Consider the following 115,343-nt stretch of genomic DNA (forward strand, 5'->3'; position numbering starts at 1 on the left):
GCCGTGGCGGCTGAGGAAGGGGTGAGTCTCGCCAGTTGGTTGAAGGAACTGGCGAGGGAGGCTTTACGACGAAAAGGCCTGGAGCCAAAGGGATAATTCACTACGGGTTCATCGCACTTCGACAATGAGTCGCGGTTGCTAAGCAAGGGCAAGTCTGCGCACCGTCATCAGGAAGTCGTAAGAGGTCGTCTCCCACAGCTCAGGCGAAAAATCAAATCCATATCGGCTTTTGAACTCATCATCCAACTTGTCTCCGTAACACTCAATGAAAGTATCAATCTCTCCGGCTAACTCTTTTAACAACCAACCAGGTGCCGTCTTTTTAAATAGCCCAATTATTCCCTCAATTGTATCCTCATCATCATTAATGAGGTCATAATCCTGATTGAAGTAACCATGAATCAACTGATCAAGATGATAGAAATTTTGCATAATTCACCTACGGGGTCGGGAATTCAGTAAGGATATAGTAAGGCTTACCATTATATTCTTTCAGCTCAATAACAATCCTCACACTTCGCATGCTGATACGCTGTGTACTACCTCGTGAAAACCCATATCCAATCTCCTGACCTGCCGGGTAAACGATAGTGAGGCGCCCCCCTCTGTTTCCCCCGCCAAGTAATGATTTTATATTTGCTCGATTATAATATATTGCTCTTGATATAACGCTTTCTGCAACGTTTAAATTTTTAAATGTTGAAGACATTATGAGTCGCTTATTCTGCTCGAATCGGGCAAGTAACTCATTATCCGTTTCTACTGCTCCAAGTAAAACGCCAAGCCCCCCCAGTAATCGGTTACTTAGCGTTTCCGCTTCTGTCACGCTCTTATCTGAAAGCACCGCCGCCAGTTGTACCGGTGACATAACGACGGTCATTCCACTTTCTTCCATAATATAATTCCATCACCATATCCTTACCCGATAATAACCATAAATATCTTCGTTTGGTAAGAATAAATTCCTAATCTGTCTTTCTTGTTAAATTACGAAATAATAGTAGATGTAAAAGGATCGACTATTATTTAATATAGAGTCAAAGATAGCGTGTCGGACTGCCACGGCTCAGTGAATAACAATGCGAATGAAAATAGAGGTTTTTTAGACTTTCTTGGATAGTTGCGGACGAACTTTTGGCGGAAGATCACAGGAGTCGAACCTGCCCGGGAACGCTGGCGCCCCCAACTGGATTTGAAGTCCAGCCACCTCACCGGAGATGACGATCTTCCGCGCCTGCATTGCTACATGGAGGCGGGGCGCATTATAGCTACTTTCAGACATTTACCACATACCCCGACACACTTTTTTCACCTCTCTTTTGACCTGAACACCCCCATTTCAGTTAATTCTTAAGAAAATCCTCAGGTTAGCATTTCGTGCTCCGCGACATTTACCCCGATCACAAAAAACAAGAAACGTAATTTGCTAACCAGAAAACGCAATACTCGCTCCTGAAACAATGGTTTAAAACCTCTGTAACCGGTCTCAGTGCCTGTATCGCCACACTATAGGCACCTGACGGCCAGCAAAGGATTACAGAACCAGGAGGACGAAAGTATGAAAATCAGTGATGGAAACTGGCTTATTCAACCTAGCCTGACCGTGACGTATCCGGTCCAGGTGTTCGATGTGGAGCAGCAGGGCAATGACCTGGTGGTGTATGTGGCACCGCGCGACGTCCGCGAACGCGCGTGGCAGCTCGATACGTTGATGTTCACCGTCCGGCTCTTCGCACCGCAGGAAGGGATTGTCGGGGTGCGCATCGAGCACTTCCAGGGGGCGCAGGACAAAGGCCCGCACTATCCGCTCAACGTGCTGAAGGACGTAAGGGTCGAGACGGTAAATAACGCCGAATACGCCGAGCTGAAAAGCGGAAATCTCAGCGTGCGCGTCACCAAAGGCGAATTCTGGGCGCTCGATTTTCTGCGTAACGGCCAGCGGATCACCGGCAGTGAACTGAAAAACAACGGCTACGTGCAGGACAGCAACACGAATCGCAACTATCTGTTCGAACGTCTGGATCTGGGCGTCGGGGAAACAGTTTATGGCCTCGGTGAGCGCTTTACCGCCCTGGTGCGCAACGGTCAGCAGGTCGATACCTGGAACCGCGACGGCGGCACCAGCACCGAGCAGTCCTACAAAAATATTCCGTTCTATCTCACCAACCGCGGCTACGGCGTGCTGGTCAACCATCCGGAAAATGTGTCGTTTGAAATCGGCTCGGAGAAGGTCTCCAAAGTACAGTTCAGCGTCGAGGGCGAATATCTGGAGTATTTTGTGATCGACGGCCCGACGCCAAAAGCGGTCCTGGACCGCTACACGCAGTTCACCGGTCGTCCGGCGCTGCCGCCAGCGTGGTCCTTCGGCCTGTGGCTCACCACCTCGTTTACCACTAACTACGACGAAGCAACGGTGAACAGCTTCATCGACGGCATGGCCGAACGCGACCTGCCGCTGCACGTCTTCCATTTTGACTGCTTCTGGATGAAGGCCTTCCAGTGGTGTGATTTTGAGTGGGACCCGGTGACTTTCCCGGATCCAGAAGGGATGATCCGCCGCCTGAAAGATAAGGGGCTGAAGGTCTGCGTGTGGATCAACCCGTACATCGGCCAGAAATCGCCGGTGTTTAACGAGCTGAAAGAGAAGGGCTATCTGCTGAAGCGCCCGGATGGCAGCGTGTGGCAGTGGGATAAATGGCAGCCCGGGCTGGCGATTTACGACTTCACTAATCCGGACGCGTGCCGGTGGTACGCCGACAAGCTGAAGGGCCTGGTGGAGATTGGCGTGGACTGCTTCAAAACCGATTTCGGCGAGCGTATCCCGACGGATGTGCAGTGGTTTGACGGTTCCGATCCGCAGAAGATGCACAACCATTACGCCTTCATCTATAACGCGCTGGTGTGGAACGTGCTGAAAGAGACGGTAGGCGAGGAGGAGGCGGTACTGTTTGCCCGCTCGGCGTCCGTCGGCGCGCAGCAGTTCCCGGTACACTGGGGTGGCGACTGCTATGCCACCTATGAATCCATGGCGGAAAGCCTGCGCGGCGGGCTGTCGATTGGTCTGTCCGGCTTCGGGTTCTGGAGCCACGATATCGGCGGGTTCGAAAACACCGCCCCGGCGCACGTCTACAAACGCTGGTGCGCGTTCGGGCTGTTCTCCAGCCACAGCCGCCTGCATGGCAGCAAATCCTACCGGGTGCCGTGGGCGTACGATGATGAGTCCTGCGACGTGGTGCGCCACTTTACGCAGCTGAAATGCCAGCTGATGCCGTACCTCTATCGTCAGGCGGCGCTGGCACGGGAGTGCGGCACGCCGATGCTGCGGGCGATGATGCTGGAATTCCCGGACGATCCGGCGTGTGACTATCTCGACCGTCAGTACATGCTGGGGGATGCCTTGATGGTGGCGCCGGTGTTCTCCGAGGCGGGTGAGGTGCAGTTTTACCTGCCGGAAGGTCGCTGGACGCACTTGTGGCACAACGATGAGGTTCAGGGCTGCCGCTGGCATAAGCAGCAGCACGATTTCATGAGCCTGCCGGTTTATGTGCGCGACAACACCTTGCTGGCGCTGGGTAACAACAAGCACAAACCGGACTACGCCTGGAATGAGGGCACGGCCTTTCAGCTGTTTAACCTGGATGAGGGCGCAACAGCGGTGAGTAAAGTGCCTGCGACTGACGGTTCGGTGGTATTTACGCTGAAGGCGTCACGCAAGGGCGACACCGTGACCCTTACCGGCGCGGGTGACGCGCGGAACTGGTCGGTATGCTTGCGCAACGTGCAGAAGGTGACTGGTGTGAAAGGTGGCTCATACGCGGGCAGCGAGTGGGGCGTGGTGGTGAACGCGGAGGGGGATGAGGTGGTGGTTCACCTTTAATTCCCCTCACCCTAACCCTCTCCCCAAAGGGGCGAGGGAATGGTTTACTCCCTCTCCCTTTCAGGGAGAGGGCTGGGGTGAGGGTGGTGTTGAAACTACACCACCCGTCATGGTCTGCTGAACCTGCTGTTTATCCATATTTACCGCGCTCAGCTTGCCATTTACCGTTGGCTTCAGCGGGGCATTCGCCTGCACACTCCCGCTGGCAGTCAGCTGAATATTGCCGTCGCCGCTCACCGGCAGCGCGGGCCAGCCCCACTGCTGCAGGATGTTGAGCGGCACGCCGCGCCCGTTCAGGCTCACCGTGGTCTGTCGTTGCGCAAGCTGAGAAACCGTCGCGGTGGCTTCCAGAATGCCTTTCTCGGTAAAGGCGCTCAGATCGGTGATATTGACCGTGGCGGCGTTAGCGTTCAGCGCCAGCGACGGACGTCGCACGTCCACGCGGTTAAAGGTGGCTGCTGCGCCGTTTAGCGTGGCGCTGCCGCCCCATACGCCCCATTTGTGGTCCTGCGCCAGCTGCAGGTTAGCCCCATAGCCATCAAGAGAGGTGATCTGCCACGGGAACGCGGGATCAATGTCGATCACCAGGTTGCGGCTCAGGCCGAATTTCTTCAGCGTCACGCTGTTCAGCCATTCCGGCAGCGGATCCATCCACAGCGTTTTCCAGTTCTGCGGCAGGGTGTACTCCAGCCCGGCGACGGCGACATCGTCCAGTACCAGCGCTTTACCGTCGCGCAGCCAGTTGCCGGAGGTGCGCACCATGCCCCCTTCCCAGCGGGAGGTGAACTGGCGCAGCGCCACGCCCTGCGGAGAGAATTCCGCATTCAGGATCGGGTCGAACAGATGCAGCGAGCCGTAAATAAATTCGCTGGCATTCATGGATAAACGCCCGTCCTGGCTCTGCCAGTCTCCTTTGCTCAGCGTCAGGTTGCGCAGGCTGAGATCCAGATCGGTTACGGCCCAGTCTGGCCCCTGCAGGCGCGCATCGGTGACTTCCAGGCGGCCAATCTGCAAGGAGGGGATGGTATTGAGCGGCGCGAAGAAATCCAGCAGCGATTTATCGCTCTGCAGGCGGATCTCGTTCAGGCGCATGGTGTCGATGACCCAGCTTCCGTCGGCGTTGCGCAGGGCGGAGCCGGTAAGCGAGCCGCGCGCCATATCGGCGCCGATGGTGTTCAGCACCACCTCCTTGCCGTTCAGCTGGCCCTGGATTAGCACGTTAGTGGCCGGTACCCCGTTCAGGGTGAGCGAACCCGCGCTCATCTGGATCTGCGCATTTTTGCCCAGCACGTTACCCGCTTCTGGCTGCCACGGACTGACGCCGCCCGTCACTTTTTGCGCGCTTAAATCCCACTCCGTGTTGGGGCTGTTGAAGGCCATGTTGTTTAGCTGCAGACGGTCTGCCTGGAAGGGCATCGGCGCGGTCTGCGGAGAGAGGTTCAGCGTGCCATCGACCAGGGTGATGGTGTCCATATGCAGTGGATCGGTGAGCTGTCGGCTGCCAAGACCAATATCGACTTTTTTAGCCACCAGCGTGGCGGGCTGACCGTCGCGGCCAAAGGTGACGTTTTCCAGAAGGATGTGGGAAGGCGACGAAAAGCGGTGGTCCATCAGGTCGAAACTGAGTTCGTAATCGGTGTTCACCGTTACCCAACTGCTGACCTGTGACGCACCCCAGCGGGTCTGAAGCAGAAAATAGAGTGCCAGCAGCACAAGGAGCAGGGCTACCAGAAGATAGACGAGCAGCTTTCCAATAAATTTCATGGTCTTCCTTCCCGCGAAACGTACATAAAGGAGTTATGCACGATTTATGCGCAATGCTCAAGGCGGGAATGGTGTAAAGAGATGTCACGGCAGGCATTGACAGCCTGCCGTGAGGACAATCAGTTTTTCTCTGGCGGGAAAACGAGGTTCAGCACGATAGCGGTGATACCGCCAGCGGCGATGCCGGAAGAGAGCAGGTTTTTCACCCAGTCCGGGGCAAACTGCAGGATCAGCGGCTGCTGAGAAACGCCCAGACCCACGGCCAGCGACAGGGCAATAATCATGATCGCGCGGCGGTTCAGTGGCTCGCGGGAGACGATTCGCACGCCCGAGGCCGCGATAGTACCGAACATCACCAGCGTTGCTCCGCCGAGAACCGGCTCAGGGATGTGCTGTACAAAACCACTCACGGCCGGGAACAGGCCAAGGACAATCAGCATCAGCGCCACCACAAACCCGACATAACGGCTGGCCACGCCGGTCAGCTGGATCACGCCGTTGTTCTGCCCGAAGCAGGAGTTCGGGAATGTATTAAACACGGCAGAGACAAAGGAGTTCAGACCGTTTGCCAGCACGCCGCCTTTCAGACGCTTCATGTACAGCGGGCCGGACACCGGCTGCTCCGAGACATCGGAGGTGGCGGTGATATCGCCGATGGTCTCCAGGGAGGTGATCATAAAGACCAGCATCAGCGGCAGCAGCAGACCCCAGTCAATGCCCAGGCCGTAGTACAGTGGAGTAGGAACGGTGATCAGCGCGCTGTTGGTCGGCGCGGTGTTTTCCGGCAACATGCCCAGCGCCCACGCCAGCAGGTAACCGGCCGCCATGGCGATCACCAGCGAGGCCACGCGCAGATACGGGTTACGCTGACGGTTGAGCAGAATAATGATGGCCAGCACCACGCCAGCCAGCAGCAGGTTTTTTGGTGCGCCAAAGGTGTGGTCGCTCATTGCGGCATAACCCCCACCGATGGAGGTCAGCCCCACCTGAATCAGCGACAGACCGATAATCATCACCACCACGCCCGAGACCAGCGGGGTGATTACGCGGCGAGCCAGATGCAGAACACGGGAGATCACCATCTCCGTGCAGCTGGCCAGCATCAGCGTGCCGAACAGCGCCGCCATCATGGTCGGTACATCCGCCCCGCCGGTTTTTAACGCCGTACCGCCCATTATCAGCGGTGCCACAAAGTTAAAACTGGTACCCTGAATCGACAGCAAGCCAGAGCCCACCGGACCCCAGGCTTTAATTTGAATAATTGAGGCTACGCCGGAGGCAAAGAGGGACATGCTGATGATGTGCTGCGTATCCTGAGCCGGTAAACCCAGCGCCTGGCAGATCAACAGCGCCGGGGTGATTACCGCAACAAACATGGCCAGAAGATGCTGGCAGGCAGCGAAGAGCGTCTGCGGAAGCGGTGGGCGGTCATCAAGACGGTAAATCAGTTCGCTATTTTGCTTCTGCGCAATCGGTTGCGCATCAGGAGACTCTATGCTGTTAACGGACATCGACGGTAATCCCACGGTGGAAAAGCGGGCATTTTATCTGACCACCTGGTAAAAGCAAACGATTGCCAGCAAAAAAAACAGAGAAAATCTGCCGGTATGAGCAGGTTTTCTACAACGTGGAGGAAAAAAAAATTACACTTTTCGCGCCGGTAGCTCATGACGAGCATAAGCCGGCCCAGGATAACGCCGCGTGTGTATGGAACACGCGCATAACAGGAGCCTCTTATGATTCATCTCGATACGTTGTCGACCCTTGTTGCCGCAACGCTGGTTCTTCTGCTTGGTCGCAAGCTGGTACACAGTGTTTCCTTTCTGAAAAAGTACACCATTCCTGAACCTGTCGCCGGGGGGTTGCTGGTGGCGCTGGCCCTGCTGGTGTTGAAAAAAAGCATGGGCTGGGAAATCGATTTCGATATGTCCCTCAAAGATCCGCTGATGCTGGCCTTCTTTGCCACTATCGGCCTGAACGCTAACCTGGCGAGTCTGCGCTCGGGCGGTAAGGTGCTGGGCGTGTTTCTGATTGTCGTGGTTGGTCTGCTGCTGATGCAAAACGCCATCGGCATCGGTATGGCGTCTCTGCTGGGGCTGGATCCGCTGATGGGTCTGCTGGCCGGATCCATCACCCTGTCCGGCGGGCACGGTACCGGGGCGGCGTGGAGTAAGCTGTTTATTGAGCGCTATGGCTTTGAAAACGCAACGGAAGTGGCGATGGCCTGCGCGACCTTTGGTCTGGTGCTTGGCGGTCTGATTGGCGGCCCGGTAGCGCGCTACCTGGTGAAGCACTCCACCACGCCAGACGGCAGACCGGACGATGAACTGGTCCCCACCGCGTTCGAAAAGCCGGACGTTGGCCGCACCATCACCTCGCTGGTGATGATTGAAACCATCGCCATGATCGCCATCTGTCTGACGCTGGGTAAAGTGGTTGCGCAATGGCTGGCGGGCACGGCCTTTGAACTGCCGACCTTTGTTTGTGTGCTGTTTATCGGGGTGATCCTGAGCAATGGTCTGGCCCTGATGGGCTTCTATCGCGTGTTTGAACGTGCGGTCTCGGTGCTGGGTAACGTCTGCCTGTCGCTGTTCCTGGCGATGGCCCTGATGAGCCTTAAGCTGTGGGAACTGGCGTCGCTGGCGCTGCCGATGGTAGCCATTCTGGCGGTGCAGGCGCTGTTTATGGCGCTCTATGCCATGTTCGTTACCTGGCGCATGATGGGCAAAAACTACGATGCCGCGGTGCTGGCGGCGGGGCACTGTGGGTTTGGTCTGGGTGCCACGCCAACGGCAATCGCCAATATGCAGGCAATCACCGAACGTTTCGGGCCTTCGCACATGGCGTTTCTGGTGGTACCGATGGTTGGGGCATTCTTTATTGATATCGTCAACGCGCTGGTGATCAAGCTGTACCTGATGCTGCCGATGTTCGCCTGAGATCAGGCGTTGGAGTAGCGCTCAGTTTCCGGCATCCAGCGCTCAATTAACGCTGCCGCCTGTTCGGGGTAGCGTTCATGAATATGGCGGGCAAGGCGCTGAACTTCAGGGATCATGGCCTGATCGCGCAGCAAATCTGCCACTTTGAATTCAGCGTTCCCGGTCTGACGTGTGCCCAGGAGCTCGCCCGGGCCACGGATCTCCAGGTCTTTTTGCGCAATGACGAATCCGTCGTTGCTGTCACGCAGTACCTGCAAACGCATCTGCGCGGTTTTTGAGAGCGGGGCTTTGTAGAGCAGAACGCAATGTGAGGCCACCGCACCACGGCCCACGCGGCCACGCAACTGGTGTAACTGCGCAAGCCCCAGACGCTCCGGGTTTTCGATGATCATCAGGCTGGAGTTTGGCACATCCACGCCCACTTCGATCACCGTTGTGGCGACCAGCAAATGCAGCTCGCCCTGTTTGAAGGATTGCATGACGGCCTGTTTTTCTGCGGGCTTCATGCGACCGTGCACCAGGCCCACCTTCAGTTCCGGTAGCGCCAGCTTCAGCTCTTCCCACGTTGCTTCTGCGGCCTGCGCTTCAAGCAGGTCAGACTCCTCAATCAGCGTGCAGACCCAGTACGCCTGACGCCCTTCATGGGTGCAGGCGTTGCGCACGCGATCGATGATGTCGCTGCGGCGGGTATCCGGGATGGCCACCGTCGTGACCGGCGTACGGCCCGGCGGTAGCTCGTCAATGGTGGAGGTGTCCAGATCGGCGTAGGCGGTCATCGCCAGGGTTCGCGGAATAGGCGTGGCGGTCATGATCAGCTGGTGCGGATGGAAGCCCTGCTGCAGCCCTTTTTCCCACAGCGCCAGGCGCTGATGCACGCCAAAGCGGTGCTGTTCATCGATGATCACCAGCGCGAGGCCGTTAAACTGCACCTGCTCCTGGAAGATGGCATGGGTGCCGACAATCATCTGCACCTCACCGCGAGCGATGGCGTCCTGTTGCGCAAGACGCGCTTTGCCCTTTTGTTTTCCGGCAAGCCAGCCCACCTCAATGCCCAGCGGGGCGAACCAGGCGCGGAAGTTATTCGCGTGCTGCTCCGCCAGCAGTTCCGTCGGCGCCATCAGCGCCACCTGCTTGCCGTGGGCAATGGCGCGCAGGGCTGCCAGGGCGGCAACCAGCGTTTTACCAGAGCCTACATCGCCCTGCACCAGGCGCATCATGGGCACATCAAGCGCCATATCGCGTTCGATCTCGGCGGTGACGCGCGCCTGGGCACCGGTAGGTTTAAACGGCAGGGAGGCCAGCAGCTTATCCTTGAGCTCATCACGCGGGCTTAAGGGCTGGGCATGAAAACGCTGCGCACCGGCGCGCAGCGCCAGCATGCTCAGGTTATGCGCCAGTAATTCCTCAAGGATAAGACGCCGTTGGGCAGGGTGTTTGCCGCTTTCTAAATCGCTGAGCTGCAGCGTGGGCGGCGGGCGATGCAGCGTACGCAGCGCTTCCGGCAGGCTCATCATTCCCTGCGCCAGCTCAGGCGGTAGCAGTTCGGCGATGGCGCAGGTATCGAGTAACTCCAGGGCCTGGTCGGTGAGCTTACGCAGCGTCGCCTGCTTGATACCTTCCGTTGTCGGGTAGACCGGAGTGAGCGTCTCCTGCAGCTCCGGCGTGCTGAGATCGCCCTGCACGCGGTACTCCGGGTGGATCATCTCTGCGCCATATTTCCCGCGTTTGGCTTCGCCATACGCCAGCACCCGGCGGCCCGTCGCAAGGCTGTTTTTCATCGCCGCGTTGAAGTTGAAAAAGCGCATGGTGAGAATGCCGGTGCCGTCGCTGATTTGACAGGTCATCATCCGGCGGCCGCCAAAGGTGATGTTGCAGTTCAGCACCTCGCCCTCAACGGTGGCGTAAATCGCGGGCAGCAGATCGCCAATCTTATAAAGTTGCGTGCGGTCTTCATAACGCAGGGGGAGGTGGAGCAGGAGATCCTGCACGGTGTGCAGGCCAATTTTGCCCAGTTTACTGCTTTGTGCCGCGCCCACGCCCGTCAGGCTATTGAGCGGGATGGCATCCAGCAGGCGGCCTTTCATCGGTTACCCTGCGTACTGCATGGTGGCCCACCACCCGGCATCGGCTTCAATTTCGCCCTGCGCGTTGACGTGGGGGTAAGGCAATTTTTTCTGCTTTGCAACACGAGCCAGCACCGGATAGCCGCCTTCAAACAGCAGGCGCTGCTGTTCGTCTTCCGGCAGCATGCTGTTGCTGCGCTCGTACATCCCGGCGTTCTGACGCTGGCGTTGGGCTTCATACAGAATGAGGGCGGAGGCCACAGAGACATTCAGGGACTGCACCATGCCGATCATGGGGATGATGATGTCCTGATCCGCCAGATCCAGCGCTTCCTGAGTGATCCCGGTTTTCTCCTGACCCATCAAAATGCAGGTCGGGCGGGTGTAGTCGATCTCGCGGAAATCGACCGCTTTGGCAGACAAGTTGGTGGCAAGAATTTGCATACCGCGACCTTTCAGGTGCGATACGGCTTCTCCGATGGTCTGATGGGTTTTGACGGACACCCAGCTGTTACTGCCTGCGGCTGTCGACGCCATGGTGCGCATGCGGGCACCGGGCCAGACGGCGTGCACTTCATGCACGCCGACGGCGTCTGCGGTACGGACAATGGCAGAGACGTTATGAGGTTTATGGACCTGCTCCATGCAGACCGTCAGATCAGGCTGACGCCTGGCGAGCATTTCGCAGATACGTGCATAACGTTGTGCATTCATAAAACTAGTTTCGGTTTCGGGTGACTTTAATGACGTCCGGCATGACGCGGATCTTGCGCATAATATTTGCCAGATGCACGCGGTCGCGGGCGGTCAGACGAATAAAGGCGCTGTATACGCGGCCATCTTTTTCTTCCGTATTCAGGCTCTGAATGTTGGAAGAGGCCGTGTTGATCGCTGCCGTCAGGTTCGCCAGGGCACCCTGGTGGTTGAACATATCCACCTTAATTTCGGTGATAAATTCCTGCGCCGTCTCTTTATCCCACTCGACCGCCATAAACTTCTCCGCCTCTTTTTGATAGCCGCGGATGTTACGACAAGATTCATGGTGGATAACCAGCCCTTTGCCCGGGCTGACGTGCGCAATAATCGGATCGCCAGGAATTGGACGGCAACACTTCGCAAAGGTGATAAGCACCCCGTCCGCGCCTTTGATCGGCAGATGCGCGTGGCCGGATGCGCCAGGTGCGGAAGGTATTGCTTCGCCCTGCTGCAGGTTTTTGGCCACCACGACGCTCATGGCGTTACCCAGCCCAATTTCCGCCAGCAGATCGTCCAGAGAGGTGAGCTTCATCCGGTCGAGTTCACGCTGGATATGTTCTGGTGGGATCTCTGCCAGCTTACGGCTGCCACCCAACGCATGGTTGAGCAGACGACGCCCAAGGCTGACGGAGTCATCACGCTTGAGGTTTTTCAGCAGCTGACGGATTTTGGCGCGCGCTTTGGAGCTCACAACAAAGTTCAGCCAGGCCGCGTTTGGACGTGCGCCCGGTGCGGTGATGATTTCGACTGTCTGGCCGCTGGCGAGCGGTTGAGACAGCGGATAAGGCTGTCTGTCTACGCGTGCGCCTACGCAGGCGTGGCCGATATCGGTATGCACGGCATACGCGAAGTCGACCGGAGTCGCGCCCGCAGGCAGTTCGACAATACGCCCTTCAGGCGTGAAAACGTAAATCTCATCCGGGAAGAGATCGGATTTTACGCTCTCGATAAATTCAAACGAGCTACCCGCACTCTGCTGCAGCTCGAGCAGGCTCTGCATCCAGCGCTGGGCGCGGATTTGTGCCGTAGTGCTGCTTTCACCACCGTGCTCTTTGTAGGCCCAGTGTGCGGCGACACCCATCTCCGCCATCTGGTCCATGTCTTCGGTGCGGATCTGCACTTCAACAGGGACGCCGTGCGGGCCGATCATCGAGGTATGCAAAGATTGATAGCCGTTCGCTTTTGGAATGGCGATGTAATCTTTCATGCGCCCTGGACGCGGCTTGTAGAGGCTGTGCATCTGCCCCAGAACGCGATAGCAGGTATCGGCATCGTGGACGATCACGCGGAACGCGTAAATATCCATGATCGAGTGAAAACGCTGCTCTTTGAGCACCATTTTGCAGTAAATAGAGTACAGGTGTTTTTCGCGACCGCTCACGCGACAGGGAATGCCCGCTTCCTGTAAACGTCCTTCAATTTCCGAGAGGATCTTTTGAATCATCTCTTTACGGTTACCGCGGGCGGCTTTCACCACCTCTTTAATGACGCGATAGCGGTTCGGGTACAACGCTTCAAAACCCAGCTCTTCCAGCTCGGTTTTAATGTGATGGATACCTAAACGGTGCGCCAGCGGACTGTAGATTTCGAGGGTTTCACGGGCAATGCGGCGACGTTTGTCCGGGCGGAGTGAGCCCAGCGTGCGCATGTTGTGGGTACGGTCAGCGAGTTTGATGAGAATGACGCGGATATCCTGCACCATCGCCATAATCATCTTGCGAAAGTTTTCGGCTTGCGCCTCTTTCTTGTCGCGGAAGTTCAGCTTATCAAGCTTGGACACCCCTTCCACCAGTTCGGCAACGCTTTTGCCAAACAGCTGTTCCATATCCTGGTAAGTGGCAGGGGTATCTTCGATCACGTCGTGCAGCAGAGCGGCCATCAGCGTTTCATAGTCGAGTTTCATCTCGGCCAGAATGCAGGCCACCGCTACCGGGTGCGTGATATAGGGTTCACCGCTTGAACGTGTCTGGCCCTCGTGAGCGTCACGTGCAACGAGATAAGCCTGCTGAAGACGCTTAATCTGGTCTTCAGGCAGGTAGGTTTGAATCAGTTGATTCAGGCTTTCAAACAGATACAAGGGCGACCCGCAGGTTTAATTAACGACGACCTTCAGCAATTGCGGTTACGGCCTGCAGTTCTGCGGCTTCCTGCTCTTGCTGCTCCTGGCGCTCACGTACGTCGAGGATCTGGTTGTTGATCAGACCTTCTTCGATTTCGCGAAGTGCAATTACGGTGGTTTTATCGTTTTCTTCCGGTACCAGCGGATCTTTTCCGCCTACCTGCATCTGACGAGCGCGACGCGCGGCGACCAGCACCAGGTCAAAACGGTTACCAATTTTCTCTACAGCGTCCTGAACAGTTACGCGTGCCATACTTAAAATGCTCCACAGGTGAAGAAATGACTGGGCATAATACTGAAAGTGGGTTCAGTCTGCCAACAGTTTGGTGATTAATGCGTCATGTCGCTGCTTCTGGCGGCTCATACGCAGACGTTCTGCGCGAAGGATGGTTTTGAGATCGCTCAGTGCGGCATCAAAATCATCATTCACAATAAGGTAATCATATTCGGCGTAATGGCTCATTTCTGCAACTGCCTGTTCCATTCGCTTTGCAATGACCTCTTCGCTGTCCTGACCGCGGCCACGCAGGCGGCGATCCAGCTCATCTTTCGACGGCGGTAAAATAAAGATACTGCGCGAATCAGGCATTTTCTTGCGAATTTGCTGTGCGCCCTGCCAGTCGATATCCAGGAACACATTCACGCCGGTTGCCAGAACCTGCTCAATGGTTTCACGCGAAGTACCGTAGTAGTTCCCGAAAACTTCTGCGTGTTCAAGAAACGCATCTCGGCCAATCATCGCTTTAAATTCGTCGTGATCGACAAAGAAATAGTGTTCACCGTGCACTTCACCCGGACGCGGTTTACGCGTGGTGTGTGAAACAGAAACCTGAGTGTCATACAACGGTTGGGTTTTTAACAGTGCCTGAATAAGGCTGGATTTACCCGCGCCACTAGGGGCAGAAACAATATAAAGCGTGCCTTGAGCCATGAGAGTCTTTTGTATGTGTTAACGAAGAAGTCCTACATACGGGCTTATTATACACGTCGCCGCTGTGTGACGTAGCCTTTGTCACACTTTTTCCCCTGGATTATTGCATTTTGCGTGTCGTTTTCAGGTTTTACCTGTGTTTTGCAGCAACATAAATTCACTCTGGATAGCGCCTCGCAAAGCGCAATGTTGCCATTAGCGTGGTTTTCGTCGCCGGGTTATACCTCCAGCAACGTAAAGGAGGGGTAGCAATGTGGCGATGGATAAGCGGCTTCATGCTGTTGTGGTGTGGTTCTGCGGCGGCGGTGTGCCCGGTGTGGTCTCAGGCGAGGGCGGAGAAAGAGATTGCGACGTTAAGTGCGCAAATCAAACGCTGGGATGACGCCTACTGGCAGCAGGGTATCAGCGAAGTGAACGATGAAGTGTATGACCAGCTCAACGAGCAGTTAAAACAGTGGCAGCACTGTTTTGGGCATGCATCACCTGACGCAGCACTTCCCGCCCTGACGGGACGTATCAAACACCCTGTCGCCCATACAGGGGTTCATAAGGTGAGCAGTAAAGAAGAGCTTGGCCAGTGGATGCATGCCCGGCGCAATCTCTGGATGCAACCCAAAGTTGACGGTGTAGCGGTAACGCTGGTGTATCGGGGTGGAACATTGGCTCAGGCCATTAGCCGTGGCGATGGGTTAAAAGGTGAAGACTGGACATCGCAGGTGCGTTTAATACCGTCGGTGCCACAACATCTTTCCGGTGCGCTGGCGAACAGCGTGTTACAGGGAGAGCTTTTTTGGCAGCGTGAAAACCACATTCAGCAGCAGATGGGCGGAATGAATGCACGCGCAAAAGTCGCAGGTGCGATGATGCGCCAGCAGGATAACGCGTTTTTGAGAGAGGTTGGGGTATTCATCTGGGCCTGGCCAGACGGGCCAAAAGAGATGAAAACCGCACTGGCGGAACTGTCTGACGCGGGGTTTACCCTGACGGCGCGCTATACCTTGCCCGTAGAGCATATTGAGGCCGTAGAAAAGCAGCGCTCAGCGTGGCACACCGCAGCATTACCCTTTGCCACGGACGGCATTGTGGTTCGCTCGGCGGATGAACTGCCGGGTGAAAACTGGCTGCCTGGAGAGGGCAGTTGGGTTGTTGCATGGAAATATCCCCCTGTCGCGCAGGTTGCTGAAGTATGGGATATTCACTTCACTGTGGGCCGTACGGGTAAAATTGCCGTTGTGGCGGCGCTGGAGCCGGTACGGCTGGATGATAAACAGGTGCAGCGGGTTAGCCTCGGGTCCGTTGGCCGCTGGCAAAGGCTGGATATCGCGCCGGGCGACCAGATCCAGGTAAGCCTGGCCGGGCAGGGGATCCCCCGATTCGACAAAGTCGTCTGGCGAGGGACCGACCGGCAAAAACCAGAACCTCCAGTCCCGCAGTACCATTCTCTCAGCTGTTTTTACGCTTCACCGGAATGTATGGAGCAGTTCTTTGCCCGGCTGACGTGGCTCAGTTCTAAGCAGGGGCTGGATATTGCCGGTCTAGGCGAGTCAGGCTGGCGGTCGCTCTGGCAGGCACATCGCTTTGAACATATTTTCTCATGGCTGTTGTTAACCCAGGCGCAGCTGCAAACCACGCCGGGGTTTTCGGCTGCACGCGGACTGGCGCTCTGGCATCAGTTTAATCTGGTGCGCGAGCGTCCTTTTATTCGTTGGATCATGGCGATGGGGGTTCCGCTGGCTCAGGCGACTCTGAAAGCCGCCGGAGAGCTATCATGGCAGACCATGCACCAGCGTAGCGCTATGGACTGGCAGACCTTGCCGGGGACCGGAGAGGAGAAAGCGCGGCAAATCGTTAACTGGCTCCACGCGCCGGAGGTGGATGTGCTGGCAAAGTGGCTGGCTGAACAGCACATCAAGGGATTCTGAAATTAGTGAGCGTTGTGTTTGTAGTGAAACACCGGCAGGCCGAGCTTCAGTCGCAACGCCAGCATGCGGGCCGTAAAGCCGAACAGCAGCGTGGAGATGACCACCACATCATGGTTCGAAACATAATGCTGCAGGGCAATATAGAGCACCGCTGCGGCGAAGGAGATGCCGGCATACAGCTCTTTTTGAAAGACCAGAGGAATACGTTTGCAGAACATATCGCGCAGCACGCCTCCAAACACCCCGGTCACCACGGCGGCAATGGTGGCGATAACTGGCCCTTCACCCATATCGAGCGCGATTTGTGCGCCAATGATAGAAAAGACAATCAGCCCGAGCGCATCAAGCACCAGAAACAGGCGACGCAGATGGGTCATAACGGGCGCGACAATGGTGGTTACTACGGCGGCGGTCGCCACAATAATCACGTACTCGGGGTTTTTCACCCAGCCCAGCGGGTAATGGCCCAGCAGAATATCGCGCACGGAACCTCCGCCCAGCGCGGTCGCTGTGGCAATAATGATTACGCCGAAGGTATCCATTCGGCGACGACCGGCTGCAAGCGCGCCAGTCATGGCTTCTGCAGTGATGCCAATGAGATAAAGAGTGTGAAGCAGCATATAACCTCCGGTGTGAAGCCGGGAAGGTTAACGTTTTGTGCGCACGATCACGATTGAGATTTTCTAAAGTGAGCGGGTTTGCCCTATAAAATTTTATCAACCCATAGTGGAGAAGGTTGATTGGTGGCGGAAGCGCGAGAAAAGACGGGTTAAAATGGATTAGAAATAGTAATGGGTGACGTCGGTCGACGCCACCCGAATAGTATTACTCAATATTCTGGATCTGCTCGCGCATCTGCTCAATCAGTACCTTGAGCTCAATGGCGGAATTCGTCACGTCGGCATTGATTGATTTAGACGCCAGGGTATTCGACTCGCGGTTGAACTCCTGCATCATAAAGTCGAGACGACGACCAACGGCTTCTTTCTTCTTCAGAATGTTGTAGGTCTCTTTAACGTGTGCTTCCAGACGGTCCAGCTCTTCGGCCACGTCAACGCGCTGCGCCATCAGCACCAGCTCTTGTTCCAGGCGGTTATTTTCCAGCTGAACTTCCGCTTCTTCCAGTTTGGCAACCAGACGCTCGCGCTGCCACTGCAGCACTTCCGGCATATGGGTACGTACTTTTGCCACTTCGGCGCTGACGCCTTCAAGGCGCTGTTCAATCATCGCTTTCAGCGCCTGGCCTTCGGTTTCGCGAGCAACGATAAAGTCATCCAGCGTGCTGTCGAGGGCGGCAAGGATTTCAGCGGCAATTGCATCCAGATCCTGCTCTCCGGCAGCCATGACGCCAGGCCAGCGCAGAATATCAACCGGATTAATTTCGCCTTCGTCGCTTTGCATTTTGACCCAGTTCGCCGCATTGACGAGCTGTTTTGCCAGTTTTTCGTTGAGGATCAGTTCGCCCTGCGCGCTGGCATCCGGCTCAAAACGCAGGTTACATTCCACTTTGCCGCGCGTCAGACGCGTACGGATACGCTCACGCACCACAGGCTCAAGGCTGCGGAACTGCTCCGGCATACGGAAATAGGTTTCCAGATAGCGCTGGTTTACCGAACGCATTTCCCAGGTAGCGCTACCCCAGCTACCCTTGATTTCACGCCGGGCGTAGGCGGTCATACTGCGGATCATAGATATTCCCGTTTTTAAAGGAGAGATGGGGGGATTATAGCTTTCAGGGGCTTCTCAGGATAGGAATAAGCGTCCTTTATCCGTATAATGCGCAGCCACATTCGTTTCAAGCCGGAGAATTCATCATGCGTCCAGCAGGTCGTAGCGCCAATCAGGTGCGTCCCGTCACCCTGACCCGTAACTATACAAAACACGCTGAAGGCTCCGTTCTGGTTGAGTTTGGTGACACCAAAGTGTTGTGCACGGCTTCCATTGAAGAAGGCGTTCCGCGTTTCCTGAAAGGTCAGGGCCAGGGCTGGATCACGGCTGAATATGGCATGCTGCCGCGTGCAACGCATACCCGTAATGCCCGTGAAGCGGCAAAGGGTAAGCAGGGCGGCCGTACCATGGAAATTCAGCGCCTCATCGCGCGTGCGCTGCGCGCCGCTGTTGATCTGAAAACGCTGGGCGAATTCACCATTACTCTGGACTGCGACGTCATTCAGGCTGACGGTGGCACGCGTACCGCATCGATTACCGGTGCCTGTGTGGCGCTGGCGGATGCCCTGAATAAACTGGTTGCGGCCGGTAAGCTGAAAACAAACCCAATGAAAGGGATGGTTGCCGCGGTGTCCGTCGGTATCGTTAACGGTGAAGCGCTTTGCGATCTGGAATACGTAGAAGACTCCGCTGCCGAAACTGACATGAACGTGGTGATGACCGAAGACGGACGTATCATTGAGGTGCAGGGCACCGCAGAAGGCGAACCGTTTACCCACGAAGAACTTCTCACCTTGCTGGCTCTGGCCCGAGGGGGAATTGAATCTATTGTAACGACGCAGAAAGCGGCGTTAGAAAATTGATTTTAAAGGCGACCAATGAGTCGCCTTTTTTTTGCCTGTAAGACAGAAAAGACAAAGGAGCGAATCCATGAAACCGTATCAGCGCCAGTTTATTGAGTTTGCGCTTAACAAGCAGGTCCTCAAGTTTGGCGAGTTTACGCTGAAATCCGGGCGCAAGAGCCCCTATTTCTTCAATGCCGGGCTGTTCAATACCGGGCGCGATCTGGCGCTGTTAGGCCGTTTCTATGCCGAAGCGCTGGTGGATTCAGGGATTGATTTCGACCTGCTGTTTGGCCCGGCCTATAAAGGCATTCCGATTGCGACCACCACCGCGGTTGCGCTGGCAGAACACCATGACCGCGACGTGCCGTACTGCTTTAACCGTAAAGAGGCCAAAACCCACGGTGAAGGCGGCAACCTGGTCGGCAGCCCACTGCAGGGGCGCGTGATGCTGGTGGACGACGTCATCACCGCGGGTACCGCCATTCGCGAATCCATGGAGATTATCCAGGCCAACGGCGCGACGCTGGCTGGCGTGTTGATTTCTCTGGACCGCCAGGAACGGGGTCGTGGTGAAATCTCGGCCATTCAGGAAGTTGAACGTGATTACAGCTGCAAAGTGACGTCAATCATCAACCTGAAAGACCTGATTGCGTATCTGGAAGAGAAGCCAGAGATGGCGGATCATCTGGCTGCGGTGCGGGCATATCGCGAAGAGTTTGGCGTGTAACGGAATTGCCCGGTGACGCGTTGCTTGCCGGGCCTGCGCAATTCGTAGGCCGGATAAGGCGAAGCCGCCATCCGGCAACGACTTTACTGCAACTGCGCCGCCACTAACGGCCAACGGGCGTCGAAATCGTCCGTTGGGCTGTATTTGAACTCACTGCGTACAAAACGGGAGAGCATCCCTTCGCAAAACGCCAGGATCTGGCTTGCCAGCAGCGTTTCATCCGTGCTGTAACCTTCGCCTTCACGCATTTTCTTCTCACGCAGTACCTGGCGCAGCTGCGCTTCAATACGTTCGAAAAGCTGGTTGATGCGACCCTGCAGTCTGTCCTGCTCAAACATCAGCGCATGGCCAGTCAGAATACGGGTCAGGCCCGGGTTACGTTCTCCAAATCCCAGAATCAACTGCACAATCAGACGCAGACGCGCGGTGGTGTCTTTTTCGTCTTTCAGAATCAGGTTGATGCGCGTGATCAGACTGTCTTCGATAAACTCGATCAGGCTGTCGAACATCCGGGTTTTGCTCGGGAAATGACGGTACAGCGCCGCTTCAGACACGCCTACAGAGGCGGCCAGTTTTGCGGTGGTGATGCGTTGACTGCCATCGCTGGATTCAAGCATCAGAGCCAGAGATTGAAGTATTTCTTCGCGACGGTTCCTTTTCGCGGTTTGTTTTTCTGCCATGTTGCAAAATACCCCTGAAAATAAGCACTTGTCAGGCTGGCATCCACACAGCGACCGCAAACTGGCGTTTGCGGTTTGTTATGACATTATGGCGCTGTGAGATGCGTGTCTGTCGGGCGGTTATTTGCGCCCGGAATGGCCGAAGCCGCCTTCGCCACGGTCGGTGGCATCAAAGTCTGCCACCAGGTTAAATTCTGCCTGCACCACAGGTACAAAGACCATCTGCGCGATACGCTCGCCCGGTTCAATGGTGAAGCTGTCCTGACCCCGGTTCCAGACGGAGACCATCAGCTGGCCCTGGTAGTCAGAGTCGATCAGGCCGACCAGGTTACCCAGCACGACACCATGCTTATGACCCAGGCCTGAACGTGGCAGGATCACCGCCGCCAGTGAAGGGTCAGCAATGTGAATCGCCAGGCCCGTTGGGATCAGGGTGGTCGCACCCGGAGCCAGTTCTACGGCGTCATCGAGACAGGCGCGCAGGTCAAGACCGGCAGAGCCGGAGGTGGCATAGGTTGGCAGCGGGAATTGCTCGCCAACACGCGGGTCCAGAATCTTAACGTCGATTTTTTTCATCATAACGGGTAACGATCTCGTCCAGTAATTGTTGGCCCAGGAGTTCCTTGCGCTCAAGCGGTAAGATTTTATCTCCATCCTGCCAGAAAAGGTGCAGTGCGTTGCTGTCGCTGTTAAATCCTTGCGTGGCCAGCGATACGTCATTCGCGCAAATCAAATCGAGGTTTTTGCGGGTACGTTTTTGCCGGGCATATTCTTCCACATTATTTGTTTCTGCGGCAAACCCAACAACGTAAGGACGATGGGTTTTCAGCGCGGCGACGCCAGCAACGATATCCGGGTTTTTCACCATTTTTAGTGTTAATTCATCGCCTTGCTTTTTGATTTTGGCATCAGAAATGGTCTCTGCGCGGTAGTCCGCGACGGCAGCACAACCGATAAAAATCTGCTGGTTTTGCGCATGGGCCTGTACCGCGGCCTCCATTTCCAGCGCGGTGGTGACATCAATACGCTGCACAAAAGGCGGCGTAGGTAAGGAGACCGGGCCACTGACCAGCGTGACGTTCGCGCCGCGTTTCGCCGCTGCGGCCGCAATCGCAAAGCCCATTTTACCGGAGCTGTGGTTGGTAATGTAACGTACCGGATCCAGCGGCTCGCGCGTTGGGCCGGCTGTAATCATGATGTTGAGATGTTGCAGGTCGTTGACAGGCGAAAAATGGGCCGCGGCCATATCGACAATAGTCAATGGATCAAGCATACGGCCTGGGCCGACATCGCCACAGGCCTGGCTCCCGCTGTCCGGCCCCCAGATCAGCAGGCCGCGCGAGGCCAGCGTCTGTAGATTATGCTGGGTCGCGGCATTGCGATACATCTGCTGATTCATGGCCGGCACGACGGCAACAGGAGCGGGCGTGGCCAGACAAATGGTCGAAACCAGATCGTTCGCCATCCCGGCGGCAACGCGGGCAATTAAATCGGCCGTGGCGGGGGCAAGGATAACCAGGTCTGCCCATTTCCCAAGCTCAATATGGCCCATCGCGGCTTCTGCGGCAGGGTCAAGCAGGCTGTCAGATACCGGGTATCCTGAAACGGCCTGCAGGCTCAGAGGAGTGATAAAGGCTTTTCCGCCTTCGGTTATCGCGACCCGTACGTCGGCCCCGCGCTCGCGCAGACGGCGCACCAGTTCCGGCGTTTTATAGGCTGCAATGCCGCCGCTAACGCCAAGAACGATTTTTTTACCGGCCAGGCTCATCATGATTCTTTCCTGTTGGGTTTCACCAGAGAGCGGGCATTTTATCACAATCCCAAAAACGGGGTGATCTTGTCCTTCGGTCACTTTGCGAGGCGTTACGCAAGAACGAGACGCGAGAGTCAGGTACCTGAGTAGCCTATGGCAAGATGGGCAAAAAACAGGGAGAAAAAGCATGGAAGACGAGGATGAACTGCTCTTACCGCGCGAAAAATTGCTGCGCTATGGCGTCACTTTGCTAAAAGATGAGGAACTGCTGGCGCTTTTTTTGCGCACCGGTACGCCGGGCAAAACGGTCTTTACGCTGGCAAAAGATCTGATAGGCCATTTTGGCTCACTCTACGGTTTGATGACGGCGGAACTGGCGGAGTTTGCGCATGTGGAGGGTATCGGTGTGGCGAAATATGCCCAGCTCAAGGGGATTGCCGAACTGGCCCGCCGTTTTCAGTGTGTTCGTATGCAGGAGGAGGACCCGATACTGACTCCTGCGATGACGCGCGAGTTTCTGCAAAGTCAGTTAACCGATATTGAACGCGAGATCTTTATGGTGATCTTTCTCGACAACCGGAACCGGGTTCTCAAGCATAGCCACCTTTTCTCGGGCACGCTAAGCCATGTAGAGGTTCATCCGCGTGAAATTGTGCGCGAAGCAATAAAATTGAATGCAGCCGGCGTAATACTCGCGCATAATCACCCTTCTGGCTGTGCAGAACCAAGCAGAGCTGACAAAGAGATCACCGACCGCATTGTCAAATGCTGTCAATTCATGGACATTCGTGTGCTGGACCATCTGATAATTGGCCGCGGAGAGTACCTTTCTTTTGCAGAACATGGCTGGATTTAGGCTATTTCTCGCGATCCATCGGGATCTTTGTCTGTTCGGGACTTGAGCACACCGCCGAGTCAGCGTATACTACGCCACCTTTGAGAATCTCGGGTTTGGCATTTGGGCCTGGCAATCGAGAGTTCAATAGAACTATGCGATGACCGGGCTGTAAAGCCTGACGAGGCGCCGATACCCCATACGAAGCTCGAGCTAATTTGATTTTTGGAGAATAGACATGTCCCGAGTCTGCCAAGTTACTGGCAAGCGTCCGGTGACCGGTAACAACCGTTCCCACGCACTGAACGCGACTAAACGCCGTTTCCTGCCGAACCTGCACTCTCACCGTTTCTGGGTTGAGAGCGAGAAGCGTTTTGTCACCCTGCGCGTATCTGCTAAAGGTATGCGTGTAATTGATAAGAAAGGCATCGATACAGTTCTGTCCGAACTGCGTGCCCGTGGCGAAAAGTACTAAGTACTTAAAGAGGAAATAAATCATGGCTAAAGGTATTCGCGAGAAAATCAAGCTGGTTTCTTCTGCTGGTACAGGTCACTTCTACACCACCACGAAGAACAAACGTACTAAGCCGGAAAAACTGGAACTGAAAAAATTCGATCCAGTTGTACGCCAGCACGTAATGTACAAAGAAGCTAAAATCAAATAATTTTAGCCTCCTTGTATTGAAAAACCCCGCAACTGCGGGGTTTTTTGCATTCTGCATCTTACTACGGAGGAATCATGCCTGAATTACCTGAGGTGGAGACCAGCCGCCGCGGTATTGAGCCGCATCTGGTCGGCGCGACTATTCTTCATGCTACCGTGCGTAACGGTCGCCTCCGTTGGCCGGTTTCTGATGAGATCCATGCGTTAAGCGATAAACCGATCCTCAGCGTCCAGCGCCGCGCGAAATATCTGCTCCTGGAGCTGCCCGATGGCTGGATCATCATTCATCTTGGCATGTCCGGCAGCCTGCGGATCCTCACTGAAGAGCTGCCTGCGGAAAAGCATGACCATGTCGATCTGGTGATGAGTAACGGCAAAGTGTTGCGTTATACCGATCCCCGCCGCTTTGGCGCATGGTTGTGGACCAAAGAACTGGAAGGACATAGCGTACTGGCACATCTGGGGCCAGAGCCGCTTTCAGAAGCGTTTAACGCGGAATACCTGAAAGCGAAGTGTGCGAAAAAGAAAACCCCGATTAAACCCTGGCTGATGGATAACAAGCTGGTGGTCGGCGTGGGGAATATCTATGCCAGCGAATCGCTGTTTGCGGCCGGGATCCATCCCGATCGGCTAGCCTCTTCGCTGTCGGCGCAGGAGTGTGAGCTGCTGGTGCGGGTGATTAAAGCGGTGCTGCTTCGCTCAATTGAGCAGGGGGGAACGACGCTGAAGGACTTCCTGCAAAGCGATGGTAAGCCAGGCTATTTTGCTCAGGAGCTGCAGGTGTATGGCCGCAAAGGCGAGCCGTGCAGGGTGTGTGGAACGCCGATCATCGCAACAAAGCATGCCCAGCGCGCCACATTCTATTGCCGTCAGTGCCAGAAATAGCGCTACTTTAGCTTGTCCATCAACGCCTGGTGGACGTTAACCGGCAGGAAATGGGTAACGTCCCCGTGATGACGCGCCACCTCTTTCACCAGCGTGGAAGAGATGAACGACCACTCCTTGGATGGCATCAGAAATACGCTTTCCAGCTCCGGCATCAAATGACGATTCATATGCGCCAGCTGCATCTCATACTCGAAGTCTGCCACCGCGCGTAAGCCACGGATCAGAATCGTCGCCTGCTGAGCGCGGGCAAAATTGGCCATCAGATCGCTGAAGCCCACCACCTCCACGTTTGGCAGGTGCGCAATGGCCTCGGTGGCAAGCGCGACGCGCTCGTTCAGGTCAAACATCGGTTTTTTACTGGGGCTGGCAGCAATCGCCAGAATCACCTTGTCGAACATGCACGCCGCACGGGTGATGATATCAAGATGACCATTGGTGATCGGATCAAAGGTACCTGGATAAATCGCTTTTGTGCTCATGGCTCACGTTTTCTCTGAGTAGCCGCGGCTGAGCGCCCACAGCTCGGTGTATTTGTTGAAAGTATACTGGGCATTTACCACGGCCAGTAACCAGCCCTGTTTACCGTCCAGCACGCCACCACGCAGCAGCAGCGTTTTCAGAAACGCCCCCAGCGTATGGGTGAAGATACCTGTCAGCGTGGCCTTCTTGCCGCGCTGATGGCGCTCCTGTGCCCAGGCGGTGGCATAGTTGAGCTGTTTACGCTGGAAGCTGGCGAAATCCCGGCAGGTCAGGTGCAAAAGATCGCCCGTCAGAGGGACGACTGGCGCACTGTCGCAGGCCAGGGATTCATGGACCAGATTATGATTGTACTGATACCGCTCGCGCTCGTAGAGGCGCGTGACCCGGTCGGGGTACCAGCCGCTGTGACGCATAAAACGGCCAAGGAAATAGTTACGACGCGCAATGCTGTAGACCGTGCCCGGCGTTGGTGCGGCGAGCACCGCCTGAATAGCCTGACGCAGCTCCGGCGTGATGCGCTCGTCTGTGTCGAGCATCAGTACATAATCACCGGTGGCATATCCCTGCGCGCGCTGGCGCTGGATGCCATAACCTTGCCAGTCGGTGTTGGTATAGACTTTTGCACCTGCTGCGCGGGCAACGTCCGCCGTGTTGTCTTCACTGCCGGAGTCAAGCAGGATAATTTCGTCAGCCCAGGCAACGGAGGCCAGGCAATCCGGAAGCAGGTCGGCAGCGTTTTTGGCGATCAGAACGACCGACAGGCGCGTTGACATTAGTGGCTCCGCTGCGGCAGATAAGGTTGCAGAAGCTGCAGCAGACGGGTGAGGGCGCCCTGGTTCTGATGCAGCACTTCGACGGCATGACGACCGTACCACAGGCGGTAATCTTCGTCGGTCAGCAGAGTCGAGACCTCTTTGACCACCGAATCTGCATCGGTCACGGTAATTAACCCTTCCGCTTGCTGCAATTTCGCACAGATGTCTTTGAAGTTGAAGGTATGTGGACCCATCAGCACGGGAATGGCATGGGCCGCTGGCTCCAGCGGGTTATGGCCACCACGCTCCACCAGGCTGCCGCCAACAAAGGCCAGATCAGCGATGCCATACAGCAGCATCAGCTCGCCCATGGTATCGCCAATAACCACCTGCGTGCTGGTGGAGGGGATCTCACCGCTGCTGCGCAGGGTGAAGCTGAAGCCGCCTTTTTGCACCATTTCACGGGCGTCTTTAAAACGCTCGGGATGGCGAGGCACCAGAATCAGCAGCAAATCGGGGAATTTCTCCAGCAGCTTACGATGCGCCTGCAGGATAATCGCCTCTTCGCCATCATGGGTGCTGGTCGCAATCCAGACCTGGCGACGCGGTGCCCACTGGCGGCGCAGCGTGATAGCACGCGCGGCAAGTTCAGGCGTGACGGAGATATCGAATTTCAGACTGCCTGTCACCGCCAGCTGGTTGCGTTTCAGGCCAAGCGAGATAAAGCGCGCTGCGTCTTCTTCGTTTTGCGCAGCAATCAGCGTGATTTTGCTGAGCAGGCGGCGCATAAATTTCCCCAGCTTGCCGTAGCCTTTCGCCGACCGCTCAGACAGACGCGCGTTAGCGATCACCAGTGGAATCTTACGGGCATGCAGAGCGGAAATCATATTCGGCCACAGCTCGGTTTCCATCACGATCACCAGTTTAGGGCGAACGGTTTCCAGAAAACGGTTCATGGCGCAGGGAAGGTCGTAAGGCAGATAGACGTGATGCACGTCTTTACCGAAGGCGGACATCACGCGCTCAGAGCCGGTCGGCGTCATTGTCGTGACGGTGATCGGCAGCGACGGATAACGGTGACGCAGGGCGCGAACCAGCGGGATCGCTGCCAGCGTTTCGCCAACAGAAACGGAATGCAGCAAAATACCGTCCGGGGCAACTTTATTGCGACAGAAGCCATAGCGTTCAGCCCAGCGTTTTCGGTACGCAGGCGCTTTACGGCTACGAAGCAGCAGTCTCAGCCACACCAGTGGCTGAATGATATAGAGCAGGGCGGTATACAACAATTCCAAGCGATTATCCGTCTTTTTAGTTTCGGCGGGCAAATTCTAAGCATTTGGGCCAGGTAAAGCTATCTCTTATGCCACATAGCGCTTCAAACGGAAGTAACGACGGCCCAGTCGCCAGCGCAGTCGGGGACTTTTTGCATTTTTCCAGATGAGTTTCCAGATCCCTTTATCGAAAAACTCTTTGATAATAAATGCCTTTTTCTGCTCATCTTTCATGTTGTCGAAAGTATGAATGATGCCCAGCCCTTCTTTGGCAATTTGCCAGTGGCAAGCAGGGATCCCTTTCACTTTATCGGGGTAGCGCTGATTAATGGCATCGAGCATCTGCAGGATTTTCATGTAGTGACGCGCCGAGCGAATGAGCGTGTCGTCATTGTCCGGCATATGAGACACCGACGCAGAGTGAATGTAGTAGTCGTAGTAACGTTCACTGGTGTACTGCACCCGCTCCGCCGCCAGCAGTACTTCTGTGGTCCACGGAATATCCTGATGGCGCAACCCCGGTTCAAAGTGAAAACCGTGCTCGCGAATAAAGTCATGACGATAGATGTTCAGCCAGGTCACGTGCAGGAACTTACGGGAGTCGAGCGCCATTTTGAGCCATGCAGGGCCGGACATGACGCCCGTTGATGCCAGTTTGTCTTCAGGGAAAATAGGGCGTGAAGGCTTCTTATTATTTTCCCAGACGTAGTTGCCGTTACAGGTAGCGACATCAAGACGTTGCGTAACAGCCATATCAAGCAGGTGCTGATACATGCCGGGTTTAAAGACATCATCAATATCAGGGAAAGAAAGATATTGGCCCGTCGCGACGGCCAGACCGGTATTACGCGCGATGGATACGCCCTGATTTTACTGCTCAATAACCTGCATCTGCGGCAGCTTTTCGCGCCAGTTTTCGACGATCTGCATCGAACGGTCCGTGGAGCCGTCATTGACGATGATGAGTTCCATGCTGTCGATGCGTTGATCCACAAGGCAGGTAAAGAACTGATCCAGGAACGCTTCACCGTTATAAACGGCTACCACCACGCTTAATAATGGCGCTGAATTTTGCATAAGAAACCTGATTATTTTTGATTGTCGACCAAAGCAATATATTGCTGGCAAATGGCCTTGATACCGAACGATGCAATGGTTGCGCGATCAACGACCGGTGGAGAGGTATAAATATCCGCCAGCGTTTTTGCCAGAGACTCGTCATTCATCTCTGCCAGACCGCGGGATAAGTCTCCCTTGAGGATTTCGGCGGGGCCACCTGGACAATGTGTACTGACGGGTGGCGTCTGGCAGATAATGGATTCAACCAGCACATTACCAAAACCTTCGCAGTCAGAACTTAACACTAAAAGGCGTGCCCCTTTAATCCAGGGATAAGGATTAGGTTCGAACGGACGGAAAACCGTTTTGTCTTCAATGCCCAGTTCGCGGGCAAGCTGCTTAAGCTTTTGAATTTTAGCCTCAGAGCCATTGCCCATCATAACCAGCGTGGTATTGAGCTGACTCAGCGCGAACGCCCGTAGCAGGCGATCGTGGCGCTTGTGTTCATGGAAGCGGCCGACGTGAATGATGTAATCCTTTCCCTGCATCTCAAAGGGGGCGTCCGCCAGACGCTGGATTTCAGGAATATCAAAAGGATTATGGATTACCGCCGTGCGTCGGAGATTCAGGGCCAGCGTTTCTGAAAGATCTTTCAACACGGCGCCTGAGACGGCGACCACGTTGCGGTTTTCGTAGGTATGGCGAATTTTAGTGTGCTTAAACCAGCGTGAAAGCCCACGGCGATGGCGAAGGTAGGAGAATGAGAACATGCCATGCACGCAGAACCACACTTTATCGCGCTCCAGGGCGCGGCAGTGCGCCACGATGCGGTCAGTTTTGTGCAGATGCGAGAACACCACATCAAATTTGCCGCTGCGCTCCGCCCGCTCGATAGCCTGATCCAGCAGCCTGGCGCGGCGTGGGATCTCCGTCAGCTTCCGCCACGGTTTTTTGCAGGTATCCTGAACGACCTGATAATCGATGCCTTCCGGAATGGCGTAGTCGCACACTTTCCGCAGCGAGAAGAGAGAGACCTGATGCCCCATCTCTGTTAATCCGCTGGAGAGTGTAAGAACCGTTTTTTCAGCTCCTCCACCGGGTAAACCATCAATAATCATTAGGATGCGCATTTTTAATCCAGTAATTTTTGATAAAGCGAAATAAGCTGACTTGACAGTTTTTCGGGGGTGGCGTCTTTTACACGTTCCCGTGCCGCTCGTCCCATATCGTTATTTTTTTCCAGCGAAGGGGTGGCCGCTACCGCCTCCTTCAGGGTGCTGATATCAAGTGCGTCACAGTAAAATCCGTTCTGGCCTTGCTGAATAAATTCTGCCCCACCGCAACTCTCTGATGTAATGACCGGCAAACCGCAGGCCATCGCTTCAAGAATGACGTTAGGGAAAGGATCATACAGCGTTGGTAGCAGTAAACCATCAGATAGCTGATAAAATGGCAGCGTCTCTTTTTGCATCCCCAGAAAACGGATTTGCCCCTCGCAGCCTAATGAACGGGCGAGGTCGCGATAGCGACGTTCTGCTTTATCCTGCCCAACCACAATCAGCCATGCCGCAGTACCCGCAACGGCGCGTATAGCGCTGGCCAATCCTTTTCGTTCAAATCCTGACCCTACGAAGCAGAAAATGACGGCATCGGTCGGCAAACCAAACTGCTGACGCAATGCGATACGTTGTGCCTCTTCTGCCGGAACGAAACGGGTGGAGTCAATTGAATTATAAATCACATGTATTTTTTTTGCGTCAATATCAAAGTCTTCGACGATTTCGCGCTTGATCATCTCCGCATTACAGATAACCGCCTTTAACTCCGGCGCCTGGTACATTTCACGCTCGGCATTCATCACATAGCGGTGATAGCGATCATGCATCAGCAGTTTTGCACGCCAGGCAGGCAGAATGCGTGCGCGCTGCAGGAGCCAGCGTCGGTGTACGCCGTCGCCTGCACGATAAATGTCACAGCCCGGAATGCGCTCGTGGCTTTGCACAATATCAAACTGCTGCTGCTGCCAGAGCGCACGTGCGGCATGCGCAAATCCGCGCTCGCGGCTGATGCGGCCCCATTTGCGCGGATCGCAAATATGAATATGCCAGTCGTCCTGCTTCTCACCCTGCCACTCGCGCGTGATGACGTTGAGCTCGAGATTTTGGTTGCTCAGCGCGGTAAGGGCGCGAGACACGAAGCGTTCTGCCCCGCCATCCGGGCGATACTTTTGGCGAACAATCGCCAGGCGATGGTGTTTCATGACAGATATCTCCTTGCGGCGGAGACGACAGCATCAACGGGAATGGCGTCGAGATAGCGTTCTTTTGTTTTGGTATCAATGGCGTCTGGATCGGGCAGTGGGCCGTAATCACCTGCCCAGATGACTTCCCCATTAACCTGCCAGGGTGACCAGAAGGTAAGTTTTGATGGGCCAAACAATGCCACACAGGGGGTCTGAAGCGCAGCGGCCATATGCATCGGAACGGAGTCAACGCCAATAAACAGAGACGCATGATCGATAAGCGAAGCCAGTTGACGCAACGTGAGCTGACCTGCCAGCGAGACGACTCCCGTCGCTGGCGAGGCGGCGAGAATGCGATCGATCATCGCCAGCTCTTTTTTATCCGGCCCGGCGGTGAGGACGACAGTGTGGCCATCCTGCTGCAGCGCCGTGATGGTTTGCGCCATTTTGCCTTCGTTCCAACATTTAAAGAACCAGCGCGACGTAGGCTGAATCACGATGTAGTTGTCTCCCACACCGTTTTGCATCAACTTTTGGTGAGCCTCGTGCCAGTCTTCAGCATGGTAGGCCATGGTTACGGCAGGTTGAGCTGTGACCGGTAATGGCGACAAAATAGAGAGGTTCTGTTCGACAGTGTGCAGCGCGTTGTGCCCGGCCACAGAGACCAAATCGCTATGGCAAAACCGCCAGAATGCGTTGTTGCGCTTGTTAAAAGCGAACCCGAGTCGTACCGGTGCGCCGGTGAAACGGGTAACGATAGCGCTGCGCCACTGATCGGCAAGATTAATCACCAGGTGATAATGCTGTTTCCTTAACGCACAGAGCAACTGCCACTCTTTTTGCAGATGTTTCAGCGTGCCCAGCTGCTTCCATTTACGGTCGATCCCGTAAACAGTACCGATCGCCCGGTGTGCGGCGAGCATATCGCGGGTTTCTTCATACAACAGCACATCAATCTGTGCCTGCGGCCATTTTTGACGTAACGAATCAATGACGGGAGTGGTCAGCAACATGTCGCCATGATGGCGGAGTTTGATAAGTAAAATGCGCAAATCAGGCGTGTCAGGTAAGTTATTCATCATCATCTTATTGGCGTTGTACTGTTGGCAATTCTAATAGACCTGATAGCGACTTGCACTCTTTCTCCATAATCTCAGGAAATTCCCTGGAAGGGTTTACTCATGCTTCGGTGAGTGCGTAACATAGCGCTAACTTTCCTGTCTTGCGGACTCATTATGAAAAAACCAGCGTTTATCATCACGATTGATACTGAAGGCGATAATCTCTGGCAAAATCACCGCGTCATTAAAACGGAGAATGCGCGCTATCTGGCGCGATTCCAGACGCTTTGTGAGCGTTTCGGTTTCAAACCCGTATGGCTGACAAATTATGAGATGGCGATTGAGCCGGTTTTCATTGAGTTTGCCAAAGATGTGATCGCCCGCGGTCAGGGTGAAGTCGGGATGCACCTTCACGCGTGGAATAGCCCTCCTGAACACGATCTCACCGGAGATGACTGGCGCTGGCAGCCGTATTTGATTGAATTTTCAGATGAGGTGATGCGCGAGAAAGTGTTGTTCATGACCCGTCTGCTGGAAGAGACCTTCCAGACCAAAATGTTAAGCCATCGCGCCGGGCGCTGGGCCTTTGATAGCCGTTACGCCAGACTGCTGATCGAACTGGGCTACCAGGTTGATTGCTCTGTTACGCCGCGCGTGAACTGGCGTAACGCGAAAGGCGCCCCGCAGGGGAATGGCGGAACCAATTATCAGCACTTTCCAGACCACGCCTACTTTATTGATACAGACGATATCTCACGAGCGGGCAATAGCCCCTTACTCGAAGTGCCGATGAGCATCCAGTATAAGCATCCGGCCTGGTTGAACACCGTCAAACAGGGCTACGATCGCCTGCGCGGTAAATATCGATCACCGTCCGTAAACTGGTTGAGACCGTCCGGTGGTAATGCGTCGCAGATGATTCAGGTCGCACAGCAATGCCTGTCTCAGGGACATGACTACGTGGAGTTTATGCTGCATTCCTCGGAATTTATGCCGGGCGGAAGTCCTACGTTTAAAGATGAGGCGGCGATTGAAGGATTGTATCAGGATCTGGAAGTGCTCTTTAGCTGGTTATCCGATAAGACGGTTGGGATGACGTTGGCGGAGTTTTATCAATACAAGAAAAATTAATGCCCGCATCGCGGGCATTATGATTATTGTCGCTTTGTTTGCGAAAACGAGGTGCTTAATGCAAAAAGTGTCATGAAGAAAATTAAGGCTTCTGAACTCAATAGCATCACATCTGTCAGTCCGTAGAGCAGTAAGAGAAGCATAGCCGTTAACAGCAGACCATTTCTGTTTGTCATGGCGTATACAATCATCGAAACGTAGAAAAAGAGTAAAACTGCCAGACCTGGGATCCCTTGCAGAGAGTATTTTTCAATAAATTCATTATGCAAATGAATTCGCATGTATCCAAGTGCAGCGGCAACATGCGCATGGCCCTCTTTTACATACTGTTTTGCCCAGATTTCCCTGCTTTCAATAGACTGTCCCAGAGGATGGGCAAGGCCAGTCATTATTCCCACATTCCACATAGAAAAACGCGCACCGAGGGATGTTGCATCGTGGCCTTTTTGATATTTGGTTATCTCATTTTGAGTTTGTTCAATTTTTGGTGAAATCAACGGCTTGTAACTGACGATAATGATACCCGCAACAATACATAAGAAAATCATCAGCGATTTAAGATGAATTCTTCTAAATTGATAAAGCGTGAGAACAATAGCCAGTATGAGGTAGAGTCCCATAGCAGCACGCGTGGCGGTCAATAAAATTACGAAGTAAGACAGCAACACAACGAAACCAGCCAGTAAGTACAGTTTCACATTTTGCTGAAGATACAAGCTATAAACGAACGCTAACGAAAGAACAGAGTAGATGTAAGCCGCAATTGTTGGCCGATTGATAGCCATCTCGACGCGATCAATACCTTGTATGGCCTGGAAAAGCCCATATCCTGTAGCCAGTACAAAGCCAACTGAAGTAGCAATTAAGAAATATTTTTGGAAATTCTGTTTCGTTACATGAGATTTAAAGCGATCCAGATAGAAGATCAAAAAACTTGCCAGTATTAATTTCTTACTTGCTCCAAGATAATCACTATATGTGTTTAACCCCTCATTATGGAATTCATAAGAGAAATACCAGATCAGGTTAAGGATCCCCACCAGAAGTACAGGATATGCGATGCTAAAAGGCCTCCAGGTGATTTTTTTATACTCAACGGCTAAGCCTAAAATACTGGCATAGATAGCAATATAGAAAAATTCTCTTTGTTTACCTGAACTAACCAGCACCAATGCTAAAGACACAAGGCTTAGCGTGAGCGTTAACTGATAAAGTCTTAACTTTACTTTTTCCATAATGCCTCAATAACCCTTTTTTTATAGCTGAAGCGAACATCGCTGGATAAGAAAAATGAGAGAGAATAAAGTGCTTTTACCCGTTGTTTAACAAGCTGGAAATGCTGGTCGGTCAGATGTTGCCGATGATTACTGTAAATATCAAACCAATGACAATTTATGAGATGTTGAAACGGCTGCGGGAATGTTTTTTCCATCAGCAATGTGCATTCTACAAGCGTTTTGATTTTGCTCGCGTCGAGTTTGCTCGACAAACTGTCGCTACGCTTGATGTAGTAATAGTGCCCGCGACGTTGATAGGCTATTTTACTCGATTGCATCAACATGCCAGGGAATACCGCAAAATCCTCATAACACACCATCGAAGGAATCGGATTACTTTCGTATAACTTGCGATGAATGAATTGACCAATGAGATGTGCCTGGAAATCTTTATGCAGCAGGAAACGTTTTATAGCCTCCCGTTGCGACAACGCAACGGGAGAAAATCCTTGCCAGTTGGGGGTGATTTTTTTGATATCACGAATTTCTAGCAGACGCGTCAGCAGCATATCAGGACGCTCTGTCTTGAGGAATGCTACAGCGTCCCTGATGCTACCCGGTTTCAGTCGGTCATCACTATCCAGCATCGTAATGTAGTCACCTGATGCCAGAGAGAATGCGCTGTTGCGAACAAGGCCAACATTACGAAACTGAACGTGCCGGGAGTGCACATTCGGAAACGCTGGCAACCACGTCTCAATAATATCTTGCGTGGAATCATCGGAGCTGTCGTTAAAGATAATTACCTCAACATCGTCGCCCGCATTATCGATGGCATTGTGCAGGCTTTCTAACGTTGTGTGAAGGGTATCTTCGGCGTTATGTGCAGCAATAATGATGCTTAGAAAAGCCATAAAAAATTAGTTTCCCAGGGCATCAAAGGTATATGGGGTTGCGGTAGCTTTTGGTAACGCGCAAATGAAACGTTTGAGTTCGTTTAAGGATTCGTCTGTTACAGCAAAGAGTTCTTCCCTGTCTTGCGAGAAATAGTATTTAGTCTCAAAAACATAAGAACAAATATTGTCGTCGTTACCTATCAGCATCACATTTCCAAGTGGGCGTTGTTCATAGTGGCAGCATGGGCCAAACAGCAGCACTACGGGTACATCTACTGCATCGGCAATATAGACATTGCCTGAATCAGACGCGATATAACAATCCATCCTGGAAATCGCCCACGGAAGATCTTCAAGAGGGATTTTGCCGATGAGGTTAACGACATTAGGAATGTCACCGTAAGCACGGGTGATATCGTCCAGCCACGACTGTTCATCAGGGGCGCCAAACACATAAAACTCGCAGGGCAGGTCGGCGAGACGATCAATAATTCGCTTCCAGATGACCGGCGGCACCGTTTTGGCTTTATTACCTGCGGCAATGCTGATGCCGATGCGGATCGCATCAGGTTTGTCGAGAATTGCCGGGTAGGTCGCTGGTTTGAACAGCGGCTTTGTGGCGTGCTTGGGCGAGTCCTGCCACGTCAACGAACGGTCGGCCAGCTTCAGGTAATTGGTCACTGATAGCGTTTTTTTGCCGTGCTCAACGGTACCGTCGGCGGTGAGATAGAAAATCCCGTGATACCATCTGCGGGTGTAAATGCTTAAAAATTGTTTGTTTTTGGCATTACAGGCGGCGGCAAAAAAGAGATTTACACTGTTGGGTTGCAGAAGATAGACGTTGTCGTAGCGGTTCATGATGCGGCAGGCAAAGCTGAGCTTACGCCACAGGCTACGCTTATGCTGCTCGATAAAAAAAATCTCTTCGATCGTTTCGTCATGCTTCGCCAGCGCACCTACGCTGCGACTGATGAGCACATCACTTTTTTGCAGGTATGCCAGCAGGGGCGTCGCATTAACAAAATCACCGATTTTGGCTGTCTGAATGACCAGGTTTTTACCTGTATCTTTGCGGAACAGCTTCCGGATAAGCTTCACCGGAAGGAGTAAAATCAGCAGAAATACGTAACTCATTCGTTAGATATCCCTGTCGGAAAGCCAGTGGCTGTCCTGTAAAAATGAAAAAATGGCATCTGCGCTAATGTCCCTCGTTTGTTGAGTCGGGCTGACCATTTGATGCTGGTTTTTACCGTAACCCCCAATCAAACCGGGATCGGTCGGGCCAAAAATCGTGATGTTTGGACGATCCAGCGCCGCGGTTAAATGGCTTAAACCCGTATCAACGGAAACGACAGCTTTAGCTCCGGCCAGCTCTGCAGCAACTTGCGCCAGCGTGAGTTTAGGTAAAACCTCGACGTGCGAAAAACCGGCTGCCAGACGTTCAGCACGCTGGCGCTCATGTTCAGCACCCCACGGCAGTTTAATATGGATGCCGGCAGGTTGCATTAGTTCAATGAGTCTTCGCCAGTGCGTTTCCGGCCAGTGCTTATCATCGCGCGTTGTGGCATGCAGGAAGACCAGCCAGGGCTGCGCAGGCTTCTCTGCATCACGCAGAAAATGCTGCGAAATCGCGTAATCACCCTGCGTTTCCGGCTTTGTGTAACCGAGGCTTTTTGCAAACAGCTCGCGGGTGCGTTCCACTGCGTGCTGCTGCTTTGCAATATGGTGACGACGGTTATAGAACAGGCTGGCGAGTGGTTCGCGGGCGGTTTGCCAGTCCATGCCGTGCTTTACACCGTGTGCCAGGCGCGTGACCAGCGCGGCGCTTTTGACCAGCCCCTGCGCGTCGATAATGGCGTCGTAACGCTGCGCCTGCACCGCATCGCGGAAGGCTTTGCGCTCGGCTTTAATCGGTGTGGAAAACCACGCTTTACGCCAGCGGCGGATGGCCACCGGGATTACGCGGTCGACCGCTTCGTGCCAGGTAGGGATCTGCGCGAAGCCCTCTTCCACCACCCAGTCAAAACGAATGCCTGGAATGGCCCGCATGGCGTCCGTAAGCGACGGAAGCGTATGCAACACATCGCCCATCGAAGAGGTTTTAACGATCAATACCCGCATTCGTTATCCTTCTTCGCTCAGCAGCAGTTCGTTGAGTTCTTCGAGAACGCGCTGCGGCGTGATGTCGATCAGGCTCTGATGATAACCTTGCGCGGCATCGCCTTTACGCACCTTATGGTAACCCGTGATCAGACGAATAACGCGCGCCTTATTTGAGAGCGGCGGCGTGAAGTCCGGGCTACTTGGACCGTACAACGCAACCAGCGGGCGGTTGAGCGCGGCGGCGACGTGCATCAGCCCGGAGTCGTTGGTGACTACGGCTTTACAGGCAGCAAGTAAAATCACCGCCTGCTCAAGCTGGGTTTCCCCGGCCAGGTTGCGGCACCAGGCCTGCTGTTCTGTGCTGAGGGCTGCAAGAATTTCGTTCCCTGCCTCGTGGTCTTTGGCCGAGCCGAACAGAACGATCTGATAACCTTCGTCAATCAACTGCTTTGCCAGCTCTGCGTAGTGATAGTGCGGCCAGCGTTTTGCCGGGCCGAATTCTGCGCCCGGGCAGAAGCCAATCATCGGCCGTTCAGAGGAAAGACCAAACGCGTTACAGGTCTGGGATTTTTCACCCTCGCTGACCTGTAGCTGTGGCCACAGCAGCGGCTGCGGCAGGTCTTTTGCGCTGCGCATCACGCCCTTGTCGTAGGCCAGCGCCACATAGCGCTCCACCATTAATGGCCAGGCCTCTTTATCCAGCACGCGCGCGTCATTCAGCAGACCGTAGCGCATCTCACCGCGCCAGCCGGTACGGTGCGGCACACCGGCGAAGAAGGGCACAAGCGCGGATTTAAACGAATTGGGTAACACGTAAGCGCGGTCATAACGCTTCTCGCGCAGACTGTGACCGAGTTTACGACGTTCGCCAATTTCCAGCGCCCCGTGGCCGAGCGGCATTGGGATGGCTTCATTCACTTCCGGCATACGCGATAACAACGGACGGCACCATGCGGGTGCCATCACGTCGATTATCGCCTGGGGATAACGCGCCTTGAGCGTGCGATAGAGACTTTGCGACATCATCATGTCGCCCACCCATGACGGGCCGATCACCAGAATTCTCATACTTACGCGTCGCGATTCAGCCAGGCCATATATTCCGTTACGCCTTCGGCAACGGTCTTGAACGGCTTGTCATAACCCGCTGCGCGCAGGTTGGTCAGATCGGCCTGGGTGAATGCCTGGTAGCGGCCTTTCAGTTTGTCCGGGAAAGGAATGTACTCAATGCTGCCTTTCTTGTGATACGCCAGCGTTGCGTCAGCCACGGCCTGGAAAGACTCCGCGCGGCCGGTGCCAAGGTTGAAAATACCGGATACCCCATTTTCCCAGAACCACAGGTTCACGGCGGCAACGTCGCCTACGTAGACGAAGTCACGCTTAAAGCCGTCGCTGCCTTCGAACAGTTTTGGACTTTCGCCGTTATTCAACTGAGTGTTCAGATGGAACGCCACGCTCGCCATGCTGCCTTTGTGGCCTTCGCGCGGCCCGTAGACGTTGAAGTAGCGGAAACCAACGATTTGGGAGTTCGCTTCTGGCAACACCTGACGCACATATTCGTCGAAAAGGAACTTGGAGTAACCGTAAACGTTCAACGGCTGCTCATATTCGCGGGATTCAATGAAATCAGAGGTACGTCCGCCGTAGGTGGCCGCCGAAGAGGCATACAGGAACGGAATTTCACGCTCCAGACAGTAGTGAAGCAGCTCTTTAGAGTACTGATAGTTGTTGTCCATCATGTACTTGCCGTCCCACTCTGTGGTGGAGGAGCATGCCCCTTCGTGGAAGATGGCTTCGATCTCGCCGAACTCTTCACCTGCCATAATCTGGATAAGGAAGTCTTCTTTATCCATGTAGTCAGCGATGTTCAGATCCACCAGGTTGACGAACTTGGTGCCGTCTTTCAGGTTGTCAACCACCAGGATGTCGGTGATGCCTTTGTCATTGAGAGCTTTAACAATATTGCTGCCGATAAAGCCCGCGCCGCCGGTAACGATGATCATAACTGTAACCTTTGAAGTGTGGAGTCCGGGGACAATCCCGGACGCTAATGGTTCTATCATATCATTAGTATGGCTGCCCTTCAGCCATTCACCGACATAGCGCAAGGGTACACGTGATTTATGCTGCAAAAACGAGAAGAGATAATGTGTCATCTCGTCATGAACTATAGGTTTGGGTAATATGTGCCGAAATTTGCCGAGTCTGGAGAATTGCAATGCGTGGTGATTTTTACAAACAGTTAAACAGCGACCTTGAGACCGCGCGTGCGGAAGGGTTGTTTAAAGAAGAGCGTATTATCACGTCTGCTCAGCAGGCGGACATCACCGTTGCCGATGGCAGCCATGTGATCAACTTTTGTGCGAACAACTACCTGGGTCTTGCGAATCACCCTGAGCTGATTGCTGCGGCGAAAAGCGGTATGGATACCCATGGTTTTGGTATGGCCTCCGTACGCTTTATCTGCGGCACGCAGGACAGTCACAAGCAGCTTGAGAAAAAGCTGGCGAACTTCTTAGGCATGGAAGACGCAATTCTGTACTCCTCCTGCTTCGATGCCAACGGCGGTCTGTTTGAGACGCTGCTGGGTGCAGAAGATGCCATTATCTCCGACGCCCTTAATCACGCTTCCATCATTGATGGTGTGCGCCTGTGTAAAGCGAAGCGTTTCCGCTATGCCAACAACGATATGGTTGAACTGGAAGCACGCCTGATAGAGGCGCGTGACGCGGGTGCTCGCCATGTGCTCATCGCCACCGACGGCGTGTTCTCTATGGATGGCGTGATCGCCAACCTGAAGGGCGTGTGCGACCTGGCGGATAAATACGATGCGCTGGTGATGGTCGATGACTCGCACGCGGTCGGTTTTGTGGGTGAAAACGGCCGTGGCTCGCATGAATACTGTGACGTGATGGGCCGCGTGGACATCATCACCGGTACGCTGGGTAAAGCGCTTGGTGGCGCGTCTGGCGGTTATACCGCTGCGCGTAAAGAGGTGGTGGAGTGGCTGCGCCAGCGCTCCCGTCCGTACCTGTTCTCCAACTCCCTCGCGCCGGCCATTGTTGCCGCCTCCATCAAAGTGCTGGAGATGGTGGAATCCGGGGCTGAACTGCGCGACCGTCTGTGGTCCAACGCGCGCCTGTTCCGCGAAAAAATGAGTGCGGCAGGGTTTACCCTGGCCGGTGCTGACCACGCCATTATCCCGGTCATGCTGGGTGATGCCGTCGTGGCGCAGAACTTTGCCCGTGAGCTGCAAAAAGAAGGCATTTATGTGACTGGGTTCTTCTTCCCAGTCGTACCAAAAGGCCAGGCGCGTATCCGCACCCAGATGTCCGCGGCGCATTCGCCTGAACAAATTGAACGTGCGGTGGAAGCCTTTACCCGCATCGGTAAACAGCTGGGCGTAATTGCCTGAGGACGTGTGATGAAAGCGTTATCCAAACTGAAAGCGGAAGAAGGGATTTGGATGACCGACGTGCCGGAGCCGGAAGTCGGTCATAACGATCTGCTGATCAAAATTCGTAAAACCGCCATTTGCGGCACTGACGTTCATATCTACAACTGGGATCAGTGGTCGCAAAAAACCATTCCGGTACCCATGGTTGTCGGGCACGAATACGTTGGTGAAGTGGTTGGGATTGGTCAGGAAGTGAAAGGTTTTAACATTGGCGACCGCGTCTCCGGTGAAGGACACATCACCTGCGGCCACTGCCGTAACTGCCGCGGTGGGCGTACGCACCTGTGCCGTAATACTATTGGCGTGGGCGTGAACCGTCCGGGTTGCTTTGCCGAGTACCTGGTGATCCCGGCCTTTAACGCGTTCAAAATTCCGGACAACATTTCTGACGATCTGGCCTCCATCTTTGACCCGTTCGGCAACGCGGTACATACGGCGCTCTCTTTCGACCTGGTCGGCGAGGATGTGTTGGTCTCCGGCGCGGGCCCTATCGGGATTATGGCCGCAGCGGTGGCGAAGCACGTGGGTGCGCGTAATGTAGTGATTACCGACGTGAACGAATACCGTCTGTCGCTGGCCCGCAAGATGGGCGTCACCCGTGCGGTGGATGTCTCTAAAGAGAGCCTGGCCGATGTGATGGAAGAGCTGGGCATGACCGAAGGGTTTGACGTGGGTCTGGAGATGTCCGGCGCACCACCGGCGTTCCGTACCATGCTGGATACCATGAACCACGGCGGTCGTATTGCGATGCTGGGTATTCCGCCGTCGGATATGTCTATCGACTGGAATAAAGTTATCTTCAAAGGGCTGTTCATTAAAGGCATCTATGGCCGTGAAATGTTCGAAACCTGGTATAAGATGGCGGCATTAATTCAGTCTGGTCTGGATCTGTCCCCGATTATTACACATCGTTTCTCCGTTGATGATTTCCAGAAAGGCTTTGACGCGATGCGTTCGGGCCAGTCCGGGAAGGTTATTTTGAGCTGGGATTAAACCTGCCAGCTGGCACCCGTATAAACGGGTGCCAGTGCTAATTATGGTAGTTTGACTTTTCGGAATTTTCTTGTTACTTTTCAATAAAATACCAATCTTTCTTCTCCACGCGTTTATTAATAATAATTACGTCAGGAAGACACTGTCAGGCTTGTCAAAACATTATGTCCACGCACCTTTCGCTGAAGCTGGTTGATACAACTTCACGGTTTACCTCTTTTTTAAATCTGGCGATTTCTCTTTTAATACTTATGGCTGTAAATATTTTACATGCCCGCTATAATTTGGTAATTAACAGATCGTTTGTTTTTTTATTGATGTTGTTGATGCTCAAGTGCATAGATAATAAATTAATACGCAATGTACTGGCGATTGTACTTCTCATTCCAGTTGCGGCAGATATTTCTCTCCAGCTATATGCATGGAGAAATTTCGATTCTGCGTTTAGTTATGGGTTTGCAATGAGCATAATCCACACCACACCGGATGAAGCAAGTTCAATGCTCAGCGTGTACTGGCGTGAATGTATTATTTTTATCACACTCTCTGCTTTTTTTATTTATACCGCAAATACGGGTGCATGGCCCGTTGCACCGCGATTTCGTCGCTGGCCTGCCATTGTGCTTGGCGTGACGTTGTTGGCTTTCTATGGTCAGGCACTACAGCACCAGCTCAGGAAAAGCAGCGTCGAAAGTCTGGCGCAGCGCGTGGTTCAGGCGACACCAGTCAGTACGGCAAAAGTTTTTATGCAGGCTTTTGAAGATAACGCGGTCATTGCCAATATCGGTAACAACATTCCTGATTACAAACTCACGCTTTCGGATACCGGTATTGAGAGCTACGTGCTGGTTATCGGTGAGTCTGAGCGAGCGGCGAATATGGGCATCTATGGTTATCAACGAGATACTACACCAGAGCTGGAAAAGCAGAAATCGCAGCTCTTGCTGTTCCGTAATGCTGTAGCGCCAGCGCCGGTTACGATTATGGCCGTACCGTTGGCCATGACCGCTGGTAAAGTGAATATTCGCGATCCGAAAAAATATGGTGATAATATTATTAATATTGCCAATAAAGCAGGCTATGAAACTTATTGGTTTAGTCATCAGGGTAAAGGCGGGGCGCATAACAACGTCATCACCGGGATTGCCATGAATACGAAAAAGCATGAATGGCTCGAAGGCGGTTACGATGAAGATCTTCTACCTCTGTTGCAGAATGCATTAAAAGCCCCGGGTAAAAAAGTGATCGTCTTGCATTTATACGGCAGCCATGAACCATCCTGTACGCGCTTTCCGGCAAACCAGGCGGTGTTACATGGTACCAATGAGGCCGATGACTGTTATGACAACTCGGTACGGTATACAGACACATTGATGGGCAAGATGTTTAGTATGCTGACCAACTCGCGTTCTTCGGTTATGTATTTTTCCGATCATGGTTTGATTCGTGATCCGCAACGCGCTGTCGTTTATTCTCACGGAAACGTGAACCCTCCACGAGAGGCTCTGCACATCCCTGTGTTTATCTGGTATGGGCAACAGGTTGATAAAGCCAGGCAATACACAGGAGACTATTACACCGTCTGGTCTGCTGATGATGTTAATACGCTTGCTGAATTGTGGTTGGGGATCCATCGTCAGGGTCAACCTGTCCAGTCGGTAAACTCATGGCTTGCCGGTTACGATAAGAATGTCTCAGTACTGGATACCACAGGTAAGACCTATTACTGGAGTAATATACGTTAGCCCGGACGTGTGATATCTACTGCACATCAAGGTGACGTAAAATAATAAAAGGGGCCTGAGGCCCCTTTTATTATTAGATCGCAGAACTATCGTTACTAATTTTATTCAATACTTTTGATGAGATATCATCAATGTTTATTTTATTGTGGCGCTTGTCAAATATCAGTTGTTCTGAATTCTTGCCAACTGGGGAGAAAATAGTATTGCCTTCAAAGTTTTTATTATGATCAAGCAGCATTGAAAAATAGATGGCAATAATTTTTTTATCAAACGCACAGGCGATATGAACAATGGCCGTATCAACAGAGACCACTAAATCGGCTTTTTTTATGAGCGTGATAGCATCCCAAAGCGATTTAAATCGACAGACAGTAATTTTCTCATCATCGAAGGCAAGGTCTGCCAGTTTTTTTCCTTCACCAATGATGAAAACTTGTGTATCCGGGTGCTGCACAATATCAATCGCCAATTTTTCCAGTTGAGGCAGAGAAAGACTGCGTTCGGCTACGCTCGCGAAGGGATTAAGCACAACGATCTTTTTACCAGCATGAGGTTGTAGAAAATCATCAATAAAAACTTCATGCTCGGGTAAAACAGGCAAGGAGTAGCTAAGAGATGCGGGCTTAATACTTAAAGCGTTAAGTATTTTTTTTTGGGGATGTGTAATATGAAACTCAGGACTCACCGGTAACATTAAGTTATAGGGTTTATCCAGCCAGCCACCAAATCCAATCGCATATTTATAATGAATTTTTGCCAGAAGTTGTGTGTTAAATAATTCCTTTCTCTTCATCCATGAATAATGACTAATCACCAGATCTGTCTCGATATCTTTCATTTTTTTGATATTGTTGATATCGACAACATAAACTTCATCAATGTCAGTCATCTTCTCGAAGAGATCGCGATTTCGTTCTTCAACAATGACCTGAAGTTGATAGCCTGCATCTTTCAGATTACGCCAGGTTCCTGTATGGCATACCGCATCGCCAATTCCAAGATCAACAAAAGGGAAAAGAATTTTTTTAACGCTGGAGACGTCAATTTTTTCTTGTCGCTTATCCTGTAATTGTCGCGATAAAGAAAGCAACTGTAGCCGTCTTTTTAATTCTTTAGTTTTATAGTTTCGCTGCCTGTTAATTTCCTTTAAATAACCAATTATTTTCTTCATAACCACGCTAAACCAAATTAAGCATTTTACTGTGGGTAGTATAATCTTAACGACAACGAAAAGGAATGTCTGAGGAAATAGAACAACGCGACAAAGATTTTACTGTTACTTAACAATAAGTTAATGCATTTTTTCACTCTGTGAGTTCCGTCATTTTTTCTGGGATGACTATCATGTTATAGAGTTTTTTATTGACCAAAGTGAGCTTTGCCAGCTTTTCCATAAAAAATAAGATACAGATTCGGAAGTGACAACAGTGATAGCTGGCACTATCTTGTCAGGAATGACTCTCCTGAGTTCAGGAGACCACATGTTTAAACTAACCGTATGTCTTTTGACATACAACTCTGCCCGCTTGTTACATAAGGTGTTAACGCCGTTAATGAGTATTGCAGATGAGTTTATTGTTGTTGATTCTGGTAGTTCAGATGAGACATTAGTTATCCTTCAGGAATATGCCATTACACCAATATTTCATCCGTATGCAATGCACGGTGAGCAGATGAATATTGCCATTTCCCGGTCATCTAACGACTGGGTGTTATGTATGGATAGTGACGAAATACTCGATGAAGACACTATACACTATATCCTGGCGTTAAAGTCTGGAGAGGAGCCGCCCGCTGATTGCGGATGGAGCCTGTCACGCTACTGGTATGTCTTAGGCGAGCGCACACGAACCATCTACCCGATTTCTTCTCCAGATTTCCCATTAAGATTGTTCAACCGCCAGCATGTCAGATTTAACAATCGACCAGTGGATGATAAGGCGATAGGTGCGGCGCGGGTGACACGTATACCTGGCCATGTCCGGCACGACACATTTTATTCCCTGCATGAAGTGTTTAATAAGCTGAATGTCTATACCACCCGAGTCGTAAAATATCAGACGCTCAGGCCGTCAATCGCACGTGGTGTGGTGAGTGCTATTGGGGCTTTCTTTAAATGGTACTTGTTTAGCGGGGCATGGCGGCAGGGGAAAGTTGGTGTAGTGACAGGGCTCTATGCCACCTTGTACAGTTTTTTAAAATATTTCAAAGCCTGGTATCAGTATCAGGATGAACGTGAGTCCGCTGCACGGGAGCACACGGACTCTCACCTTATAAAATAGTTACGCTTTCTTACCCCAGCCCTGCCACTGATGTTGAAAATATTGCACCAGCGTACTCTGGCTCATGCTTTCACCAATCACAGAGAAGAACCGGGTAGCATAAACCGGTTCAGGGGCATGTTTCGGCACACAGCGTTTTACGCCGCGGAACGGGTTACGCGGCGCTGATGACCCTGGTTTCCCCTGGTTCGGCGTCGACGTATCAACCTGTGGTTCGTTCAGGAGATCGCTCGGGCGGACCAGCGTGATATCCGAAGGCAAGGTCGGTAGCATTTGCTGCAGGACGCGAACGGTCGACGGATGCGGGTGGCCGATGGCAATCGCGGAGCCATTGCGGCGGGCCAGCTGCACAGCGCGATTAAACTGCACGCGAATGTCTGCTTCGTTCTGCGTATCGTCAAGGAACACCTTGCGCTTAATCACCTTCACCCCCGTTCCCTGCGCGGCACGCATCGCCTGACTGTTGCCGATGGTCATGCTGTCGAGGAAGTAGAGGTTGTAACGCTCCAGCGCCTGCATCACTTTGAGCATCCCGTACAGGCTGGATGTCATCGCGCTGCCCATATGGTTGTTTAACCCCACGGCATACGGCACTTTGTTGTAAGCGTCGCGGATAATGCGATCGATCTCATCGCTGCTCATCTCAGGGCGCAGAGTATCTTTTTCCAGCGGTTGTTTGCTGATGGGGGCCATCGGCAGATGGATCAATACCTGGTGGCCGCTGTTGTGGGCCTTGGTCGCCATCTCACGCGCGTGTGGCGCATTCGGGAGGACGGCGACAGAAATGGCTGCCGGCATCGCCAGCACCTGATTTTCATAGTGCGGACGATAACCGAAGTCATCAATCACAATGGCGAGTTTACCGGCGTATACCGGTGCGACCAGCGCCAGTGCGCTGGCGACGGAGAGAACAATTCGACGAAATTGAAGCAAAACTTATCTTCCCAACCACGGCTGTGGATTGACCGCCTGACCCTGGCGACGAATTTCGAAATAGAGTGACGGGCGGCCCTGACCGCCACTGCTGCCCACAAGGGCGATGGGTTGACCCGCGCGCACCTGAGTGCCAACGCTGACCAGTGCGCTCTGGTTGTAACCGTAGAGGCTCATGTCGCCTTTACCGTGTTCAACCACTACCACAAGCCCGTAACCCTGCAGCCAGTCGGCCAGGATCACGCGGCCATCGGCGATGGCTTTCACTTCGCTACCTTCAGACGCACCGATAACTATCCCTTTCCAACGTAGTTCACCCTGCAGCTGTTCGCCATAACGATGCAGAATTGTACCGCGAACGGGCCAGTAAGCCTGACCGCGAGGGGAGCCCAGGCCACCGGTTCGTGACATCAATGAGCGTTCGCTTTCGCTTGGTTTATAGGTCGTGCCCTTACGGGAGGCTTCCTGCTGCTTATCGCGAACGGCCTGCGCCTCGCGAGCCTCTTTTTCGGCGCGGGCTTTTGCCGCGGCCTCCGCTCGGGCGATGCTGTTACGCAGCTTCGATTCGTTGGCGCGCATTTCGCTCAACTGGCTCTGACCAGCCTGAATGGAGGATTCAAGCCCGGAAAGGGTTTTCTTACGTTCGTTGCGAGCCTGCTCGAGCTTTGCCTGCTGGGCCTGCTGTTCGTAGAGCAGCGTCTGCTGCTGGCTCTGCTTCTCTTCCAGCTCGGCTTTTTGCGTGGTGACCTCTTCGCGCGTCTGTTTTAGCTGCGCGATAGTCTCCTGACGCGCCTGGTTCAGATAGCCGAAATAAGCCTGCAGGCGCTGACCGCGCTGGCTCTCTTCACCGCTGAGGATCAGCTGAAGGCCGGTGTGTTCACCCTGGCGGAATGCGGCATCAAGTTGCGCCGCAAGATTACGTTCCTGCGCATCGCGCTGACGTTCCAGCTTGGCAATCGACGCGTTCATCTCGTCGATCTGTTTATTCAACTGGGAGAGGGTGTTTTGTGTTTCGCGGAGCTTACGTGCGGCGGCGGAGATCGCCTCTTCCTGCTGCTTAAGCTGAGCAAGCAGCGACGCGCGTTGCTGTTGCTGCTGACGTACCGCACGCTCTTTGGCGGCGATATCGGCCTGAATGGATTTCAGCTGGTCGCGATCGTCCGCGTGGGCGGATGCGGCGCACAGCAATACGCCAGCGCTGAGTGCGCTGGCGTAAAACAGAGGTCTGACTGATAACCTAAGCGGTTTCACGACCCATGTGATTGAAAAAATCGCCTTTCCCCTCATGGGGAGCGATTATTCCACGATGAACAGCGGCTTACCAGTCATCTCTTCAGGGATCGGCATACCCATCAGTGACAACATGGTTGGCGCGATGTCAGAAAGCTTGCCGCCTTCCACTGCTTTCAGTGCTTTATCACCTACATAAATCAGCGGAACCGGGAGGTTGGTGTGGGCGGTGTGCGCCTGTCCGGTTGCCGGGTCGCGCATCTGTTCTGCGTTACCGTGGTCAGCGGTAATCAGCAGCTGGCCGCCAACGGATTCAACCGCTTTGGCAACCTGCTCAACGCAGTGATCCAGCGCTTCAACCGCTTTAATAGCCGCTTCCATCACCCCGGTATGACCCACCATGTCACCGTTCGGATAGTTACAGATGATGGTGTCGTATTTGCCGCTAACGATCGCCGCAACCAGTTTTTCGGTCAATTCCGCAGAGCTCATCTCTGGCTGCAGGTCATAGGTAGCGACTTTTGGTGAATTAATCAGAATGCGATCTTCGCCTTTGAACGGCTCTTCTACACCGCCGTTAAAGAAGAAGGTGACGTGGGCATATTTCTCGGTTTCGGAGATACGCAACTGCGTCTTATCGTTTTTCGCCATCCACTCACCGAAGGTATTGGCCAGTGAAGCCGGTGGGTATGCGCATGGGGCGTTGATGTCTGCGGCGTATTCGGTCAACTGGATGAAGTTGATGTTCACCGCTTTCTTACGGGCGAAACCGTCGAAATCGCTGTTAACGAATGCGCGGGTGATTTCACGCGCACGGTCAGCACGGAAGTTCATGAAGATCAGCGCGTCGCCATCTTCCATGGCGGCATCAGCCTGGCCTTCTGCGCGAATGACGGTCGCTTTCACGAATTCGTCGTTTTCATCGCGCGCGTACGCGGCTTCAAGGCCCTCAACGGCAGTCGCAAACTGGAACTCGCCTTTTGCCAGCGTCATCAGGTCATAGGCCTGTTCCACACGATCCCAGCGATTATCGCGATCCATGGCGTAGTAGCGGCCAATAATAGATGCCACGCGGCCTTTGCCCAGTGCGGCAAATTTCTCTTCGAAGGCTTCCAGCGAACCTTTAGCGCTGCGCGGTGGCGTATCGCGGCCATCCAGGAACGCGTGCAGGTAGATTTTTTCCGCACCGCGCTCAGCGGCCAGTTCAACCATCGCCATAATATGATCTTCATGGCTATGAACGCCGCCGGCAGACAGCAGACCCATGATATGCACGGCTTTGCCTGCGGCAACGGCTTTATCCACCGCACCACACAGCACAGGGTTGGCGAAGAAGGTGCGTTCTTTGATTTCAACATCCAGACGCGTCAGATCCTGATAGACGATACGCCCGGCGCCCAGGTTGACGTGACCGACTTCAGAGTTACCCATCTGACGGTCCGGCAGACCCACTTCCAGGCCGGATGCGTCAATCAGAGTGTGGGGACGTTTTGCCCACAGCGCATCCATGACCGGGGTTTTAGCGTTGAAAATGGCGTTATCCTGTTGATCTTCACGGTAGCCATAGCCATCCAGAATCACCAGTACCATAGGTTTTTTAGAAACCGACATTGCGACAACCTCATGCTCAAGAGTCAAAAATTTGCGTAATTTTACTACAGCTGAATCGTTCAAATAGCCGCAGAAGATCAAAGAAAGGGCAGGGGCAAGATGCTTCTCCGACCATTTTGAGGCATTTTTTTAGGTGGCATGCCGCAGAAAATGGATTAGCTTAGGGTCGCTGGCTGTATTTGCCACAACGCACAGGTATACTCCTGTCCTGGTTTTTTTAATCACTAAGTCGGGAGTAGTTACCCTCCATGCAAGAAATTATGCAATTCGTTAGCCGCCATCCGGTTCTGAGCATCGCGTGGATTGGCCTGCTGGCCGCTGTGCTGTTCACCACATTTAAGGGCCTGACGTCTAAGATTAAGGTTATCACCCGTGGTGAAGCGACGCGTCTGATTAACAAAGAAGATGCCGTCGTGGTCGATCTGCGTCAGCGTGACGATTTCCGCAAAGGGCACATTGCAGGCGCTATCAACCTGCTGCCAGCTGAAATCAAAGCCAACAACGTGGGCGAGCTTGAGAAGCATAAAGCCCAGCCGATTATCGTTGTTGACGGTACCGGCATGCAGGCGCAGGAATCTGCTAGCCTGCTTCATAAAGCAGGCTTCGAAAACGTCTCTGTACTGAAAGAAGGCATTTCCGGCTGGAGCGGAGAAAACCTTCCTTTGGTGCGCGGTAAATAAGGAGTTCAGTGATGGCCAATATCGAGATCTACACCAAAGCGACCTGCCCGTTCTGTCACCGTGCGAAAGCGCTGCTGAACAGCAAAGGCGTAACGTTCCAGGAACTGCCGATCGATGGTGACGCGATAAAACGCGAAGAGATGATTCAACGTAGTGGTCGCACGACGGTTCCGCAGATTTTTATTGATGCGCAGCACATTGGCGGCTGTGATGACTTGTATGCGCTCGACGCCCGTGGTGGACTCGATCCCCTGCTGAGCTAAGAGACTTTAGGACAATTTAAAAAGGGTTTTTCCATGTCAGAACAAAACAACACCGAAATGACTTTCCAGATCCAGCGTATCTACACCAAGGATGTCTCTTTCGAAGCGCCAAATGCGCCACATGTTTTCCAGAAAGATTGGCAGCCAGAGGTTAAACTTGATCTGGATACCGCATCAACCCAGCTGGCTGATGACGTGTATGAAGTCGTACTGCGTGTGACCGTGACCGCCTCTCTGGGCGAAGAAACTGCATTCCTGTGTGAAGTACAGCAGGGCGGTATCTTCTCCATCGGCGGTATTGAAGGCAACCAGATGGCGCATTGCCTGGGTGCATACTGCCCGAACATTCTGTTCCCGTATGCGCGTGAATGCATCACCAGCCTGGTTTCTCGCGGTACATTCCCGCAACTGAACCTTGCGCCAGTTAACTTTGATGCGCTGTTCATGAACTATCTGCAGCAGCAGGCTGGCGAAGGTGCTGAACAACATCAGGATGCCTGATGAGCACTGTTAATGCGTCAATGACTGTGATCGGTGCCGGCTCTTACGGCACCGCTCTTGCCATCACGCTGGCAAGAAATGGTCACGAGGTGGTCCTGTGGGGCCACGACCCAAAACATATCGCAACGCTGCAGCACGACCGCTGCAACGTGGCGTTCCTTCCTGACGTTCCGTTCCCTGACTCCCTGCACCTGGAAAGCGACCTTGCGACCGCGCTGGCAGCCAGCCGCAATATTTTGATTGTGGTGCCGAGCCATGTGTTTGGCGACGTGCTACAGCAGATTAAGCCGCTGATGCGCCCGGATGCACGCATTGTGTGGGCAACGAAGGGGCTGGAAGCCGAAACCGGTCGTCTGTTGCAGGACGTTGCCCGCGAAGTGCTGGGTACCGAGATCCCGCTGGCGGTTATCTCCGGCCCAACGTTTGCCAAAGAGCTGGCCGCAGGCCTGCCAACGGCAATCTCGCTGGCCTCCACGGATCCTGTCTTTGCGGACGATCTTCAGCACCTGCTGCACTGCGGCAAGAGTTTCCGCGTCTACAGCAATCCCGATTTTATCGGCGTTCAACTGGGCGGTGCGGTGAAGAACGTCATCGCCATTGGCGCCGGGATGTCCGACGGCATTGGCTTTGGTGCCAATGCACGTACAGCGCTGATTACCCGTGGGTTAACCGAGATGTCCCGTCTCGGGGCGGCACTGGGTGCCGATCCGGCCACCTTTATGGGGATGGCGGGTTTAGGCGATCTGGTGCTGACCTGTACCGACAACCAGTCGCGTAATCGCCGCTTTGGCATGATGCTCGGTCAGGGCATGGATGTAAAAGGCGCGCAGGAGAAGATTGGTCAGGTGGTTGAAGGCTACCGCAATACCAAAGAAGTCCGCGAATTGGCGCACCGTTTTGGTGTCGAAATGCCAATAACCGAGGAAATTTATCAGGTATTGTATTGCGGAAAAAATGCGCGCGAGGCAGCATTGACCTTATTAGGTCGTGCGCGCAAGGACGAGCGCAGCAGTAACTAGTCGGAACCATTGTCACCTGAATGACCCAGCCAGCGCAGAACTGGCTGGTCATTATACTATCGTCTGGAGTAAGCAATGCCGTGTGAAGAACTGGATATCGTCTGGAATAATATTAAAGCCGAAGCCCGGGCGTTGGCCGACTGTGAGCCGATGCTGGCCAGTTTCTACCATGCAACGTTACTCAAACACGAAAACCTCGGTAGTGCCCTGAGCTATATGCTCGCCAACAAGCTGGCGTCTTCAATCATGCCCGCCATCGCCATTCGTGAAGTGGTGGAAGAGGCCTACGCCGCAGACCCGGAAATGATCGCCTCTGCCGCCTGTGATATTCAGGCCGTGCGCACGCGTGATCCGGCGGTCGATAAATATTCTACGCCGCTGCTGTACCTTAAGGGTTTCCATGCCTTACAGGCGTACCGCATCGGCCACTGGTTATGGAAGGAAGGCCGCCGCGCGCTGGCAATTTTCCTGCAAAACCAGGTTTCTGTGACCTTCCAGGTTGATATTCACCCGGCGGCCAAAATTGGCCGGGGGATCATGCTTGACCATGCCACCGGGATTGTTGTCGGTGAGACGGCGGTCATTGAAGATGACGTGTCGATCCTGCAGTCGGTTACCCTGGGCGGTACCGGCAAAACCAGCGGCGATCGCCATCCGAAAATTCGTGAAGGGGTGATGATTGGCGCGGGTGCCAAAATCCTCGGCAATATCGAAGTGGGCCGCGGCGCGAAAATCGGCGCGGGCTCTGTGGTGCTGCAGCCCGTGCCGCCGCACACAACCGCCGCTGGCGTACCGGCGCGCATCGTCGGTAAGCCAGACAGTGATAAACCATCGATGGACATGGATCAGCACTTCAACGGCATTCACCATACGTTTGAGTATGGTGACGGCATTTAACTTCTGAGAATGGCGCCCGGATACCCCATCTGGCGCCAGGCTTCATACACCACCACGGACACCGCGTTCGACAGGTTCATGCTACGGCTGTCCGGCATCATCGGAATACGGATTTTCTGCTCAGCGGGCAGGGCGTCCAGAATCGTGGCCGGCAGGCCGCGGGTTTCCGGACCAAACATCAGATAGTCGCCTGCCTGGTAGCTCACGGCGCTGTGCGCGGGCGTGCCTTTGGTCGTCAGGGCAAACATGCGCTCTGGCTTTTCGCTTTCCAGAAACGCGGCGTAATCATGATGGCGAACCACCGCGGTAAATTCATGATAATCCAGCCCCGCACGACGCAGGCGTTTATCATCCCACGTAAAGCCCATCGGCTCGATAATATGCAGGCGAAATCCGGTGTTGGCGCACAGGCGGATAATGTTGCCGGTATTAGGCGGAATTTCTGGTTCGAATAAAACGATGTTAAGCATGCTGCCCCCTTAATTGCGGGGGCAGCATAGCAGAAATGACGGGCACTACGCGACGCCGGGTTCCTGTGGGCGGCAGCGCAGCATTTTATAGACGGTGGCACCTGCAGCCACCAGCGCGGGCAGGCTGAGGATCATCAAAATACTGTCTGCCTGCCACTGCATGGAGAGAAGCTGCGCGCTGGTCATGGTACCCGCCACGCCACCAAAACGGCCAATTCCCTGCATCCACGCGATACCCGTCGCGCGGCATTCGGTTGGGTAGAAGGTGGCGGCCAGGGTTTGCATCCCTGATTGCGCGCCGTTCATGGCGATCCCCATCAGGAAAATCAATCCGCCAAACAGGGCGATGTGATTATGCTCCATGCCGAGCAGCAGGATGAGCGCCATGGTCAGCATAAACCCACCTGCCACCACCCTGTGCGCCTCCCAGCGGTCCATCATCCACCCGGCGAGAAGAATGCCTGCGGTACCGCCGAAGGTGAACAGCGAGGTAAGCCAGGCAGATTCCGCCAGCGGATAACCCATCCCCAGCATCAACGTCGGCATCCAGCTCAGCAGGACGTAATAAATCACCAGCCCCATAAAGTAGGTCACCCACAGCATCAGGGTGCCGGGCAGCCAGGGCATAGAAAACAGCTGTGCCACGCTCCCTTTCTTAGACGCGACCCGCTCCTCCGCCAGGAAAAAGCCGGTCACGCCATCCAGCGTGCCGCGGGCGAAGCGGCTGGCGATACGGCGGATCTGCATCACGTCTCTTCCACGCTGAACCAGAAACTTCACCGACTCCGGCAAAAATAGCGCCAGCAGCAGCGTCAGGATCAGCGGGGCAATTGCGCCGGTCAGCAGTACGCTTCGCCAGCCGTGGTGAGGAATCAGCCAGGAGGAGATTGCCCCACCCCCCGCCGCGCCCAGAGGAAAACCGCAGTACATGGTATTGATCGCCATGGCGCGACAGCGCTTAGGGGCAAACTCTGAGAGCAGCGTGATGGCGTTAGGCATTGCCGCACCCAAACCCAGGCCGGTGAGAAATCGCCACAGCGTCAGGGTGTTCAGGGTTTGCGCCCAGGCGGCGCCCAGGCTTGCAAGACCAAAGAATAAACACGAAAAGACCAGCACGCGCTTGCGGCCCATCCGGTCCGATACCGGACCTGCGATCAGCGCACCCAGCGACAGTCCCAGCAGCGCGGCACTCAGTACCGGCCCCAGATCCTGTTTGTGGATCCCCCATTCTGCCGAGAGTGTCGGGGCAATGTAGCCCATTGCCGCTGTATCGAAACCATCGATTGCCAGCACCAGAAAGCCCAGCACAATGAGTAGCCAGTGAAACCATGAAAAGGAACTGTCGTCGATTACCTGCTGAATATCCACCTTACCTGAATAGGCCATACGCTCCTCTCTGATGTGATGTTGTTTTTGTGTTCTTGTATTTGCTTGTCTATACAATTGCGTGTGGCGGGGGATGTCAAATATTCTTATCTAATATGTTATCTAGATGTTATTTGTGGCACAAAAACGCGCCCGATGGAGGAGATCGGACGCGTGAGTAAGGCAGGTTAAGGGGAGGGGATCAGGCCGCATCTCCGTGGGTAAGCGGTGCCAGTGCCGCAGGGATCTTACTCAGCTCCTGCACCAGAGAATCCTTGCTGATCTCGCCGATTGTTTTCGCCCCGGTGAGAGTCATTGCAACCTTCATCTCTTTCTCAATCAGGTTAAGCAGGTTTGCTACCCCTGCCTGGCCGCTGGTGGCCAGCGCGTAAAGGTAAGCGCGTCCCAGCAGTACGCTGTCGGCACCCAGCGCAATCATACGCACCACATCCAGCCCGTTACGAATACCGCTGTCGGCGAGGATAGCGATGTCGCCTTTAACCGCATCCGCAATTGCCGGAAGGGCGCGTGCGGATGAGAGCACGCCATCGAGCTGACGTCCGCCGTGGTTCGAGACCACTATCCCGTCTGCGCCAAAACGCACCGCGTCGCGGGCGTCGTCCGGGTCGAGGATCCCTTTGATCACCATTGGGCCGTCCCAGAATTCGCGGATCCACTCCAGGTCTTTCCAGGAGATGGACGGATCGAAATTGTTCGCCAGCCAGCCGATATAATCTTCCAGCCCGGTAGGCTTACCGAGATAAGCCGAGATGTTACCCAGATCGTGTGGACGGCCATTCAGGCCCACGTCCCACGCCCACTGCGGATGTGTTACCGCCTGCCAGTAACGACGCATAGCAGCGTTCGGGCCGCTCATGCCGGAGTGGGCATCACGGTAGCGCGCGCCGGGGGTAGGCATATCAACGGTAAAGACCAGCGTGGAACAGCCCGCCGCTTTGGCGCGCTCCAGCGCGTTACGCATAAAGCCGCGATCGCGCAGGACGTATAGCTGGAACCACATCGGGCGCTTGATGGTCGGGGCGACCTCTTCAATCGGGCAGACAGACACGGTGGAGAGGGTAAACGGGATGCCTTTGGCATCCGCCGCGGCTGCGGCCTGCACTTCACCGCGACGGGCGTACATGCCACACAGCCCGACCGGGGCAAGCGCTACTGGCATGGAGAGCGTTTCGTTAAACAGTTTCGTCTCAAGGCTCAGATCCGACATATTCTTCAGCACGCGCTGACGCAGAGCCACCTCCGACAGATCTTCCACGTTACGGCGCAGGGTATATTCGGCATAGGCCCCGCCGTCGATATAGTGGAACAGGAACGGCGGCAAAATACGCTGCGCCGCGGCGCGGTAGTCACTGGCTGCTGAAATAATCATGCTTTGTTCTCCCTGGATATATCACTGTCGCCAGGCAGACGGGTAATACGCGCCTGTCGGGCCTGATCTTCATCAAATCGTTTAATGGTGGTGTGGACGAAGCCCAGATGCGCCATCATCGCCTTGCGTGCGGCCTCGGCATCACCGGCCAGAATGGCGTTGAGCACCGCCTCGTGCTGTTCGGTCAGTTGAGCAAAGACCGGCGGGACCAGATACATGCGCTGGCGGCTCTGCTTCACGGAGGATTGCAGCAGGTCGAAAAAACCGCGCATGGTCTGGAGCAGCACCACGTTGTGCGACGCCTCGGCAATCGCCAGGTGAAAGCGGACATCCGCCTGCGAAGCGATATCCGGGTCGCTGCTTTGCGTGGCGTCGAAGCAGGCCCTGAGCTTCTCTTTGTCGGCTTCGGTTGCCCGCATGGCCGCATGCCAGGCGGTACTGGTTTCGATGGCGTGACGGGCTTCGAGGATGTCGAAGCTGTAGTCCGGGTCATTCTCCATCAGGGTTTTGAGCGGCTGGACGATGTTTTGCTCGGACCAGTCGTCATGTTGCCAGCGCACAAAGGTGCCGCCGCCGCGACGGCTTACCAGTACTCCTTCGCTGACCAGCGTCGCCAGCGCTTCACGCAGGGAATTGCGCGACACGCCAAGCTGGGCGGCGAGTTGACGTTCAGCGGGCAATTTCATGCCCGCTTCCAGCTGTTGTTCTTCAATCAGCGCCCGCACGCGAGAGGCAATCTCGTCGGACAGGCGTCTGGGCATGACTATCATGGGATCATCCAGGTTAAGACATAGGCCTGCAGGGTGGTGATCACCCCAACCATGCAGGTGAATATCAGGCTGTGTTTCACGGTAAAACGGAACAGGTCGGACTCTTTACCCACCAGCCCTACCGCCGCACAGGCAATGGCGATGGACTGCGGAGAGATCATCTTCCCGGTCACGCCGCCGGTGGTATTCGCGGCCACCAGCAGCACGTCAGAGACGCCAATCTGCTGAGCCGCCGTCGCCTGCAGGGCGGCGAACAGGGCGTTAGACGAGGTATCTGAACCGGTCAGGAACACCCCCAGCCAGCCGAGGAACGGCGAGAAGAAGGTGAAGGCGTGGCCGGTATGGGCCAGCGCCAGTGCCAGCGTTGATGACAGGCCGGAGTAGTTCGAGATAAACGCGAACGCCAGCACCATGCCGATGGAGTAGATCGGCAGCATCAATTCTTTAATGGTCGCCGCAAAGGTCTGTACCGCGGCGGCCGGCTTCATGCGCAGCCACACCACAGAAAGGAGTGCGGCAAACAGGATGGCCGTGCCGGTGGCGGAGAACCAGTCAAACTTAAATACTGCCGCGTACGGCGTGGCGTCGTGCACCACTGGCGGCATACGGGCGACCATCTTGTCGAGGAACGGCACGGAGATGTTAATCACCATGTCGTACAGCGCACCGCCCGGGGCAAACAGGGCCTTAAACGGCGGGATGCTCCACAGCGTTACGGTGGCGGTCAGAAACAGGAACGGTGACCAGGCGCGAACGATCTGCCCGGCGGTATAGCCCGTGCGGGCGAGCGTCTGATCCACGTGCGACGCGCCCATATCGGCAAAGCGGAAGATGCGCACAGGCTGCCAGCGTTTCAGGAACAGCGTCAGACAGACCAGCGACACCAGGGAAGAGATAATGTCCGGCAGCTCCGGGCCAAGGAAGTTCGAGCTGAGATACTGGGCAATCGCGAACGAACCGCCCGCCACCATCACCGCAGGCCAGGTCTCCTTCACGCCGCGCCAGCCGTCCATAATCGCCATGATCCAGAACAGCACGATAATGGTCAGGAACGGCAACTGGCGGCCAACCATCTGACCAATCTCGAAGCTGTCCAGGCCAGTCACCTGGCCTGCGACCAGAATCGGAATACCCATCGCGCCAAACGCCACCGGCGCGGTGTTGACGATCAGGCAAAGACCGGCGGCATAGAGCGGGTTAAAGCCCAGCCCCACCAGCAGCGCGGCGGTGATTGCCACCGGCGCACCAAACCCTGCCGCCCCTTCCAGAAACGCCCCGAAGGAGAAGCCGACAATCAGCATCTGCAGGCGCTGGTCCGGCGTGATGGAGAGAATCGACGAGCGAATGATGTCGAACTGCCCGGTTTTGACTGAGATTTTATAGACAAACACCGCGGCGATGATGATCCACGCAATCGGCCACAGGCCGTAGAAGAAACCGTAGACAACGGATGCCAGCGCGCGATCGATCGGCATTTTGTAGAAGAACAGCGCCACCAGCAGCGCGATGGCGACGGTGTACGTCGCGGCGAGGTAGCCCTTCAGCTTGAGCTTAATCAGCGCAAAGAAGAAGAACAGGATCGGCAGCGATGCGATCAGGCTGGACAGCCAGATATTTCCGGCCGGGTCGTAGTTTTGTTGCCAGAGGCTCATGCAGGTCTCCTGGGGACCAGACAGCCTATGCTGCGGGTGAGTCTCCGCTCATCTCTGCGTCACAGTCTGTGTAAAAGTGGTCCTGCCAATATTGTGTTGTAGGGGTAATGACAATGAATGGTTAATCAACTGTTGCTATTCGGCAATATATTTGTGACGTGAATCATTGAAACTGTGAACGAAGGATAGCTTTAAAACCCATTGGTAGGACCAAATCCACAATGTTCAGGGTTGAGCAGGAACCGGGTCAAAATCGTGTCATTCAGTCAGGCGCGGTGCGTAGCGAAGGGGATAAAGAGAAGCAAGTACCGCAATCATGTTAACTTTAGGAGGGATTTATGTTTTATTCTGGTTTGTGTTGGGTGTCTTGCGTGTTAAGGGTGTGATTTTTTACCTAAAAATAAAAATTTTTTTTAGGTAAAAATGCGGAATATCATGTTTAGCAAAAAATTACATTTAAGGTAAATTTCACATATAGGATTTAACAGCTTATTACAAACGATCATTTGCTGATCAATGATAAAATATCCTTTATAAGTGCACCTGGCCAGTATAAAAACGATGTTTTTCGGACGATGCTAATAATTTCTTCTAATAATATTCTTAAAAAAATTGATCAAACAATGATCAGTTGTGTAAGTAAAATAATTTAGCTTCGGTATTAGGAGGTAGTTAATAATTCTCAGGGCTATGGAAATGCGTTAAATATGTTATCTGGCTGTTAAATATGAAATGTGAAACAGGCCTGCTGAGCGCTTTTAAGTGCGTAGACGTTAAAAGACATTTGATTTACTATTTATTGAGATACAACGTTACAGAAGATGCTAAATTAAATTTTAACTACACACTAATCATTGTTATTTGCGGCCTGGCGGATTTTCCAAAACTGTAGGATATAGCGGAAGGGTTTGCAGAAAATATACGGATTGTCACGCTGGGATGGACCCTGATTTATTCTTTGAGGTCGCGTCACCAATTCTGTTAGTACCCTTTGGGTGACGGTTTTAAAATCCTTATAGAAATTATTGTACCTGGTACAACAAATCAATATCTGTTTAATTTACAGAGGGGAAAGTGTTCCTAATGAAAATCAAAAATGTGGCGCTGGCATTTGCCACGGCGGGGTTTCTGTTATCTTCTAAGGCGGTGCTGGCAAGCAGTAATTCAGGCGTTAATACTAGCCTTAATACAGACGCAGGTACACAGAGCACAGGCGGTACAATCAACTTCACCGGCAAGATTACCCTTATTTCCTGTAACATTACTACGGCATCAAAAACCAAAACGGTAGATCTTGGGGCGTGGGCGAAAAGCTACTTCGATGAACACGTCGAAACAACGCCGCGTGAGTTCAAAATCAACGTCGAAAAATGCCCGGAAACGGTTAAATCTGTGGCGGTGCTGTTTGACGGGAATAAAGATGCGGTTGATGACTCGCTGTTGCAGGTTACGCCAGGCACGGGTATGGCGACGGGCGTCGGGGTGAAGCTTTATAACAGCGATCGCAGCACGGTTATTAAGCCGGGTACGGTTTCAAAAACCACCGCACCAGATGCTCAAGGCAATGCAGAATTAACGTTCTTTGCCGCACTGGACAAAGATGGAACGGAAATCAAAGCGGGTGATGTCAACGCTGTGTCCAATTTCCTGATGGTTTATAACTGATTATTTTTAGCCACCTCCAGAGATAATAGAGATGAAACGTTTGTCGTATATTATGCTCACTGCATTAATGATTAGCTCTGCGTCAGTTTCCGCAGGCGTAGTAATGGGGGGAACACGGATCGTATACCCGCAAAACAGTAAGGAGGTGGCATTTTCTGTATCTAATATGGAAAGTGCAGTTCCCTATCTGATTCAGTCGTGGGTTGAGAATGATGCTGAAGGGAAAAACCGCGCCGCGCCATTTATCGTCACGCCGCCACTATTCAGGCTTGATCCGGATCAGACCAATACGCTTCGTATTCAATATACCGGCGCGCCGCTGCCCGCAGATCGTGAATCCGTATTTTGGCTCGATATTAAGGCCATTGCGCCAAAGCCAAAAGAGAGCAGCAACGAATTACAAATTAACGTTAAATCGAAATTTAAAATTTTCTACCGCCCTGAAAACCTGAAAGGCGATGCTGCAACCGCCTGGCAAAAGGTGAGATTCTCAACGACGCAGAAAGGGCTTGAGGCCACCAACCCGACGCCGTACTACGTCTCTTTTTATCGCCTCAGCGTCTCGGGGCACAACATTGAGCAACCGGGTATGATCGGCCCAGGCGAAACCCGCGAATGGCCTGTGGCAGCCTCCGGCAGCGTTACCTGGTCGGCTATTAATGATTTTGGCGCTATTACCGCGACCCGGTCGCAGCCTCTTTAAACCATGCCTTCTCGCCTGTTTCGTTATGCGCCACTTTCGTTGCTGCTGCTCAGCTTCAGCCGTACAGGATGGGCCGAGGATTATTTTGATCCCGCCGCGCTGGAGCTTTCTTCTGCCGAACAGAAAACGGCGGATCTGCACTATTTCTCCGAAAAGGGCGGGCAGATGCCCGGCACGTGGCTCGTAACGATTGAGGTTAACGGACGCGAGGAACGGCATCAGGAGATTACCTTCGTCAATGAGAAAGGTAGCCTGCAGCCCGTGTTTAGCGTGCCGCTGCTGGAGACGCTCGGGGTGAATGTGGGGGCGATCCCGGCGCTTTCCCGGTTGCAGGAGGGAGAGACCTTCACGCATATCGCCGATTTTATCCCGGCGGCGCGGACCTCCTATGATTTTAACCAGCAGCGCCTGTTTCTCAGCCTGCCGCAGGCGGCGATGACGCACCGCAGCCGTGGCTATGTGCCCCCCTCGCAGTGGGATGACGGTATTCCGGCGGCATTTGTTGATTACAGCCTCACGGGGGGGCAGGCTCATCATCAAAACGGCGACACGACGTCAAGTTATCTCAGCCTGCGTAACGGCGTAAACCTGGGACCGTGGCGGCTGCGTAATACGTCGGCCTGGAGCTACAGCAACGCGGGCGGCAATCGTTTTCAGTCACAAAGCAGCTGGCTGAGCAGGGATATTCGCAGCCTGAACAGCCAACTGCGGATCGGCGATGCCTGGACTGCCGGCGACCTGTTCGATAGCGTGGCGTTTCGCGGGGTTCAGCTCTCATCCAGCGAGAGTATGTTACCCGACAGCCAGCGCGGCTTCGCGCCGACAATTCGCGGCGTCGCGCACAGCTATGCCAGGGTTTCTGTTTCGCAAAATGGCTATGTGATTTATGAAACCTGGGTAGCCGCCGGGCCGTTTGTTATTAACGATCTGTTCCCCGGCGCGCAAAGCGGCGATTTGCAGGTGACCATCACGGAAAGCGACGGCTCGAAACGCGTATTTACCCAGCCTTATTCTGCGGTACCGTTTATGCGGCGCCAGGGCAGCCTGAAATACAGCCTCAACGCCGGACGCTTTCACTCCGGCTCCAGCGATGCCCGGTCGCCGGACTTTGTTGAAGGCGCTTTTTTCTACGGCTTGTTCTCCAGTATGACGGTATACGGCGGCTTTCGTACCGCGAATAACTACCAGGCCGGCGCCATTGGCGTGGGCAGAGGGTTTGGCGCGTTCGGCTCGCTGGGCGTTGACGATACGCTGGCAAAAAGCCGTTTATCTGACGGCAAAAGCGTAATAGGGCAGGCGTGGCGCGTTCAGTATCAGAAGGATTTTAATACCACCGGCACCGCCTTCAATCTGGCGAGCTATCGTTATGCTTCGCGCAACTTTTATGAGTTTAGCGAGCTGAATCAGTCTGACAGCCAGCAGTTACGGCTCAATAACCGCCGTAGCCGCTCGCAAATAACCTTCTCACAGACGCTGGGGCAGTTCGGCAGCCTTAGCGTTTCGGCGTGGATGCAGGATTACTGGCACACCTCCGGGCAGGATAAAACCATACACCTTGGCTGGTACACCAGCTGGCGGGGCATTTCATGGGGAGCGGGGTATGACTATACCGACTCAGCGCGCGAGCAACATCCCGATCGCACCGTGTCGTTTAATATCAATATTCCGCTCGGTAACTGGCTGCCGGACAGCTCGGTCAGTTACTTCATCAATAAAAATAACCGTGGGATGTCCACGCAGCAGGTGTCACTCAACGGCAGCGCGCTGGCGAACCGCAACCTCAACTATAGCGTTCAGCAGAGTAAAGCCAGCGAGGGACAAGCCGACAGCACCAGTCTGGCGCTGCAATATAACGGCGGCTACGGCAACGTAAGCCTCGGTTATGATCGCAGCCGAAACGGCGATAATGCCAGTCTCGGCCTCGCCGGGGGCGTTATCGCCACGCAGTATGGCGTCACGCTCAGCCAGCCGCTGGGCGATAGCGTCGCTCTGCTGCGCGTGCCTGGCGCGGCGAACGTTGAGCCGGAGGGCTACAGCGGCATCCATACCGACAGTCGCGGCTACGCGGTTATGCCCGCGCTTTCGGCCTATCGTAAGAATACCGTCAATCTTGATACGGCGACGCTTGGCGAAAACGTCGACGTTGAGCAGAGCGGTCTGACGCTCGTTCCCACCAGCGGCGCGGTGGTGCTTGCTAATTACGCAACGCACATTGGCTATCGCGTGCTGTTCTCCCTGCGATACCACGGCGAGCCATTGCCATTTGGCGCCCAGGCCGAGGTGGTGGAGCAAAAACGTCGTTCAGCCAACCGAAGCATGGTGGCTGACGGCGGTCAGGCTTACCTGAGCGGAGTACCGGAGCGCGGCACGCTGCGCGTAACCTGGTATGAAGACGGAGAGCCGCGTCAGTGCCAGACGCCGTTCAAACTGGGGGCGGCTCATATGGCTCCCGGCATCGCTACGCTGTCTCTTGAGTGCCACTAGAGGAATATTATGCGTCACTTTATTCAATGGGTTTTCTACCTCAGTCTACTTTCTCTTTTTGGCATGCTGAGTTTTCATGCGCACGCTCAGGCCTCGCCCTGCCACACCACGCGCAATCAGTGGGTTGTCCAGGTACCCTACGCCATTGGATATGCTCCTGGCACAGCGGACTGGACGCCGGTTTCCGCGCCGATACAGTCTACCGGGGCGGATTTTTACAGCTGCGATGGCGGAAATGACGCCTGGCGAAGTATCGGATTTGTCGAGATGGATAATCCCGTCGGCACCGTGGTGGGGGAAGACGGTGCGTCGCGGCACGTCTACAAAACCCAGATTGAAGGCATCGGCTACGCGCTCGGGTTCCGCGAGCAGCAGTACTGTGGTGCGGATGCCGTGCGGTATATTGACGGCACCAGCCCGGTGGACGGCAACGAGTCACGCCGTATCTGCGACGCCTCACAGAATCCTGCTTTTGCCAGCGCCTCAACCTATAAGATGCAGTTCTGGGTGGTGTTTTACAAAATACCGACGTCCAGCGCCATGCCTGATGATAACGCCAACTCCCAGGAGCAAAACGTCGGATCGCTGATATTACAGGCGGGAGAAAACAAAGCCAGCGCGACCAGCGTCGCGACACCGGTGCAGATCCGTCTCGCCAGCTTCACGGTCAGGCATACCAGCTGTTCCGTTGGTTCCCGCAGCATTCTGGTACCGATGGGAACCGTAAGCCAGCGTGAATTTCACGGCACAGGCTCCCGCGCCGGTGGCGGACGCTTCAGCATTCCGGTGACCTGTGAAAATAACACGACGGTGAAGATGGGCTTCTTCGGCGATACCACGCCGGGCAACGATCGGGCGCTGGCGTTAACGAAGCAGCAGGACAGCGCCAGCGGCGTCGGGATCGAACTGCTTTATGGCGACAATACCGGTGCGGTTCAGGGGCAGGTGGTGCCGTGGAACACCCCGCAGGTGTCGGCGCTTGGGCAGGTGGGAGATAACCAGACGCAGACCTTCTGGTTTGATGCGCATTATATTCAGACAGAAGAGAACGTGACGGCGGGAAAAGCGGATGCGATGGCCACGTTTAACCTGATTTACAACTGAGTGTTCCCCTGCCGCTGCGGCAGGGGAGACCGATCAGAACGCCGTCTTACAAAAACCCGTCATCTCTTTCAGGCCCATCTCGCGGCCAAGCTCGGTCATCGGGTGGACCACCACCAGACCCCGTACGCTTTTCTTCAGCTTGCCCATATCGGCCTGCTCTTTTTTGGTAATGGCGCGGCGGTGCGGCATATTCATCAGCTTCTGCGCTTCTTTACTCAGCTTCTGGCTTTTCACTTCGCGCAGGCGCTCGATCTCCGCTTCCAGCTTCGCGGTCTCTTTCTCCAGCTCGGCGTACTTCTCGGCGGAGTCTACCAGCGAGAGACCGGCCATCTGATGGCGGATCAGATCCAGGCGGTCGCTCAGGCGTTTAATTTCGTTCTTTTCGACTTCTTTCATGACAAATAACTCTGAAAACGGGGAATTTAGAGGGAAGGATACACCAATGTGAGCAGGCTTACTTCTGAAACGCTTTTTTTAAGCTGATTCGGGAAATCAGCTCAGTCAGGGAAAGAACCATCGTGGAACGGACAACCTGTTGATAACGCAGCTTTTGCATGGCGTACAGTTCCGGGTCGCTGTTATCAAAATGGGGGGCAGGGGGGAGCGCGGTAACGCAATGCAGCTCGCCGAAGGGGCCAAGGATCTCGTCATCGGTAAAGGTGTACTCATTACCGTCATGATTGAGCTCTTCGCGCAGCGCCATCAACAGCTCCGCATCTTCATATTCTTGTCGGTTCAGCACGCCAAGACCATAAATCAACTTCAGACGCACGGATAAATCGCCCAGCGGTCCGTCGCCGTCCAGTAACGGTTCTACAGCATATTTTACCGCGTAGTCGTCTTTGCGAAACACCTGAAGTACCAGGATATTCACCGCCTCGGTTAACAACTCGACGGCGGTAATCAGGAAACTTCGTACGGTTTTGCCAGCATTCAGACGCTCAAGCACACGATTTTCAAAGGCCTGGGTTTGTTCCATTATTGCCTGCATATCTGACAATCTGTAATCAGGGCGCAGGATCACCTGCGCCTCACTGTGCATCATTTGGTTGCGTTATATGCGTTAACCGCCTCCGCAACCACATCGCTGTTGGCGTCCAGACCGGAAATCTGCGCCAGCGCAGCCTGTGCGCCCTGGTCATCAATCAACTGTGCCAGCTCCTGCGCCTGCGGATCCTGCTCGCTGCGGTAGTGCATCGCGGCGGCAATCCCTTTCACCAGGTTGGCGTGCGGCAGGCCGTATTCCAGCGTACCCAGCAGCGGCTTAATCAGGCGATCGCCCGCGCTCAGCTTACGCAATGGCTGGCGGCCCACGCGCTCAACGTCATCTTTCAGATACGGGTTTTCAAAACGACCGAGGATTTTCTGGATATATGCTGCGTGTTTATCAGCATCAAAACCGTAGCGTTTGATCAGCACCGCGCCGCTCTCTTCCATTGCCCCTTTTACCACCGCGCGGATCTTCTCGTCGAGGATCGCATCACGAATAGTCTGATGACCGGCCAATTTTCCGAGGTACGCGGTTATAGCATGACCCGTGTTCAGCGTGAAGAGTTTACGTTCCACAAATGCCATCAGGTTATCCGTTAATTCCATACCTGGAATGGTCGGCAGCGCGCCTTTAAATTGGGTTTTGTCCACGATCCACTCGCTGAAGGTTTCTACCGTCACTTCCAGCGGGTCGTTAGTTGCAGATTCTGACGGCGGAACGATACGGTCAACGGCAGAATCCACGAAGCCAACGTGCGCTTCAACCCAGGCTTTGTCTTCGTCCGCAACGGCGGCCAGAACGTGACCTTTCAACTGCGTGGTGCCACGCACCATATTTTCACAGGCAATGATGTTCAGCGGGGTATCGATGCCCTGCGCTTTACGTTTTGCCAGGCCTTTTGCGACCGCAGGCGCGATGCGCTCAAGTACCACCGGGCCCACCGCGGTGGTCACCAGGTCAACGCTGGCGATGAGGTCGATAACATCGTCGCCAATGCTGCTTACCGCGTTGACGCCAGAGACCGTTTCAACCTGCTCGTTTTCTCCCACCACGTGTACCTGGTAGCTATGACGGGCATTCAGGGCATCCAGAACGACCTGATTCACATCGGCGAATGTCAGCGTAATGCCCGCGTCTGCCAGCAGTTTGCCGATAAAGCCACGACCGATATTACCTGCGCCAAAATGTAATGCTTTCATAGTGTTAACCTTTATCAATGTTTTTACCCGAGAGGGCTGGGGTGAGGAACGTATACCCCTCACCCTAGCCCTCTCCCCAAAAGGGAGAGGGAAGATACGCTGTTATTTGTTGAGGAGTGCCAGCACTTCTTCAACGCTTTCAGTCTGTGCCAGACGCTCGATGACGGACTCATCATCCAGCGCGTTGGTCAGGCTGGTAATCACCTGGATGTGCTCGTTATTGCGAGCGGCGATACCAATCACCAGACGGGCAATGTCGTCTTCTTCTTCACCGAAGCGCACGCCATCAGGATACTGGCAGAACACCACGCCGGTTTTGAGCACGCGGTCTTTCGCTTCCACCGTACCGTGCGGTACCGCGATGGATTCGCCCAGGTAGGTTGGCGTCAGTTTTTCGCGTTCCAGCATCGCGTCGACATATTCAGGCTGAACGTAGCCGCCTTTTACCAGCTGCTCACCGGCAAAGCGAATTGCCTCTTCTTTGGTGGCTGCGGTACGACCGAGGAAGATGTTCTCCGCGCCCAGCTTAAACAGGTGAGCATTGCTCTCGTCAAAGCTGTCCTGCAGGCTGGTCCGCACTTTCACTTCGTTGTCTTCGTGACGCTGTGCGGCCACCAGACGTTCAGTCAGGCTGGTGTACAGGCCGCTGTCGAGGAAGTTGGTCAGCGAAATATGCTGTGCCTGCGGTACCTGGCGCATGGCACGTTCGGTCAGGTCACGGTGCGTAATCACCAGGTCAACATCCGGTGGCAGGCTGTTAATGGCGCTGTTGGTCACTGAGATATTGGTCAGGCCTGCATCCTGCACTTTCTTACGCAGCACGCCGGCACCCATTGCGCTGGAACCCATACCGGCATCACAGGCAACGATGATTTTACGCACGTGGCTCAGGTCGTTAGAAACATCACCCGCTGACAGCGGCGTTGCGCCTTTGGACTCGGCTTTCATGTCGTGCATACGACGGGTGGCCGCTTCGATATCGTCATCTTCTTTCACTTTGCTGGTTTTCAGCAGGATAGAAGCGACCACGAAGGAGACCGCCATTGCCGCACAGATAGCCGCGATGTTAGCAAAATAGGCACCTTTCGGCGTCATTGCCAGTACCGCCAGGATAGAGCCCGGAGACGCCGGAGAAACCAGACCACCGTTCAGCACGCTCAGGGTGAACACACCGGTCATACCGCCGAGGATAACGGCCAGGATCAGACGTGGGTTCATCAGCACGTACGGGAAGTAAATTTCGTGAATACCGCCCAGGAAGTGAATGATAGCCGCACCGCCAGCAGACTGCTTCGCGCTGCCGCGACCAAAGAACATGTACGCCAGCAGAACGCCCATACCCGGACCCGGGTTCGCTTCAATCAGGAAGAAGATGGACTTGCCGAGGTCATGAGACTGCTGAATACCCAGCGGTGAGAAGATACCGTGGTTGATGGCGTTGTTCAGGAACAGGATTTTCGCCGGTTCAACAAAGATAGACGCCAGCGGCAGCATGTCGTGCGCCACCATGAAGTTAACGCCCGCCGCCAGAATCTTGGACAGGACTTCAACTGCCGGGCCAATGCCGAGGAACGCCAGAATCGCGAGGATCATCCCGATGATGCCCGCAGAGAAGTTGTTCACCAGCATCTCGAAGCCGGATTTGATTTTGCCATCAACCCAAACGTCGAATTTCTTAATCGCCCAGCCACCCAGAGGACCGGCGATCATCGCACCGAGGAACATCGGCATATCCGCACCGACGATAACACCCATGGTTGTGATGGCACCCACTACGCCACCACGGTCACCGCCCACCAGACGACCACCGGTATAACCGATGAGCAGCGGCAGCAGGTAAGTAATCATTGGGCCAACAAGTTTCGCCAGCGTTTCGTTAGGCAACCACCCTGTCGGAATGAATAATGCAGTGATGATACCCCACGCGATAAACGCGCCGATATTTGGCATCACCATATTGCTGAGGAAACGACCAAAGCTTTGAACTTTGATCTTGAAATCGGATGACATAAAACACCCCTTCTTCTGTTTACGCTTAGGCTTGCGGCCCGAGGTTTATTGTTAATGAGGCGGCAGAGGTAGCCGGGCCCTGTTCTGATGCTGTGAAATCTGGCACTGAATCGTTCAACTGTCCAGACGGCGAAAAATTGTGTGATCGTAATCACGTAAATGCAGGGGGTGTGGCGGGAAATGAGGTGATCTGAATCACAAAACCACAGTCTAAAAAAAACACAATGGGGAGAAAATCGGCAAAACACCCCTGTTTTTGTGATATGAATCACATTTAGTTGTCGCGGGTTTGTTTCTGAGTTGTGATTTAATTCACAAAAAATTTTTATGCGGATTTCTCCGGCTGTGATCGGCGGCAAATTCTGCCTGACGAATGAGCGTCACGATGGTTCTGAGCAACACGCAAAGCTAAAAAACCACTTTTCATGTGTGGTATGGCGAAAAGCGAAAACGTGGATTACGCTCATAATGTAAGGTTAAGTATATTATTATTCAGGATATATTTTGACACGTTTATAAACTTGCATGGAGATATTATAAAAACCGATACTCCCCGGCTCTGAAATAACCAGTCTACCTTTTATGTTTAAAAATAAATTAATTAGGTTGCGTACTGTTTTATTAATTTAATGAGTTGACGTTTTTTAAGTGAGGAGAATATGTTTCTCAACTATTTTGCGCTGGGCGTATTGATTTTTGTTTTTCTGGTTCTGTTTTACGGAATCATCGCCATTCATGACATCCCCTATAACATGGCCAAAAAGCGTAATCATCCCCATGCCGATGCAATCCACACGGCGGGCTGGATTAGCCTGTTTACGCTCCATGCCATCTGGCCGTTCCTGTGGATCTGGGCCACGCTGTACCGGGAAGATCGCGGTTGGGGCATGCAAAACCACATCACCAAAGCTGATGAGGTGCCGGGTATGGATGCGCTGGCCAAACGCGTGGCCGAATTAGAACAAAAGCTGGCAGCGGTACAGCCCACTGCTGATACGAAAACGCTGGAGCGCTAATTATGGATCTGTTGATTATTTTGACCTACGTGGCGTTTGCCTGGGCGATTTTTAAAATATTCCGTATTCCGGTCAACCAGTGGACGCTCGCCACCGCTACATTAGGTGGGGTGTTTATTGTGGCGGGCCTTATTTTATTAATGAACTATAACCACCCGTATACGTTTACGGCGCAAAAAGCGGTTATTTCCATTCCGATTACGCCGCAGGTGACCGGCGTGGTCAGCGAAGTCACTGATAAAAATAACCAGCTTATTAAAAAAGGCGAAGTGTTATTTAAACTTGACCCGGGCCGCTATCAGGCACGGGTCGACAGACTGCAGGCCGACCTGGTGACCGCGACGCACAATATCGACGTGCTCAAAGCGCAGTTGTCGGAAGCAGTAGCCAACACCACGCGCGTGTCCGCCGAGCGGGACCGTCTGTATAAAGATTACCAGCGCTATCTCAAAGGCAGCCAGGCGAAGGTAAACCCGTTCTCTGAGAGCGATATCGACAACGCGCGGCAGAACTATCTGGCTCAGGACGCGCTGGTAAAAGGCTCAGTGGCGGAACAAACGCAGATCAAAAGCCAGTTAGACAGCATGGTGAACGGCGAACAGTCGCAGATTGCCTCTTTACGCGCCCAGCTGGCCGAAGCCAAATACAACCTGGATCAGACCGTGGTACGTGCGCCGAGCAATGGCTACATCACCCAGGTGCTGATTCGCCCGGGAACGTATGCCGCCGCGCTGCCGCTGCGCCCGGTCATGGTCTTTATTCCTGAACAGAAACGCCAGATTGTGGCCCAGTTCCGTCAGAACTCGCTGCTGCGTCTGAAGCCGGGCGATGAAGCGGAAGTGGTGTTTAACGCCCTGCCGGGGCAGGTCTTCTCCGGCAAGCTCACCAGCATTCTGCCGGTGGTGCCAGGGGGCTCATATCAGGCGCAGGGGGCACTGCAATCGCTAACAGTAACACCGGGAACGGATGGCGTGCAGGCGCTGATAGAACTGGAGCCTAACGCCGACGTTGATGCGTTGCCGGACGGTATTTACGCGCAGGTGGCGGTCTATTCCGACCATTTCGCGCACGTCTCGGTGATGCGTAAAGTCCTGCTGCGCATGACCAGCTGGATGCACTATCTCTATCTTGATCATTAATCCTCGCCGGGCAGGAATGCGACATGCATACCTGCCCTTTTTTCAGCGCTTGATCCATACTGACTTTTTCTGGCATCAAGGATCAGGCAATGAAACTCATCGGCAGCTACACCAGTCCCTTCGTGCGAAAGATCTCGATTCTCCTGCTGGAGAAAGGGATTGAATTTGAATTCGTTAATGAACAGCCCTACAACGCCGAAAACGGCGTTGCGCAGTACAACCCGCTGGGGAAAGTCCCGGCGCTGGTAACGGACGAGGGCGAATACTGGTTTGATTCCCCGATTATCGCTGAGTACATCGAGCTGCTCGGCGTTGCGCCAGCCATGTTACCGGCAGATCCGAAGGCGGCCCTGGCAGTGAAGCAAATTGAAGCGCTGGCCGATGGCATCATGGATGCGGCGTTAACTTCCGTGCGCGAGCAGGCAAGGCCCGTTGCTCAGCAGTCGGAAACGGAGCTGCTGCGCCAGCGTGAGAAAATCAGCCGCAGCCTGGACAGGTGCGAGCAGCTCATACAGGAGGGCAAAATAGCAACGGATAGCCTGAATCTGGCGACGATCGCTATCGCCTGCGCCATTGGTTATCTCAACTTTCGTCGCGTCTCCCCTGGCTGGTGCGTCGACCGTCCGCTACTGGTGAAGCTCGCCGAAACGCTCTTCCAGCGCGAGAGCTTCGCCCGTACCGAACCGCCAAAGGCTTGACGCGGGTTATAACACTTCGCGTCAGGAGGCGGTACAATCCCTCCACATGTTAACTCCCTCTCCCGTCGGGAGGGGGGATGATATTTACTCGCCAGGCGCTTTCATGACTACTCATCACTCCCTGTACAGCCAGATCCCCGCTACCGACCGACTCCTTCGTGAACCCCTTATTCGTTCCGCTGTCGAGCGGTTCGGCCATACCGCGACGGTTGAGATGTTACGTCTGCTTCAGGACGAGGCCCGGCGCCATATTCAGGCAGAAAATGCCTTGCCCGGCTGGTGCGTGGCGTGGGAGCAGGAGCTGGAACAGAGGCTGGTTGATAAAGGGCAAAGCGCGTTGCGCCCGGTGATTAACCTGACGGGGACTGTCCTGCATACCAATCTCGGGCGTGCGCAACAGGCGGAAGAGGCGGTAGATGCCGTAACGCAGGCCATGCGTTCGCCTGTCACGCTGGAGTACGATCTCGACGGAGCAGGACGCGGGCATCGTGATCGGGCCCTGGCGGATCTTCTTTGTCAGTTCACCGGTGCTGAAGATGCCTGCATTGTGAATAACAACGCGGCGGCGGTCCTGTTGATGCTGGCAGCGACCGCCAGCGGCAAAGAGGTGGTCGTCTCGCGCGGCGAACTGGTGGAGATTGGCGGCGCGTTTCGCATCCCGGACGTGATGCGCCAGGCGGGCTGTACCCTGCATGAGGTGGGTACCACTAACCGGACCCATGCGAAAGATTACCGTGCGGCGGTGAATGAAAACACCGCCCTGCTGATGAAGGTCCACACCAGTAATTATCATATCGAAGGGTTCACTAAAGCCGTTGAAGAGGCCGAGCTGGCGGCGATAGGCCAGGAGCTGAATGTGCCGGTCGTTGCCGATCTCGGCAGCGGCTCGCTGGTGGATCTGAGCCAGTATGGTCTGCCGAAAGAGCCGATGGTGCAGGAGATGATTGCGGCGGGCGTTAGCCTGGTCAGTTTTTCCGGTGATAAGCTGCTGGGCGGGCCGCAGGCCGGGATCATCGTCGGTAAGCGTGAATTGATTGCGAAACTGCAGCAGCATCCGCTGAAGCGCGCCCTGCGTGCCGATAAAATGACGCTTGCCGCGCTGAACGCGACGCTGCGGCTCTATCTCCACCCGGAGAAACTGGCGGAACGCCTGCCAACGCTGCGTCTGTTAACGCGTGATGCCGCCTCGATTCGCGCGCAGGCCGAGTTACTGTTGCCGAATGTCGCGTCGCATTACGCCGATTTCGACGTGCGCATTGAGTCCTGCCAGTCGCAAATTGGCAGTGGCTCGTTACCGGTGGATCGGCTGCCCAGCGCGGCTCTGACCTTCACCCCGCGCGATGGCCGCGGCAGCAGGCTTGACGCGCTCTCTGCGCGCTGGCGTGCTCTGCCTACGCCGGTTATCGGGCGAATTTACGATGGCCGAATGTGGCTGGATCTACGCTGTCTTGAAGATGAAGAGCGATTTCTGGAGATGCTGTTGAAATGATTATTGCCACCGCCGGTCATGTTGACCACGGAAAAACCACCTTGTTGCAGGCCATCACGGGCGTGAATGCCGATCGCCTGCCGGAAGAGAAAAAGCGCGGTATGACCATCGATCTGGGTTATGCCTACTGGCCGCAGCCCGATGGCCGCGTGCTGGGCTTTATTGACGTCCCCGGACACGAAAAGTTTCTTTCCAACATGCTGGCGGGGGTCGGTGGTATTGACCATGCCCTGCTGGTGGTGGCCTGTGATGACGGCGTTATGGCGCAAACGCGTGAACACCTGGCGATCCTGCAGTTGACGGACAACCCACAGCTAACCGTGGCGCTGACCAAAGCCGATCGTGTGGACGCGATGCGTATTAACGAGGTGCGCGAGGCGGTGCAGGCCACGTTGCGCGAATATGGCTTTACCGATGCTGCGCTGTTTGAAACAGTCGCCACAGAAGGGCGCGGGATCGACGCACTTCGCCACCATTTGCAGCAGCTTTCGTCGCGGGAACATGCCAGCCATCATCGCTTTCGTCTGGCCATCGACAGGGCGTTTACCGTTAAAGGTGCGGGTCTGGTGGTGACCGGTACCGCCCTGAGTGGTGAAGTGAAGGTGGGCGATACCGTATGGCTGACGGGTATTAACAAGCCGATGCGGGTGCGCGGGTTGCATGCACAAAACCAGCCCGTTGATCATGCCCATGCCGGGCAGCGTATCGCCCTCAATATTGCCGGCGATGCGGAGAAAGCGCAGCTAAACCGCGGCGACTGGCTGCTGTCTGAGGCGCCGCCAGAACCGTCTGAGCGGGTGATTGTCTCCCTGCAGACGCATATCCCGCTCAGCCAGTGGCAGCCGCTGCATATCCACCATGCGGCCAGCCATATCACCGGGCGCGTGTCGCTGCTGGAAAACGATCTCGCTGAACTGGTTTTCGATACGCCACTCTGGCTGGCAGATAATGACCGTCTGGTGCTGCGTGATATCTCGGCGCGAGAAACGCTGGCCGGGGCGCGGGTGGTGACGCTCAACCCGCCGCGTCGCGGGAAGCGTAAACCGGAGTATTTGCAGTGGCTGTCGGCACTGGCGCAGGCCAGTAACGATAAGGCTGCGCTGGAGGTGCATCTTGAACGCGGTGCGGTGAACCTGACCGACTTCGCCTGGGCACGACAGCTCAGCAACGAAGGCCTCCTCCCGCTGACCCAGCAGCCGGGATTTATCCAGGCCGGTAATAACCTGCTGAACGCGCCGGTTGCGGCGTGCTGGCAGCGAAAGGTGTTAAACACGCTTGCCACCTACCATGAACAGCATCAGGATGAGCCTGGCCCGGGGCGCGAGCGCCTGCGTCGTATGGCGCTGCCAATGGAAGACGATGCGCTGGTGCTGTTGCTGATAGAAAACATGCGTGAAAGCGGCGTGATCAAAAGCCACCACGGCTGGCTGCATCTGCCGGAACACAAAGCCGGGTTCACCGCAGAGCAAGAGGCAATCTGGCAAAAAGCGGCCCCTCTGTTTGGCGATGAGCCCTGGTGGGTTCGCGATCTCGCCCGTGAAACGAATACCGACGAGCAGGTGATGCGCCAGGTATTGCGCCATGCCGCGCAGCAGGGGCTCATCGTTGCGATCGTGAAAGATCGTTATTACCGCAACGATCGTATCGTCGCGTTTGCCAGTCTGATCCGCGAACTGGATCAGGCGCGAGGCTCCACCTGTGCGGCTGATTTCCGCGATCGTCTGAACGTGGGGCGAAAGCTTGCCATTCAGATCCTGGAATATTTCAACCGCATCGGTTTTACCCGCCGTCGCGGTAACGACCATTTATTACGGGATTCGTTGCTCTTTCCAGAAACAGCGTGACCCCTGTCGTAAACACCACTTCCGGCTGGCGATAAAATCACCAGCCGGTACTACCCTTGTTGTACACCAACAGCAAGGAGACGGTCATGACAAACAATCCTCCCTCTTCACGCATTCAGCCAAGCGAGTACGGTTTCCCTCTCAAGCTAAAACCCCGTTATGACAACTTTATTGGCGGCGACTGGGTGGCACCCGTCGACGGCGAATACTATTCCAACCTGACCCCCGTCACCGGCCAGCCGCTGTGTGAGATAGCCAGCTCAGGCAAGCGCGATATCGATCTGGCGCTGGATGCGGCGCATAAAGCCAAAGATAAATGGGGACAGACTTCCGTGCAGGACAGGGCGGCGATCCTGTTCAAAATTGCCGACCGGATGGAGCAAAATCTTGAGCTGCTGGCGACGGCAGAAACCTGGGATAACGGCAAGCCGATCCGTGAAACGATGGCGGCCGATGTGCCGCTGGCGATTGACCACTTCCGCTATTTTGCCTCCTGTATTCGTGCTCAGGAGGGAGGAATCAGTGAAGTCGATAGCGACACCGTGGCGTATCACTTCCACGAGCCGCTGGGCGTGGTGGGGCAGATTATCCCGTGGAACTTCCCGCTGCTGATGGCGAGCTGGAAAATGGCGCCCGCGCTGGCGGCCGGGAACTGCATTGTCCTGAAACCGGCCCGCTTAACGCCGCTTTCAGTACTGCTGCTGATGGACATTATCGGTGACCTGCTGCCCCCGGGTGTGATTAACGTGGTCAACGGGGCCGGGGGGGAGATTGGGGAATATCTGGCGACCTCAAAACGCATCGCCAAAGTGGCGTTTACCGGCTCGACGGAAGTGGGTCAGCAGATCATGCAGTACGCCACCCAGAACATCATTCCGGTGACGCTGGAGCTGGGCGGAAAATCCCCAAACATCTTCTTCGAGGACGTAATGGCGGAAGAGGACACCTTCTTCGATAAAGCGCTGGAAGGGTTTGCGCTGTTTGCCTTTAACCAGGGCGAAGTCTGCACCTGCCCAAGCCGCGCGCTGGTGCAGGAGTCCATCTATGAGCGCTTTATGGAACGGGCCATTCGCCGCGTGGAGTCGATCCGCAGCGGTAACCCGCTAGATAACGTGACGCAGATGGGCGCGCAGGTGTCGCATGGACAGCTGGAAACCATCCTTAATTACATTGATATCGGCAAAAAAGAAGGGGCGGATGTCCTCACCGGTGGACGCCGTAAAGTGCTCGGTGGCGATCTGCAGGAAGGGTATTACCTTGAGCCGACCATTCTGTCTGGCAAAAACAATATGCGCGTTTTCCAGGAGGAAATTTTTGGACCGGTGCTGGCCGTGACCACCTTCAAAACGATGGAGGAGGCGCTGGAGATTGCCAACGATACGCCGTATGGCCTGGGGGCAGGCGTCTGGAGCCGCAACGGCAATCTGGCGTATAAAATGGGCCGGGGGATCCAGGCCGGACGCGTATGGACCAACTGTTATCACGCCTACCCGGCGCACGCGGCCTTTGGGGGCTATAAGCAGTCAGGCATCGGGCGTGAAACGCACAAAATGATGCTGGAGCATTATCAGCAGACGAAATGCCTGCTGGTCAGCTACTCCGATAAACCGCTGGGGCTGTTCTAGTCATCCAGCTCAGGCCGTCCGTGGGCGGCCTGAGCTATTTGCTGGCGAAGATTATTCAGGACGCCATCCAGAACATATTGCACGCGCCATGGCTGGTATTCACGCTTGCGGAAGATGGCCGTCAGATCCAGCCACCACTCTTCCTGATGCGGGAAGCAGGGAACCAGTGAACCGTTTTTTAACTCTTTTCTCAGGCTCTCTTTCGGCGCAAAGACGATACCGAGATTATTCCTCGCCAGCTCCAGGGCAGTTTGCGTATTGTCGCAAATATAATTCCCGGTAACCCGGTAATCCTGTACATCATCACTGCCATGAACGCGGAACCGCCAGATGTTAGCATCATCCACCAGCATGGAGTCGATTAGAATACAGGAGTGATGAATTAAATCTTCCGGGCCGTTTAACGGGTGCCGATTTAAATACTCCTCGGTCGCGAAGGCGGTAACGGAATATTGGGTTAATACACTTGCGACCAGACTTTCATCTTTCGGCTGAGCATAGGTAATTAAAATATCGCAGTCATCCGGAAAGGTCACCCCCTCAGAAAATTCATTGCGATCCAGATTGTATGTTTTCAGCGAAATACGAATATCGCCAATATCTTTTATCTGGTGGATCACATGACGAGAGAGATAGGTCACGATGCCTGTCGGGGCGTAAATCGTCACCTTTCCACGCTTTTCATGCTTATAATCGGCAATAAAATTAATAAGCTGACTATTTTTATCCAGCGTGGCGTTCACGTAAGGAAGCAAGGCCTCACCAAACTGCGTTAGCGCAAGCTGACGGGTGGTGCGCTCAAAGACCTTGAGACCGACTCGTGTTTCAAAATCAGAGAGATATTTACTGACGTTGGCCTGTGCCATGCCCAGCAGGGCGGCGGCGTCACCAATGCTGTGGGTAGCGGCGATGACGGAAATTATTTTTAATTCACGGGGTTTTAGTTGTAATTTATTCATCATGCCCACCCATCTATATGATTTTATATATAATATTATATAAACAGCGGGGTTGCATACGCAAATTTGTAACCATTATTATTCGCCTCGCTTGTTCGGCGTTTAAATGGATTACATGGAATGACTATTAAAAACAATTTACTCATCGCTGCCACGTTATTTGCGACCTCATCCGCAATGGCCGGTGACTTTTCACTTGGCGCGGGGGCTGTATTTAATGAGTCACCTTATAAAGGGTATAATGAAAATACCACCGCGGTTCCGTTAATTAGCTATGAAGGTGACCGATTCTATGTGCGCCAGACCACAGGTGGATGGATCCTGTGGAAAGACGAAAAAAATGAATTTAGCCTGACCGCGTCGTGGATGCCGCTGCATTTTGATCCCGACGATAACGACGACCCTCAGATGAAACATCTGGATGAGCGTAAAGCGTCTGCTTTCCTGGGTGGCGCCTATTACCGCCATGAAAACTGGGGCTCGCTGAAAGTGGCCGTTTCCGGCGATGCGATGGATGAAAGCGGTGGCGTAGTAGGTGAGATTTCGTACTTCCGCCCCATCCGCATGGAACGCCTCACGCTGACGCCATCTGTGGGCATTTTCTACAGTGACGAGAGCTATAACGACTACTACTACGGGGTTTCCGGCAGCGAGTCTCGCCGCTCGGGTCTGAATGAATACGCCGCCGGTGACAGCTGGACGCCATACGTGGGTCTGGCGGCAAAATATCAGTTAACCCAGAACCTGTTCCTTAACGCCAGCGCGGTTTATACCGTATTGCCTGACGACGTGAAGAACAGCCCGATGATCGACCGCGACGACAGCTTTGCGCTGATGACCGGGCTGAGCTGGCGCTTCTGATGCTGTAACGCCGGGTGGCGGCTTCGCCTTACCCGGCGTTGTGATAGCGCCTGTATTTCGATCTGCAATTTACCTGTTCCGCCTTTCTTTTTGCGTTGCTCCTTCCTGTTCAGACAAAACCCGGCTGCGTTTGCATTTCCTTTCGTCTATTGTCATCTGCACCAGTAGCGATGGTGTGTATGATGTGTATAATCATGGAAGAATTGGAATGTGAAAAGTGCGGATGTCATTACTGTTCTGGTCAGGCATGGCTGGAAATGTGTAAGAACGAAAGGAAGCCATCATCAGTTTCGCCACCCAGTACATGCGGGGTTGGTGACCGTTCCACATCCCAAAAAGGACATAAAACCCGGCACCCTCGCGCAAATCTGGCGGCAGGCGGGAATCAAACACTGATATCAGGAGTAGTTATGTTTTATCCGGCTTACATTCATTCTGATCCCGACGGTAGCGCCAGCGGTTTTTTTCCTGACGTTCCTGGTTGTTTTTTTGCCGGCAATTCTCTGGATGATGCTTTTCAGGATGCACGTGATGCACTGACAGCTCACTTCGAAGCGCTATTTGAAATGGATGAAGAGTTACCTCTCCCTGGCAATGTTGAAGCACATCTTGAAGCCACACCGGGTGATTTTATCGGCGGACAATGGTTGCTTGTAGATATCAATATGAAGCAATTCGACGGTAAGGCCGAGCGTATCAATATCACCCTGCCTCGTCGATTGCTGGTGAAAATTGATTCTTTTGTGAATGAGCATCCGCAGTTTAGTAACCGAAGCGCTTTTCTTGCTGAGGCAGCGCGTCGCGTGCTGCCTTAACGATCCCTCTCCCGTGGGAGAGGGTTGGGGTGAGGGCATCAGGCCGCAGATATTCAGACCTCATCCACCCAAATGCGCATTTCCCCTTCTCCCCGGTTAGCCCAGCTAAACCACGGAATAAAGGTCAACGTTTTGGGTTGACGCTGCACCGCAGGACGGTCGTATTGCCATAACGCCTCCGATCCCGCTTCTGCGGCGTCATGCGTGACACCTTCCACCTGAATCAGCATCTTATGAGCGAAAATTCCTTTACCCTCGAAAACCCGGAATTCACTGTCGGCAGGCAGGGCAAGATTATGCAGGTTGGCGCCGTTGTCGGCTTCTTCCAGGCAGTAGACCAGCGGACCGCGCTGCAGCGCGACCTTTCCGGCCTGCTGACGAACCTGTGGGTGACCGTACACGCGGCGGACCGGCATCGGTAAGGTTAGCGTGAGCGTATCGCCCTCCTGCCAGCGACGGGTGAGGTGAAGATAGCCCCGTGATACCTCGCCCGTCATGCCTTCTCCGTTCAGCGACACGTGAGGATTTGCGCACCAGTCCGGCAGTCGCAGGGCCAGGGTGTGCGTCACCGGTACGGGCGAGACGATCTCAATGTTGACCTCTTCCTGCCACGGATAATTACCGCTGATCCGCAGCTTAAGCGTCTCATCGCCCACAGGGATGGTGACCTCATTCCCTACGTAGAGATTAATGAAAAGCGCATCCGGGCGAACGGTGTAAATGTAATGCCCCAGCGACGTCAGCACGCGGGCGATATTCGGCGGGCAACAGGCGCAGCCGAACCAGCGCTGACGAACCGGTTTGACGTGGTCATAGATGTGGTTAAAGGCCAGCGTCCTGGGGTGCACTTCCAGCGGGTTAACATAGAAGAAATGCTTACCGTCCAGCGCCATGCCGCCCAGCACCGTGTTGTACAGGGCGCGCTCCATCACGTCGGCGTAGCGGCTATCCGCTTCCATCTCCAGCATCCGACGGGCAAACATCATCAGGCCAATCGAGGCGCAGCTTTCGGCATACACCGTATCGTTGGGCAGATCGTAATCGCTGCTGAAGGCTTCACCGCTACTTTGCGAACCAATCCCGCCGGTAATGTACAGCTGGCGCTGCGCCATGTTGTTCCACAGGCGTAAGCAGTCCTGACGTTTTGCGTCGTCTTTGCTCAGACGGGCCAGGTGTGCCATACCCGCCATCAGGTAGACAAAACGCACCGCATGGCCAATCGCTGTTTGTTGTTCAGCAAGCGGTTGATGCGCCTGACTGTAAGCTTTGTCCTTGACCATCCATGCCGGGCCGTAGGTGTGCCAGTACGATGTTCTGCCGCGCTTCTCGTATTCGATATCATAGAAGTGAGGCTGCGTACCGCGCGCCTCGATGAAGTATTTCACCAGGTTCAGGTAGCGTGGCTCCTCAGTAACGTCGTACAGCCGCATCAGCGCCAGCTCGATTTCCGGGTGGCCCGGATAGCCGTGAAGCTGGCCTTCCCGGGGGCCGAAAACGGTGTCGATATGATCTGCCAGTTTGCACACCACCTCCAGCAGTCGGCGTTTTCCGGTGCCCTGAAAATACGCCACGCCAGCTTCGATCATATGCCCCGCGCAGTAAAGCTCGTGGCACTCGGCCAGATTTGTCCAGCGTTCGTCGGGCGCTTTGACGGTGAAGTACGTATTGAGATAACCATCTTCACACTGCGCCGCGGCGATCAGTTCAATCACCTCATCGGCGGTTTTTTCCAGTTCAGCATCGGGTTTCTGACACAGCGACCACGCCACGGCTTCCAGCCATTTCGCCACGTCACTGTCCTGAAATACCATGCCGTAGAACTCACCTTCTTCAAGACCTGCCGCAATGCGGAAGTTGGTGATGGCATGACTGGGCTCGGCTTCTGCCACGCGATCGTTGAGCGCATCCCACTGATAGGGGATGACCACATCACGCACCAGCCGCTGATACTGGCCAAGAAACGGATCGTTGATTTTCAGGTTATGCAGGTCGGCTTCCATTATGGACATCACGTTCTCCTCAGGACGGTACATGACGCTGGCGCAAATCGGTGGCAATGCGCGACATCATCGGATTGTTGAGTCTGCACCAGCGGATTGAGACCGCCAGCAGCAGGTGGAAAAGGGCAGGGAGCAGCGTCTCCATGGCGGTAATGCCCTGCAGCGAGGCGGGCGTCTGGTTACCCGCTCCCGGCTGATAGGCGACGGCGATAAACACCAGGCTGATGATCCCGGCGCTGGAGGCCCACGCCAGCTTGATGAAAAACAGGTTGAAGGCGAAGTTCATGCCCGACGATCGCACGCCGGTCTTCCACTCGCCGTAGTCGTCGGCAAAAGCCATCAGCGAGAAGTGCAGCGGCAGGGTAAAGCCCAGGATGACGCCGTTACTCAGAATTACGATCAGCCAGAGCGTCTGATGCGCCGGGCCGCCGGGCAGGAACCACATGCCAGCCGCGATCGCGGCGAGCACCAGGTTGGTGTAGTAGTAGAGTTTGACCGTATCAACACGGCGAGAGAGGGGGCTGACGATCACCGCCCCGAGGATCGCTGCGAAGGTCACCATGGTGAAAAACAGCGAGGTATAGGCGGTGCTGCCCTGAAGCACATAGGTGATGAAGTACATGTATCCGCCACCACGGATATTGAAGACGTTGATCAGCAAAAACGACATCACCAGCATCAGCAGCAGCTGGTCATTTTTACGCAGCCCTGCCAGGTGTTCGCGCAGGGTGAATTTACCCATCAGCGCCAGTGGGACGCGTTCACGGACCCAGAAGAAGCAGCAGAGAAACATCACCACGGCGAGGGTGCACAGGACGCCAACGCCCAGCTGATAACCCCGGGCGGCGTTGCCTTGCCCCAGCGCTGCCACCAGCCACGGCAGGCCGACGGAGACCAAAAATCCCGCAACGCCGCACAGCACAAAGCGCCATGACTGGCAGGAAATGACCTCGCTGTGGCGGGTGGTCATGGTGTTGATCAGCGCGCAGTAGGGCACGTTGATGGCGGTATAGCCGACGGACAGCAGCAGGTAAGTGCCGAATGCCCACGCAATCTTCACGCCCATGCTGGCTTCAGGTACGGTGAAGGTCAGCACCCCGATGATGCCAATAGGGAATGCCACCCACAGCTGCCAGGGACGAAAGCGCCCCCATCGGCTTTGGGTGCGGTCGGCAATCACGCCCATGACAGGGTCAGAAATCGCGTCAAATACGCGCAGGGCAATAAACAGCGTGCCGACAAGCGCCGGGGTCAGGCCAAAAATATCGGTATAGAAAAAGGTCAGAAAATTCATTATCAGGCAGGTAATGACCGTGCCGCCCGCGTCGCCCAGGCCGTAGCCAATTTTTTCGCGAACGGACAAACGTTCTTCTCTCACCCGTTGTGCAACGTCAGACTCGGTAATCGGTGTGGAAGTCATGAGATAACTCCTCGGTAATCGATTTTTATCGTATTTGTGCAAGGTACCTCATTCATTCTGCACTGAACGAAAAGGGCAACAAGGGAAGGGAAAAGTATAAAAAGATGACGATTCCGACCTGATGAAGAAAGTGTGAGTTTGATCGGGCAGCTATAACGTAAATTGTTAATAATCAATGGATAAGTCAATTAAATGCGGCAATAAAAGCGGAATGGTGAATATCCATGCTCGAATTATCCATAGCGCTTCCGATTAAAGTGCAAAACGGCGGATTGTTTATTTCGCGGGGTGTGGGTCGCCACCCGGCGCGTAAATTAACGTCGTGGGAAATCATTTTCGTCGAAAAGGGGACATTAACGATCCAGGAGGAGAACCGTCTTTTTGAGGTGAAGGCGGGGGAGAGTTTATTGCTCTGGCCGAAGCGGCGGCATGTGGGTACAGAAGATTTTCCGGCCGATCTGCGATTCTACTGGCTGCATTTTGAGGTGAAACCTGGGCCTTCTGCTTTGCCGGAGGCTTCTCCGCTGACCATTGAACAACATTGCTGCGTGAGGGATGTCCCGTCGGTGATTGCGCTTTTTCGCCAGTTCCTCAGCGAGCAGGAAAAATTACAGCGCAGCGTGGCGCTGGAAATGCTTTTGCTACTGATTTTGCAGCAAATATCCCTCTCAGCAGGGTATGAGGACCGCCCCGATGAGGCCGGTGCAGCTCTGGCCTGGAAGGCAAAACAGCTTATTCGCACGCAGTTTCATTTACCGCTCTCCACCTCGCTGCTGGCAAAATCGCTGCACTGTAATGCCGATTACCTCGGGCGCGTGTTTCGTCGGACATTTCATTTAACCCTGACGGAGGCGATTCATCGCCAGCGCGTCAGGGCGGCAGAAAAAATGCTGCTGAATGACTCAGCGTCATTAACGGAAGTGGCCACCCGCTGCGGTTTTAACGACGTGGGGTACTTCCGGCAGATATTTTCGAAGCATACCGGGTTAACGCCCGCCGTCTGGAAACGGCGGTACTGTAAGGAACACATTAATTCCGGTTGATCACTGCCCGTAATAGGCATGCGCACCGTGCTTGCGCAGATAATGTTTGTCGAGCAGTTCCTGCTGCATAACCGGAAGCTGGGGCGCAAGCTGGCGCGAAAACAGGCCCATGTACGCGCACTCTTCCAGCACCACGGCGTTGTGTACCGCATCGGCGGCATCTTTACCCCAGGCGAACGGTCCGTGGGAGTGCACCAGCACTGCCGGGATCTGCATGGGGCTGATGTCGCGCTCTTCAAAGGTTTTGATGATCACTTCACCGGTCTGATACTCGTAGTCTCCTGCGATCTCCGCCGTGGTCATCCGCCGCGTGCAGGGGATCGCGCCGTAGAAGTAGTCCGCGTGCGTCGTGCCCCATGCAGGCAGATCCTGACCTGCCTGAGACCAGATGGTGGCATGGCGGGAATGGGTATGGACGATGCCGCCAATCTCCGGGTAGCGACGGTACAGCGCAAGATGGGTAGGCGTGTCTGACGACGGTTTCATGCTGCCCTCGACCACCTCACCGGTGGCAATATTCACCACCACCATATCCTCCGCCGTCATCACGTCATACTCCACGCCGGACGGTTTGATCACCATCAGACCGCTGTCGCGATCCACCGCGCTGACGTTACCCCAGGTGAAGGTCACCAGCTGGTGGGCGGGCAGTGCCAGGTTGGCTGCCAGCACCTCGGCTTTGAGTTGTTCTAACATGTCATGCCTCCTTCCTGCATACGGGCTTCAATCCAGCGGCGCGCCTGGATAATCTCCAGCACCGGCTCTTTTGCTTTTTCGGTCCACATTTCAATCAGAAACGCGCCGCGGTAGTTCAGCTTATTGAGCGTATTAAACACGCCAACGAAATCGACGCAGCCCTCGCCAAACGGCACGTCGCGGAACTGTCCTGGGCTTTGTGCCGTGACGGGCTGGGTATCTTTCAGGTGAATTGCCGCGATGCGGTCAATGCCCAGCGTCAGTTCGGCGGCCACATCGTTACCCCACGCGCTGAGGTTGCCGACATCCGGGTAAACGCTAAACCACGGCGAGGCCAGCATCTCGTCCCACTTTTTCCATTTGCTGATGGAGTTCATAAACGCGGTGTCCATGATCTCAACGGCCACCATCACCTGTGCGGCGGCGGCCTGCTCGACTGCCCATGCCAGCCCTTCGGCGAAGCGTTGCCGGGTGCCTTCATCATGCTCTTCGTAATACACGTCATACCCGGCAAGCTGGATGGTGCGAATACCCAAATCACGCGCCAGTTTAATGGCACTGGACATGATCTCGCGGGCGCGGGCGCGCACGGTTTCATCCCGACTGCCAAACGGGAAGCGGCGGTGGGCAGACAGGCACATGGAGGGGATCGACACACCGGTCTCCAGCATCGCTTCCACCAGCGATGCACGCTGTGTGGTGCTCCACGCCAGGCGCGACAGGCGTTCGTCCGTTTCATCTACCGACATTTCAACAAAATCAAAGCCACAGCTTTTTGCCAGCACCAGGCGCTCCGGCCAGGTGAGGGATTTCGGCAGCGCTTTTTCGTAAATACCTAACGGATGCTGACGCATGATTACGCTCCCCAGATGTCACGGATTTGCGAATGGAAGGCCTCGGCCACCTGCGGTGGATTGGCAGCGCCTGCCAGTGCGCGACCGGCGATAAAGGCTTTGACGTTGATCTGCTTAAACAGCGGCAGGTCGGCCGGGGTGATGCCGCCGGTGACGGACAGCTGCAAACCAATGTCGGAGAGCGCTTTCATTCGAGCGAGATCTGCCTCACCCCACTGCTGGCCGCTGGCCTGCGCGTCGCGTCCCCGGTGGTAGATGGCCTGCTTCACGCCGATGCGGTGCCAGGCGCGGGCATCGTCCAGCGTCCAGTTGCCAAACAGCTCCATCTGAATTTCCCCACCGCAGCGCAGCGCCACCGCGTGACCTTTTTCAACTGTGGCCAGCGGCGCGGCGCAGATGATGGTCATCCAGTTCGCGCCTGCGCCAAACGCCTGTTCTGCCAGCGTTTCTCCGGCGTCGGCCACCTTCCAGTCCGCCACGAGGGTTTTCCCTGGACACTGCTCGCGTAACGCACGCACGGCGTTAAGCCCTTCGGTCAGACATAAAATGGTGCCCGCTTCGATAATATCGACGTGCTCGGAAAGCCTGGCGACATCGCGCTGGGCAGCCTGAAGTGAGGTGTGGTCGAGCGCCAGCTGCAGTAATGGTCGGCTCATAGGTCGTGCTCCTTAACACGGGCGTGATAACCCTGTAGTGCTGAAATCAGTAACTGGTAGCGCTGATACTTGCGCTGATAGGCCGCATGGGCGTGCATGTCGGGTTCAATGACCCGAATGTCGTGTCTGAGCGCGTGCTGCGCTGCGTAAAAATCGGGATAAACGCCGGTGCCGACCAGGGCGGCCAGCGCCGCGCCGGAACAGCCAGTCTCTTCCACCTGCGGGAGCGCAATTGCCAGACCGCTGACATCCGCCAGCATCTGCATCCATACGTCAGAGTGGGTCGGGCCGCCGGTGACGCGCAGTGCCTGTACGTCGGTAAAGCGTTCGAGCATGCGGTTTAGATGGGTCATATGGCTGAACACCACGCCTTCGTAAACTGCCTGTAAAAGATGCGCGCGAGTATGCAACGCCTGCATGCCGTAGAAACCGCTCGTCATCTCCAGCCCGGCGTTGCTGCCATAGAGAAACGGCAGAAATAACAGATCGCTTTCGGCTTTCGGCAGGCTGGCCACGGCGCGGTTGATCTCACTGAAAGACATTTCTCCCCACTGGGCGGTCAACCACTCAAGGTTGCCGGAAGAGGTGGGGCTGGCTTCGTGGACGATGTACTGCTGCGGGTGGACGTAACGCCCATAGACATAGGGATGCGGTTCGTTGTCCCGAAGCGCATTGGCAATCCCGCTGGTGACGGCCCAGGTGCCCATGACGGCGTTCAGCGTATGTTCGTCGTGCAGTCCGGCACAGATCGCGGTGGAAACCACATCAAACAGCCCACCAACGACGGGGGTTCCCGTCGCGAGACCGGTAAGTGCGGCAGCCTGAGCGGTGATTTCCCCGCAGATTTCTGCTGAACCGACAACGGGTGGCAGAGCGTTGTCGATTTCACTGATACCCAGCCAGCGCGTGAGTTGCGGATCGTACTGGCCGGTGTTCATGTTGTAGAGATTGGATTCAGAGATGTTGCTCTCTTCGCAGCCTTTTGCGCCGGTGAGGCACCAGCGAAGGTAGTCGTGCGCCATCATCACGCAGCCAATCTGCTGATAGCGTTGTGGCTCATTCTCTTTGACCCAGCGCAGAAGAGAGGCCGGATGCCCGGTCCAGAGCGTCTGTCGCGTGTGCGGATAGAGCTTTTCGGGAATACCGTCCTGCTGCCAGCGCTGCACGATGTCCAGTGCCCGACGGTCTGAGGAGAGCATCGCATTGCCCAGGGGACGATCCTGTTTATCGAGAAGAAACAGCCCCTTGCCCTGCGCTGAAATGCCCACGCCTTTGATCTGCTCGCCGCTAACCCGGGCGTTGTTGAGCAGAAGAGCGACGGTGGTGTGACACTGCTGCCACAGCTGGTTCATGTCCCGCTCCGCATAGCCTGCTCGCGGGCTGAGCGTGGCAACCGTGCGGCGTTCAATACAGACCTCTTTGCCCTCGCGGGTGTATAAACCGGCTTTCAGATAAGTACCGCCACAATCGATACCCAGCCAGAAGGGTTCTTTTTCACTCATCTTTGACTCTCTCGTCTTGCTTCCTCTCCCCGTGGGAGAGGGCGGGGGTTCTCGTCTTGCTCCCTCTCCCTGTGGGAGAGGGCTGGGGTGAGGGCATCAGGCCGCACGCTTATGCGAGTTCACCGTAGGGTTAGGCTCCGCACCGGTATCGCACTTCGCCGGTAGCAGCAGGGCCAGTAGAGAGGCCAGTGCCAGTGACACCGCCAGGCAGTAAACTCCCGCATCTTTGCTGTACAAGGTGATCAGCACGCCGACCGCGTAAGGGCCACAGAACCCGCCGAGGTTACCCAAGGCGTTAATTACCCCCCGCGCACCGCCTGCCATCTCCGCGCTGAACAGGCGTGCCGGAATGGTCCAGAACACGCCCGCCGCCGACTGCAGGAAGAACCCACACCCCACCAGCGCGGCGTAGGCCAGCCAGGTATGCTCTTTCAGAGCCACGGAGAGGAACATGCAGAGCGCAAAACCAATCAGCGGCAGGGAGACAAACAGCTTGCGCTTACCGGTACGGTCAGAGAGCGAAGAGAAGAGGAACATACCCGCAATGGCCCCGATATAAGGCAGGATCGCGAGCACGCCTACCTGGCCGATGCTGGTGTGCGTGAGCTCTTTGAGAATGGTGGGTAGCCAGAGGGTGTAACCGTAAATGCCGGTCTGGTAGAAGAAGTTCAGGGCAATCAGCTGCCACATGGTTTTGTCGGACAGCACCGCGCTCAGCGAGGCGTTTTTCACCTCTTTACCGGCAATGGCCTGCTGTTCTGCGGCCAGGGTTTTGACCAGATAGTTTTTTTCCGCTTCAGAAATCCAGCGTGCTTCCTGCGGGCGGTCGTACACCGTGAAGGCCCACAGCACCAGCACAACGATGGACATCAGCCCTTCAATGATGAACAGCCAGCGCCAGTCGAGTGCGGTAATAATCCAGCCCGACAGGGGGGCGGTGATGATCCCGGCAATGGGGACGAACATAATCACAATCGCATTGGCGCGACCGCGCTCGGCGTCAGGGAACCAGTTACTGATCATCGTCAGCACAACCGGCAGCATCCCGCCTTCTGCTACCCCGAGTAAGAAACGCAGCACCAGCAGTTGATACTGGCTGGTGACGAGCCCGGTCAGGACCGAAATCACCGCCCAGGCGACCAGCGACCAGCCGATAAATTTCTTCCCGCTGCCATGAACGGCAATCTTACCGCCAGGCACCTGCAAAAACAGATAGCCAATAAAGAAGATCCCACCCGCCAGGCCTGCCATAGTGGCAGAAATACCTAACTCTTCATCCATACCGCCGGGCATGGCAAAAGCAATATTCACACGGTCCATATAAGAAATAATGCAGGCGATAAGAATCGGGGGAATAATTCTTAGCCAGCGCTGGCGCGGAATGTCCGCATGTAGAGCTTGAGTAGACGTATTCATATTTAATATCTCAGTGTAGGTAACCGGAATAAGATTTTTTTATTGTTATTGCGTTGCTTTTTTCATTTGGCTAATGCCGTCTCGCAAAATAGCGATGCGATGGCTGATATCAGCATTAGCATTTATTTCCAGTAATTTAATACCGGAAAATTTCAATGTTGCGGCGCTCGCCGCAGTAAAGAGTGCTTTTGCATGTTCAGTGGTCAGCAAACTGTCGGCACAGTACGATGAAAACGGTGCGTGCAGATCCTGCCATTCACCATACTCTCCGCAGATGGTGGTGCCGGAGAACATCAACGCGGCCAGTTTTCCGGCCTGAAGGGCGGTCTGAACGTGCTCAACCGGAAGCGTGGTGTTGCGCCCTTCAATGGCTGAGCGCGCCCAGTTAATACAGATGCTGATATCTGTCTCTTTTATCACCTCCAGCACCTGCTCTAAGGGTAAAAATCCCTTACGCGGTGCGGGACCGGTCATGGCATCGCAGTGTTCAAGCACCAGATCGCAGGACCAGTCCCAGCCCGCGATTTCACGAATGGAACGGGCGAACGCCTCGATAGCCTGCTCGACTGAAGCATTGCCCGCCTGCGGTGCGGCCTGCATTTCCAGAGCGATCACCTTTCCAGGAAAACGGGCGTTAACGGCAGCAATTTTCTGGCACAGATGGCGGTAAAATTCGACGCTGGCTTTACGCTGATCTTCATCGGCGGAGGCCAGGCCAAACGCACCGTTTGTGCCGCGGCGGCGCATGGTTTCCATCACGGCGGTCACCACGATTTGCCATTCACCCGGCGTATGGCGGAACAGCCATTCATCCCCATAAGGATGGAGATGTTCAAGGCAGGGTTGTTCCAGCCCGCGAATGTGTGGCGTGTCAGAAAGTTCCCGCCAGAAGGTTTGTTCTTCTTGTTCCCCTTTCTGGTGAAACGAGGGTGCGCAGGGGTACGCACCAATAATAAAACCGGTATTGGTCATTTCGCGTTCCTGTATTTATACCCGTCATACTTCAAGTTGCATGTGCGTTGGCTGCGCTCGTTCACCCCAGTCACTTACTTATGTAAGCTCCTGGAGATTCACTCTCTTGCCGCCTTCCTGCAACTCGAATTATTTAGGGTATATCAGAAAATTAATCTAATTCGCTGATTGCCACTTTCACCACAATTTTGCGAATTGCAGTTTCCTTGTTTTTAATACAGGCAGGACGGTGTACATCCTGCGGGAAAAATATGGCGTAACTGCCGGGTATCATTTCGATAAACGATTCATTTTCACTGTTGTGATAAAAAATAATATCCCGTTGTTCCAGTAATGATTCGCTGATGTTGTTATTTCCGGTATCGATAGCAATACCGATTTTTTCTTCACCCCACGCCAGAAATTGAATATCAAGATAGCGGCGATGCACTTCGGGGCGATTCTCATGCGGCTCTTTGGTGGTCAGGTCGAGGATCTGGGCAAAGAGGTTGCGCCCCTCAATTTCAACGACACCCGGTTTTAGCATGCTGAAATCCGTGGTACGCAGAAAATCTAACGCTTTTTCAATCGCCCGCGGCAGGCGACACGGATTTGGCTGTGAAATATGTCCGAATATCATGGCCCACTCCTTACAGCGCCTGGATTTTCGCCCACACGCTGTCGTCAATGGTGATGCCGTTGCGGCGGTTCTCTTCAAGCAGTCGCGTAAATTCATGCCCCGGCAGACGGACAGCGACGTTTTCGTCTGCCCGCTCGGCGGTGGTGATGAAGTCCATAATACGCTGCAGTTTGGCATCGCGGGTTGGGCCGTCGATCAGGCGGTCGACCTCGATGGCGATAAAGATCTGCGACACGCCATACTCGTCGCTGTTGTCCTGGGTAACTTCCGCCACGGAGGAGCCGTTAGAGAGCAGGGTGGCGATCATGTCGAGCACAATCGATAAGCCGGAACCTTTCCAGTAGCCCATCGGCAGAATGCGGCGGTTTTTCTCAATCACGCCAGGCTCTTTGGTCAGATTGCCCTCGTCGTCGAATCCGCCGTCGACCGGTAACGTGCGTCCGGCCAGTCGGTTCACTTCCAGCATGCCGTAGGAGAACATCGACATCGACATATCGACCATGGTGATTGGGGAGGAGGGGATCGCCACGATCAACGGGTTGGTGCCGATGCAACATTCTTTTGACCCCCACGCGGGCATCACCGCAATAGAGTTGGTCCAGCAGATCCCGATGTAGCCCTTCTCTGCGGCTTGCCAGCCGTAGCTCCCTCCGCGCATCCAGTGGTTAGCGTTACGCAGCGCAACCAGACCGATACCGTGATCGGAGGCCAGTTCGGTGGCGCGATCCATCATTTTTTTCGCCGTCAGGTTACCGATGGCGCGTTGGGCATCCCACTGTTCGATGGCCCCTAATGTGGTCACCCGTTTTGGCTGGGCATCAGGAATGATGTCGCCCGCGTCCAGTTGCTGAATAAAACGCGGGAAGCGGTTCACGCCGTGGGAATAGACGCCAGATTCCGTGGTGCGGGCAAACATCTCCGCGCAGGCATCCGCCGTTTCTGCTTTTACACCGCGATCGAGCAGAACCCGATTGAACGCTGCTTTCAACTCTTCGAATGTCACTTTCATCCCTGTTCTCCTGTTCTTCGTAGGGGCAAGTGCGAGTGCTTTTTTATCGCTAAATTTCACTATGCGAAATATGATTTCAAATATAGCGATCAAATTTTGCCAGATCAACGACATTCATGATTTTCAAAATCGATTAAAATCAACTGGTTGTGTTTTTTCTGTTGAGATCGTGAACTGAACCACACTTTGCGCTACCATCAGGGCGCGATAAAAAGGAGCCATGGGATGAGCATGAAAGAGAGCGACATGACGCAAGAAAAAGAGAGGCCAGCAGGTAGCCAGAGCTTGTTTCGCGGTCTGATGCTGATTGAGATCCTCAGTAACTATCCGAACGGCTGTCCTCTGGCCCATTTATCGGAACTGGCCGGGCTGAATAAGAGCACCGTGCACCGGTTACTGCAGGGATTGCAGTCGTGCGGGTACGTCACCCCGGCACCGGCGGCGGGCAGCTATCGCCTGACCACCAAATTTATCGCCGTCGGGCAAAAGGCGCTGTCGTCGCTGAATATCATCCACGTGGCGGCTCCGCATCTTGAGTCGCTGAATATCGCCACCGGCGAGACGGTGAACTTCTCCAGCCGCGAAGACGATCACGCGATCCTGATTTATAAGCTTGAGCCGACCACCGGTATGCTGCGCACGCGCGCCTATATCGGCCAGCATATGCCGCTTTACTGCTCGGCAATGGGCAAGATCTACATGGCATTCGGTCACCAGGACTATGTGGCGAGCTACTGGGAAAGCCACCAGGATCAGATCCAGCCGCTGACCCGCAACACCATCACTGAACTGAGCGCGATGTATGACGAGCTGGCGGAAATCCGCGAGCACAGCATGGCGATGGACAAAGAAGAGAACGAACTGGGGGTCTCCTGTATCGCGGTGCCGGTGTTTGATATTCATGGCCGCGTGCCGTATGCGATCTCAATTTCGCTGTCGACCTCCCGCATGAAGCAGATTGGCGAAAAAAATCTGCTTACACCTCTGCGTGAAACGGCGGACGCGATCTCCAGAGAGCTGGGTTTTAACGTGCGCGAGGGATAACAGATGAACCGGTTCATCATGGCGGATTCGGCAAAATGCATCGGCTGTCGCACCTGCGAAGTGGCGTGTGTCGTGTCGCATCAGGACGCCATCTCAACAGACGCCTTTACGCCCCGCATTCGGGTAGTCAAAGGGGACGCTTTCACCACGGCGGTGGGTTGCCATCAGTGTGAAGATGCCCCTTGCGCGAATGTCTGCCCAACGCAGGCGATTCGCCGTGGCGAGGGAGCCTGGCAGGTTGAGCAGGCACGGTGTATTGGGTGTAAACGCTGTATGGTGGCGTGCCCGTTTGGGGCGATGCAGGTGCAATGGGCAGGAGATACGCTTCAGGCGCTGAAATGCGATTTATGCGCGCACCGCGCGGACGGACCGGCCTGTGTGGAAGCCTGTCCGACCCACGCGCTGAGCTGTGTCGATCCCGCCAGATTACGCACCGAGCGGTTGCGTAATCTGGCGTAGGTTCTTACTGGGCGTCTTCGCGCCAGGCGAATTCGATCTCTTCGGCGAGAATTTTTACCCCGGCTTCGATTTTTTCCGGATCGGGCACGTAGTTCATACGCATACATTGATGCGTATGCGGCCACGGCTTGTCCAGCCCCGGGAAGAAGTAATCTCCCGGCACCATCAATACGCCTCGCTTCTTCAGGCGCTGATAAAGCAGCTCGGTGGTGATCGGCAGATCTTTAAACCACAGCCACAGGAAAATTGCCCCTTCAGGTTTGTGGATCAGGCAGCGTTCTTCCGGTAAATAGCGGCGAAGAATGGCAATCGTCTCCTGAACGCGCTGATAATAGAACGGCTTGATCACGTCATTAGACAGGCGCAGCAGATCGTTGCGTTTAATCATTTCGCACATCATCGCCGGGCCAATACCGCCAGGAGAAAGGCTGATAATGCCGTTCATGTTGGTAATGGCGGTGATGATTTTTTCATTGGCGACGATGATCCCGCAGCGGCTGCCCGGCAGGCCGAGCTTGGAGAGGCTCATACACAGGACGATGTTCGGGTTCCACAGCGGACGTGCTTCGCTGAAGATAATGCCCGGGAACGGCACGCCATAGGCGTTATCGATCACCAGCGGGATGCCATGCTGATTTGCCAGCGCATCCAGTTTCATCAGCTCGTCGTCGGTGATGACGTTGCCCGTTGGGTTGGTTGGACGTGATACGCAGATCATGCCCGTCTCTTCACCAATGTGCAGATGTTCAAAATCGACGTGGTATTTGAACTGACCTTCCGGCAGCAGCTCAATATTCGGGCGCGCGGAGACGAACAGATCCTCTTCCAGACCGGAATCGGCGTAGCCGATATACTCCGGTGCCAGCGGGAACAATACTTTTTTGGTGGTGCCGTCGGCGCGACGTCCTGCGAAAAGGTTAAACAAGTAGAAAAACGCGCTCTGACTGCCGTTTGTCAGTGCAATATTCTGCGGTTCGATATCCCAACCCAGCTCTTCACGCAGCATGTCGGCGAGGAGTTTCAGCAGTTCGGTTTTACCCTGAGGGCCGTCGTAATTGCAAAGCGCATCGGTTGCTTTGCCGTTTTCCAGCATCTGAGCGAGCAGCGTCTGGAAATAGGTATTCATCTCCGGGATTTGAGCCGGGTTTCCGCCGCCGAGCATGATGGCGCCCGGTGTGCGCAGCCCGTCGTTGAGGTCCTCCATCAGGCGGGTAATGCCTGAATGGCGGGTAAATTTGTCGCCGAAAAGTGAAAACGTCATAGCAGGTGATCTGTCGAGCTTGTTTTGAAAGTGGGTAACCATAACGCTAGCACCGTGCGGGTGCAAATCGGCTGGTGTGGTCGGATTTGTGGTTTTATGTGGCGGGTGTGGATTTTTGTAGTGAATAGTTCTGGTGAGTGCCCCTCACCCCGGCCCTCTCCCTAAGGGAGAGGGAGAAAACCGCGATGAGGGGGCTATTGGTTCCCCGCCCAAACGACCATCACTTTATCGCCATCATGTTCACGTACGAATCCATACCCCTCTTTCAGCGAAAGCGTGGTTTGCTTGCCTTCACCTATCGCCGGATGGCGGGCGCGGAACTGACCCAGCGTTTGCCAGTGGGCGACGGTTAACGCCTGTTTGCCCGTCACATCCTGCCAGTTCATATCCGAGCGTGTTCCCTGCAGAGGGTCGGAACCCGTCGGCCCGAACGGACGCTCTGATTCATCCCCATAATAGATTTGTACGCTGCCTGGCGCTAACAGCAGCAGTTCTGCCGCGCGCTGGCCCCCTTCGCGGAACAGGCGGGTGTCATGCGAAGAGAGATAGCTCAGGACGTTAAAGCTTTGCAGTTTTTCCGCCATCTGCTGCCACGTTAGATCGATATCGGCCAGGCAGTTCACCGCTTTTGCCGCCTGCTCCTGATAATCGAAGTTAATCATCGCATCGAAGCCGTGGCGGTAATAATCGCTCTGCATGACCCCGTGGCCCCAGGATTCACCCGTCATCCAGAACGGCGCATTGTCGAGTTTTTTGTCCGGGTGAGCACCTTTCCAGGCCGCCAGCGCCTGGCTTGCCTGGTCCTTCAACTGCTGCCAGGCCGCCAGTTCCACGTGTTTTGCCGTATCAACACGGAAACCGTCAATGCCATACTCGCGTACCCACTGGCTGAGCCAGTGGGTCAGGTAATCGCGCGGGGTGTATCCCGGGATAGCTTTTGCCTGGGTATCGGGCTTGTGCTGATAAAAGTTTGGCAAACCGGACGGCGTGGTGGATTCCGTTTTCAGGTCGGGTAAAAACGCCAGTGACATGGTCAGGTCGTCAAAGCCCGGGTTGTCGTAATCGCCAATATCGGTGCGGATCCATTTTTTACCCCACCATTTTTCCCATGCGGCTTTATCGCTGAAGTTGATGTAATCATTAAAGCTATGCCAGCTTTGTCCCGTACCCGGCTTCCAGTCGGTCCAGCGTTCACCCAGCGTCTTCTTCAGCTCATCACCCTGCAGATAGAGCGCGCCAAACTGGTACTCCTGCATGTCGGCAAGCGTTGCGTAGCCCACATGGTTCATGACGATATCGAACAGAATGCGGATGCCGCGCTTGTGCGCTTCATCGACGAGATGACGTAAATCATCTTCGGTGCCCATGTTGGCATCAAGCCTGGTCCAGTCCTGCGTGTAGTAACCATGGTAGGCGTAGTGGGGGAAATCGCCTTTGGTGCCACCGCCGACCCAGCCATGGATCTGCTCAAGCGGGGAACTTATCCAGAGCGCGTTTACCCCCAGTTGCTGCAGATAATCAAGCTTGCTCGCAAGCCCTTTCAGATCGCCGCCGTGGAAAGTGCCAATCTCCTGCATGCTGTCTTTGTGGCGGCCATAGCTATTGTCATTCGTGGGGTCACCATTCACGAAGCGGTCGGTCAGCACGAAATAGACCGTAGCGTTTTGCCAGCTAAACGGCGCGGGTTTGTCGGTTTCGGCGCGCTCAAGCAGCAGCAGGCCGTTGCTGTTGGCGGCAGGCTGAAGGGTAATTTTTCCCTGCTGCACCGTCGCGGTTTGTTTGCTGTAGAAATCTCGCACCACGGAGCCTTCCGGGAAGGTGTTTCCCACCTCCAGCGTCAGGGGTTTTCCATCCCATTTTGGGCACTGGCGGATAACGTTTGCCACCGGTTGTTCTGCTGCGCTCTTGATGGTCAGCATCAGGGTTGGCGTGCCGGAACGGGTATCGACACGCATCTGGTACTCTCCGTCGCGGAACAGACGCCACTGCGGCGGCGTGCCGTCACACGGTTTGAGTGACAGCATCTCGTTGAGTTTTATCGCTTCTGTTGGCTGCCAGCACGTGTTGTCAAAACTCACTGTCAAAGGACGCGTACCCTTCGCAAGCTTTGCCTGGCTGGTGAACATTCCGGTGCCTTCGGCGCTGAACGCGTTAAATCCCGGCGATGACCAGTCAGCGTGTGCCAGTGCGGGTAACATCAGAAAAGCTACGGCGGTGCGTTTCATTCCATCTTCCTGTCGCGGCATTTTTGACCAGTGTGCCATCAGGTGAGGCGTAAAAACTCATCCCCCGGCGCTTTCTGCAAGGATGACGCGAGAGGATGAGTGATCCCGCGCAAAATTAGGCAGTTATCTGCGAGATCGCACACAAATTTTCAGAATTGATGCTTAAGTGAGCACGTTTCAGGTGACATAGTTTCGGAATTGGACTATTTCTATACGTGCTCTTGAAGTCTATTTTTGATATGATTTGAGATTCCGCTCTCAAATTTGTGAAAAAAATAAGGTGTTGGAATGTTTATATCCGACCAGGAGACCTAATGATATCGACTCCCATTCGACGATATGGGGCCGCGATACTCATGTTACTCACCACGACATTTTCGGGTGGGGTGCTTGCAAAGACGCACACGGATACAACGAGTAAGAAAGCCCACGTAATAAAGACGACAAGCAGTAAGGTTAGCAGTAAACAAGAGTATTCTCGCAATAGTGCAAAGAGTAGTTCACTTCCTGATTTGCGAAAATACCCTTCCGGAACACCAAGGAAAAAAGCGTTTCTCCGGACAGTAATGCCTTACATCACAAGTCAAAACGCCGCGATTACGGCAGATCGTAACTGGTTGATCGCCAAACAGTACGATAGCCGCTGGACGCCGTCCGAGCGCGCGCGCCTGAAAGATATCGCAAAGCGCTACAAGGTAAGCTGGAACGGTAACACCCGTCGTGTGCCGTGGAACTCGCTCCTTGAGCGTGTCGACATCATCCCGGGCAACATGGTTGCGACAATGGCTGCAGCCGAAAGTGGCTGGGGCACCTCGAAGCTGGCGCGCAACAACAACAACCTCTTCGGCATGAAGTGTGTGAAGGGGCGTTGTAAAAATGCGCCGGGCAAGGTGAAGGGCTACTCGCAGTTTGAATCGGTGAAAGACTCAGTAAATGCCTATGTGGTAAACCTGAACACCCATCCGGCCTACTCGTCGTTCCGTAAGTCACGCGCACAGCTGCGTAAAGCGGATCAGGAAGTAACGGCCAGTACGATGATCCACAAGCTGAAAGGTTATTCCACCCAAGGTCAGCGCTATAACAACTATCTGTTTGCGATGTACCAGGATAACCAGCGACTTATCGCCGCCCATATGTAATCCCAATAACGCCTTCAACTGGAAGGCGTTTTCTTTTCTACATCATGACTTCGCTGTGGCGTTCCCGATACTCTTTCGGTGTGTTGTCATACTCTTTACGGAACACCGAATAAAAATACTGCAGCGACGGATAGCCGCACATCTGCGAGATTTCGTTGATCGACAGCGACGTGGAGATGAGCAAACTGCGCGCTTTCTCCAGCTTCTCTGCGTGAATGACCGCATGAATGGTTTCGCCCACTTCCTCTTTAAAACGCTTCTCCAGATTTGAACGGGAAATACCCACCGAATCCAGCACCTGATCGACCTTGATACCTTTGCAGGCGTGGTTGCGGATAAAGTGCATCGCCTGAATGACTGCCGGGTCGTTTAAGGAGCGGTAATCCGTTGAGCGACGTTCTACCACGCGAACCGGGGGAACCAGCAGGCGCTGAAGCGGCAGGGATTCGTTATCCAGCAGACGATGCAGTAATTTTGCGGCCTGATATCCCATCTGTCGGGTGCCCTGCGCCACTGAGGAAAGGGCCACGCGAGAAAGGTAGCGGGTCAGTTCTTCGTTATCGATGCCAATCACGCACAGCTTCTCCGGCACCGGAATGTGCAAATGTTCGCAGACCTGCAATACGTGGCGCGCACGGGCGTCCGTCACGGCAATAATGCCGGTTTGCGGCGGCAGCGTCTGCAGCCAGTCAGCCAGACGGTTTTGCGCGTGCTGCCAGTTTTCCGGCGCGGTTTCCAGCCCCTGATAGACCACGCCGCGGTACTTCTCCTGGGCGACTAGCTGACAAAAGGCGTGTTCGCGCTCAACGGCCCAGCGTTTGCCGCTGGAGGCTGGTAAACCATAGAACGCAAAGCGATGGACGCCTTTCTCCTTTAAATGCAGAAACGCGCTTTCGACCAGGGCATGGTTATCGGTGGCGATATAGTGAACGGGAGGATAGTGTTCGGGCGAATGGTAAGAGCCGCCGACGCCCACAATCGGGACGTCGACGTCAGTCAGTAACTGCTCAATGACCGGGTCGTCATAGTCAGCGATGACGCCATCGCCCAGCCAGTCTTTGATGTTCTCGAGTCGGGTGCGGAAATCCTCTTCGATAAAGATATCCCACTCAGATTGCGACGCCTGCAAATATTCACCAACGCCCTCTACCACCTGTCGGTCGTAAGCTTTGTTGGCATTGAATAACAACGTAATGCGGTGACGCTTTTCAAACATGGCTCGCTTCCCAAATAAGTCACAATACGGTTATCAGGTACGCCGCTTGGTGGCAGAGTCCATCCAGACTGCCAGCAAAAGAATGGCCCCCTTGACGATATACTGCCAAAACGTCGGGACGTCCATCATACTCATCCCGTTATCCAACGAAGCCATGATAAATGCCCCCATCACCGCGCCCGCCACGCTGCCGACACCGCCTGCGAGGCTGGTACCGCCAATGACGCAGGCGGCGATAGCATCCAGCTCGGCAATGTTCCCGGCAGACGGCGAACCCGCCCCGAGACGCGAGCTGAGGATCAACCCGGCGATAGCAACCATCAGGCCGTTAATGGCAAAGACCGCCAGTTTGGTGCGCTCTACGTTAATGCCTGACAGACGGGCGGCCTCAAGGTTACCGCCGATGGCGTAAATACGGCGGCCAAACGCGGTGCGCGTGGCCATAAACATGCCGCCCAGCAGCAGGAGGGCCAGCAGGAGAACTGGCGTAGGCACGCCGCGATAGTCATTCAGGAGCCAAATCGCGCCGAGCACGATCACCGCAGTCAGTGCCTGACGTCCCACCACGGATGTTGATGGGGAGGAGGCCAGCCCCAGCGACTGACGGCGCATACGGCCACGCCACTGCCAGGCCACGAACGCCAGCAGCCCGACCACGCCGATAGTAAAGCCCACGCTGTCGGAGAGGTAGCTCTGACCAATCTGTGACATGGCGGCGCTGGTGGGAGAGACGGTGGTGCCGTTGGTGATGCCAATCAATACGCCGCGGAAGGCCAGCATTCCTGCCAGAGTAACAATGAACGACGGGACCTTCCGGTAGGCAACCCACCAGCCATTCCAGGCACCCAGCACCAGACCTAATACCAGCGTCACCGCCACGGTCAGCGGCAGCGGCCAGCCGAGCCAGACGTCAAAAATGGCCGCGACGCCGCCGAGCAGGCCCATCATCGACCCCACCGACAGGTCGATTTCCGCCGAAATAATGACGAAGACCATGCCCACGGCCAGAATGCCGGTGATGGCAGTCTGGCGCAGCAGGTTAGAGACGTTACGCGCGCTCAGGTAGGAGCCATCGGTCATCCAGGTAAAAAACAGCATGATGGCGATAATGGCCGCGATCATCACGAATACCTGCAGGTTCAGCGCTTTTAACCCCGCGAATGCGCCGGGCGTCTGAACAGCGACTTTGATATCAGACGGATTGCTTTTCGACATGACGTTCGCTCCTTAAAGCGGCTTCCATCACCTGCTCCTGCGTCAGGTTCTGGTTAATCAGATTGGCTTTCAGTTTGCCCTCGTGCATGACCAGCACACGGTCGCTCAGGCCGAGCACTTCGGGTAATTCAGAGGAGATGACAATGACGGCGATCCCTTGCTGTACAAGCTGATTAATCAGTTTGTAGATTTCGTACTTCGCACCGATATCAATGCCGCGCGTCGGCTCATCCAGGATCAAGATGCGTGGATTGAGGAGCAGACAGCGCGCCAGAATGGCTTTTTGCTGGTTGCCTCCGCTCAGGCGTCCAATAGCCAGTTCCGGTGAGGATGTTTTCACTTTGAGGCGGGCGAGAGATTGCAAAATGCACTGCTGCTCTGCGGCATCATCAAGGCTGCTCAGCGCGCCGGAGAACTGATCGAGTGCCGCGAGCGTGATGTTTTTACCCACCGCCATTACCGGCACGATGCCGTCTTTTTTGCGGTCTTCCGGCACCATGGCAATTCCGTGGGCAATTGCCTGCTGGCAGTTGTCGATTTTCACCGGCTTGCCATCAATATAAACCGTGCCTTCCCAGCGCCCTGGCCAGACGCCGAACAGGCACTGCACGGCTTCAGTACGTCCGGCGCCGACGAGCCCGGCAACACCGAGAATTTCACCCCGGTGCAGGGAAAAGGAGATGTTGTTTACGCGTTTGATATGGCGATTTACCGGGTGCCACGCGGTCAGGTTCTCCACGCGTAACACTTCATCACCCGTTGTGTGAGGTTCATTCGGGTAGAGCGCCGTCAGTTCGCGGCCCACCATCATGGTGATGATGTCATCCTCGCTCATGCCTTCGGCTTCGCGTGTGCCGATGTGTTGACCATCGCGGATCACGCAGATGGTGTCCGAAATGGCTTTGACCTCGTTGAGTTTGTGAGAAATGTAGATGCAGGCGATACCGTGATTTTGCAGATCGCGGATGATATCCAGCAGGACGGCCGTTTCCTGTTCGGTGAGAGAGGCCGTGGGTTCGTCGAGGATCAGCAGCCTGACCTGTTTGTTCAGCGCCTTAGCGATTTCAACCAGCTGTTGCTGCCCCAGACCCAGGTCTCCCACGCGGGTATCCGGCGAAATGGCCAGACTGACCTGCGCCAGCAGTTTTTCACAGCGTAGCGTCATGGTGTCGTAATCCAGCACGCCGCGGCGCGAAATTTCGGCCCCGAGGAAAATGTTCTCCAGTACGGTGAGATGCTTCACCAGCGCCAGCTCCTGGTGGATGATGGCGATACCCTTACGTTCAGTATCGCGAATGTGGGTGGCCTGAATGACCTCGCCGGCAAAGACAATTTCACCTTCGTAGCTGCCATGCGGATAGATCCCGCACAACACTTTCATCAGCGTCGACTTACCCGAACCGTTTTCGCCGCAGAGCGAAACCACTTCACCAGGATTTAGCCGCAGGCTCACGTTATCGACCGCTTTCACCGCGCCAAAACGCTTGGTGATGCTCTTCATTTCAAGTAAATAAGGCATAACTGCTCCACATGACCCGAGGTAAAAACAGTACAAGTCGATGCGCCCCCGCAGGGCAGGGGCTGCGCTGGATTACAGTTCACTCTTCTTGTGGAAACCGTCTTTGATAACGGTGGCGTCAATGTTCTCTTTATTGACTTCAATTGGCGTGAGCAGGCGTGCCGGCACATCTTTCAGACCGTTGTTCAGCGTCGCGTCGGCTTTCGGTTGTTTACCGTTCCCCAGCTCTACGGCGATCTCTGCAGCCGTGTTGGCCAGTTCAGTGATGGGCTTATACACCGTCATGGTCTGGGTGCCCGCAATGATGCGTTTTACACCGGCGAGATCCGCATCCTGGCCTGAAATGGCCACTTTCCCGGCCAGCCCCTGCGCGCTCAGCGCCTGAATGGCACCCCCGGCGGTGGCGTCGTTGGAGGCGACGACGGCATCAATTTTGTTGTTATTCGCGGTTAGCGCGTTTTCCATAATTTTCAGCGCGTTTTCAGGCAACCAGCCGTCCGCCCACTGATCGCCAACCACTTTAATCTTGCCGCTGTCGATATACGGCTTGAGGACTTTCATCTGGCCTTCACGGAACAGTTTGGCGTTGTTATCCACCGGTGAGCCGCCCATCAGGAAATAATTGCCCTGCGGCACTTTATCGACCAGGCTTTTTGCCTGCAGTTCACCCACTTTTTCATTGTCGAACGAAATATAATAATCAATGTCCGCATTATTAATCATGCGATCATACGCCAGAACTTTAATCCCTTCTTGCTTCGCTTCTTTCACGACGTTACTTAATACCTGGCCGTTATAAGGGATAATGACCAGTACATCAACGCCACGGTTAATCATATTCTCAATTTGCCACATCTGCGTTTCTTCGTTGCCATTTGCAGACTGCACAAACACACTTGCGCCAAGTGATTCCGCTTTTTTAACAAAAATATCGCGATCTTTTTGCCAGCGCTCCAGACGCAGGTCGTCAATCGCCATGCCAATTTTGACCTCTTTGGCATGTCCTGCAAAGCTTGCAAGGAGGAGAGTAGTGCAGAGCGTTAGGGTCAGGTTCTTTATCTTCATAATTATTAGGCCTTTTGTAGGGGTATGTGTTGCTGAGATAAAAGAAACATTCACTGCTTAGACGCAGCAAATTTTTAACGCGGAAAGGCGGGCTGGCAATTACAGATTTTTATCTTCTCATTACGATATTTGGTTTATTTCTGAATTTATGACCGCGATCGGATTTTAAAATACGTAAGGTCTTAATTACATTTGATTATGGAATCTGCGCCGAAAAATAGTTTGCTTGCGCATTATTTTGCGAGCCAGCGCACAGTTGCGCATTCTCTCAATAGCAGTGTGAAATAACGTAATTGAGCAACCCAAAATGTCTATTCACTATTACTCCTGTATCAACGACTCGCCGCATACCCTGATTATGGAGCTCAATATGCAAGCTTATTTCGACCAACTCGATCGTGTTCGTTACGAAGGCCCGAAAACGACCAATCCTTTAGCATTTCGTCACTACAACCCGGATGAGCTGGTGCTGGGTAAGCGCATGGAAGATCATCTGCGCTTTGCCGCCTGTTACTGGCATACCTTCTGCTGGAACGGCGCCGATATGTTCGGTGTGGGTTCCTTTGACCGTCCGTGGCAACAGCCGGGAGAGGCTATCGAGCTGGCGAAACGCAAAGCGGATGTGGCATTTGAATTCTTCCACAAGCTGAACGTGCCGTATTACTGCTTCCATGACGTGGATGTGTCGCCGGAAGGCGCATCGCTGAAAGAGTACCTGAACAACTTTGCGCAGATGGTGGATGTGCTGGCGGCGAAGCAGCAGCAAAGTGGCGTGAAGCTGCTGTGGGGCACGGCTAACTGCTTCACGAACCCTCGCTATGGTGCCGGGGCAGCAACAAACCCGGATCCAGAAGTATTTAGCTGGGCGGCCACGCAGGTCGTGACCGCAATGAACGCCACGCATCAGTTGGGCGGCGAGAACTATGTTCTGTGGGGCGGACGTGAGGGTTATGAAACCCTGCTGAATACCGATCTGCGTCAGGAGCGCGAGCAGATTGGCCGCTTCATGCAGATGGTGGTTGAGCATAAGCATAAAATCGGTTTCCGCGGCACGCTGCTGATTGAACCGAAGCCACAGGAACCAACCAAGCATCAGTACGATTACGACGTCGCGACCGTGTACGGCTTCCTGAAGCAGTTCGGCCTGGAAAAAGAGATTAAAGTTAACATTGAAGCCAACCATGCCACCCTGGCGGGTCACTCTTTCCATCACGAAATTGCGTCTGCCATTGCGCTGGGCATCTTCGGCTCGGTCGATGCTAACCGTGGTGATGCGCAGCTGGGCTGGGATACCGACCAGTTCCCGAACAGCGTGGAAGAGAATGCGCTGGTGATGTATGAAATCATCAAAGCGGGTGGTTTCACTACCGGCGGCCTGAACTTTGACGCCAAAGTGCGTCGTCAGAGCACCGATAAATACGATCTGTTCTACGGCCACATTGGCGCGATGGATACCATGGCGCTGGCGCTGAAAGTCGCTGCGCGCATGATTGAAGACGGTGAGCTGGATAAACGTGTCGCGAAGCGTTACAGCGGCTGGAACAGTGAGCTGGGCCAGCAAATTTTGAAAGGCCAGTTATCGCTTGCGGAAATCGCGAAGTACGCTGAACAACATCAGCTGGCGCCACAGCACCAGAGCGGACACCAGGAACTGCTGGAAAATCTGGTCAATCACTATTTGTTCGACAAGTAAAAACATAGGCCCGGTAAGCGGAAGCGCCACCGGGCATTTCTGTCAAAGGAGCCACCACAATGTATATCGGGATTGATCTTGGCACATCGGGTGTGAAAGCCATCCTCTTAAGCGAGCAGGGTGACGTGTTGGCAACGCAGACTGAAAAACTGCAGGTTTCGCGTCCGCATCCGTTATGGTCGGAACAGGATCCGGAGCAGTGGTGGCAAGCGACGGATCGCGCAATCAAGGGGTTAGGTGAACAGCACAGTTTGCGTGAGGTCACCGCGCTGGGTATCGCCGGACAGATGCACGGCGCTACGCTGCTGGACAGCCAGCATCGTGTGCTGCGCCCTGCGATCCTCTGGAACGATGGCCGCTGTGCGGAAGAGTGCGCGCTCCTGGAAGAGCGAGTGCCTGCGTCCCGTGACATCACCGGCAACCTGATGATGCCCGGCTTCACCACGCCGAAGCTTCTCTGGGTGCAACGCCATGAGCCGGAGATTTTCCGTCAGGTGGCGAAGGTCTTACTGCCAAAAGATTATCTGCGTTTTCGCATGACGGGGGATTTTGCCAGCGACATGTCCGACGCCGCCGGCACCATGTGGCTCGACGTGGCGAAACGCGACTGGAGCGAGGCGATGCTGGATGCCTGTCATCTCACCCGTGAGCATATGCCCGCACTCTTTGAAGGCAGCGAAATTACCGGCACCTTACAGTCCGCCATAGCGGAACGCTGGAATATGCCTGCTGTGCCGGTGGTGGCTGGCGGCGGGGATAATGCGGCGGGCGCCGTGGGTGTCGGCATGGTTGATGCGGGCCAGGCCATGCTGTCTCTCGGCACCTCTGGCGTCTATTTTGCCGTCAGCGACGGATATCGCAGCAACCCGGAAAGCGCGGTGCACAGTTTCTGCCATGCGCTGCCAGGAAAATGGCATTTGATGTCGGTGATGCTCAGTGCAGCTTCTTGCCTGGACTGGGCGGCGAAGCTGACCGGGATGGCCGATGTTCCGGCATTGATTACCGCAGCACAGCAGGCGGATGAAAACGCTGGTACCGTCTGGTTTTTACCGTATCTCTCCGGTGAGCGTACGCCGCACAACAACCCGGAAGCGAAAGGGGTATTTTTTGGCTTAACCCATCAGCACGGTCCTGCGGAACTGGCGCGTGCGGTTCTGGAAGGCGTGGGCTATGCGCTGGCGGATGGAATGGACGTGGTCCATGACTGCGGCCTGAAACCAGCAAGCATCACCCTGATCGGCGGCGGCGCACGCAGCAGCTACTGGCGCCAGATGCTCTCTGATATCAGTGGATTGCAGCTGGACTATCGTACCGGGGGCGATGTGGGCCCGGCGCTTGGTGCTGCGCGGCTGGCGCAGATAGCCATGAACCCGGAAAAACCGCTTTCGCAACTGTTGCCACAGCTCACGCTGGAACAGGCTCATCTGCCCGACGCAACTCGCCACGCGCGATATGCTGAAAGACGCGATGTGTTCCGCAAAATTTATCAGCAGTTGCTGCCGCTGATGTCATAAGCGTGATTGTCTGTCAGAGGCATGAGGATGTCCTTTTTTGGTCTGTCCGCGTGCCTGTTTCCTCGCCAGTATGTATTTATACCCACTGGCGAGGAGCACCATCATGTCACGTATTGCATTAATCAACATCGATACCCAACAGTCTTTTCATCACCGCGATTACTGGCAGGAGCAAGATGTTCCGGCCTTTCAGCAGGCAATGCTGGGGCTGACAGAAGGCTGCCAGTCGCGCGGTATTCCTGTCGCCGATATTTTCCATGTGGATGAAAAAGGCCCTTTCTCACTGCAAAGCGGCTATGTCAAACCGATGGCCTTTTTACGTCATCAGCCGGATGTGGTTTTCCAGAAACATGTTCATAATGCCTTCACGGATACGGGCCTGGATCGCTGGCTGCGCGAGCGTGATATCAACCAGCTGATCCTATGCGGTATTCGTACTGAACAGTGCTGCGAAACCACCGCACGGGTGGCATCCGATCTGGGTTATGCTGTGACCTTTGTTAGCGAGGCAATGCTCACGTTTCCTATGACGTACAAGGGCGTAACCCTTAGCGCTGCGGAAATTCGTCATCGTACCGAAACGGTACTGTCAGGGCGATTTGCCGCGATTAAAACGGTAGCGGAGACGCTGGAGTCACTGTAATGCGCATCGACGTTTGGTTCGTTATGTTGCCCGGGGTGTTGTCATTAGACATGACTGGCCCGGCAGAAACCTTTGTCCTGGCAGGCGATGCGTTTTGTCTGCATTACATTGGTCCGCAACCTGAGGTGCAAACGTCGATTGGTTTGATGATGAGCGGTATCGCGCCATTACCGGAAAGGCTTCCGGAAGGGAGCCTGCTGGTTCTGCCTGGTGTAAGCGACTCCCGCGTTCAGTTTTCTACGCCGCAGGCGATGCAGATCCAGCACTGGCTGATGCGCCTGCAGCCAGCTATTCAGCGTCAGGATATCACCGTGATGTGCGTCTGCTCAGGGGCTTTGCTGGCAGCAAAATCAGGGCTGCTGAACAACCGGCAGTGCACAACGCATCATGAGGTTATCGACCGTTTACGCGTTGCCGCCCCCACGGCGACGATCAAAGAGAACCGGATATTCGTGCAGGATGAGAATGTCTGGACCAGCGCAGGGATCACCTCGGGTATCGACCTGGCGCTGCATATGATTAACCGTCTGTGCGGGCCAGAAAAGGCGCTGGCCGTGGCACGCGAGATGGTGGTCTGGTTCCGCCGGTCCGGGGACGATCCGCAGCTATCGCCATGGTTACGCTATCGCAATCATCTTCATCCGGCTATCCACCGTGCTCAGGATGCGCTCACCGCAGACCCGCAAAAAGCGTGGAACGTGCCGGATATTGCCGCGCTGGCGCATGTCAGCCCGCGCCATTTAACCCGTCTTTTCCAGACGCATTTGGGGATAAGCGTTCGCGATTACCTGGAGCAGCTGCGTCTGGCGGTGGCGGAACAATGGCTATTGCAGGGGCGCGGCGTGGAGCAGGCCTCACTGGCGGCAGGGTTTTCCTCCCCGCGCCAGTTTCATCGGGCCCGACAGCGCGTCGTTAACTGACGAAGCGGCGGGTGTCTAGCTTCTGTAGCAGCATCGACAGCAACAGGCTCACGACCAGTGTGGCGGAGAAAATCCAGACGATGTCCAGCACTGGCCAGCTTTTGAGTTCAACGCCTCTCGTGCGTAGTGCGTGGATCACCAGCGCGTGAAAACCATAAATCCCCAGCGAGTGCCGCGAGATAAAACCCAGCACGGGAAGAGGGCGCGCATTCAGGGTGTTTTTAACGAGCGTCAGCAGGGAAACGGCACAAATGAAGACCATCGGCCCGCAGTACAGGTACCATGTATCGGCAAAATTGCCGCGCCATTGCAGCTCATGCAGCGTCCCGCGTGAAATGATAATCACCCCGATGATAAACAACGCGCCACATAGCCAGCTGATACCCCGCTTTTGGGTATCCATCATCCCGATGGCGCGCCCCAGCATGCCGTAGAGCACGTAGTAAAACGTATCGCCATTGATGTAGAGGTTTACCGGTAGCCACTCAAAACCGTCGATTTTCTGTGAGACGGTATTCGGATTGGCGATGATTCCTATCACCACCATCAGCGCCAGAAGCATCTTTCCGCTGACGTTTTTTACCTGAATCAACGGTGATACCAGGTAGATAACGATAATGGCGAAGAAAAACCACAGGTGGTAAAACACCGGCTTTTGCAGCAGATATTTGAGTGACAGGCCGGGGCTAATGGAGGTAAACAGCGTGATGTAAATCAGCGCGACGGCGCTATAAAACCCGAGACACGCGGCGATACGAATAAAATGTCGCGGTTGTGCGCTACGCTCGCCAAAAAAGAGAAAGCCGGAAATCATAAAGAACAGCGGAACGCTGACACGCGACGCGGAGTTGAGAATATTCGCGACATCCCAGTTAACAGGGCTGATACTGTGTGCGTTCGTAACATACCAGGTCGTCGTGTGGATCATCACCACCATCAGACACGCTATTCCTCGCAGATTATCAATCCAGCTAATTTTTGACTGCATCAGTTCCTCTTTTTCCCTGTAAATAGAGTGTGACTGCTATTGTGTAAAAGTCTTTCCTTGGAAAAATCTGAGTTTTATATCGCGGACTTGTCTGGCCATCGCGAGATTCGCAGAATGCCAGACCGTAATCTATAAAAGCTTTGCTACTAAAAATAACAGCCACTGACCGGGTCGGTAATAAAAATGATGATGAAGCGTGTGGGGTCACTCTTTCTGCTGGTGGTACTGGCCGGATGCAGTACGCCTCAGGAAGCACCTGCGCAAAAAGCGCAGCAGGGCAAAATGAGCCCGGAACGTTCGTTGAATATGGAACAGCTGTGTAAAGATCAGGCGGCTCACCGCTATAACCTGGATACCCAGAAAATTGATGTCACCGGCTTTGAGCGTTTTCAGGGCAGCTATGAGCTTCGGGGCCATACCTCTCGTAAAGAGGGCTTTGTCTGCTCGTTTGATGCGGACGGCCAGTTTTTACATCTCTCCATGCGCTAATCTGCTCGCATAATCGACAGCCAGACGCTCGACGCGTTCTGGCTCGAACGCTTATTTCCCAATTTTCCCTAAACAACCCCGTTTCGTACTGTATATCTTGCAGCCAGCGGGTATACTGGTCCCTTCCATTTAAAACCACACGTATCCAGCACGAAATACTATGCAAAAGTTTGATACCAAGACCTTCCAGGGCCTGATCCTGACCTTACAGGATTACTGGGCTCGCCAGGGCTGCACCATTGTTCAACCTTTGGACATGGAAGTCGGCGCAGGCACCTCACACCCGATGACCAGCTTACGCGCGTTGGGGCCAGAGCCAATGGCGACTGCTTATGTGCAGCCTTCCCGTCGTCCGACCGATGGCCGTTACGGCGAAAACCCAAACCGTCTGCAGCACTACTATCAGTTCCAGGTGGTCATTAAGCCATCGCCAGACAATATTCAGGAACTGTACCTTGGGTCACTGAAAGAGCTGGGTATGGATCCGACCATTCACGACATTCGTTTCGTGGAAGATAACTGGGAAAACCCAACGCTGGGTGCCTGGGGTCTGGGTTGGGAAGTGTGGCTGAACGGCATGGAAGTGACCCAGTTTACCTACTTCCAGCAGGTTGGCGGTCTGGAATGTAAGCCGATCACCGGTGAAATCACCTATGGTCTGGAACGTCTGGCAATGTACATTCAGGGCGTAGACAGCGTTTACGACCTGGTCTGGAGCGACGGCCCGCTGGGTAAAACCACTTACGGCGACGTGTTCCATCAGAACGAAGTGGAACAATCCACCTATAACTTCGAATACGCGGATGTGGACTTCCTGTTCACCTGCTTCGAGCAGTACGAGAAAGAAGCGCAGCAACTGCTGGCGCTGGAGACTCCGCTGCCGCTGCCTGCCTACGAGCGTATTCTGAAGGCCGCCCACAGCTTCAACCTGCTGGACGCCCGCAAAGCGATCTCCGTGACTGAACGTCAGCGCTACATTCTGCGTATTCGTACCCTGACCAAAGCCGTTGCAGAAGCTTACTACGCGTCCCGTGAAGCCCTTGGCTTCCCGATGTGCAACCGAAACAAATAAGAGGCGGCCATGTCTGAGAAAACTTTCCTGGTGGAAATTGGCACCGAAGAGCTGCCACCAAAAGCCCTGCGCAGCCTGGCTGAATCTTTTGCTGCGAACGTGACTGCCGAGCTGGATAACGCTGGCCTGGCGCACGGTAAAATTGAGTGGTTTGCTGCTCCGCGTCGTCTGGCGCTGAAGGTAGCAAATCTGGCGGCATCTCAGCCGGATCGTGAAGTGGAAAAACGTGGCCCGGCGATTGCCCAGGCGTTCGATGCGGAAGGCAAGCCAAGCAAAGCGGCAGAAGGCTGGGCGCGCGGTTGCGGTATTACCGTTGACCAGGCCGAGCGTCTGACCACTGACAAAGGCGAATGGCTGCTGTATCGCGCTCACGTAAAAGGTGAACGCGCCGAAGCACTGCTGCCAAACATGATCGCCACTTCGCTGGCTAAGCTGCCCATTCCTAAGCTGATGCGCTGGGGCGCGTCCGACGTACACTTCGTGCGTCCGGTACACACCGTGACCCTGCTGCTGGGCGACACCGTTATTCCGGCGACCATTCTGGGCGTGGCGTCCAATCGCGTCATTCGCGGGCACCGCTTCATGGGCGAGCCAGAGTTCACCATCGACAATGCCGACCAGTATCCGCAGATCCTGCTGGAGCGCGGTAAAGTCATTGCTGACTACGAACAGCGTAAAGCCAAAATCAAAGCCGATGCAGAAGAGGCGGCGCGCAAGATTGGCGGTAACGCTGACCTGAGCGACAGCCTGCTGGAAGAGGTCACCTCGCTGGTGGAATGGCCGGTTGTGCTGACCGCGAAGTTCGAAGAGAAATTCCTCGCGGTTCCGGCAGAAGCGCTGGTGTACACCATGAAGGGTGACCAGAAATACTTCCCGGTTTATGCCAACGACGGCAAGCTGCTGCCAAACTTTATCTTCGTGGCGAACATCGAATCGAAAGATCCGCAGCAGATTATCTCCGGTAACGAGAAAGTGGTGCGTCCACGTCTGGCGGATGCGGAGTTCTTCTTCAATACCGACCGTAAAAAGCGTCTGGAAGATAACCTGCCGCGTCTGCAGACCGTGCTGTTCCAGCAGCAGTTGGGTACGCTGCGCGACAAGACCGACCGTATCGCGGAGCTGTCCGGCTGGATCGCCCGTGAAATTGGCGCGGACGTTAACCATGCCACCCGTGCGGGTCTGCTCTCCAAGTGCGACCTGATGACCAATATGGTCTTCGAGTTTACCGACACCCAGGGCGTTATGGGTATGCACTACGCGCGTCACGATGGCGAAGCGGAAGATGTGGCGGTCGCCCTGAACGAACAGTATCAGCCGCGCTTTGCTGGCGATGAACTGCCGTCTAACCCGGTTGCCTGTGCGGTCGCGATTGCCGATAAAATGGATACCCTGGCGGGGATCTTCGGTATCGGCCAGCATCCAAAAGGCGACAAAGACCCGTTCGCGCTGCGTCGTGCGGCGCTGGGCGTGCTGCGTATCATCGTTGAGAAGAACCTGAACCTCGATCTGCAGACTCTGACCGAAGAAGCGGTGCGTCTGTACGGTGACAAGCTGACCAATGCCAACGTGGTGGATGACGTGATCGATTTTATGCTCGGTCGCTTCCGCGCGTGGTATCAGGACGAAGGTTACACCGTGGATACCATTCAGGCGGTGCTGGCGCGTCGTCCAACGCGTCCGGCTGACTTCGATGCGCGTATGAAGGCGGTTTCTCACTTCCGTACGCTGGAAGCGGCATCTGCCCTGGCGGCGGCGAACAAGCGTGTCTCCAACATTCTGGCGAAATCTGACGAAACGCTGAATGAGCGTGTGAACGCCGCGACGCTGAAAGAGCCGGAAGAGATCGCCCTGGCGATGCAGGTTGTGGTGCTGCGTGACAAGCTGGAGCCATACTTCGCAGAAGGCCGTTATCAGGAAGCGCTGGTAGAACTGGCGGAACTGCGTGACGTTATCGACGCCTTCTTCGAAAAAGTGATGGTCAACGTGGAAGATAAAGATCTGCGTATTAACCGTCTCTCTATGCTTGAAAAACTGCGTGAGCTGTTCCTGCGCGTGGCGGATATCTCGCTGCTGCAGTAATGTGCCCGCCGGGCATGTACAGGCTAAAAACCCGCTTCGGCGGGTTTTTTTATGGCGTGCGGGTGAAAATTTAATCTTGAAATGGTCAACATATTACCGCTATCCTTATCGGCGTTAACTTTCTCCCTCAGGAGCGCATTCCGAAAATGAACAAACACGACTGATGAATTTCGATCCTTGCTAAACGCGACCGCGTCGGCAGGGGATGTTTTGATTTCATTCAGGAGTGCTTATGGCTCATTTTGCGCAGTCCCCTTCTTTTATTTTGCATCAGGTCACCTGTCAGTTTGCGACGGGCGATATTCTTTTTGGCCCGCTGAACCTCTCTCTGGAGACATCCCTGTGTGCGCTCGTTGGTCGTAATGGCAGCGGGAAAACGCGTCTGCTGCGCATGCTGGCGGGGCTGGATGAACCTGCCAGTGGTCATATTGAGCGTTTTGCCTCACATGTCTATGTGGCACAACAGCAGGATATCTCCCCACAGACAACGCTTGCTGAACTGCTTGGTTATGACGCGATTTTTGCAGCGCGTAAGCGCATCGATCGCGGCGATTACCAGCCTGACGATCTGGAGATGCTCGACGGCTACTGGGATTTAGCAGAACGCCTGAACGAGGCGTTTCTCCAGGCGAAACTGCCACCGTTTGACCCCGATAAACCTGCCGCCGAATTCAGCGGTGGCGAGCGGATCCGTGCCCTGTTGTGCGGTGCATTTACGGCTGAGGCGAATTTCCTGTTGCTGGATGAACCCACCAACCATCTGGATCGACAAGGCCGGGCGTGGTTTTACGACCAGTTGAGCCGTTATCAGGGCGGCGTGCTGGTTGCCTCTCACGATCGTGAGCTACTGGCGCAGGTGCCACGTATTCTTGAGCTGAGCCCCTCCGGGCTGCGCAGCTACGGCGGCAATTATGCAGACTATAAACAGCAACGGGATGCCGAACAGCAGGCTGCCCGAGCGGCGCTGGAGCATGCGGCAACGGAGCGCAAACGCACCCGCGCGCGAATGCAAAAAGAGCATGATGACAGCCAGCGGCGTTCGGCGAAGACCATACGCACGGTCGATACCCTGAATATCGCGTCGTTTGAGCGGGTCAAATATAAAGCGGCGGCAAAAGAGCGTATCGGCTCGTGGAAAAAACAGCACAGCGATCAAAACGATGCGCTGAATGCCGCGGTAAACAAGGCGCGGGAACGGGTTGAAGAAGACGCCCCGATCATGTTTACCCTGCCAGGAAGCCAGATTGCTGAGGGAAAACAGGTGCTGGTGCTGGAGGAACTGCAATTGCCGCATGTCTCACTTCCGCCAATGAACTGGCGGATGGACGGCCCGATGCGCGTGGCGCTCAGGGGGCCCAATGGCTGCGGTAAATCAACGCTGTTAAAAGTCATCCTCGGTGAAACCGCACCCCGTGCAGGCAGTTGTAAGGTATCGGTGACGTGTGCGTATCTCGATCAGCACCTGTCGCAGCTGGATCTGACGCAGTCGGTGATGGCACATCTCAATCTGAGCAATACGCCGCTGGAAGAGGGGACGCTGCGCACCCGCCTGGCACAGCTTCAACTGGGGGCAGATAAAGTCTCACTGCCGCTGGCAGAGTTGAGCGGAGGTGAGCGTCTGAAAGCCGCCTTGGCCTGCGTGTTGTGGCGCGAGCACGCCACGCAGCTTTTACTGCTTGATGAACCGACCAACCATCTGGACCTGGCATCGGTCCAGGCGATTGAAGCGGCGCTGGCCGGTTTCCCCGGAGCACTGCTGGTGGTGTCCCATGATGAAAGCTTTCTGCAAGGGTTGGCGTTAACGCATGAACTGGTGTGGGAGGAGACGGGCTGGCGTTGTGAAGGCCTTTAAAACACAAACCCCCGCAAAGGCGGGGGCGGTAATTCACGGTACTGCATCACGCTATCTGTTTGCTGAGTGCAGGGTTGGCCTGAATCAGGCGCATCAGCTTTAACTCGGTTGGCGTGGGTTTCTCTCGTTTCGACTCCCACTCCAGCACCATCGCTACGCTGACACCCATCGCTCTGGCGAATTCATCTGTTTTTAAACCTGTCCCTTTGCGCAATTGCTCATATTCTGTAAAGGGATTGGATTTCTGTTGCAGGGTCACTGTCTGCGGTACATCTTTAAAAATAATCTGTTCCAGGCTGCTCAGCAGCTCAAACTCAGGATCTTTATATTCCATTGAGAACTCCTCTTAAATCACACACCGGGATCAAGAACATCAGAGAGCCCATTAAGAATAGTCCCTAATACAAACGAAGGATCATCACGCTTGTGATTAATCGTGCGGTAACGATCGCTTTATCCGTTTCAGCTATGCGGATAGTTATGCTAATTACCTGATTAACCATATGTCGGCTTCGCCAGGTATTTTTTTGTAAAGAGTAAGAAATAAAATGGCAATAGCCGTTTTGCATGAAAAGAGTATCTTGCAGCGCTGACCTGGACTATCCTTGTCAGCGTTGGGCACGCGTGTGCCGATGTGCGCTTTTTTGGGTGAAAGGAGTAATGAAATGGCGACAGGAAAGTCCTGCTCTCGCTGGTTTGCGCCTATTGCGGCGTTGTTGATGGTTGTTAGCCTGAGTGGGTGTTTTGATAAAGAAGGCGATCAGCGCAAAGCGTTTATCGATTTTCTGCAGAATACAGTGATGCGCAGCGGCGAGCGTTTGCCGACGCTGACTGCGGATCAGAAAAAACAGTTTGGCCCCTTCGTGTCTGATTACGCCATTCTGTATGGTTATTCACAGCAGGTAAGCCAGGCGATGGACTCCGGCATTCGTCCGGTTGTGGATAGCGTTAACGCCATCCGTGTCCCGCAGGATTATGTCACCCAACGTGAACCGCTTCGCCAGTCTAACGGTGCGCTCGGCGTGCTGAGCCAGCAATTGCAGAACGCGAAAATGCAGGCTGACGCGTCACGTTCCGCGCTGAAACAGGGCGACGATCTCAAACCGGTCTTCGACAAAGTGTATGAGAAAGTGGTGACCAAACCTTCGGATGCCCTGCAACCGCTGATCCCCGCCGCGCAGATCTTCACGCAGCAGCTGGTTCAGGTAGGGGATTTTATCTCCCAGCAGGGAACGCAGGTGAGCTTTGTTGCCAACGGTATTCAGTTCCCAACCTCGCAGCAGGCGAGTCAGTACAATACGCTGATTGGGCCGCTGGCCTCCCAGCACCAGGCCTTTAGTCAGGCGTGGAGCGCAGCCGTCGCTGCCACAGAATAAACCGAAAAAACCCCGCTTCAGGCGGGGTTTTTTACATATGACTAAAATAACGCTTGTCATTCCTCTACCACATCGGTATAACTGTTCGCGTCGGTTTGTTACACAGACCTAAAGCAGTTTAGTAAAGCAGTCCAGATTGTTATCCATAGATACCCTTCGTAGTGACCCTTCCTTCATCGCTTAAAAATCTGTAACGCAACCCATCAAGCCGGAAGGCACAATATATTTGTTAATTAAGGTAATTCTATGTCTGCTAAAATGACTGGTCTGGTAAAATGGTTCAACGCTGATAAAGGTTTCGGCTTCATCACTCCTGACGATGGCTCTAAAGACGTGTTCGTACACTTCTCTGCTATCCAGAACGATGGCTACAAATCTCTGGACGAAGGTCAGAAAGTGTCCTTCACCATCGAAAGCGGCGCTAAAGGCCCAGCAGCTGGTAACGTTGTAAGCCTGTAAGCTTCCAACCCAGTAGCAAAGAATTTAAAAACCCGCCTTCTGGCGGGTTTTTTCGTTTCTACTGTTGGACCTGTGGATTGACGCAGTTTTTCTCCACGTTTCCGTTCAGCGCGGCGATCAGATTATCCACCGCGGTGGCCGCCATGTTGTAACGCGTCTCGTGCGTCGCAGAACCAATATGGGGCAGCGCGACCACGTTAGGCAGCGAAAGCAGCGGCGAATCCACCGGCAGCGGCTCCTGTTCAAACACGTCCAGACCGGCCGCATGGATCTCACCGTTTTGTAGCGCCTCAATTAACGCCTTCTCATCCACGACCGGGCCACGACCCGCATTGATGAAAATGGCGGATTTCTTCATCTTTTCAAACGCCGCTTTGCCAATCAGATGCCGGGTTTCGTCCGTCAGAGGCAGGATCAGACAG

106 protein-coding genes, 1 tRNA gene and 1 pseudogene (2 of these 108 running past the window's edge) are annotated in these 115,343 nt (G+C 54.6%); 47 read left to right on the top strand and 61 right to left on the bottom strand.

Annotated features, from left to right (window positions below; translation table 11 throughout):
* Positions 1–96 carry the end of a toxin-antitoxin system HicB family antitoxin gene (locus APU11_RS00610; protein ID WP_028028019.1) on the top strand. 96 nt of this gene lie to the left of the window's left edge, so 96 of the gene's 192 nt are visible here — the last part of the coding sequence; its start codon lies beyond the left edge, outside the window; it ends in the stop codon at positions 94–96.
* Between the two features lie 42 nt (positions 97–138).
* Here the strand turns inward: APU11_RS00610 and APU11_RS00615 are convergent, their stop codons facing one another.
* The 3 genes from APU11_RS00615 to APU11_RS00625 all read right to left on the bottom strand — a co-directional run bounded on the left by APU11_RS00615 (position 139) and on the right by APU11_RS00625 (position 1,230).
* Positions 139–432, bottom strand: coding sequence for a contact-dependent growth inhibition system immunity protein (locus APU11_RS00615; RefSeq protein WP_047352076.1), 294 nt, complete (start codon positions 430–432; stop codon positions 139–141).
* A 7-nt stretch (positions 433–439) separates the two neighbouring features.
* On the bottom strand, positions 440–895 hold the full coding sequence (locus tag APU11_RS00620) for an RNase A-like domain-containing protein (protein WP_058650578.1): 456 nt from the start codon (positions 893–895) through the stop codon (positions 440–442).
* 240 nt (positions 896–1,135) lie between these two features.
* Positions 1,136–1,230 (bottom strand) — tRNA-Sec (locus tag APU11_RS00625).
* Positions 1,231–1,558: 328 nt separating this feature from the next.
* On the opposite strand from APU11_RS00625, the gene yicI reads away from it, so the two are divergent.
* The gene (yicI, locus tag APU11_RS00630; protein WP_058650579.1) at positions 1,559–3,877 is read left to right on the top strand and encodes an alpha-xylosidase; all 2,319 of its coding nucleotides are present in this window, start codon (positions 1,559–1,561) and stop codon (positions 3,875–3,877) included.
* A gap of 60 nt (positions 3,878–3,937) precedes the next feature.
* On the opposite strand, the gene APU11_RS00635 is transcribed toward yicI, so the two are convergent.
* Together APU11_RS00635 and APU11_RS00640 are read right to left on the bottom strand one after the other, a co-directional pair.
* A complete protein-coding gene (locus tag APU11_RS00635) occupies positions 3,938–5,641 on the bottom strand; it encodes an AsmA family protein (protein ID WP_029881892.1) in 1,704 nt (567 codons plus the stop codon).
* A 119-nt stretch (positions 5,642–5,760) separates the two neighbouring features.
* The gene (locus tag APU11_RS00640) at positions 5,761–7,152 is read right to left on the bottom strand and encodes a uracil-xanthine permease family protein (RefSeq protein ID WP_058650580.1); all 1,392 of its coding nucleotides are present in this window, start codon (positions 7,150–7,152) and stop codon (positions 5,761–5,763) included.
* Positions 7,153–7,377: 225 nt separating this feature from the next.
* Between APU11_RS00640 and gltS the strand changes: the two genes are divergently transcribed.
* Positions 7,378–8,580, top strand: coding sequence for a sodium/glutamate symporter (gene gltS, locus APU11_RS00645; protein WP_013094878.1), 1,203 nt, complete (start codon positions 7,378–7,380; stop codon positions 8,578–8,580).
* 2 nt (positions 8,581–8,582) lie between these two features.
* Here the strand turns inward: gltS and recG are convergent, their stop codons facing one another.
* Genes recG through gmk form a run of 5 tightly spaced genes read right to left on the bottom strand, consistent with a single transcriptional unit; the run spans position 8,583 to position 14,449 of the window.
* Positions 8,583–10,664, bottom strand: a complete 2,082-nt coding sequence (gene recG / locus APU11_RS00650) for an ATP-dependent DNA helicase RecG (protein WP_058650581.1) — start codon at positions 10,662–10,664, stop codon at positions 8,583–8,585.
* A gap of 3 nt (positions 10,665–10,667) precedes the next feature.
* Complete coding sequence (gene trmH, locus APU11_RS28545) at positions 10,668–11,357, bottom strand: tRNA (guanosine(18)-2'-O)-methyltransferase TrmH (protein WP_020686483.1); 690 nt, start codon at positions 11,355–11,357, stop codon at positions 10,668–10,670.
* Between the two features lie 4 nt (positions 11,358–11,361).
* Complete coding sequence (gene spoT, locus APU11_RS00660; RefSeq protein WP_013094882.1) at positions 11,362–13,476, bottom strand: bifunctional GTP diphosphokinase/guanosine-3',5'-bis pyrophosphate 3'-pyrophosphohydrolase; 2,115 nt, start codon at positions 13,474–13,476, stop codon at positions 11,362–11,364.
* Between the two features lie 19 nt (positions 13,477–13,495).
* Positions 13,496–13,771 (bottom strand): DNA-directed RNA polymerase subunit omega, encoded by a 276-nt coding sequence (rpoZ, locus tag APU11_RS00665; protein WP_000135058.1) that lies wholly within the window; start codon positions 13,769–13,771, stop codon positions 13,496–13,498.
* A 54-nt stretch (positions 13,772–13,825) separates the two neighbouring features.
* A complete protein-coding gene (gene gmk, locus APU11_RS00670) occupies positions 13,826–14,449 on the bottom strand; it encodes a guanylate kinase (RefSeq protein ID WP_013094883.1) in 624 nt (207 codons plus the stop codon).
* Positions 14,450–14,700: 251 nt separating this feature from the next.
* Between gmk and ligB the strand changes: the two genes are divergently transcribed.
* Positions 14,701–16,371 carry an NAD-dependent DNA ligase LigB gene (ligB, locus tag APU11_RS00675; RefSeq protein WP_058650582.1) on the top strand — a complete coding sequence of 557 codons (1,671 nt, stop codon included), beginning with the start codon at positions 14,701–14,703 and terminating at the stop codon, positions 16,369–16,371.
* Positions 16,372–16,373: 2 nt separating this feature from the next.
* On the opposite strand, the gene APU11_RS00680 is transcribed toward ligB, so the two are convergent.
* Positions 16,374–16,991, bottom strand: a complete 618-nt coding sequence (locus tag APU11_RS00680) for a trimeric intracellular cation channel family protein (RefSeq protein WP_058650583.1) — start codon at positions 16,989–16,991, stop codon at positions 16,374–16,376.
* 205 nt (positions 16,992–17,196) lie between these two features.
* Positions 17,197–18,060, bottom strand: coding sequence for a YicC/YloC family endoribonuclease (locus APU11_RS00685; protein ID WP_013094887.1), 864 nt, complete (start codon positions 18,058–18,060; stop codon positions 17,197–17,199).
* 125 nt (positions 18,061–18,185) lie between these two features.
* On the opposite strand from APU11_RS00685, the gene rph reads away from it, so the two are divergent.
* Together rph and pyrE are read left to right on the top strand one after the other, a co-directional pair.
* Positions 18,186–18,902, top strand: coding sequence for a ribonuclease PH (rph, locus tag APU11_RS00690; RefSeq protein ID WP_013094888.1), 717 nt, complete (start codon positions 18,186–18,188; stop codon positions 18,900–18,902).
* 67 nt (positions 18,903–18,969) lie between these two features.
* The gene (gene pyrE / locus APU11_RS00695; RefSeq protein ID WP_013094889.1) at positions 18,970–19,611 is read left to right on the top strand and encodes an orotate phosphoribosyltransferase; all 642 of its coding nucleotides are present in this window, start codon (positions 18,970–18,972) and stop codon (positions 19,609–19,611) included.
* Positions 19,612–19,694: 83 nt separating this feature from the next.
* Here pyrE and slmA read toward each other — a convergent pair whose 3' ends face one another.
* The 3 genes from slmA to coaBC all read right to left on the bottom strand — a co-directional run bounded on the left by slmA (position 19,695) and on the right by coaBC (position 22,059).
* On the bottom strand, positions 19,695–20,291 hold the full coding sequence (slmA, locus tag APU11_RS00700; RefSeq protein WP_013094890.1) for a nucleoid occlusion factor SlmA: 597 nt from the start codon (positions 20,289–20,291) through the stop codon (positions 19,695–19,697).
* A 120-nt stretch (positions 20,292–20,411) separates the two neighbouring features.
* On the bottom strand, positions 20,412–20,870 hold the full coding sequence (dut, locus tag APU11_RS00705) for a dUTP diphosphatase (RefSeq protein ID WP_015570042.1): 459 nt from the start codon (positions 20,868–20,870) through the stop codon (positions 20,412–20,414).
* Positions 20,848–22,059: a bifunctional phosphopantothenoylcysteine decarboxylase/phosphopantothenate--cysteine ligase CoaBC gene (gene coaBC, locus APU11_RS00710; RefSeq protein WP_029881894.1), complete on the bottom strand. Its 1,212-nt coding sequence runs from the start codon at positions 22,057–22,059 to the stop codon at positions 20,848–20,850. The genes dut and coaBC overlap by 23 nt, the downstream gene beginning before the upstream one ends.
* A 172-nt stretch (positions 22,060–22,231) precedes the next feature.
* On the opposite strand from coaBC, the gene radC reads away from it, so the two are divergent.
* The 4 genes from radC (at position 22,232) to mutM (ending at position 24,428) form a co-directional block, all read left to right on the top strand.
* Positions 22,232–22,900 carry a DNA repair protein RadC gene (radC, locus tag APU11_RS00715; protein ID WP_013094892.1) on the top strand — a complete coding sequence of 223 codons (669 nt, stop codon included), beginning with the start codon at positions 22,232–22,234 and terminating at the stop codon, positions 22,898–22,900.
* A gap of 217 nt (positions 22,901–23,117) precedes the next feature.
* Entirely contained in the window at positions 23,118–23,354 is a 237-nt protein-coding gene (gene rpmB, locus APU11_RS00720; protein ID WP_002436699.1) for a 50S ribosomal protein L28, read from the top strand.
* Positions 23,355–23,376: 22 nt separating this feature from the next.
* On the top strand, positions 23,377–23,544 hold the full coding sequence (rpmG, locus tag APU11_RS00725; RefSeq protein ID WP_013094893.1) for a 50S ribosomal protein L33: 168 nt from the start codon (positions 23,377–23,379) through the stop codon (positions 23,542–23,544).
* Positions 23,545–23,618: 74 nt separating this feature from the next.
* A complete protein-coding gene (gene mutM, locus APU11_RS00730; RefSeq protein ID WP_013094894.1) occupies positions 23,619–24,428 on the top strand; it encodes a bifunctional DNA-formamidopyrimidine glycosylase/DNA-(apurinic or apyrimidinic site) lyase in 810 nt (269 codons plus the stop codon).
* Between the two features lie 2 nt (positions 24,429–24,430).
* Here the strand turns inward: mutM and coaD are convergent, their stop codons facing one another.
* The 7 genes and pseudogenes from coaD to rfaQ form a co-directional block, all read right to left on the bottom strand.
* Positions 24,431–24,910, bottom strand: coding sequence for a pantetheine-phosphate adenylyltransferase (gene coaD, locus APU11_RS00735; protein WP_013094895.1), 480 nt, complete (start codon positions 24,908–24,910; stop codon positions 24,431–24,433).
* Between the two features lie 3 nt (positions 24,911–24,913).
* The gene (locus APU11_RS00740) at positions 24,914–25,684 is read right to left on the bottom strand and encodes a glycosyltransferase family 2 protein (RefSeq protein ID WP_058650584.1); all 771 of its coding nucleotides are present in this window, start codon (positions 25,682–25,684) and stop codon (positions 24,914–24,916) included.
* Positions 25,684–26,958, bottom strand: a complete 1,275-nt coding sequence (gene waaA, locus APU11_RS00745; RefSeq protein WP_013094897.1) for a lipid IV(A) 3-deoxy-D-manno-octulosonic acid transferase — start codon at positions 26,956–26,958, stop codon at positions 25,684–25,686. Before waaA ends, APU11_RS00740 begins: the two co-directional genes overlap by 1 nt.
* Positions 26,959–27,024: 66 nt before the next feature.
* Positions 27,025–28,014 (bottom strand): annotated as a pseudogene (locus tag APU11_RS00750) (glycosyltransferase).
* Between the two features lie 11 nt (positions 28,015–28,025).
* Positions 28,026–29,126 carry a glycosyltransferase gene (locus tag APU11_RS00755; protein WP_029881896.1) on the bottom strand — a complete coding sequence of 367 codons (1,101 nt, stop codon included), beginning with the start codon at positions 29,124–29,126 and terminating at the stop codon, positions 28,026–28,028.
* A gap of 2 nt (positions 29,127–29,128) precedes the next feature.
* Positions 29,129–30,256, bottom strand: coding sequence for a glycosyltransferase family 4 protein (locus APU11_RS00760; RefSeq protein WP_013094900.1), 1,128 nt, complete (start codon positions 30,254–30,256; stop codon positions 29,129–29,131).
* Positions 30,253–31,323, bottom strand: coding sequence for a putative lipopolysaccharide heptosyltransferase III (gene rfaQ / locus APU11_RS00765; RefSeq protein ID WP_072200336.1), 1,071 nt, complete (start codon positions 31,321–31,323; stop codon positions 30,253–30,255). Before rfaQ ends, APU11_RS00760 begins: the two co-directional genes overlap by 4 nt.
* A 150-nt stretch (positions 31,324–31,473) precedes the next feature.
* On the opposite strand from rfaQ, the gene APU11_RS00770 reads away from it, so the two are divergent.
* Positions 31,474–32,430 (top strand): polysaccharide deacetylase family protein, encoded by a 957-nt coding sequence (locus tag APU11_RS00770; protein ID WP_013094902.1) that lies wholly within the window; start codon positions 31,474–31,476, stop codon positions 32,428–32,430.
* A gap of 23 nt (positions 32,431–32,453) precedes the next feature.
* On the opposite strand, the gene APU11_RS00775 is transcribed toward APU11_RS00770, so the two are convergent.
* From APU11_RS00775 to rfaD, 6 genes are read right to left on the bottom strand one after another with little or no spacing between them, the layout of a single operon-like run.
* Positions 32,454–33,665 (bottom strand): O-antigen ligase family protein, encoded by a 1,212-nt coding sequence (locus APU11_RS00775; protein WP_058650586.1) that lies wholly within the window; start codon positions 33,663–33,665, stop codon positions 32,454–32,456.
* Positions 33,653–34,561, bottom strand: coding sequence for a glycosyltransferase family 2 protein (locus tag APU11_RS00780; protein WP_058650587.1), 909 nt, complete (start codon positions 34,559–34,561; stop codon positions 33,653–33,655). Before APU11_RS00780 ends, APU11_RS00775 begins: the two co-directional genes overlap by 13 nt.
* Before the next feature lie 6 nt (positions 34,562–34,567).
* The gene (locus APU11_RS00785; RefSeq protein ID WP_058650588.1) at positions 34,568–35,677 is read right to left on the bottom strand and encodes a glycosyltransferase family 9 protein; all 1,110 of its coding nucleotides are present in this window, start codon (positions 35,675–35,677) and stop codon (positions 34,568–34,570) included.
* Between the two features lie 3 nt (positions 35,678–35,680).
* The gene (gene rfaC, locus APU11_RS00790; RefSeq protein ID WP_029881900.1) at positions 35,681–36,664 is read right to left on the bottom strand and encodes a lipopolysaccharide heptosyltransferase RfaC; all 984 of its coding nucleotides are present in this window, start codon (positions 36,662–36,664) and stop codon (positions 35,681–35,683) included.
* A 3-nt stretch (positions 36,665–36,667) separates the two neighbouring features.
* Complete coding sequence (rfaF, locus tag APU11_RS00795; RefSeq protein WP_013094907.1) at positions 36,668–37,714, bottom strand: ADP-heptose--LPS heptosyltransferase RfaF; 1,047 nt, start codon at positions 37,712–37,714, stop codon at positions 36,668–36,670.
* A 2-nt stretch (positions 37,715–37,716) separates the two neighbouring features.
* Positions 37,717–38,649 carry an ADP-glyceromanno-heptose 6-epimerase gene (gene rfaD / locus APU11_RS00800; RefSeq protein ID WP_013094908.1) on the bottom strand — a complete coding sequence of 311 codons (933 nt, stop codon included), beginning with the start codon at positions 38,647–38,649 and terminating at the stop codon, positions 37,717–37,719.
* Between the two features lie 215 nt (positions 38,650–38,864).
* On the opposite strand from rfaD, the gene kbl reads away from it, so the two are divergent.
* The 3 genes from kbl (at position 38,865) to APU11_RS00815 (ending at position 42,841) form a co-directional block, all read left to right on the top strand.
* Entirely contained in the window at positions 38,865–40,061 is a 1,197-nt protein-coding gene (gene kbl, locus APU11_RS00805) for a glycine C-acetyltransferase (protein WP_058650589.1), read from the top strand.
* A 9-nt stretch (positions 40,062–40,070) separates the two neighbouring features.
* Positions 40,071–41,096 (top strand): L-threonine 3-dehydrogenase, encoded by a 1,026-nt coding sequence (gene tdh / locus APU11_RS00810; RefSeq protein WP_029881902.1) that lies wholly within the window; start codon positions 40,071–40,073, stop codon positions 41,094–41,096.
* 164 nt (positions 41,097–41,260) lie between these two features.
* The gene (locus APU11_RS00815) at positions 41,261–42,841 is read left to right on the top strand and encodes a phosphoethanolamine transferase (RefSeq protein WP_058650590.1); all 1,581 of its coding nucleotides are present in this window, start codon (positions 41,261–41,263) and stop codon (positions 42,839–42,841) included.
* A gap of 73 nt (positions 42,842–42,914) precedes the next feature.
* Here the strand turns inward: APU11_RS00815 and APU11_RS00820 are convergent, their stop codons facing one another.
* A complete protein-coding gene (locus tag APU11_RS00820) occupies positions 42,915–44,012 on the bottom strand; it encodes a glycosyltransferase family 9 protein (protein ID WP_058650591.1) in 1,098 nt (365 codons plus the stop codon).
* A 310-nt stretch (positions 44,013–44,322) separates the two neighbouring features.
* Here APU11_RS00820 and APU11_RS00825 point away from each other — a divergent pair, with 310 nt between their 5' ends.
* Positions 44,323–45,123, top strand: coding sequence for a glycosyltransferase family 2 protein (locus APU11_RS00825; RefSeq protein ID WP_029881905.1), 801 nt, complete (start codon positions 44,323–44,325; stop codon positions 45,121–45,123).
* Here APU11_RS00825 and APU11_RS00830 read toward each other — a convergent pair whose 3' ends face one another.
* Genes APU11_RS00830 through gpmM form a run of 3 tightly spaced genes read right to left on the bottom strand, consistent with a single transcriptional unit; the run spans position 45,124 to position 48,897 of the window.
* Positions 45,124–46,056 (bottom strand): divergent polysaccharide deacetylase family protein, encoded by a 933-nt coding sequence (locus tag APU11_RS00830; protein ID WP_057072708.1) that lies wholly within the window; start codon positions 46,054–46,056, stop codon positions 45,124–45,126.
* 3 nt (positions 46,057–46,059) lie between these two features.
* Positions 46,060–47,319, bottom strand: coding sequence for a murein hydrolase activator EnvC (envC, locus tag APU11_RS00835; RefSeq protein ID WP_229060094.1), 1,260 nt, complete (start codon positions 47,317–47,319; stop codon positions 46,060–46,062).
* Positions 47,320–47,352: 33 nt separating this feature from the next.
* Positions 47,353–48,897 carry a 2,3-bisphosphoglycerate-independent phosphoglycerate mutase gene (gpmM, locus tag APU11_RS00840; RefSeq protein ID WP_058650592.1) on the bottom strand — a complete coding sequence of 515 codons (1,545 nt, stop codon included), beginning with the start codon at positions 48,895–48,897 and terminating at the stop codon, positions 47,353–47,355.
* Between the two features lie 248 nt (positions 48,898–49,145).
* Between gpmM and APU11_RS00845 the strand changes: the two genes are divergently transcribed.
* The 5 genes from APU11_RS00845 (at position 49,146) to cysE (ending at position 52,257) form a co-directional block, all read left to right on the top strand.
* On the top strand, positions 49,146–49,577 hold the full coding sequence (locus tag APU11_RS00845; protein WP_013094920.1) for a rhodanese-like domain-containing protein: 432 nt from the start codon (positions 49,146–49,148) through the stop codon (positions 49,575–49,577).
* Between the two features lie 11 nt (positions 49,578–49,588).
* Positions 49,589–49,840: a glutaredoxin 3 gene (gene grxC / locus APU11_RS00850; protein WP_010426371.1), complete on the top strand. Its 252-nt coding sequence runs from the start codon at positions 49,589–49,591 to the stop codon at positions 49,838–49,840.
* A 33-nt stretch (positions 49,841–49,873) separates the two neighbouring features.
* Positions 49,874–50,341, top strand: a complete 468-nt coding sequence (secB, locus tag APU11_RS00855; protein WP_003860835.1) for a protein-export chaperone SecB — start codon at positions 49,874–49,876, stop codon at positions 50,339–50,341.
* Positions 50,341–51,360: an NAD(P)H-dependent glycerol-3-phosphate dehydrogenase gene (gpsA, locus tag APU11_RS00860; protein WP_020686508.1), complete on the top strand. Its 1,020-nt coding sequence runs from the start codon at positions 50,341–50,343 to the stop codon at positions 51,358–51,360. The genes secB and gpsA overlap by 1 nt, the downstream gene beginning before the upstream one ends.
* Before the next feature lie 75 nt (positions 51,361–51,435).
* On the top strand, positions 51,436–52,257 hold the full coding sequence (gene cysE / locus APU11_RS00865) for a serine O-acetyltransferase (RefSeq protein ID WP_013094922.1): 822 nt from the start codon (positions 51,436–51,438) through the stop codon (positions 52,255–52,257).
* Here the strand turns inward: cysE and trmL are convergent.
* From trmL to lldP, 5 genes are all read right to left on the bottom strand, one after another.
* Positions 52,254–52,727: a tRNA (uridine(34)/cytosine(34)/5-carboxymethylaminomethyluridine(34)-2'-O)-methyltransferase TrmL gene (gene trmL, locus APU11_RS00870; protein ID WP_045294588.1), complete on the bottom strand. Its 474-nt coding sequence runs from the start codon at positions 52,725–52,727 to the stop codon at positions 52,254–52,256. The two genes, cysE and trmL, sit on opposite strands and share 4 nt — an antisense overlap.
* Positions 52,728–52,772: 45 nt before the next feature.
* Positions 52,773–54,113, bottom strand: a complete 1,341-nt coding sequence (locus tag APU11_RS00875) for an aromatic acid/H+ symport family MFS transporter (RefSeq protein ID WP_058650593.1) — start codon at positions 54,111–54,113, stop codon at positions 52,773–52,775.
* Positions 54,114–54,294: 181 nt separating this feature from the next.
* Entirely contained in the window at positions 54,295–55,482 is a 1,188-nt protein-coding gene (gene lldD, locus APU11_RS00880; RefSeq protein ID WP_013094925.1) for an FMN-dependent L-lactate dehydrogenase LldD, read from the bottom strand.
* Positions 55,479–56,252 carry a transcriptional regulator LldR gene (lldR, locus tag APU11_RS00885; protein ID WP_020686511.1) on the bottom strand — a complete coding sequence of 258 codons (774 nt, stop codon included), beginning with the start codon at positions 56,250–56,252 and terminating at the stop codon, positions 55,479–55,481. Before lldR ends, lldD begins: the two co-directional genes overlap by 4 nt.
* Positions 56,249–57,904: an L-lactate permease gene (gene lldP, locus APU11_RS00890; protein ID WP_023621174.1), complete on the bottom strand. Its 1,656-nt coding sequence runs from the start codon at positions 57,902–57,904 to the stop codon at positions 56,249–56,251. Before lldP ends, lldR begins: the two co-directional genes overlap by 4 nt.
* A gap of 1,098 nt (positions 57,905–59,002) precedes the next feature.
* Here lldP and APU11_RS00895 point away from each other — a divergent pair.
* Genes APU11_RS00895 through APU11_RS00910 form a run of 4 tightly spaced genes read left to right on the top strand, consistent with a single transcriptional unit; the run spans position 59,003 to position 63,860 of the window.
* Complete coding sequence (locus APU11_RS00895; RefSeq protein WP_239691322.1) at positions 59,003–59,569, top strand: fimbrial protein; 567 nt, start codon at positions 59,003–59,005, stop codon at positions 59,567–59,569.
* A 31-nt stretch (positions 59,570–59,600) separates the two neighbouring features.
* A complete protein-coding gene (locus APU11_RS00900; RefSeq protein WP_038982547.1) occupies positions 59,601–60,272 on the top strand; it encodes a molecular chaperone in 672 nt (223 codons plus the stop codon).
* A gap of 3 nt (positions 60,273–60,275) precedes the next feature.
* Positions 60,276–62,756 carry a fimbria/pilus outer membrane usher protein gene (locus APU11_RS00905; RefSeq protein WP_058650595.1) on the top strand — a complete coding sequence of 827 codons (2,481 nt, stop codon included), beginning with the start codon at positions 60,276–60,278 and terminating at the stop codon, positions 62,754–62,756.
* A 9-nt stretch (positions 62,757–62,765) separates the two neighbouring features.
* On the top strand, positions 62,766–63,860 hold the full coding sequence (locus APU11_RS00910) for a fimbrial protein (RefSeq protein ID WP_038418375.1): 1,095 nt from the start codon (positions 62,766–62,768) through the stop codon (positions 63,858–63,860).
* Positions 63,861–63,893: 33 nt separating this feature from the next.
* Here the strand turns inward: APU11_RS00910 and APU11_RS00915 are convergent, their stop codons facing one another.
* From APU11_RS00915 to APU11_RS00930, 4 genes are all read right to left on the bottom strand, one after another.
* On the bottom strand, positions 63,894–64,256 hold the full coding sequence (locus APU11_RS00915; protein WP_023621173.1) for a YibL family ribosome-associated protein: 363 nt from the start codon (positions 64,254–64,256) through the stop codon (positions 63,894–63,896).
* A gap of 58 nt (positions 64,257–64,314) precedes the next feature.
* Complete coding sequence (mtlR, locus tag APU11_RS00920; protein ID WP_013094931.1) at positions 64,315–64,905, bottom strand: mannitol operon repressor MtlR; 591 nt, start codon at positions 64,903–64,905, stop codon at positions 64,315–64,317.
* Positions 64,902–66,050 carry a mannitol-1-phosphate 5-dehydrogenase gene (gene mtlD, locus APU11_RS00925; protein ID WP_013094932.1) on the bottom strand — a complete coding sequence of 383 codons (1,149 nt, stop codon included), beginning with the start codon at positions 66,048–66,050 and terminating at the stop codon, positions 64,902–64,904. Before mtlD ends, mtlR begins: the two co-directional genes overlap by 4 nt.
* Positions 66,051–66,152: 102 nt before the next feature.
* Positions 66,153–68,060: a PTS mannitol transporter subunit IICBA gene (locus tag APU11_RS00930; protein ID WP_020686515.1), complete on the bottom strand. Its 1,908-nt coding sequence runs from the start codon at positions 68,058–68,060 to the stop codon at positions 66,153–66,155.
* 659 nt (positions 68,061–68,719) lie between these two features.
* On the opposite strand from APU11_RS00930, the gene APU11_RS00935 reads away from it, so the two are divergent.
* The 6 genes from APU11_RS00935 (at position 68,720) to APU11_RS00960 (ending at position 75,871) form a co-directional block, all read left to right on the top strand.
* Complete coding sequence (locus tag APU11_RS00935; protein ID WP_058650596.1) at positions 68,720–69,076, top strand: DUF3302 domain-containing protein; 357 nt, start codon at positions 68,720–68,722, stop codon at positions 69,074–69,076.
* Positions 69,077–69,078: 2 nt separating this feature from the next.
* Positions 69,079–70,215 carry an HlyD family secretion protein gene (locus APU11_RS00940; RefSeq protein ID WP_013094936.1) on the top strand — a complete coding sequence of 379 codons (1,137 nt, stop codon included), beginning with the start codon at positions 69,079–69,081 and terminating at the stop codon, positions 70,213–70,215.
* Between the two features lie 89 nt (positions 70,216–70,304).
* Positions 70,305–70,913: a glutathione S-transferase gene (locus APU11_RS00945; RefSeq protein WP_013094937.1), complete on the top strand. Its 609-nt coding sequence runs from the start codon at positions 70,305–70,307 to the stop codon at positions 70,911–70,913.
* A 103-nt stretch (positions 70,914–71,016) separates the two neighbouring features.
* Positions 71,017–72,402, top strand: a complete 1,386-nt coding sequence (gene selA / locus APU11_RS00950; protein WP_058650597.1) for an L-seryl-tRNA(Sec) selenium transferase — start codon at positions 71,017–71,019, stop codon at positions 72,400–72,402.
* Positions 72,399–74,246 (top strand): selenocysteine-specific translation elongation factor, encoded by a 1,848-nt coding sequence (gene selB, locus APU11_RS00955; RefSeq protein ID WP_058650598.1) that lies wholly within the window; start codon positions 72,399–72,401, stop codon positions 74,244–74,246. The genes selA and selB overlap by 4 nt, the downstream gene beginning before the upstream one ends.
* Positions 74,247–74,332: 86 nt before the next feature.
* Positions 74,333–75,871: an aldehyde dehydrogenase family protein gene (locus tag APU11_RS00960; RefSeq protein ID WP_058650599.1), complete on the top strand. Its 1,539-nt coding sequence runs from the start codon at positions 74,333–74,335 to the stop codon at positions 75,869–75,871.
* Here the strand turns inward: APU11_RS00960 and APU11_RS00965 are convergent.
* Entirely contained in the window at positions 75,868–76,833 is a 966-nt protein-coding gene (locus tag APU11_RS00965; protein ID WP_060578300.1) for a LysR family transcriptional regulator, read from the bottom strand. The two genes, APU11_RS00960 and APU11_RS00965, sit on opposite strands and share 4 nt — an antisense overlap.
* Before the next feature lie 117 nt (positions 76,834–76,950).
* On the opposite strand from APU11_RS00965, the gene APU11_RS00970 reads away from it, so the two are divergent.
* The 3 genes from APU11_RS00970 (at position 76,951) to APU11_RS00975 (ending at position 78,506) form a co-directional block, all read left to right on the top strand.
* Positions 76,951–77,691: a MipA/OmpV family protein gene (locus APU11_RS00970; protein WP_013094942.1), complete on the top strand. Its 741-nt coding sequence runs from the start codon at positions 76,951–76,953 to the stop codon at positions 77,689–77,691.
* Positions 77,692–77,901: 210 nt separating this feature from the next.
* Positions 77,902–78,087: a type II toxin-antitoxin system HicA family toxin gene (locus APU11_RS26245; RefSeq protein WP_071843252.1), complete on the top strand. Its 186-nt coding sequence runs from the start codon at positions 77,902–77,904 to the stop codon at positions 78,085–78,087.
* A 14-nt stretch (positions 78,088–78,101) separates the two neighbouring features.
* Complete coding sequence (locus APU11_RS00975; RefSeq protein ID WP_013094943.1) at positions 78,102–78,506, top strand: type II toxin-antitoxin system HicB family antitoxin; 405 nt, start codon at positions 78,102–78,104, stop codon at positions 78,504–78,506.
* 53 nt (positions 78,507–78,559) lie between these two features.
* Here the strand turns inward: APU11_RS00975 and APU11_RS00980 are convergent, their stop codons facing one another.
* Positions 78,560–80,515, bottom strand: coding sequence for a glycoside hydrolase family 127 protein (locus APU11_RS00980; RefSeq protein ID WP_058650601.1), 1,956 nt, complete (start codon positions 80,513–80,515; stop codon positions 78,560–78,562).
* A 10-nt stretch (positions 80,516–80,525) separates the two neighbouring features.
* The gene (locus APU11_RS00985; protein WP_038982539.1) at positions 80,526–81,926 is read right to left on the bottom strand and encodes an MFS transporter; all 1,401 of its coding nucleotides are present in this window, start codon (positions 81,924–81,926) and stop codon (positions 80,526–80,528) included.
* A 224-nt stretch (positions 81,927–82,150) separates the two neighbouring features.
* On the opposite strand from APU11_RS00985, the gene APU11_RS00990 reads away from it, so the two are divergent.
* A complete protein-coding gene (locus APU11_RS00990) occupies positions 82,151–82,969 on the top strand; it encodes a helix-turn-helix domain-containing protein (RefSeq protein WP_020686525.1) in 819 nt (272 codons plus the stop codon).
* On the opposite strand, the gene araD is transcribed toward APU11_RS00990, so the two are convergent.
* The 8 genes from araD to yiaK form a co-directional block, all read right to left on the bottom strand.
* The gene (araD, locus tag APU11_RS00995; RefSeq protein ID WP_048972676.1) at positions 82,970–83,665 is read right to left on the bottom strand and encodes an L-ribulose-5-phosphate 4-epimerase; all 696 of its coding nucleotides are present in this window, start codon (positions 83,663–83,665) and stop codon (positions 82,970–82,972) included.
* Positions 83,659–84,519, bottom strand: coding sequence for an L-ribulose-5-phosphate 3-epimerase (locus tag APU11_RS01000; protein WP_020686527.1), 861 nt, complete (start codon positions 84,517–84,519; stop codon positions 83,659–83,661). Before APU11_RS01000 ends, araD begins: the two co-directional genes overlap by 7 nt.
* Positions 84,520–84,521: 2 nt before the next feature.
* The gene (ulaD, locus tag APU11_RS01005) at positions 84,522–85,175 is read right to left on the bottom strand and encodes a 3-keto-L-gulonate-6-phosphate decarboxylase UlaD (protein ID WP_058650602.1); all 654 of its coding nucleotides are present in this window, start codon (positions 85,173–85,175) and stop codon (positions 84,522–84,524) included.
* The gene (locus tag APU11_RS01010) at positions 85,172–86,677 is read right to left on the bottom strand and encodes an FGGY-family carbohydrate kinase (protein ID WP_058650603.1); all 1,506 of its coding nucleotides are present in this window, start codon (positions 86,675–86,677) and stop codon (positions 85,172–85,174) included. The genes ulaD and APU11_RS01010 overlap by 4 nt, the downstream gene beginning before the upstream one ends.
* Positions 86,678–86,773: 96 nt before the next feature.
* The gene (locus APU11_RS01015) at positions 86,774–88,093 is read right to left on the bottom strand and encodes an MFS transporter (RefSeq protein WP_058650604.1); all 1,320 of its coding nucleotides are present in this window, start codon (positions 88,091–88,093) and stop codon (positions 86,774–86,776) included.
* 45 nt (positions 88,094–88,138) lie between these two features.
* Entirely contained in the window at positions 88,139–89,065 is a 927-nt protein-coding gene (locus tag APU11_RS01020) for a DUF4862 family protein (protein WP_058650605.1), read from the bottom strand.
* Positions 89,066–89,216: 151 nt separating this feature from the next.
* Positions 89,217–89,684: a YhcH/YjgK/YiaL family protein gene (locus APU11_RS01025; protein WP_040020975.1), complete on the bottom strand. Its 468-nt coding sequence runs from the start codon at positions 89,682–89,684 to the stop codon at positions 89,217–89,219.
* A 10-nt stretch (positions 89,685–89,694) separates the two neighbouring features.
* Positions 89,695–90,693 (bottom strand): 3-dehydro-L-gulonate 2-dehydrogenase, encoded by a 999-nt coding sequence (gene yiaK / locus APU11_RS01030; protein ID WP_013094954.1) that lies wholly within the window; start codon positions 90,691–90,693, stop codon positions 89,695–89,697.
* A 225-nt stretch (positions 90,694–90,918) separates the two neighbouring features.
* Here yiaK and yiaJ point away from each other — a divergent pair, with 225 nt between their 5' ends.
* Complete coding sequence (gene yiaJ, locus APU11_RS01035; protein WP_013094955.1) at positions 90,919–91,737, top strand: IclR family transcriptional regulator YiaJ; 819 nt, start codon at positions 90,919–90,921, stop codon at positions 91,735–91,737.
* Between the two features lie 3 nt (positions 91,738–91,740).
* Positions 91,741–92,196, top strand: coding sequence for a 4Fe-4S dicluster domain-containing protein (locus APU11_RS01040; protein WP_058650606.1), 456 nt, complete (start codon positions 91,741–91,743; stop codon positions 92,194–92,196).
* Between the two features lie 4 nt (positions 92,197–92,200).
* Here the strand turns inward: APU11_RS01040 and avtA are convergent, their stop codons facing one another.
* Complete coding sequence (avtA, locus tag APU11_RS01045; protein ID WP_020686533.1) at positions 92,201–93,457, bottom strand: valine--pyruvate transaminase; 1,257 nt, start codon at positions 93,455–93,457, stop codon at positions 92,201–92,203.
* A 194-nt stretch (positions 93,458–93,651) separates the two neighbouring features.
* The gene (locus APU11_RS01050) at positions 93,652–95,682 is read right to left on the bottom strand and encodes an alpha-amylase (protein WP_058650607.1); all 2,031 of its coding nucleotides are present in this window, start codon (positions 95,680–95,682) and stop codon (positions 93,652–93,654) included.
* A gap of 314 nt (positions 95,683–95,996) precedes the next feature.
* On the opposite strand from APU11_RS01050, the gene APU11_RS01055 reads away from it, so the two are divergent.
* Positions 95,997–96,821 carry a protein bax gene (locus APU11_RS01055; RefSeq protein ID WP_072200337.1) on the top strand — a complete coding sequence of 275 codons (825 nt, stop codon included), beginning with the start codon at positions 95,997–95,999 and terminating at the stop codon, positions 96,819–96,821.
* A gap of 37 nt (positions 96,822–96,858) precedes the next feature.
* On the opposite strand, the gene xylR is transcribed toward APU11_RS01055, so the two are convergent.
* The 4 genes from xylR to xylF form a co-directional block, all read right to left on the bottom strand.
* Positions 96,859–98,037: a D-xylose utilization transcriptional activator XylR gene (xylR, locus tag APU11_RS01060; protein ID WP_014830205.1), complete on the bottom strand. Its 1,179-nt coding sequence runs from the start codon at positions 98,035–98,037 to the stop codon at positions 96,859–96,861.
* A 33-nt stretch (positions 98,038–98,070) separates the two neighbouring features.
* On the bottom strand, positions 98,071–99,252 hold the full coding sequence (gene xylH, locus APU11_RS01065; protein WP_020686536.1) for a xylose ABC transporter permease XylH: 1,182 nt from the start codon (positions 99,250–99,252) through the stop codon (positions 98,071–98,073).
* Positions 99,230–100,771, bottom strand: coding sequence for a xylose ABC transporter ATP-binding protein (locus APU11_RS01070; protein ID WP_020686537.1), 1,542 nt, complete (start codon positions 100,769–100,771; stop codon positions 99,230–99,232). The genes xylH and APU11_RS01070 overlap by 23 nt, the downstream gene beginning before the upstream one ends.
* 72 nt (positions 100,772–100,843) lie before the next feature.
* On the bottom strand, positions 100,844–101,836 hold the full coding sequence (gene xylF / locus APU11_RS01075; protein ID WP_060578302.1) for a D-xylose ABC transporter substrate-binding protein: 993 nt from the start codon (positions 101,834–101,836) through the stop codon (positions 100,844–100,846).
* 370 nt (positions 101,837–102,206) lie between these two features.
* On the opposite strand from xylF, the gene xylA reads away from it, so the two are divergent.
* From xylA to APU11_RS01095, 4 genes are all read left to right on the top strand, one after another.
* Positions 102,207–103,529, top strand: a complete 1,323-nt coding sequence (xylA, locus tag APU11_RS01080; RefSeq protein ID WP_014830210.1) for a xylose isomerase — start codon at positions 102,207–102,209, stop codon at positions 103,527–103,529.
* 59 nt (positions 103,530–103,588) lie between these two features.
* On the top strand, positions 103,589–105,043 hold the full coding sequence (xylB, locus tag APU11_RS01085) for a xylulokinase (RefSeq protein ID WP_058650608.1): 1,455 nt from the start codon (positions 103,589–103,591) through the stop codon (positions 105,041–105,043).
* Between the two features lie 103 nt (positions 105,044–105,146).
* Positions 105,147–105,686: an isochorismatase family protein gene (locus APU11_RS01090; protein WP_038418406.1), complete on the top strand. Its 540-nt coding sequence runs from the start codon at positions 105,147–105,149 to the stop codon at positions 105,684–105,686.
* Complete coding sequence (locus APU11_RS01095) at positions 105,686–106,606, top strand: helix-turn-helix domain-containing protein (protein ID WP_038982530.1); 921 nt, start codon at positions 105,686–105,688, stop codon at positions 106,604–106,606. Before APU11_RS01090 ends, APU11_RS01095 begins: the two co-directional genes overlap by 1 nt.
* Here APU11_RS01095 and APU11_RS01100 read toward each other — a convergent pair.
* Entirely contained in the window at positions 106,599–107,594 is a 996-nt protein-coding gene (locus APU11_RS01100; RefSeq protein ID WP_029882714.1) for an acyltransferase, read from the bottom strand. The two genes, APU11_RS01095 and APU11_RS01100, sit on opposite strands and share 8 nt — an antisense overlap.
* A gap of 183 nt (positions 107,595–107,777) precedes the next feature.
* Here APU11_RS01100 and APU11_RS01105 point away from each other — a divergent pair, with 183 nt between their 5' ends.
* From APU11_RS01105 to APU11_RS01120, 4 genes are all read left to right on the top strand, one after another.
* Positions 107,778–108,083 (top strand): YsaB family lipoprotein, encoded by a 306-nt coding sequence (locus APU11_RS01105; protein ID WP_023620070.1) that lies wholly within the window; start codon positions 107,778–107,780, stop codon positions 108,081–108,083.
* Between the two features lie 160 nt (positions 108,084–108,243).
* Positions 108,244–109,155: a glycine--tRNA ligase subunit alpha gene (gene glyQ, locus APU11_RS01110; protein WP_003860141.1), complete on the top strand. Its 912-nt coding sequence runs from the start codon at positions 108,244–108,246 to the stop codon at positions 109,153–109,155.
* Between the two features lie 9 nt (positions 109,156–109,164).
* Positions 109,165–111,234, top strand: a complete 2,070-nt coding sequence (gene glyS, locus APU11_RS01115) for a glycine--tRNA ligase subunit beta (protein ID WP_058650609.1) — start codon at positions 109,165–109,167, stop codon at positions 111,232–111,234.
* A 232-nt stretch (positions 111,235–111,466) separates the two neighbouring features.
* Complete coding sequence (locus tag APU11_RS01120) at positions 111,467–113,086, top strand: ABC-F family ATP-binding cassette domain-containing protein (RefSeq protein ID WP_058650610.1); 1,620 nt, start codon at positions 111,467–111,469, stop codon at positions 113,084–113,086.
* Between the two features lie 46 nt (positions 113,087–113,132).
* On the opposite strand, the gene APU11_RS01125 is transcribed toward APU11_RS01120, so the two are convergent.
* Entirely contained in the window at positions 113,133–113,420 is a 288-nt protein-coding gene (locus tag APU11_RS01125) for an HTH-type transcriptional regulator (RefSeq protein WP_013094972.1), read from the bottom strand.
* Positions 113,421–113,751: 331 nt separating this feature from the next.
* Here APU11_RS01125 and APU11_RS01135 point away from each other — a divergent pair, with 331 nt between their 5' ends.
* Positions 113,752–114,462, top strand: coding sequence for a DUF3053 domain-containing protein (locus APU11_RS01135; RefSeq protein ID WP_013094974.1), 711 nt, complete (start codon positions 113,752–113,754; stop codon positions 114,460–114,462).
* Between the two features lie 246 nt (positions 114,463–114,708).
* Entirely contained in the window at positions 114,709–114,921 is a 213-nt protein-coding gene (gene cspA, locus APU11_RS01140; protein ID WP_003860775.1) for an RNA chaperone/antiterminator CspA, read from the top strand.
* A 58-nt stretch (positions 114,922–114,979) separates the two neighbouring features.
* Here cspA and ghrB read toward each other — a convergent pair whose 3' ends face one another.
* Positions 114,980–115,343, bottom strand: partial view of a glyoxylate/hydroxypyruvate reductase GhrB gene (gene ghrB / locus APU11_RS01145; protein WP_020686545.1) — the 3' portion only. It continues 611 nt past the right edge of the window; 364 of the gene's 975 nt are visible here — the last part of the coding sequence; its start codon lies off the right edge, out of view; it ends in the stop codon at positions 114,980–114,982.

This window comes from Enterobacter sp. 50793107 (assembly GCF_001463365.1).
Classification (GTDB): domain Bacteria; phylum Pseudomonadota; class Gammaproteobacteria; order Enterobacterales; family Enterobacteriaceae; genus Enterobacter; species Enterobacter cloacae.

Bases quoted from the DNA above. Each gene is read 5' to 3' on its own strand.
- APU11_RS00615 (WP_047352076.1), bottom strand. From the start codon at position 432: ATGCAAAATTTCTATCATCTTGATCAGTTGATTCATGGTTACTTCAAT.
- APU11_RS00620 (WP_058650578.1), bottom strand. From the start codon at position 895: ATGGAAGAAAGTGGAATGACCGTCGTTATGTCACCGGTACAACTGGCG.
- yicI (WP_058650579.1), top strand. From the start codon at position 1,559: ATGAAAATCAGTGATGGAAACTGGCTTATTCAACCTAGCCTGACCGTG.
- APU11_RS00635 (WP_029881892.1), bottom strand. From the start codon at position 5,641: ATGAAATTTATTGGAAAGCTGCTCGTCTATCTTCTGGTAGCCCTGCTC.
- APU11_RS00640 (WP_058650580.1), bottom strand. From the start codon at position 7,152: ATGTCCGTTAACAGCATAGAGTCTCCTGATGCGCAACCGATTGCGCAG.
- gltS (WP_013094878.1), top strand. From the start codon at position 7,378: ATGATTCATCTCGATACGTTGTCGACCCTTGTTGCCGCAACGCTGGTT.
- recG (WP_058650581.1), bottom strand. From the start codon at position 10,664: ATGAAAGGCCGCCTGCTGGATGCCATCCCGCTCAATAGCCTGACGGGC.
- trmH (WP_020686483.1), bottom strand. From the start codon at position 11,357: ATGAATGCACAACGTTATGCACGTATCTGCGAAATGCTCGCCAGGCGT.
- rpoZ (WP_000135058.1), bottom strand. From the start codon at position 13,771: ATGGCACGCGTAACTGTTCAGGACGCTGTAGAGAAAATTGGTAACCGT.
- gmk (WP_013094883.1), bottom strand. From the start codon at position 14,449: ATGGCTCAAGGCACGCTTTATATTGTTTCTGCCCCTAGTGGCGCGGGT.
- ligB (WP_058650582.1), top strand. From the start codon at position 14,701: ATGTGGCGATGGATAAGCGGCTTCATGCTGTTGTGGTGTGGTTCTGCG.
- APU11_RS00680 (WP_058650583.1), bottom strand. From the start codon at position 16,991: ATGCTGCTTCACACTCTTTATCTCATTGGCATCACTGCAGAAGCCATG.
- APU11_RS00685 (WP_013094887.1), bottom strand. From the start codon at position 18,060: ATGATCCGCAGTATGACCGCCTACGCCCGGCGTGAAATCAAGGGTAGC.
- rph (WP_013094888.1), top strand. From the start codon at position 18,186: ATGCGTCCAGCAGGTCGTAGCGCCAATCAGGTGCGTCCCGTCACCCTG.
- pyrE (WP_013094889.1), top strand. From the start codon at position 18,970: ATGAAACCGTATCAGCGCCAGTTTATTGAGTTTGCGCTTAACAAGCAG.
- slmA (WP_013094890.1), bottom strand. From the start codon at position 20,291: ATGGCAGAAAAACAAACCGCGAAAAGGAACCGTCGCGAAGAAATACTT.
- dut (WP_015570042.1), bottom strand. From the start codon at position 20,870: ATGATGAAAAAAATCGACGTTAAGATTCTGGACCCGCGTGTTGGCGAG.
- coaBC (WP_029881894.1), bottom strand. From the start codon at position 22,059: ATGAGCCTGGCCGGTAAAAAAATCGTTCTTGGCGTTAGCGGCGGCATT.
- radC (WP_013094892.1), top strand. From the start codon at position 22,232: ATGGAAGACGAGGATGAACTGCTCTTACCGCGCGAAAAATTGCTGCGC.
- rpmB (WP_002436699.1), top strand. From the start codon at position 23,118: ATGTCCCGAGTCTGCCAAGTTACTGGCAAGCGTCCGGTGACCGGTAAC.
- rpmG (WP_013094893.1), top strand. From the start codon at position 23,377: ATGGCTAAAGGTATTCGCGAGAAAATCAAGCTGGTTTCTTCTGCTGGT.
- mutM (WP_013094894.1), top strand. From the start codon at position 23,619: ATGCCTGAATTACCTGAGGTGGAGACCAGCCGCCGCGGTATTGAGCCG.
- coaD (WP_013094895.1), bottom strand. From the start codon at position 24,910: ATGAGCACAAAAGCGATTTATCCAGGTACCTTTGATCCGATCACCAAT.
- APU11_RS00740 (WP_058650584.1), bottom strand. From the start codon at position 25,684: ATGTCAACGCGCCTGTCGGTCGTTCTGATCGCCAAAAACGCTGCCGAC.
- APU11_RS00755 (WP_029881896.1), bottom strand. From the start codon at position 29,126: ATGCGCATCCTAATGATTATTGATGGTTTACCCGGTGGAGGAGCTGAA.
- APU11_RS00760 (WP_013094900.1), bottom strand. From the start codon at position 30,256: ATGAAACACCATCGCCTGGCGATTGTTCGCCAAAAGTATCGCCCGGAT.
- rfaQ (WP_072200336.1), bottom strand. From the start codon at position 31,323: ATGATGATGAATAACTTACCTGACACGCCTGATTTGCGCATTTTACTT.
- APU11_RS00770 (WP_013094902.1), top strand. From the start codon at position 31,474: ATGAAAAAACCAGCGTTTATCATCACGATTGATACTGAAGGCGATAAT.
- APU11_RS00775 (WP_058650586.1), bottom strand. From the start codon at position 33,665: ATGGAAAAAGTAAAGTTAAGACTTTATCAGTTAACGCTCACGCTAAGC.
- APU11_RS00780 (WP_058650587.1), bottom strand. From the start codon at position 34,561: ATGGCTTTTCTAAGCATCATTATTGCTGCACATAACGCCGAAGATACC.
- APU11_RS00785 (WP_058650588.1), bottom strand. From the start codon at position 35,677: ATGAGTTACGTATTTCTGCTGATTTTACTCCTTCCGGTGAAGCTTATC.
- rfaC (WP_029881900.1), bottom strand. From the start codon at position 36,664: ATGCGGGTATTGATCGTTAAAACCTCTTCGATGGGCGATGTGTTGCAT.
- rfaF (WP_013094907.1), bottom strand. From the start codon at position 37,714: ATGAGAATTCTGGTGATCGGCCCGTCATGGGTGGGCGACATGATGATG.
- rfaD (WP_013094908.1), bottom strand. From the start codon at position 38,649: ATGATCATCGTTACCGGCGGCGCGGGCTTTATCGGCAGCAATATTGTT.
- kbl (WP_058650589.1), top strand. From the start codon at position 38,865: ATGCGTGGTGATTTTTACAAACAGTTAAACAGCGACCTTGAGACCGCG.
- tdh (WP_029881902.1), top strand. From the start codon at position 40,071: ATGAAAGCGTTATCCAAACTGAAAGCGGAAGAAGGGATTTGGATGACC.
- APU11_RS00815 (WP_058650590.1), top strand. From the start codon at position 41,261: ATGTCCACGCACCTTTCGCTGAAGCTGGTTGATACAACTTCACGGTTT.
- APU11_RS00820 (WP_058650591.1), bottom strand. From the start codon at position 44,012: ATGAAGAAAATAATTGGTTATTTAAAGGAAATTAACAGGCAGCGAAAC.
- APU11_RS00825 (WP_029881905.1), top strand. From the start codon at position 44,323: ATGTTTAAACTAACCGTATGTCTTTTGACATACAACTCTGCCCGCTTG.
- gpmM (WP_058650592.1), bottom strand. From the start codon at position 48,897: ATGTCGGTTTCTAAAAAACCTATGGTACTGGTGATTCTGGATGGCTAT.
- APU11_RS00845 (WP_013094920.1), top strand. From the start codon at position 49,146: ATGCAAGAAATTATGCAATTCGTTAGCCGCCATCCGGTTCTGAGCATC.
- grxC (WP_010426371.1), top strand. From the start codon at position 49,589: ATGGCCAATATCGAGATCTACACCAAAGCGACCTGCCCGTTCTGTCAC.
- secB (WP_003860835.1), top strand. From the start codon at position 49,874: ATGTCAGAACAAAACAACACCGAAATGACTTTCCAGATCCAGCGTATC.
- gpsA (WP_020686508.1), top strand. From the start codon at position 50,341: ATGAGCACTGTTAATGCGTCAATGACTGTGATCGGTGCCGGCTCTTAC.
- cysE (WP_013094922.1), top strand. From the start codon at position 51,436: ATGCCGTGTGAAGAACTGGATATCGTCTGGAATAATATTAAAGCCGAA.
- trmL (WP_045294588.1), bottom strand. From the start codon at position 52,727: ATGCTTAACATCGTTTTATTCGAACCAGAAATTCCGCCTAATACCGGC.
- APU11_RS00875 (WP_058650593.1), bottom strand. From the start codon at position 54,113: ATGGCCTATTCAGGTAAGGTGGATATTCAGCAGGTAATCGACGACAGT.
- lldD (WP_013094925.1), bottom strand. From the start codon at position 55,482: ATGATTATTTCAGCAGCCAGTGACTACCGCGCCGCGGCGCAGCGTATT.
- lldR (WP_020686511.1), bottom strand. From the start codon at position 56,252: ATGATAGTCATGCCCAGACGCCTGTCCGACGAGATTGCCTCTCGCGTG.
- lldP (WP_023621174.1), bottom strand. From the start codon at position 57,904: ATGAGCCTCTGGCAACAAAACTACGACCCGGCCGGAAATATCTGGCTG.
- APU11_RS00900 (WP_038982547.1), top strand. From the start codon at position 59,601: ATGAAACGTTTGTCGTATATTATGCTCACTGCATTAATGATTAGCTCT.
- APU11_RS00905 (WP_058650595.1), top strand. From the start codon at position 60,276: ATGCCTTCTCGCCTGTTTCGTTATGCGCCACTTTCGTTGCTGCTGCTC.
- APU11_RS00910 (WP_038418375.1), top strand. From the start codon at position 62,766: ATGCGTCACTTTATTCAATGGGTTTTCTACCTCAGTCTACTTTCTCTT.
- APU11_RS00915 (WP_023621173.1), bottom strand. From the start codon at position 64,256: ATGAAAGAAGTCGAAAAGAACGAAATTAAACGCCTGAGCGACCGCCTG.
- mtlR (WP_013094931.1), bottom strand. From the start codon at position 64,905: ATGATGCACAGTGAGGCGCAGGTGATCCTGCGCCCTGATTACAGATTG.
- mtlD (WP_013094932.1), bottom strand. From the start codon at position 66,050: ATGAAAGCATTACATTTTGGCGCAGGTAATATCGGTCGTGGCTTTATC.
- APU11_RS00930 (WP_020686515.1), bottom strand. From the start codon at position 68,060: ATGTCATCCGATTTCAAGATCAAAGTTCAAAGCTTTGGTCGTTTCCTC.
- APU11_RS00935 (WP_058650596.1), top strand. From the start codon at position 68,720: ATGTTTCTCAACTATTTTGCGCTGGGCGTATTGATTTTTGTTTTTCTG.
- APU11_RS00940 (WP_013094936.1), top strand. From the start codon at position 69,079: ATGGATCTGTTGATTATTTTGACCTACGTGGCGTTTGCCTGGGCGATT.
- APU11_RS00945 (WP_013094937.1), top strand. From the start codon at position 70,305: ATGAAACTCATCGGCAGCTACACCAGTCCCTTCGTGCGAAAGATCTCG.
- selA (WP_058650597.1), top strand. From the start codon at position 71,017: ATGACTACTCATCACTCCCTGTACAGCCAGATCCCCGCTACCGACCGA.
- selB (WP_058650598.1), top strand. From the start codon at position 72,399: ATGATTATTGCCACCGCCGGTCATGTTGACCACGGAAAAACCACCTTG.
- APU11_RS00960 (WP_058650599.1), top strand. From the start codon at position 74,333: ATGACAAACAATCCTCCCTCTTCACGCATTCAGCCAAGCGAGTACGGT.
- APU11_RS00965 (WP_060578300.1), bottom strand. From the start codon at position 76,833: ATGATGAATAAATTACAACTAAAACCCCGTGAATTAAAAATAATTTCC.
- APU11_RS00970 (WP_013094942.1), top strand. From the start codon at position 76,951: ATGACTATTAAAAACAATTTACTCATCGCTGCCACGTTATTTGCGACC.
- APU11_RS00975 (WP_013094943.1), top strand. From the start codon at position 78,102: ATGTTTTATCCGGCTTACATTCATTCTGATCCCGACGGTAGCGCCAGC.
- APU11_RS00980 (WP_058650601.1), bottom strand. From the start codon at position 80,515: ATGTCCATAATGGAAGCCGACCTGCATAACCTGAAAATCAACGATCCG.
- APU11_RS00985 (WP_038982539.1), bottom strand. From the start codon at position 81,926: ATGACTTCCACACCGATTACCGAGTCTGACGTTGCACAACGGGTGAGA.
- APU11_RS00990 (WP_020686525.1), top strand. From the start codon at position 82,151: ATGCTCGAATTATCCATAGCGCTTCCGATTAAAGTGCAAAACGGCGGA.
- araD (WP_048972676.1), bottom strand. From the start codon at position 83,665: ATGTTAGAACAACTCAAAGCCGAGGTGCTGGCAGCCAACCTGGCACTG.
- APU11_RS01000 (WP_020686527.1), bottom strand. From the start codon at position 84,519: ATGCGTCAGCATCCGTTAGGTATTTACGAAAAAGCGCTGCCGAAATCC.
- ulaD (WP_058650602.1), bottom strand. From the start codon at position 85,175: ATGAGCCGACCATTACTGCAGCTGGCGCTCGACCACACCTCACTTCAG.
- APU11_RS01010 (WP_058650603.1), bottom strand. From the start codon at position 86,677: ATGAGTGAAAAAGAACCCTTCTGGCTGGGTATCGATTGTGGCGGTACT.
- APU11_RS01015 (WP_058650604.1), bottom strand. From the start codon at position 88,093: ATGAATACGTCTACTCAAGCTCTACATGCGGACATTCCGCGCCAGCGC.
- APU11_RS01020 (WP_058650605.1), bottom strand. From the start codon at position 89,065: ATGACCAATACCGGTTTTATTATTGGTGCGTACCCCTGCGCACCCTCG.
- APU11_RS01025 (WP_040020975.1), bottom strand. From the start codon at position 89,684: ATGATATTCGGACATATTTCACAGCCAAATCCGTGTCGCCTGCCGCGG.
- yiaK (WP_013094954.1), bottom strand. From the start codon at position 90,693: ATGAAAGTGACATTCGAAGAGTTGAAAGCAGCGTTCAATCGGGTTCTG.
- yiaJ (WP_013094955.1), top strand. From the start codon at position 90,919: ATGAGCATGAAAGAGAGCGACATGACGCAAGAAAAAGAGAGGCCAGCA.
- APU11_RS01040 (WP_058650606.1), top strand. From the start codon at position 91,741: ATGAACCGGTTCATCATGGCGGATTCGGCAAAATGCATCGGCTGTCGC.
- avtA (WP_020686533.1), bottom strand. From the start codon at position 93,457: ATGACGTTTTCACTTTTCGGCGACAAATTTACCCGCCATTCAGGCATT.
- APU11_RS01050 (WP_058650607.1), bottom strand. From the start codon at position 95,682: ATGAAACGCACCGCCGTAGCTTTTCTGATGTTACCCGCACTGGCACAC.
- APU11_RS01055 (WP_072200337.1), top strand. From the start codon at position 95,997: ATGATATCGACTCCCATTCGACGATATGGGGCCGCGATACTCATGTTA.
- xylR (WP_014830205.1), bottom strand. From the start codon at position 98,037: ATGTTTGAAAAGCGTCACCGCATTACGTTGTTATTCAATGCCAACAAA.
- xylH (WP_020686536.1), bottom strand. From the start codon at position 99,252: ATGTCGAAAAGCAATCCGTCTGATATCAAAGTCGCTGTTCAGACGCCC.
- APU11_RS01070 (WP_020686537.1), bottom strand. From the start codon at position 100,771: ATGCCTTATTTACTTGAAATGAAGAGCATCACCAAGCGTTTTGGCGCG.
- xylF (WP_060578302.1), bottom strand. From the start codon at position 101,836: ATGAAGATAAAGAACCTGACCCTAACGCTCTGCACTACTCTCCTCCTT.
- xylA (WP_014830210.1), top strand. From the start codon at position 102,207: ATGCAAGCTTATTTCGACCAACTCGATCGTGTTCGTTACGAAGGCCCG.
- xylB (WP_058650608.1), top strand. From the start codon at position 103,589: ATGTATATCGGGATTGATCTTGGCACATCGGGTGTGAAAGCCATCCTC.
- APU11_RS01090 (WP_038418406.1), top strand. From the start codon at position 105,147: ATGTCACGTATTGCATTAATCAACATCGATACCCAACAGTCTTTTCAT.
- APU11_RS01095 (WP_038982530.1), top strand. From the start codon at position 105,686: ATGCGCATCGACGTTTGGTTCGTTATGTTGCCCGGGGTGTTGTCATTA.
- APU11_RS01100 (WP_029882714.1), bottom strand. From the start codon at position 107,594: ATGCAGTCAAAAATTAGCTGGATTGATAATCTGCGAGGAATAGCGTGT.
- APU11_RS01105 (WP_023620070.1), top strand. From the start codon at position 107,778: ATGATGATGAAGCGTGTGGGGTCACTCTTTCTGCTGGTGGTACTGGCC.
- glyQ (WP_003860141.1), top strand. From the start codon at position 108,244: ATGCAAAAGTTTGATACCAAGACCTTCCAGGGCCTGATCCTGACCTTA.
- glyS (WP_058650609.1), top strand. From the start codon at position 109,165: ATGTCTGAGAAAACTTTCCTGGTGGAAATTGGCACCGAAGAGCTGCCA.
- APU11_RS01120 (WP_058650610.1), top strand. From the start codon at position 111,467: ATGGCTCATTTTGCGCAGTCCCCTTCTTTTATTTTGCATCAGGTCACC.
- APU11_RS01125 (WP_013094972.1), bottom strand. From the start codon at position 113,420: ATGGAATATAAAGATCCTGAGTTTGAGCTGCTGAGCAGCCTGGAACAG.
- APU11_RS01135 (WP_013094974.1), top strand. From the start codon at position 113,752: ATGGCGACAGGAAAGTCCTGCTCTCGCTGGTTTGCGCCTATTGCGGCG.
- cspA (WP_003860775.1), top strand. From the start codon at position 114,709: ATGTCTGCTAAAATGACTGGTCTGGTAAAATGGTTCAACGCTGATAAA.